Source organism: Streptomyces sp. NPDC001406 (assembly GCF_042895285.1).
GTDB lineage: Bacteria > Actinomycetota > Actinomycetes > Streptomycetales > Streptomycetaceae > Streptomyces.
The window spans coordinates 1-113891 of record NZ_JBIAWG010000021.1; the positions used below are offsets into that span (position 1 = coordinate 1).

The following is a 113891-nucleotide window of genomic DNA, read 5'->3' on the forward strand; positions in this document are numbered from 1 at the left end:
GGGTATTTACGTGGTGCTGGCACTTGCTCGTGGATCTCCTTACGCCAAGATCATAGACCTGGCTTCAAGGACTCTACGGAACCGGGGGCAGCTCAGGCTTGTGCTGGGTAGGCCATCATGTCCTGTTATGAGACGCGGGGGGCGCGGCCGGGGGCCGGGGCGTGTGGGCAGGCTGTATCTGCTGTTGTCGGTGCTGGGGGCGATTGCAGCGCTCGTTCTGGCTCGGCGTTTTGATCTCGGTGTGGCTGAAACGGCCGTGTCCGTGCTGCTCGGTCTGGCGCCGGCCTATCTTGCCTGGGCGGCTTTTCGTGCCGCCCGGTCCGAGGCGGACCCTGTTGATCTGGACAAGGTCCTGGAGCAGTTGGCGATGGCGGTCAAGAACCAGTGGGACAGCGAGGCGGCCGTGCGCCGGGTCAATGATCCCTACCCGCTGCCGGTCGCTTGGCAGGCCGCCAACGACGACCTCGCCGAGCCCTGGCCACTGCTGGCGGACCTGGCCCGCGCCTGGCCCGGCGGCCCTCCAGGCAACCCCGCCCTGTGGCCGCCGGACACCGCCGGACTGGCGGGTGAGGGAACAGACATCGGTGAGGTGTTCTTCGAGCGGATTCCCACCCGGCGCCTGGTGATCCTAGGCGAGCCCGGCGCCGGCAAGAGCGTGTTGCTGATCCGGCTGCTGCAGGACCTCATCTCACGCCGCACCGACGGTGATCCCGTGCCGGTGCTGTTCTCCATGGCCTCCTGGGATCCTCACCAGCCGCTGAAAGCCTGGATGGCCGATCAGCTGCGCCGTACTCACCCCGGCCTCGCCTCCGCTGCCCCGTCTTCGGTCACCCTCGCTGACACCGCCCACAGCGGACCCAGTGACCTGGCTCTGTACTTGCTGAACGCGGACCGCGTCCTGCCCCTGTTCGAGGGCTTCGACGAACTGCCGCCCGCTCGGCACGCCACCGCACTCGACATGCTCAACCGCGCGCTGGCCGCCAAGCAGCCCCTGGTCCTGACCAGCCGCACCGACCCTTACCGGACGGCCCTGGCCCGCCCGGGCACCACCGTCCGCCTCAACGGTGCTGCCGCCATCCAGCTCCTCCCCCTCGATGCCCAGGCCGCCGCCGACTATCTACGCCGCGACGCCGGCGGCCCCCATGCTGCCGCCGCCGAACGCTGGAGCGCCGTTACCGCCCACCTAGGCACCGCCAGCCCGGTCGGACAGGCGCTGGCCACCCCGCTGGGCCTGTTCCTGGCCCGTACCATCTACAACCCCCGCCCCGGCATGCCCACTGCGTCCTCTCCAGCACCGCACCCAGACGAACTTTGCGACACCACCACCTACCCTGACCAGGCCACCATCAACGCCCACCTCTTCCGGGCCTTCATCCCTGCCGCCTACACTCCCCACCAGCCCCACCCGCCCCGCTGGACTGTCCAGCAGGCCCACGACACTTTTGTCTTCCTCGCCCGGTTCCTAAGCACCCAGAGGGCAGGCAGCCCCGACCTCGCCTGGTGGGAACTGTCCAAAGCCGTCCCGCGGCACGTCCGCCTTCTCGTGGCCGGGCCCGTGGTCGGGCTCATGGTCGGGCTCGGGGCTGGGCTCGGGGCCGGGCTGACGTTCGGGCTCGCGTTCGGGCTCGCGTTCGGGCTCGCGTTCGGGCTCGGAGCCGGGCTCGGAGCCGGGCTCCTGGGTTCTGGTTCTCCGGGCATCCGGCTTCGCCTGTCACTCTCTGGGTCTCTGCCCTGGCTCGGGGTCGTGTTCGCAGCGGGGTTCGTAGTCTGGCCCGTGTTCGGGCTCGCGGCCGGGATCGTGGTCGGGCTCGTGGCCGGGCTTCGGCCGGATGATGCCCACCTGACCTCCAACTCTGGGCCGCGCACGCTGCTGATGTCGGACCGCCGTGCATACCTCGTGTTCGGCCTCGTGGCCGGGCTCGCGACCGGGCTCACGTTCGGGCTCGCGACCTGGCTCACGTTCGGGCTCGTGCCGGGGCTCGTGGTCGGACCCGCTTTCGGGCTCGCGGTCGGGCTCACGTTCGGGCTGACCAAGACGGCATGGGGGCATTTCATACTCGCCCGTGCCTACCTGGCTGTGCGTCACAACACCCCGTGGGACCTGATGGCGTTTCTGCAGGATGCTCATGAACGGCACGGGGTACTGCGGCAGGTCGGGGCGGTGTATCAGTTCCGGCACATCGATCTGCAACGTCACCTCGCCCAGTAGCCGCACCGGCCACAAGACGCCTCCCACTCAACGGAACCAGGAGAAGCGAAGTGATCACTGCAGCGGCGCCCAAGTCTGGGAGGCCAATCGGCTGACTCTACACCACCAAGCTACCCGAGCAGCCACTGGCTGAGGCCGGCCCTGTGCCTGCGTCGTCGATCGACGCCCGCTCCTACGAACTCGAGGAACGCCGCAACGTCCTGCCCTTGCCGAATATCTCATCCGGGCTGGTGGGAGCTGGTGTACCAGGTGTCGTGGGCTGCCGTTCCGGTGGCTTGTGGCGTGCTGCCCTGACCGATGGCGCCCCGGCAGGATGGTTGGCCGTGCTGCTGCGACTGGCCTACCTGACCGTGACGAACGCGTCCGCCATGCTGCGCCTGTTGCCGATAAGTGACCACGGCAAGGACATCGAGATACGCGCCCTCCGCCATCAGATCACCATGCTGGAACGCCAACTCGGCAAGGACAGGGTGCGCTTCGCCCCGAGTGATCGGGCGTTGCCGGCCACGCTGCTGCACCGTTTCCCGCGTGACGCGCTGCGACGGATGCGGCTGCTGGTGCGCCCGGACACGGTCCTCCGCTGGCACCGCGAACCTCATCGCACACCGCCACGCGGCCCGTTCCCGGCTCAAGCGCCCGGGGCGGCCGCGGACCGTGCGCTCCGTTCGTGTTCTTGTCCTGCGCGTGGCGAGAGAGAACCCCGGCTGGGGATACCGGCGCATCCACGGCGAACTACTCGTCCTGGGCGTGCGGGTGGCCGCGTCCACCGCGTGGGAGATCCTCAAAGGGGCGGAGATCGGCCCGACACCCGAAAGGCACGACCACCTGGACGGACTTTCTGCGCTCCCAGGCCGACGCCCTGCTGGCCTGCGACTTCTTCGAGACGGTCACCCTGACGCGGCTGTACGTGCTCGCGGTGATCGAGCACGCCAGTCGGCGGATCCGCGTCCTGGGCGCCACCGCGTACCCGACCGCAGCCTGGGTGGCGCAGGCCGCGAGGAACCTCGTCATGGACCTCGAGGACGCCGACTGTCGGGCCAGGTACCTCATCGCGACCGCGACGGGAAGTCTCCCGACCCGTTCGACGCCGTCCTCGCGGACGCCGGAATCCAGGTCGTGCTCAGCGGCATCCGGATGCCGCGCATGAACGCTTTCATGGAGCGCTGGGTGCAGACCTGCCGCCGAGAACTGCTGGTCCGCATGCTGGTCTGGAACCAGCAACATCTGCTCCACGCCCTGCGAGAGTTCGAGGACTTCTACAACGGACACCGGCCCCACCAGGGCATCGCCAACGCCCGACCGCTCCACCCCTTACCTGCACCGGCCACCGATCCGGAGCAGCTCACCCGCCTCGGCGTACGACGACGGGACCGCCTCGGCGGCATCCTCCACGAGTACCGGCATGCAGCTTGACCTGCACGGACGAGATTTTCGGCAAGAGCAGGATCATGAGCACCGTCGGAGGAAATCCGGGTGATCATGAGCATCGGTGACACTCAGTAGCTGTCAGGTGTGGGCGGTCTTGTGTCCGGACCGTACAGGTGCTCCGTACCGTTGACGGTTTGCGATCTTGCCCGGGGTGTCCTGGGGACCCCGGGCGGAGCCATGGCCGGCTCGCGGCGACGGGCCCTGCGAGCTGTGATCGATGTGTCTCGCTGGGTTGCCGCCTTGGGCCGGTGGGCCGACCTGCGCACACTGGAACTGTGCACGAAATGATCGTCGGCGAGATGGCGGAGCGTGAGGATCTCCTCGCTGCTGCCGTCGTCGAAGCCGTCGAAGCAACCGCCGCGTACGCCGGGAGCGTCTTTCTCCGCTCCCGCGACCGTCGGTCGATCGTGCTCGCCGCGACGTGCGGGGTGCCACCTTCTCTGCTCGGTGGCTGGCACCTCATTCCGGTGAGCAGTCCCATCCCGGTCGCCGCGGCCTTCAGCTCCGGGCGCACGGTCCACCTGACCGACGCCGACGAGACGATGCGCCGGTTTCCTCAGCTCGCGGTAGCTCTGCCGTACGCCTTCGGCTCCTGTTCCGTGCCGGTAGGCGCAGGTGAGGAGACCTTCGGGGCGCTGGCGATCGTCTGGGCGGCGTCACCCGGCAGCGAAGGGCTGTCCAAGGCCCAGCGCCGCCACGTGCGGACCATCGCCAAACGGCTCGGTGCCTCCCTCGCCGATCTCCGCGCCCGTACCGGCGATCCCGTCGAGTGCGACCCGCAGACGATCCCCGTCGAGACCCCGGCTCCCTCGGCACCGGCCGTAAGGGCCGGCCTGTTCGACTGGGACCTCGTCACCGGCACCCTCACCGTGGACGACGAGCTCTGTACGATCTTCGGTCTCGCGCCCCATGCCTTCGACGGACGAGCCGAAACGCTGGCTTCCTGCTTGCACCCCGGGGACCGCGCCGCCCTTCGAGCGGCCGCCCGCGCGGCAGCCGCCGAGGGCCGGATCAAAGCGCGGCCCCTGCGCATACGGGATCGCAGGGACGGCGGCGAGAGGTACCGCACGGTCGCGTTGTGGGGCCGCGCACCGGAGGCCGACGACGCGCGGGCACGCACCCACCTGGTCGGCGCGGTCGTCGACGCGCACGCCGGCAGCGCGGCCGTCGCCGCGGTCGAACGGCTGCGGGACGGGGTGTTCTCCCTCGCCCCCGACGGGCGGGTCACCTACGCCAACCACAGCGCCCTGCAGTTGCTGGGGGTGCGCGGCGACGAGTTGCTGGGTCAGTTTCTTTCGGACGTGCTGCCGTGGCTGTCCGATCCCGACGTGGAGTACCGGCACCGGTCCGCGATGATCTCGCAGGCGCCGGTCTCCTTCCTGGCCTGCCGACCGCCCGACCGGTGGCTCGCCTTCTCCCTCCATCCGGAAGCGGACGGAGTAACGGGCCGGGTGGTGCCCTCCGGTCATCCACCCTCGGCCTCAACGCCATCAGCCTCCTCGGCCGAGACAGCAACCGCTGCCACACCGGCGCGCCTGGGCGTCATGTACCACGTCCTGCAGCTGGGCAGCGCGCTGACTGAGGCGGTCACCGCCCGCGAAGTCTGCGAAGTCATCTCGGACCAGCTCCTACCAGCCTTCGGAGGCCAGCAGCTGGCGATCTACGTGGTCCGCGACAAAACGATGCATCTGCTCTATCACACCGGCCACCACGAAGACTTCCTCGACTGGCTGGAGGGCGTACCGCTGCATGCCTGCCTGCCCGGTACGGAGACCCTGACCTCCGGCGCTCCGCTCTTCATCGAATCGCAGCAGGACCTTTCCCGGGGCTACCCCGGCATCCCCACGGGCGAAGTGAGCTCTTGGGCGTATCTGCCACTGATAGCCTCCAGCCACCCTGTCGGCACCTGCGTCCTCGGCTTCGACGAGATCCACCGATTCACGCAGAAGGACCGTGGCGTCCTCACCGCACTGGCCGGACTGATCGCCCAGGCCCTGGAACGAGCGCGGCTCTACGACTCGGAGTTCGCCCTCGCGCGCGGCCTGCAGCAGGCGCTCCTGCCGCACCGGCTGCCAGTAGTCCCGGGTATCCGCACCGTCGCGCGCTATCTGCCCGGCACCAGCGGAATGGACATCGGTGGCGACTGGTACGACGTCATCCCCACCGGTAGGGGGGTCTGTCTTGTCATCGGAGACGTGGAGGGGCACAGCATCGCCGCCGCGGCCACCATGGCCCAGCTGCGCAGCGCCGTACGGGCCTTCGCTGCAGTAGGCCATACGCCTGGCGATGTGATGGCTGGCGCCAACCGGACCCTCATCGACCTCGACCCCGGTCTGCTGGCCAGCTGCTGCTACATCCACCTCGAACCCCACGGCCACCACGCCCACGCCGTCACCGCCGGCCACCCCCCACCCCTGCTTCGCCGTCCCGACGCGACGACCAACGCCCTTGAACTGGACGTCGGCCCACTCCTCGGTGTGGATCGCGCAAGCGCCTATCCGGCAACCCGGATCGACCTCCCGCCCGGGTCCGTCCTCGCCCTCTACACCGACGGACTGGTCGAGAGACGGGGCGCCGACATCAACGTGGGGATTGACGGCCTGCGAGCATCCCTGGCCCACGCCCCTGCGGACTCACTGGACGAACTCGCCGACCGGCTTCTGCACAACGCCCGGGGCTCCTCGCACCGAGCCGACGACATCGCCCTGCTGCTCGCCGAGTACGGTTCCGGGCACAGCGCTGAGGTGACACCTGATCATGGTGTCGTTCTCACGGACTCGGCACAACGCTAGGCCAACGCCGAACTCGCCTTCGGCCCTGCTCAGCGTCCACAGCAATGGCCGCAGCTCCTCACGGCGTCCACCCGCCACCGACTTTGCAGCACCTTCACCGTCTGGGGTGTGAAAGGAGCCGTACCACAGGCAGGTGGTCTCGGACCCGCCGCCTGGCCCGGACACGCCCGCAGCGGCGGAGCTTGGCGGTCATGTCGGAGAACGCCGGGTGCGTCTTGGTGAGGTACCACGGGGCCCGTGCCCGGTGCCCGGCCGCGTCCTGGGGGTGGTGGCCGTGCAGCGCGTACCAGATGACGGTGATCGTGTAGCAGTACAGGCCGAACGGAACCCCTCGCTGGACCGCGCGCCGGGTCCGGTGGTGAGCCTGGCCGATGACCCTGCTCGCGGCCCGATTTATGCCCATCGATGCCGGTCAGTCCACAGATACCGAAATCCGCGCCGTGCAAGAGGCATGGGCCGCAGCCAGCGCACACCTGGCATGACGATCAATCAGAACGACGAAAGTCGAGAGAACCGGCTGCCCATTCAATTCCCGGGCGGGTGGACTCGATGGCGTGCGCCCCGCAGCGCCACCGGTGACGGAGCGGAGGGTGCCCCACGGGGGTGGGCAACGCCGCAGCCGCACCGGCGGGGCCATGTCCGCGACACGCCGATTCGTGATCAACACCGGCGTCTACGGTGGCAACGCCAACGCCTACGTCACCGCAGACCCAATCAAGAAGCTGCTGGCCCCGTTCGACCTGGCCGGTGTCGTGGTGACCGCCAATGCCCTGCACACCCACCGTGACCACGCCAGGTGGCTGGTGGAGGCGAAGAACGCGCACTACCTGCTCGTGGTCAAGCAGAACCAGCCGACGCTGCACGACGCGCTGCGCTCGCTGCCGTGGAAGGAGGTGACCGCCCGCCGCTACGACCGCGAAGCGGGGCACCGGCGGCGTGAGACCCGCTCGGGGCGCACGCTCACCATCACCGGTCTCGGGCTGGACTTCCCGCACGTGGCACAGGCCGCGAAGATCCACCGGTACCGCACCGACCTCAAGACCGGGAAGACCACCCGTGAGACCGTCTACGCCATCACCGACCTGACGGCGCGTGAGGCATCTCCCCAGGCCATCGGCCAACTCGCCCGCGCACAATGGGGTATCGAGGCCGTGCACCACGTCAGAGACACCACGTTCGGCGAGGACACCTCCAAAATCCGCACCGGGCACGGGCCGGAGAACATGGCGACCCAGGCGCCGTCGCGGATCTCGCCTCCGGGCTCGACGGCCGCCGTCCAGGCCGAGGCGGGGACGGTGAGAACGGCCTGGTGGATGGCGTCGGTGATGGTCATGCCGACCGAGTAGGACAGCCACCGGCCGCGCTGGGCCAGCCAGGCCACGAACTCGTGGGTGCCGCCGCCGGAGTCGGTACGGATGAGTGTCTGCCGGCCACGTCGAAGGTGTTTGGGCAGTTGGGCCAGCGCGAGTTGGGCCGTGGTGATGTGGTCGGCGGCGGTGTTGCTGCCCGCGTAGCCGGGCCGCAGCAGCCCGCGACCGGCTCGCCGCTCCCGCCTCGGCCGTGGTCGACGAAGCCCATCAGCGGATGGTGCCCGAAGGTCTTCTTCCAGGTCGCGGCGGCGTCCTGCTTCTCGGAGTGCGCCAGCACAAGCACCCCATCCAGGTCCACGATCACTTGCCCGTCGGCATCCGGCGCCGAGGAACCAGCCAACTTCCACACATATTCACGGACTTGGGCTCGTGCGGCCCGGATCGCCCTCAGGGCTCAGGATCTTCCCCGGATCATGCACCGCCCGTTGCTTTCGCCACGGCGTCAGGGCCGCCGATATCGCCTGGTCCAGCCCGGTCTTGCGGACCGGGCTGGACCAGCAGCACCCCACCGGCCTGGCTCACCACTCCACGACCGCCGCCCTCAACACGGACATACGGATACGATCCGATACGCTCCCTGAGGAGTGCAGCTTTCTTGACGACGACCAGGACCCTAGACAAGTCCCGTCGTCCCAAGGCTGAGGCGCTCCTCACCTTTTTGATCACGCTTCGGACAGGCTCGTTGGTGAAAGCGCGAAACTCGGACCTCAGGAAACATCCTTCCGCAACGACGCGATGAGGCGGTCAAGGTCCCCGCGTGCCGTGTACGTACGGATCGGGTCGATGTAGTCGCGTGACTCGATGATCTGTCCGTCCCGGACACGCATGACGAAGACGCAGGGCACCTTGGTCATGGAGCCGTCCGGCAACGTGAACTCATAGGCGAACTCGGCGGCGATCACTTCAGGATCGGCGGTCTCGTGAACGACGACATCGACGACCCGCCTCTTCGGCAAGGACTCCCGAACTTCCGGCGGCACCGTGAAGTGCTCCTGGAGCGCACGCCGACTCGTCAACGGCTCGGACTCCGGCGTCGCCATCGGATGCCGGACATCGGTGACCTCGCCATACAGGTCAGGCAACTCGTCGAAGTTCCCGTCGGCAACCCCATGAACAAGCCGGAGAAACACCTCGCGCGGACTCAGACTCACAAGACCTCCCCAAGTAATACGCACAGGCGGCTAGTGGTCATTATCGCCTGACCCAGGCCGGTATTGCGGACTGTCTCGACCAGCAGCACCCCACCCCCCCCTGACTGACGGCCCCACGGCCGTCGCCCTGGACGCGGACATACGGACGCAGGCCAGTAGGCTTCACCTGAGAAGTGTTCCTTCCACAGCAACGGTCAGGACCCTCGACAAGTCCTATCGTTGGAGGTCAGGAGCACTTCTCGCGTTTCTGATCAAGTGGTGGACGGCACCGCTCGTGAAAGCCCGAGGCTAGTGAGCCCTGTCAACGTCGTCCGCTTCTTGGGCGGTGTCATCACTTGGCAGGAGCATGCGAGCAGTTGTTCGAATAGCGTCATGGAAACGCTGAGGCACGCACGATGCCGACACGGATGGCCGCGACGTAGTACGTCCCGTTGCCATCGATTCCCCGAAGCGCCTGCTCCTTCTCGTCCCGTGTGTGCCCGCTCCCGAAATCCGTTGGACGCTACCAAAACCAACAGCTCGAGTGAGGGGCCCGACCCCGGCCTTGACCGGCAGCCGTGACCGGCTGTGCCCAGCAGCCCACAGTCACGTTCAGTTCGGCGACGGCCTCGTCGGCCAGCTCGATGGGGCGGAGGGTGTGCGGCATGGTGCGGACGGCATCCGCGATGATCACCGCGTCGCGGGCGCCGGTCTTGCCACTAGGTCACGGTCGATAGGGGGCAAAAGTCATGTCGGGCCCGGAGGCCGGGAGCCCCGAGCCCGGGCCCACGAGCGTCCCGTACCGGCTGGGCTTCACCCCTCGGGACGGCGACGCGGTCCCGACGCCGTTGTCGCCGTGGTGGAGGGGCCTGGTGGGCTCTTGCCGGGGCACGCGGTCGACCTTGGCTGCGGCACCGGCCGCCAGGCGCGCTACCTCGCCACGGCTGGACCGTCACCGCGGCCGACGCGGCCCCGGAGGCCTGGCTCCGCCCGTACCCGGGAGGGCCGCGCGGAGCCGAAGACGCACTGCGTCCAGTGGCGGCTCGCCGACGTCACCGAGCCACGGCAGGTCGACCCCGGCGGACGCCTCGGCGGGGTCGACCTGCTGCTCGACAACGGCTGCCTGCACGGCATCCCCGATGCCCACAGACGCGGATGGGCCAACATCGTCCGCGCCCTCGCCGCACCCGGCTGCGTACTCCTGGTCCGCGCTGCCCCGCGCGGCCGACGCGGCCCCGCACCTTCCGGTCTCGGGCCGGACGAACTGCCCGCGCTCCTGGGGGAGGGCTGGGCATGCGGGGCGCTGCCGGAACCCCACTGGTACCGCTGCGTGCGGCAGCACTGAGGGCGAGTCAGCTGAGCCGGAGGCCCGGGCCGGGTTCCGGTTCCACCTCGTCGGCGGTGACGGCGTGACCTTTGTCGCAGACGAGTTGGCTGCGGAGTGGGGCTCCGCAGCCGGCGTGAGTGAGGGTGACCGGCGGCATGCCGTTGTTGCGGTGCTTGTCACCCCAGGCGAGCAGGGCGGCGAAGGCCGGCATGAGCTCGGTGCCGGCTTCGGTGAGTCGGTATTCGTTGCGGGCGCGCTGCCCAGGGGACTGGTAGGGGACGCGTTCCAGGAGCCCGGCGGCGATCAGCCCGTCAAGGCGGTCGGTCAGGACGGCGCGGGAGATGCGCAGGTTCTCCCGCAGCTGCTCAAACCGGGAGACGCCGTAGAAGGCCTCGCGCAGGACGAGCATCGACCAGCGGTCGCCGATCAGTTCGACGGTGCGGGCGATGCTGCACAGGTCGCCGTCGAACAGGGCGCGCAGTTCTGTTCGGTCCATGTCGACAGCGTACCCCAGAGTTCGGTTTACAGACTTAGATGGGCGACCTATGCTGCCCCTGGGTTCGAAATCAAGACTCAGAGGAGGCCGTGCTCGTGACCGCACAACCCCGGATGCTCGTTACCGCCGCCGCCGGCAGTACCGGGCGCCAGACCGTCCTCGCCCTGCTTGAGCAGGGCTTCCCCGTCCACGCGCTGGTGCGCCGCGACGACGCCCGCGCACAGGACCTGCGAGGGCGAGGCGCCGACGTCATCGTCGGCTCGCTCACCGACATGCACACCCTGCGAGCCGCCCTGACCGGGGTGCAGCGGGCCTACTTCGTCACTCCGTTCATGCCGGGCGCCCTGGACGCCGCTGTGCTGTTCGCCGCGGCGGCGGAGGAGCAGCGGCTGGAGGCCGTGGTGTCGATGAGCCAGTGGCTCGCGGATCCGCAGCATCCGTCCCTGCACACCCGCCGCAGCTGGATGGCGGACCAGGTGTTCTCCTGGATGCCGACGGTGGGCGCCGTCACCGTCAACCCCGGCTTCTTCGCGGACAACTACATGGCCGCGCTGGAGCCGATCGCACAGTTCGGGCTGATGACGATGCCGCTCGGCGAGGGCCGCAACGCCCCGCCGTCGAACGAGGACATCGCGCGCATGGTCGCCGCCCTCCTCGCCGACCCCGGCCCACACCTGGGCCGGACCTACCGGCCCACCGGGCCGCGCCTGCTCTCCCCGCAGGACATCGCCGACACCTTCGGCCGCGTCCTCGGCCGCCGGGTCGTCTACCGCGACGCACCCGCGTGGATGCTGGCGAAGGTCGCCAAGTCCCTCGGCTACAGCGACTTCGACATGGCCCAACTGCGCTGGTACATCGACGAGTACCGGCGCGACGCCTTCGCTGTCGGCGCTCCCGACGACGCGGTGCTCCGGCTCACCGGCAGCCCTGCCGAGGACTTCGAGACCACCGTGCGCCGCTACATCGACGCCTCACCCGACACCCGGCTCACCCTCGCCTCCCGACCGCGCGCTCTGGCCCGACTACTGCGCGCGATGATGGCCCCCGCGCCCGACTACCGCCGCTACGAACGCACCCACGACGACCAGCCGTCGGCCCACGCCACCCTCGCCGCCGATTCCACCGCCTGGCGCGACGCCCACGACCCAGCCGCCCGGACGCGGACCTCCGGCGAACCCGAGAGGGCAGCACGATGACCGACCACCTGCCCTACGCCACCGGCACCGTCCGCGAGAACGTCGAACGCGCCCTGACCGCCGCCGCACACGACCCCGAACAGCTCACCCCGCAGACGCTGGCACCACTGGAGGACTTCCATGTCCTCGGCCGCCTCGCCACGACCGCCCTCCTCGACCTCGCCGCAGTGACCGCGGACGACCGCGTGCTCGACGCCGGCTGCGGCATCGGCGGGACCGCGCGCTACCTCGCCGGGCAGCTCGGCTGCCGTGTCACCGCCGTCGACCTGACCGCAGAGTACTGCGACACCGCCCGCTGGTTGAACGACGCCGTCGGCCTCGGCGACCGCATCGAGGTGCGCCAGGCGGACGTGCTCGACCTTCCTTTCGACGCGGGCGGCTTCGACGTCGTCGTGAGCCAGCACGTGCAGATGAACATCGCAGACAAGGCCCGCCTGTACGCGGAGGCGGCGCGTGTGCTCGCCCCCGGTGGGCGCCTGGTCCTGTGGGACGTGACGGAAGGGCCGCAGACGCCCCTGCGCTTCCCCGTGCCGTGGGCCGACAGCGCCGACGGCAGCCATCTGGTGACCCCACAGGCGCTGCATGAGCTGGTCGAGCACGCGGGCTTCGAGGTCCGCGCCTGGAACGACCTCACCAGGGACTCTGCGGAGCTGCTTCGCGCGCTGCTGAATCAGCCGCCGGGCCCACTCGGACTCCAGGCGTACGTCCCCGACTTCGCCAAGAAGGCGCGAGTCCTGCTGGAGAACCTGAAGGAGGACCGGACCCGGCTCGTCCAGGCCGTTCTGGTCAAGCCATGACGTCCGGGGGCGGCGGGGCGGTCAGCGGCGGGCGCGGTCAAGAGGCGCAGCAGGACAGCTTGGCCACGTCGCGGGTGTAAGTCTGGGCGGCCAGCTTCAGCCCTTCGGCCATGGTCAGGTAGGGGCACCACAGGTCGGCCATCTGCTGCACCGTCATCTGGTTGGCGAGGGCGTAAACGGCGGTGGCGATCACATCGCCGGCGCCCTCGGCGATGACGTGGGCGCCGAGCAGCTTGCCGGTGCCGGCCTCTGCGACGAGTTTGATCAGGCCGCGGGTGTCGCGGTTGAGCAGTGCCCGGGGCACGTACTGAAGCGGCAGCACGCTGCAGTCGCAGGTGTACCCATGCGTGACGGCCTGCGCGTGGGTCAGTCCGGCGCCCTGCCGGCAAAGCCTCAGGCCACCCGCGTGGATGACGTCGCCTCAGGAACCCAAGGGACTGTACTTCGGAAGAGCGTGTAGGTCGTTGTGGGGCAGGACTCCGGTGGCTCGGACGCGTGGCGTCGTATCCGTTGTTGAGTCCCTTGGGTCCCTTTCACTTTCCCCAGCACGGCCTGGGCCGGAGGCGTTGCCACCACCAGGGATTCCCGCAGCGGGGCGAGGGGCAGCCGCACCCCGGTCTATTGCGTCAGCGGGGAGGGACTGAACTCGGGTCGGCGCACGGTGGTCTTGCTGGTGGCTCGTTAGAAGCAGCCAGCCTGTGTTGCCCGGCTGCGGTGCGACTGCCGCGGGTTCGAGTCCATCATTCACCGTAAGTGATCACCTGGTGACTCTGCGGGAAACGGTCACCGGCTGATTGCGTTCCCGGGCTCATTTGCCCGGCTCCTTCTCAAGGCTTCTTCGTGGCTCCCAGAGTGAACTGTTCGGGGTACGAGTACTTCACGCGCAGGGTCAGGCTCCGCTTCCTGCTCTTCTCGGCCGAGTAGGCGAGCAGGAGTGTGAAGAAGTCGTCACCGTCGGCCGAGCTCCCGACCTCGATGCATCCGTGGCTGAACCCCTTGTGCGAGTTGTGGAGGTAGAAGCTGTCGCGGCCGTGCATGTTGCCGCGGACCGGGGTCAGCGCGACACGGAACGTGCCCCAGGCGGGTTGGGTGGGGCCGGCGCCCCCGATGGGCAGGAACTCGATCCCGCTCTCCCCCGGGTGGTTGATCACGGCCGCGTCTCCCCGCAGGTTCGCCGCCCGCACGGAGTTCTGCCGTGGATTGACATGGGTGACGAAGGAGTAGAGCCCCTCGGGCAGAGGCCCGCGGTTCTTGATCGTTTGAAACGCGGCCATCTGGGAGGTTTCGTCTCCGGACGTCGCCGCGAACAGAAGCCGTCCCGCCGGCCTGACCAAGGTGGGCTGGGATCTGTGCCAGTACAGGAACTTGCCCGAGTACGTCAGGTCGGCGTCCTTGTCCTCGACGTCCTGTACATCGATCTGTATCTCGCCGAGCGCTCTCAAATCGCCCGTGCGTGGCACTTCGACCGCCCGGAACCGTCCCGTGCCCGGGGACCGTCCCGTGAGTTCCAGTTTGCGGAAGGCCCGCTGCGGGGCGTTCACCGGCTCCTTCTCGTCGAAGAAGACCACCGTCGGGTCCTGGAAGAAGACGGCCGTGTGCACGGGATCGTCCGGCCCCACTCCCTTCCACAGGATCGGCCGCGCCTCCTCCCCCACCCGCAGGGTGAGCTGGGACAGTTGTTGCGTCTGGGTGGCCTGGAAGCAGAAGTGGCTCACAGTTGCTGCCCGGTCTTGGGGTCGTAGGCGACCTGTACCGCCACCACTTGGTCGGTGGGCAGGACTTCGACCCATTGGTCGAAGATCTCGTACGGGGCGGGCGGACGGAATCCGCCCTGGAGCGGGTCGAAGCCCGTTTCGAAGACCCGCTCGGTCGCCAGGCCGTTGGTGAAGTCGAGGTTCGACCGCTGGAGTTCGGCGGCGAGCAGGCCGAGGACTTCGCCGACCTTCTTGCCCTGGTACTCGGTCGGGTCACCGGGCTGGAAGGGATAGGGCAGGTCGAGCGCCGCTTCACCCTCCACATCGGCCGCGGCCAGCCAGGCCAGCGCCTCCGTCTCATGACCGGGCCGCACCGGCAGCACGGCTTTGGCCCAGGCCGCGTTGAGGAACTCGCTGCGCCGTTCGTCGCCGTCGATCTGGATGAGCCAGCCCAGTGAGCTGCCCATCGGTGCGGGCTGACTGTCCTCGGTGATGGGGTAGTTCAGGCGCCATTCAGGGGTGGCGTGCAGCAGAGGGTCCACCACGTTGTCCTGGCCCGTGTGCGAGTACCAACCGCCCACGGTCTGGCCCTCCAGAACGGCGGGGTCGGACGTGGCCCAGGGCGGCGGCGGGACCGGATAGCGGCCGACGGTGGCCGGGGTGGGGTGCGGGAGCGGGTCGGGGGCCGGGACCGGGAGGGGGCGCCAGTAGTCGGGGGCGACGAAGTAGAGCATCTCGTCCACGTCGAAGATCTGCCGGATCAGCTCGGATCCGAGGTGGGCGTCCTCGAAGAGGGACAGTTCCCGGATCAGGGCGCCGTAGACGGTCTGGCGTTCCTCGCTGCGCAGGTCCTCGGAGGGGCGCGGACGCATGGCGGAGACCAGCTTCACGCGATCGCGGACCGCTTCGCCGTAGGCCTGGTGCTGGATCGCCGCGACCTTCCGGTCGTAGTCGGCCTTGTCGGCGAGGTACTGCGCCTGCGCCGGATTCTGCGCCGGCGGGCTCCAGGTCAGGGAGAAGGTCAGCTGCAGGACGCGAGCGTCGCCGGAGTTCAGGAAGTCGGCGATCACCTCGAACCGGCCGTGCACGGCGTCCTTGATGGTGATGGGCTCCTCAGCGATGAACTTGCCGTCGCCGCCCCCGGACTTGGCCGATTTCACCGCGACGTGGACCAGGGTGTAGCCGGGCGCCGGCGGATCCGCCGTGAAGGGGGCCGTGGCCACCATGTGGTCGTTTCTGTTGTGGCTGATGATGCGGTCCGAGCCGTCGTCGTGGAAGGGGAAATCCTCGTTGGGCGGGATGTCGTTCTCGGTGCCGGGATATTTGCGCACCGGGAACGACCCAGTGAACTCGGTGATCTTGGTTTCGAGCGGCGCCGGTGGCTCGGGCTTCTTCAGCGAGGACAGGTCCGGGGCCGCCACGGTGTGTACCAGCTCGGCGACCCCCAGATCGCGGCCAGGTGCGTCGAGGTAGACCTGCCAGCACAAGCGCGTGCCGATGTGCTGCAACTGGACGCCGACCTTACGCATCTTGCGTCGCAGCTCGTAGTTGGCCAACTGGCTGGTGGACGGGTTCTGCAGGACGTAGCGGCGGCTTGAGGTGTCGGTGGTATCGGTGACCGTCTTGAATGTGGTCTTGAAGTTTCGCTTGATCTCACTGCTCGCCTTGGAGCTTTGGGTACGGCTGTGCTTATGGGTCTCCTCGGAGGACTTGTGGACGGTTGTGTGCAAGCTGAAGCTGGCACTGGCGTCAGCGTGGTAAATGCCGGCGTTGGCGCCGCCGGTCGCGCTGATGCCGAGCGAGGTGTCGTTGGCGTTGTCCTCCTTCACTGCGTCGGCGATGTCGTCCTGCTCGGTAAGGCTCTCCTCGACCTTGCGGGAGACCTCCTCCGACTGCTCACTGGTCCGCTCCACGAGAACCCTGCGGGTGCTGGTCTCGACGAGTTCAACCGTGCCGCCCGGGCTGAGCCAGACGTGGCCGACAGGTCCGCCGAGGAAACTGTCGAACTCGAAGAAGTACTGCCGGAAGAGGTTGACCACTCCGACCGGCGAAAGGACGCCCTGGGCGGCGGCCGTGACCTGTTCCGCCAGGGCGGCGAGCTGTTCGTGCCGCAGGGTGCGGGCGTCGGACCCGTAGAACGCCGCACCGGTGGGCCGTGGCGCCAGGCCGAGGCCCTGTAGAGCGCGCAGCGAACCCTGTCGGCCGAACCAGCCGGCCAGGGGCTGATAGACGCCGAAGACCTCGGTCGCGTAGGGGTAGGCCCCGCGGAAGTCGGCCGCCGGACGGCCGTTGGGCACAAAGGCTCCCTCGGTCGGCACGGTCAGGACCTGCACGGACTGGGGTGTGCTGACGCCCGGGACGAGGAACTGCACAGGCGCGAGATTCTGCCCCTCGGGGGCCCGGGCGAGCTGGACGTCCCCAGCGCTCTCGCCCGTCGGCGCGGCGAACGACAGGGTCTGGGGCCCGGGTGTGTCGATCATCCGCACGACGTGGACCCGGCCCGAGACAGCGTCCTGCTGGACGGTGATGCCCGCCAGTTGGGGGATGCCGGGGTAGCGGTCGCCGCCGCGCGCGTCCACGCCCCGGCGCAGGCTCAGCGCGACCCGGAATCCCGCGGCCAGCTCGCCGGCCCCCGACGAACCCCCTTGATTGGACTCGACCTTGTAGCTCCAGACGCTGAACCCGCTGTCGAGCGCAGCAGAAGCGGACTTGCCGAGAAAACTGAGAACCAGCACGTTCGGACACCCCCCGAGCAGCCGATGAGACCCCCGTGCCCGGGGACCGCCGTCAGGCTAGCGGCGGAGACGGTGAACGGACACGCAACCCGCATGAATTGCGACGGCAGCAGACGTATGGGGTGATAGTGAGTGACGCCGCTTCAACTCCTTTGCCTCCGCGCCGCATTCATCGAGACGCCGCCGCCACGCTTCCACCAGCTCCCCCACTTCCGACGGCCGCACCGACCCCGCTCGGCGGCTGCCCCGGAGGAGTCAGGGATGACCCGCAATCCGACACGCGTGCTCCCGGACGGCAGACGCCGCCATGGCGACAAACCGTGGTCCCCTGCCTGCCCGCAGCCGCCGCCACCAGGTCATGCCCGAGCCGAAGCCCGTACCGAATGCGGCGCTTGCGCTGAGGCAACAGCGGCTCTAGGCGTTCCCACAGCTCGTCCGACACAATCCACGGCGACGTACCCATGCCGGACGAACGCTCAACTCCCGCCTGGGACACGGCAGCCAGAACCGATCTTTTGGGATTTGAGCGCCGAGAGATACCTTTGCATTCATCGACGAGTATCGAAGTCTGGCCCCTGTACGGGGGTGTGGCCTGCGCGGGACGGTCTTGGGCCGACCGTCCACCCAACGTGTGCCCGCGCCGCATGTGATGACGATGCTCCGAGCAGTCCGTTGTCGTGATCCACGACGTACCGACGAACGCCTGGGACCTGGAACTCGAAGAACTCTTCCTGCAGACCGGAGCCCGCTTCTGCCGCGTGGAAGCCCGGCGGCGGACGCGGGACTACGTCCGTGGACTGCTCGGCCCGGTAGGCCGAAAGAACAGCTGGCAGCTCGCCGAGTACGCCGGCCTTACCACCCCGCACGGCCTGCAGCACCTGCTCTCCCACAGCCGCTGGGATGCCGACGGCCTGCGCGACGACCTGCAGGCCTACCTGGCCGAGCAACTCGGCTACGCAGAAGGCGTGTTGATCCTCGACGACACCAGCTTCGTGAAGAAGGGCGCCACCTCCGCCGGAGTGCAACGCCAGTACACCGGCACCGCCGGACGGACCGAGAACTGCCAAATCGGCGTCTTCGCCGCCTACGCCACCACCCACGGACACGCCCTGGTCGACCGCGAGCTCTACCTGCCCAAGTCCTGGACAGACGACCGGGAACGCTGCCAAGCGGATCGCATCCCCGACGAGCGCACCTTCGCCACCAAGGGCGAACGGCATTACGACTGAGCCGCCGCCCGTCTGCCCGCAGTGTGGGAGTTCGACGGCAACGAACCGACCCGGCAGCGGTGGATGCCGGCCCGCCGCAGCATCAGCAAGCCCGACGAGATCGCCTCCTACCTCGCCTGCGCCCCGCTGGAGGGCCACCGTCGCCGACCTGTCCGTGTTGCCGGATGCCGCTGGAAGATCGAAGTCCTTCCAGAGCGCGAAGAACGAGTGCGGCCTGGACCAGTACGAGGTCCGCCGCTACGTGGGCTGGTACCGGCACATGACGCTCGCCATGCTCGCCCTCGCGTTCCTCTCGGTCATGGCCGTGCAGGAGCGCGGAAAAGGGGTACCGAGGCCGACACCCCCGACCTCGTGGACCTCACACCGGTCGAAATCTCTACACTCCCCACCGCCAGGCCGTTGACCAGGACAAATACAGAAGTCCGGCTGGAGTACTAGTCGGAGCCGTCCGGACCATCCGGACCGCCCGAGCCGTCGGAGCCGTCGGGAGGCAGCGGCTGCTCGGTCCAGATGACCTTGCCGTCGGGTGTGTAGCGCGTACCCCATCGTTCCGCGAGCTGGGCCACGAGGAAGAGGCCGCGTCCGCCCTCGTCCGTCGTGCGGGCCCGCCGCAAGCGCGGGGATGTGCTGCTGCCGTCCGTCACCTCGCAGATCAGCGTGTGATCGCGGATCAGCCGCAGCCGGATGGGGGAACCGCCGTACCGGATGGCGTTGGTGACCAGCTCGCTGACGATCAGCTCGGTGGTGGGTGCCTGCTCGATGAGGTCCCACTTCTCCAGTTGCCCGGTGACCGCCGCGCGGACCCGCGGGACCTCGGCCGGGTCGGCCGACACGTCCCAGTGCGCCGTCCGTCCGGCGTCGAGAGCACGCGTACGGGCGACGAGCAGCGCGATGTCATCGCAGGGATGGGCGGGGAGCAGGGCGTCCAGGACGGCCCGGCAGGTCTCCTCCGGAGAATCGGTGAACGGCCGGGGGGCGGCGAGCGTCCGGCGCAGCCGGCTGAGCCCGGTGTCGAGGTCCTGGCCGCGTTGCTCGATGAGTCCATCGGTGTAGAGGACGATCCGGCTGTCCTCGGGCACCTCGATCTCGTAGGGCTCGAAGGGCAGTCCGCCGAGACCCAGCGGCGGGCCGGTGGGTACGTCGACGAAGTCGACGGTGCCGTCGGGCAGCACGAGTGCCGGCGGGGGGTGGCCGGCACAGGCGAACGTGCAGCGCCGGGACACCGGGTCGTACACCGCGTACAGGCACGTGGCGCCGATGATCCCGTCGTTCCCGCCGCTGTCGGCGTCCAGGCGGCCGACCAGGTCGTCGAGGTGGGTGAGGAGTTCCTCGGGCGGGAGGTCGAGGGCGGAGAAGTTGTGTACGGCGGTGCGAAGCCGACCCATGGTGGTGGCGGCATGGACGCCGTGGCCGACGACGTCACCGACAACGAGAGCCACCCGGCTGCCGGATAGCGGGATGATGTCGAACCAGTCGCCGCCCACCGCGGCCTGCGCGGGCAGGTAGCGGTACGCGACCTCAACGGCGTTCTGAACGGGCAGACCCCGCGGGAGGAGGCTGCGCTGCACCGCCAGTGCCATGGTGTGCTCGCGGGTGAAGCGGCGGGCGTTGTCGATGCAGACCGCGGCCCGCGAGACCAGCTCGCCGGCCAGCCACAGGTCATCGTCCTCGAAGGCGGCGAAGTTCTCGGCACGGTAGAAGCTGACCACACCGAGGGTGACTCCGCGGTCCCGCATCGGCACGGTGATCAGGGAATGGACTCCGGACGCGAGGACCTTCCGGCTGCGCCCCGGGTCGTTGTCCATCCAGTCGACGGCCCGGCTCAGATCCGGCTCCAGCACCGGATGCCCGGTCTCCAGGCAGCGCGCCTGCGGTGAGGCCGGGAGCCAGCTGACCTTCTCGCCGACGGCGTAGAGATGCGAGCCCTCGCGTACCGCCCCGAGCGCCACCCGCCGCAGGCCCTCGCCGAGATCGGTGTGCTCCTCGCCACGCAGGACCGATTCGGGCAGGTCGACGGCGACGAAGTCGGCGAACCGCGGCACCACCGTCTCCACGAGCTCCTCTGCCGTACGGGTCACGTCGAGGGTCCGGCCGATGCTCACGCTGGCGTCGTACAGCAGTTCCAGCCGCTTGCGGGCGAGGAGGGCGAGCCGTCCGACTCCCGGCTCGCCCAGGAGCAACAGCCCCGCGTGCGTATGGGGAACCGGCTCGCTCGGTGCCGCCGGAGCCGTGGGTGTGGCCGGGACTGTGGGGGCGGCGCCCGCGGCCGCTCGCGCTCCGGTGGGATGAAGGGAAGCCGCAACCGCCGCCGACGGCGTCGGTGCCTCGGCCACCAGCGAGCCCGCGCCGGAACCCTCGGGTCCTGCGGGCATGGGTATACGGCACTGAGGGCCAGAGAGTACGGCGACTTCCACGGCGATCCCGGCCTCGCCGGAGGGTGCACACACCTCGCGGCACAGCAGCACCGCGGTCCGGCCGCCGGACAGATTCACCTCGGTGGCCGTCTTGTACGGGGAGGCGATCAGCTCCTGCGCCTTCTCCCGAAGGACGGCCTGATCGATGGGGTCGATCAAGCCCGCGGCCGCCGGTCCCTCCGGAGGCTCACCGAGCGGTCCGGCGGGCGCTCGGGCGACCCGCCGGGTGCGCAGGAACTCGGCCAGCAGTTCACGCTCACGCTGTGAGGCCTGTTCGAGCAGCCGCTGCTCGATCTCGCCGGCGGCCTGTTTCACGAGGGGCAGCAACACCGGATCGGAATGCTTTCGGAAGCACGTGAGATCCAATACCCCTTCGACGCGGCCGCTGAGCGGATCACGGATGGGTGCGCCGGCACAGGCGAGCAGCCGCATACAGTCCGCGAAGTGCTCGCGGCCCAGAACATAGACCGGACGACGTTCGGCCAGCGCGGTACCGACGGCATTGGTGCCCGCGATGGACTCGGGGAAGCCGATGCCCTGGAAGATGTGCGCGGCGTCGAGGTATCTGTTCAGCTCCGCATCGCCGGCCCGGCGCGACAGCACATGCGCCTGGGCGTCCGTGAGAATCACGCTCACCGGTGGTCCGTCCAGCGCGACCGCCAGCCGGTCGAGGACCGGGGCCGCGGCGCTCAACAGCCGCCCGTCCGGGTCCATATCCTGACGACGGCTGAGGAAGAGCCGGTCGGGGACGAGCCCCAGCGACCTGCACCGCTGCCAGGAGGCCAGGATCGGGGTCCTGACGGCGTCTCCCACGTCCTCGACCCGCTCACCCGCCAGAAACCGCTCGTAGGCGTCAAGGAGGCCGCGGCTCTCATCCCAGCCGACCGTCAACCGGATCACTCCTACCCGCATGTGGCATACGACATGTGGTCCAGTATGCAGGATTTTCCGATATCAATAGATATGAGTAAACAATTTGTGCATTCAACCTATTTTGTGCGCAACAGTCATAGGCCTGCGCTGTACAGGCATCGGGTGCGCTGTGTACCGTGCTGCGGCCGGTCGGCGGTCGACTCGGTGCCGCACTCTGCGCAGCCGTCGGGGAATCACTGGTCGTTGGTCGCGCGGCCGGTCACGCCACTAGAAAAGTTCCAGGGCGGCGGAGTGTTCACCTGGATCGGCCGGTCCACGTGGTAGATGCCCGGGGTGCCGCGGCGAGAGCCCGTTCACCCAGGCAATCGAGCCCGGTCCGTACAGCATGGCGACGCACGGTCCTGCTCCCGTCACTCGTCCCACAGGTCGTCACGGACACATTGACGGCCACAGGGCGACACCACGCAGAGATCATCAGTGGCCGCACGATGGTTAGGACGCTGATCTGCAGTGCCGGTGAGCATGGCGCATGAATGCCGACCGGCGAGCTCGGTGACGATGCTGCGGATCGCGAGCCTGTCGCGGACCTCGCCGGGGCTGGCCCGGTAGGCGTCCAGCAGCGCGCGGGCGGTCTGCTCCGGCCGGTTCCACGCCCACCAGGCCCGCGCCATGTCGGTGCCCATGCGCGCCTTCCGCTCTGCCGTCGGGAACTACTCGGCCCGAAGATTCTTCCCGGCCTCCAGGGCCGCGCCTGCGTCGCCGAGTGCCCAGTGCACGCCGACCGCATACAGCTCGACGGCGGCCGGGCTGACGGCGAACAGGCGGCCCGGTGGAACGGTCTGGGGCAGGCGGCGCGCGGCGCGGCGGGCTTCCTCGGTCATGGCCAGGGCCTCGGTGCGCAGTCCGCCCCGGGCGGCGGCGTAGGCCAGGGAGCACGGCATCTGCGCGTGCGCGGCCGCCGTGGCGTCGGTGCGCAGCCCGGTCGCCTCCACGTCTGCGGCCGCCGAGGACATGAGGCGCTGGGCGGCGTCGGTCTGGTCCTGGTGGCGGAGTACGATCGCCGGCTCCCGTGCTGCGGCCGCCGCTGCGAGCGGGGAGCCGGACCTCTGCCCAGGTGCGGGCGCGGTCCGCAGTGAGCCGTGCCCGGTGGTAGGAGCCCAGCTTGATGAGCACAGCGGACGCAAGGCTGTACACGGAGGAAAGCCGGGCCTGGTCGAGGCTGCTGCGCGAGGCGGCGGCGGAGTGGGCGTCGGCGATGAGGTCGGGCAGCGCGGCGAGGAGCGGCGCGTGCGCGCCCTGGTCGTACTGTGCCCGGGCGTCGGTCGGCCGTCCAGGGGCCCGGCGCCGGACGGGGCGGGGGTGGCGGCCAGGCGTCGTCCGGTCCCATCAGCAGGGCGGCCGGTCCGGCGGCCGCCGTGGCGGTGAGCAGTGTACGGCGGCGCAGGGCCAGCAGGGTGACGGTTCCTACGGCCATGACCGCGCCGGCCCGGCCGATGGCGGACAGCCTCCGGGCGTCCAGGATGCGCTCGCCCGGGTCGCGCGGCGGGTGCCGCATGACGTCGTCGCGGGCGGGGTCGACGGCCAGGGCCTCGCGGGCGGACCGTCCATGATGATGTTGATCCACAGCAGCTGAGCCGCCGTCAGCGGGGCGGGGAGCCCGGCGAGTGAGGCTCCCAACAGGGTGAGGATGGCACCGATGTTGGCGGCCGGCTGGAAGCGGACGAACTTGACGATGTTCGCGTAGACGGCACGGCCCTCGCGGACCGCACGCACGATCGTGGAGAAGTCGTCGTCGGTGAGGACCATGTCGGCGGCTTCCTTGGCCACGTCCGTGCCGGTGCGGCCCATGGCCGCCCCGATGTGGGCGGCTCGCAGCGCCGCCGCGTCGTTCACGCCGTCGCCGGTCATGGCGACGATGTGCCCGCGGCTGGACAGCGCCCGCACGATCGCGACCTTGTGTCCGGGCGCGACACGGGCGAAGACGCCGATGTCGTCGATACGCGCTGCCAGTTCGTCCTCGGACATCCGGTCCAGCTCGGTGCCGGTCACCACCTCGCCGGCGATGCCGAGCTCGCGTGCGACGGCCACCGCTCGCAGCGCGAGGCCGGACAGCGACTCGCCGCGCACCAGCGCGACGAGGGTGTACGCCAGGACGGCGACGCCGCTCAGCAGCGCCAACCGTCGGCCCAGGCTGTCGAGTTGGACCTGCAGGCGGCTGGGCGGTTCGGTTCCGGCGCGCAACGCCTCGGCGATCGCGCCGAGGCGTTGCACATGCCGGTGGCCGTGACGATCAGCTCGGCGCGGCCCCGGGACAGGGCGGTGTTCATGAACAGCATGCCGGTGCGCTCGGCGAGCGGCACGGGAGCGGTGCCGGCCGGTGCGACGGCCGCGGCGGACTTGGCGACGGGCTGCGACTCGCCGGTCAGGGCGGCTTCGGCGACCTCCACCGACTCCGCGACGAGCAGTCTGCCGTCGGCCGGCACACGGTCGCCCGCCTCCAGCAGGACCACGTCCCCAGGGACCAGGGTGTCCGCCTCGACGACCCGTTCGGTACCGTCGCGGCGGATCCTGGCGCTCGGCACGAGCATCCGGCGCAGCGCCTCCAGGCTGCGCTCGGCGCGCCGCTCCTGGACGTAGCCGAGGACGGCGTTGATCTGCAGCACGACCGTGATCACCACGGCGTCCTTGACGTCTGAGATGGCCGCGGCGACGACGGCGGCGATCAGCAGGATGCCGATGAGCCAGTTGCGGAACGGGTCGAGGAACTTCAGCCACTTGGGCCGCCGGGACGGTTCGGCCAGCCGGTTCGGGCCGTGGGCGGCCGCGCGTTCGGCGACCCGCCGGGCGCTCGTCCCACGCCCGGGTCGACGCCGAGACGGTCGGCGACCCGCGCCGGGGCCAACAGGTGGACGTCCCGGTCCTGCGCCGCTGCGGCAGCATGCTCGACCTCGGCCGTCTCGGCGTCGACCCGGGCGTGGCCGATGAGGGTGCGGCCGGCCGAGCCCGGCAGCATCTCCGTGGCGTTGTGGTGGGCCGCGATCACGACCAGTTGGGCACCGCCACTCGCCTCGACGAGGGCTCGTCCCGCGCGGCCCCGCACCTTTGAAAGCCAGCGTCCGTCGGACGACATCAGGCCGCAGTGGGCCATGCGGGCCCCAACTGCGCACCGTCAGGCCCTCCCCCGTTGGTCGTGCGACGGCCAGCCTGGAGGTGGGAGGCACTTGCGCGGCATCCGTCGCGCCGAGACCGGAGGTGCGCCATGGCCGGACCTGTCGTCGTCGGATTCGACGGCTCCCCCGCGAGCGTGACAGCAGCGTGGTGGGCGGCGCGCGAAGCCGTGCACCGTCACCTGCCCGTCCTCCTTCTGCATTCGTGGACCACCCAGCCGCTCGACGTGCCCATCGCGCAGGAAACCTTCGGTAAGCAGTGCTATGGAGGACAGGTGCTGCAGCGGATGGAGGCCGAGCTGCTGCACCGTTACGGCGGACTCTCCCTGGTCACGGCAGTGGTCTCGGACCCCGCACCGAAGGCCCTCGTGGACGCGGGTGACAGCGCGACGCCGCTGGTGGTCGGTTCCCGTCGACGCCGTGCGCTACGCCGCAGACCGCCTGTCGGACGGAGCGGGTCCTCGGTCCCTCGCCGCGGTGGGCGAGGTGCACCGGCCGCTCACCGAGCGCCTGCTGCCGCACGAGTACGCCGAGGAACACCAGTTGTATCCCGCGCTCGCCCCGAGTCTCGCGGCCCCGAGGCGACTGCCACCATGAGCCGCACGCCCGCGGAGATCGAACGACTCGCCCGGCGCATCGCCACCCAGGTGACATTGGCCGGCCGCGACGGATCCCTGTCGCCGGAGCAGCTCGACGACCTGCGGGCCTGCCTGTACGGCCTGCGCACCGTGTTGCGCCTGCACTTCACGCAGGAGGAGGAGAGCTACTTCTCCCTCGCACCCTGAGGGCCCCTGCGGACCACGCTCATCGAGGAGACGACATGACCGATCCCCCGCGAAACCCGGACACCGCACGGCCGGTCCTCGACTGCGCCCACCTCGTCCGGCGGTTCGGCGACCGCACCGCCGTCGACGATGTGAGCCTGCGGATCGCGCCGGGCGAGACGTACGGGCTGCTCGGCCCCAACGGCGCCGGCAAGACGACCACGATCCGGATGGTCTGCGGGCTGTTGCGCCCCGACGCCGGTACCGTGTGCGTGGCGGACCGTCCCGTGGGCACAGCGGCCGGGCCCGCCAAGCAGCTGATCGGCTTCGTCCCGCAGGACGTGGCGCTCTACCCGGACCTGAGCGTCCGCGAGAACCTCCGCTTCTTCGGCCGGCTGTACCGGCTGCCGCGCCGTCGGCTCGAGCGCCGCGTCGACGAGGTGCTGGACCTCATCGACCTGGTGGCCCGCGCGGGCGACCGCGTCGACTCGCTGTCGGGCGGCATGCGCCGACGCCTCAACATCGGTGCCGGCCTGGTGCACTCACCGACCCTGCTGGTGTTGGACGAGCCCACCGTGGGCGTCGACCCGCAGAGCCGGCACGCGATCCTCGAGAGCGTCACCCGGTTCGGCGAGGAGGGCATGGCCGTTCTCTACACCACGCACTACATGGAGGAGGCCGAGCGCCTGTGCGACCGGGTCGGCATCATCGACCGCGGCCGCCTGGTCGCCGAGGGCAGCCCGCGCGAACTGGTACAGCTGGTGGCCGAGCGCGACCGGGTCCGGCTCACCGCCGTCGGGGACCTGTCGGCGTACGCGGAGACCTGCCGTCGCCTCCCCCGTGTCGAGGGTGTCGCCCGCGGCGGTGACCACGGCGACGTGGTCGAGCTGGTCGTCAAGGACGCGCGGAGCCTGCTGCCGGACCTGCTCGACCTCGCCCACCAGCAGGCCGTCGACATCCGCAGCGTGGAGATCGACGAGCCCGACCTGGAGGCGGTCTTCCTCCACCTGACCGGCACCGCCCTGAGGGAGTGAGCCGTCGTGCGTGTCGTCCTCGCCATCGCCGCCAAGGACTTGCGGCAGCGGCTGCGCGACCGGTCCGCCTGGGTGATCGTGTTCCTGGCGCCGGTGCTGATCTCCGCTCTGATGGCCCTGGCGTTCAACAACAACGACGAGTTCCGCGCGAACCTCGGCATCGTGGACCTGGACCGGGGTCCGGCCGCCGCCGGGCTCACCCAGGTGCTGGAGAGCCGGGAGCTTCGAGGCACGGTCCAGGTGCGGTCGTACGACGCCGAGGCCGCTGCCCGGCGGGCGGTGGACGCGGGCGACGTGCACGCCGCGATCGTCCTGCCGAAGGGGTTCACCGAGTCGCTGCACGGCGGCAGCGCCGCGCCGGTACGGGTCCTGGACAGCGTCGACTACGGCCTGCAGGCGCAGCTCGCCCGGGCGGTCACCGAGTCGTACGTCGCCCAGGTCAACGCCGACCGGCTGTCGGTCGTCACGGCCGTGTCCGCGGGCGCCCCGCAGAGCGACATCCCTCGACTGGCCGCCAGGGCGGCCCTGTTGAGGCTGCCGGAACAGGTGCGGGCGCAAGGGCTGCCCGACGACCCGCTGAAGGTGATCAGCTACTTCGGGCCGAGCATGGGCATGTTCTTCGTGCTGTTCACGGTCGGTTTCGGAGCGCGCGGCTACTTCATCGAACAGCAACAGGGCACCCTCGACCGGATCGCCGCGGCACCCGTGGGGCGGGGTGCGCTACTGATCGGCAAGTCGGTCTCGACGTTCGTCTACAGCCTGGCCGGCCTCGCCACCGTGACGCTGGTGTCGTGGCTCGCCTTCGACGCCGCCTGGGCCGACCCGCTCGGGGTCGCGGCGCTCAGCGTGGCCATGGCGGTGTGCGTGGTGTGCCTGACCGCGCTGGTCATCGCGCTCGTGCGAACCGAACAGCAGGCCCAGGGGCTCTCCTCGATCCTGGTCTTCGCGCTCGTCCTGCTCGGCGGCAACTTCGTCTTCGCCTCCGGTACGACGCCGCTGATCCGCCGCCTCGCCCTGTTCACGCCCAACGGCTGGGCCCTGCGCGGGTTCACCGATCTGGGCACCGGCGTACGCGGCTGGGACGCCGTCGGCACGCCGCTGCTCGGCATCGCCGCGTTCTCGGCGGTCGTGATCGCGGTGACGGCTCTGCTCCTTCGGCTGAGGAGGACGCCATGACCGCGCTGGCCGTGACCCGGGCCACCCTCGCGCGTGTGCTGCGCGACCGCACCGCGCTGTTCTTCATGGTGCTGCTCCCGGTCGCCATCATCGTCGTCATCGGCGTCACCGTCAGCGGCTTCGACGAGTTCCGGATCGGGCTCGTCCCGGCCTCTCAAGCGGGCCCGGTGGCACGGGAGTTGACTGCGGACATCCAGGACGCGCCAGGGCTGCGGACCCACATCTACGACACCGCGACCGACGCGCGCACCGCGCTGCGCCGGGCCGAGCTGGACGCGGTCGTCCTCGTTCCTTCCGGGCTCGACGCGGACGTACGGGCCGGACACTCCGTCACCGTGCGGGTCCTGGTGGAGCCCTCGGGCAGTGCCGGGCACTCGGCCGTGACCTCGGTGTCGGCCGTGGTGGCCGAGCACGCGGCACGCCTGCAGGCCGCCCGCTTCGCCCAAGACGAGACCGGCGGCTCCTTCGACGGCGCCCTCGCGCTCGCCCACAACGCGGAGCGGGCCTCGTCCCCCATCGCCGTACGCACCGAGACCGTCAACGGCCGGAGCGACTACCTGCCGCTGGGCTACGGCTACAGCACGCCGACCATGCTGGTGCTGTTCGTGTTCATCAACGCCCTGGCGGGCGGTGCGGCCATCGTGCAGACCCGCCGGACCGGTGTGTACACGCGGGCGCTCGCGGCACCGGTCGCCGCCCGCACCCTGGTGTTCGGGGAGACGGTCGCCTATCTGGCGCTGGCCGTCCTGCAGTCCCTGCTGCTCATCGGCATCGGGGCGTTGGCCTTCAACGTCTCCTGGGGCGATCCGCTCGCCGCCGGGGTCCTGGTCGCCGTGTGGGCGCTGGTCGGTACCGGCGCCGGGGTGCTGGCCGGGGCCGTGTTCCGCACGCCGGAGCAGGTGCACGCGATCGGCCCGGCCCTCGGCATCGGGATGGGCATGCTGGGCGGCTGCATGTGGCCACTGGCCCTCGTTCCCGGCTGGCTGCGTGCGGCAGGGCACGCAGTGCCGCACGCCTGGGCCGTCGACGCGTGGACGACACTGCTGTCCCAGGACGGGGACCTGCCCTCGATCATGCGGGACCTGGCCGTCCTCGCAGGCTTCGCCGTGGTGCTCCTCACCTGCGCGTCGCTGGCCCTGCGGCACCGCCTGATCACCAGTCCCGGGGAGTGACCGACCGGCCCCCCGCCTCGGGCCGGTCGGCCCGCGATGACGGCAACTGCCCTGCGGTGTACTGGAGTTGAGCACAAGTCCGCACTGCTGCAGGAGAGGAGAACCACCATGATGACACCTCGTGCCGTCCGCCGTGTCGTGCTGGGCGTCGTGGTGCTGGCGCTCGCGGCGTCGGCGCCGGCGGCCGCGACCGGCGGCCGTACGGACGCCGGGGCCGGCGTCGCCGCGAAGACCGCACCGGCCCGCAAGGGCAGTCCGCGCTCCGCCGTCGACCGGGTCGCCGATTTCTACGGTGCCTACGTCGACGTCCTGTACGACTCCGGTCGCAACGGGCTGGCCGACGCTCTGCGCGCCCATTACCTGACCGTCGGCCTGCGCGCGAACCTGGCGCAGTGGGAGAGCGCCCACCACAAGGACGGCGTACTGCGCGCCAAGGGCGTGCCGATCGCCTGGGAGGTCGTCTACAACGACAGCGGGATGGGGCACTGCTGGACCAGGGTCACGCTCACCTGGCAGGACTCCGGTGACCGGGTCCACCGCACCCACCTGATGATCCAGTCCGATCTCGAGTCGCAGCTGATCTCCGGTATCCGCGCCGACGGTTGACACCGCGTCGGACGGGCCCGCCGAATCCTGTCGGCCACCGGGAGCACCGGCCGGCCCATCCCGGCCCATGAGCGCGGTTGCCCCTCTACCCGGCGTTCAACGGGGTGACCCACTGGCACCAGCTCTTCGGGATGATGCTCCGCTTCTCACGGTCCGGCCCGCTCCGCGCCCGCCCGCACGGCGTGGGCCGATCGGACCCGGAACCGGGCGCGCCCCGGCCCGTGATCCGGGGTCGATGTCCTCATGGCGGCGCGCCCTGCCTCGGGCCAGGATTCATGGGTATCCGGGGTGCCGGAAATCACCGGTACTCCGCGGACCAACCGGCAGGAGGCGGCGATCATGAGGCGGATACGGGAAACCCGTCGCCCCAGGACTCCGCGACAGCCGGATCTCCCCCAGGATCTGCGCACGCCTTCGGGGCGGCCCCGCCCTTACTGAGCAAGGGGTATCCGCGTAGCGGGCAAGAGGCCTCCCGAGCATGTCCGTCTTGCGGCCTCCACGGAGCGGCGGGCACTTGGGGCGACAGACCTCGACGCGTTCACCAGCGTCTTCGAGGAAGGCGGCGAGACCGGCCACGGGTGTGAGCGGGGGCGTTGGTGGTCTCCAGGACGGCGCCTATGGGGCTGACGGCGGCTGCGGCGAGTGTGTCGCGGTGGGTGTCGACTCCTATGACGCCGTCGATGTGTTCTGCGAGCATGGTCACGCGGTTGTTCTCCTCCGGGCGGACGGGCCGTGGTCGGCGTCAGCCTGGGTGGAGTCACCACGTGGCGAAACTGTGATGAGTCACGCCGGACGGCGGACAAGCTGCTGATCAAGCCAGCGGCTGGGCCAGACCGACGCCCGCGTCCGGCAGACATCTCGGGGCACGGCCGCCCCTGACGGGGCGCCAGTTATGTTGCGAGTCATGCCGGATCACGAGGGCCGAGCCTGGCAGCAACCCATCCCGGGCCGCAGAAGAACGGACGAGCGCCCGTTCTCCGGAGTCCACCGTCCATCCGTGCCAGGGTTCCCGTCCGGGTGCGGCGTCCCTGTCTCCCGGATCCGGTAGACGATGGGACGGGAGCTGGGCGGTCTCACCGCCGTATCGGGGCGGTGTCCGCATGAGGAAGTTGCCCATGCGTTTCGAGGAGGCCGCGTGCCGGGTCGTCCGTGGTCAGGGCGTGGTCCGGACCGTGCTTGCCGTGCCGGTCGGACCGGAACGGACGCTGATCCGTCTGCACCGGCCGGCCGACCAGCTGGTTTGTCTGCAGTCACCACGCTTCTTCGGCTCGGTCGGCTCCTGGTACCACGACTTCGCTCAGGTCGGCGCCGCGGAGGTCACCGACCTGCTGGCTCGGGCCGCTCGCCCCGGACGGCCCTCTGCGTCGCCGGCCGCCGTCGATCCCCCGCCCGCGAACCGGGAGATCGAGGTGCCCCCGGGGCTCGTTCGGCTGGCCGCACGGTTCTACTGCCCGACGGGGCACCGCCCGTCGTGGCGTTCGCGCACGGCAGCGGCAGCAGCAGCCACAGGCCCCGCAACCGGGAGAGCACTGCTCGGGCCACACCGTCGTCGTGCCGGCCCGGATCGCCGACGGCGGTGATCGCGACACGGGTGGAGACAGTCATGGCTCCTCTCCCTCCACCGTGTGTCTCCACCCTCGACGGAACCGAGTGTTCCGGTCACTGGGCCGAAGGGACTCGGAAAGGACCCGCCCGGCCCAGCAACCGGCCGGCCCGGGGATACGTGTGCGCGGCCGGCGTACCGGCCGCGCACACCGGGTACGGCTGAGCGCCCACCCGCACTCAGCCGTGCCGCACCGGGATGGTCTTCGTGCCCGTCTTCGTCTCGGGCACCGGGATCGTGACGGTCAGGACACCGTCCTTGTACTCGGCAGTGGCCTCGTCGCCCTTGGCCCCGGCCGGCAGCCGGACGGAGCGGGCGAAGGTCCCGTAGTGGAACTCCGTGCGGTGCTTCAGCGTCGTCTCCCCACTGCGCTCCGCCCGTAGGGTCAGAACGCTTTCCGTGACGGTGATTTCGACATCCTTGGGGTCGATGCCCGGGAGCTCCGCCCGCAGCACGTAGTTCTCGTCCGCCAGGTGCTCTTCGATGCGGATGCCGTGCAGTCCGGGGACCGTATGCGACCCGGGGAAGCCGGACTCGACCCAGCCGAACAGGTCGGGCAGGGTCGGCCAGCCCGGCAGTCGCTCGATCATGCCAGTCATGTCTCCCTCCTCCTCTTCTTCTTGGCCACTTCCAGCATCCCGCGCCGGCGCGGGACGCGCGTGGGCCGACCGGACCCGTACCGGGCCCGGTCGGCCCCTGGCCCCCCAACGTCCCCCCGGCGCCTGCCGGTTGGGGCTCCATCTCGCGATGAGCGCGGCTGCCCCGCCGCCGACCACGTTGAAGAGACAGACCAGTTGGGGCATGGCGGTCATCTTGACCTCACGCGCGGCGTACAGGCCGAGCGCGGCGTCGACGAGACCGCCGGAGGCGAGCACGAGCCAGCCGGTCCGGCTGATCGTGCCCTCGTGGGCCACCAGCCACACCGTGGCGGCGATCGCGCCGACCATGGCGCCGGCGGAGAGCGTGCTGCCGCGGCGGGCCGTGCGCGGGTGGTTCATCAGGTGCGCGCCGAACGCCATGGCCGCGAAAGCGAGGATGTAGCCGAGCCAGGTGTGCAACTCGGCCGCGATCAGCTTCGCGCCGATGACGACGATGCCGTGCACGGAGTTCGAGCCGGACATCAGGGGTGTGTGCAGGGTCGCGGGGACCTTGCTGATGACCTCGACGCTCAGCACGAAGACGGTGATCGCGGTGAGAGATCGAGGTTGTTCATGAGGAGGCTGCTCCCGTGGCGCCGCCGTGATCTCGTCGGCCGGGTCGAGGACGAGTTCGCCGTCGCGCACGAGGTGACGCAGGAGCGCAACGAGGTGACGCAGGAGCGCAATGAAATTGCGGGCGTAGGCCGTCGACGAGACGGTCGCCATCGCGGACGGCAGGCGTCCGGCGCCGATGACGGTGACGCCCTTGTCCAGGACGGTCGTCTTGTCAGGTTCAATGTCTCGCTTCGGCGTCGGAGAGGGTGCGCGGCCCGCGGTCCAGGGCCGAACGCCCCTGCTGTGAAGGCCTGTTCAGCTGCCGTGGTGATCCGGGTCAGCCAGTCGGCACGACGACCACCGGGCAGTGCGAACGGTGCAGCAGGGTGCGTACGACGGGACCCAGGCGCGGGCCGAGGTGGTCCGCCCGGCGGTGGGCACCGATGACGACGACTCCGGCTTCACGGGTGGCCTCCAGCAGCGCACGCGCCGGCCCCGTGCGGACCGTGCGCGTGTCGACGCCGACCGCCGGGTGTTTCTCCCGCAGCTCGGTCAGGGCGAAGCGGGGCACGGCCGCCTCGGTGGCGTCGCGTTGGGCAAGTTCCCGCTGTCCGGGGCTGGTTGGCACCGGCGACGGCATTTCGGGGGTGACGTGCCGGTGGGACCAGGAGTGCAGGACGCGCAGCCGGGCACCTCGCCGCTCCGCCTCCTGGAAGGCATAGGCCGCCGCGTCCCCGTCGGCGTCGCTCCCCAGTCCCAGCAGCACCTCGCGATCGTCGTCGCACCGGTGGTCACCGCGTACGACGAGCAGCGGGCTCCGGGCGTGCGCGGCCAGGCGCAGGCTCACCGAGCCGAAGAGCAGTCCGGTGAACCCGCCGAGCCCGCGGTTGCCCACGACGGTGAGAACCGCTCCGTCACTCTCCCGCACCAAGGCCTCCACCGCGCCGCCCTCCGGTGACGCGGTCACGACCGGCAGGCCGGGATGGTGGGCGCGGATCCGTGCGGCGGCCGACGCCAGAACCGGCCCGGCCTCGTCCCGGTCCGCGACGGCGTGGACGACGCGCAGAGTGACGCGGCGGCGTGCCGCCTCCTGGGCCGCCCAGTCCAGCGCCCGTACGGCGGTCAGTGTGCCGTCGACTCCGACGACGACGTGCTGGGGAGTCATGTCGCTGTTCCCTTCTGTGCTTCCCCGACGGTCGGATCCGGTCGGGGTGGGCATGCCAGGGGCCCACCACTCATGTTCTGGCGGGCATTTGAAGGTGGAATGGGGCCATCGGTCCCGCCCCTGCCGGAGAGCGACCCCGGCTCACCGTGTGCGATCACATGGGGCCGCCCGGCCCCGTCACCCGTCACCCGTCCGCACAGGGCCCGACCGGCCCTTCCGTCACGCCTGACGCCCCGCTTTGCTCTGTCTACGGCCGAAACCCACACCAGGCCCACGACCTGCCACACGGAACACGCCGTCGGCGGCACGACCTTGGTGCCCCGACCTGGTGCTCGACCTGCGCCCCGTGACCTTCATCGACTGCAGCGGACTACGGCTGCTGTGCCGGGCGAGGAACCGGGTGCGGGCCCGGCAGGGCAGGCTGCGGCTGGTCGCCGACACCGGCCGCAGCCTGCACATACTGCAGAGCACGTGCCTGGGCGGCGTCTTCGAGATCCACCCCGGCCTGCCCCCGGCTCCCTCCGTTGCTCCCCACGAGGACGGCGTCTCCGCGGGGACGGGCTGACCGGAGCCGCCCGCCCCGACGGGAACGGGCTATCGGTTCGGCCTCTCCGCGTCCAGCACCGCCTGCGGGGCGCGCCGCGGGGTGGCGGGGCCCTCCCGGCCGTAGCCGAGGCGGATCAGCATCTGCGCGTGACCGGTGTGGTCGGGGTCCGGGCTCAGGAAGCGGCGCAGGTCGGGCCATTCCATCGGCTGGTGCAGCAGGGACGCACGCAGGCCGAGGGCCGTGGCCACCAGCAGGACGTGCTCGAGTGCCTCTCCTGCGCGCAGCCAGTCCGTGCGACGGTCGTGCTCGGTCCTGAGCAGGGCGACGGCCGGGGCGGTCTCGAAGTCCTGGGCCGACAGCCGCCCGGGGTGCCGTGCGGCGGTGAAGTCCCGCATGGGAATGCGTTCGCGCGCGTCCTGCGGGCCGAGCGCCGTCTGCGGGAGGCCGGAGTCGAACGGATCGTCCGACTCCCGGTGCACCCAGCGGCGGCTCTCCGTGCCACGGTCGGCGTCGGCGTGATTGCGGTGCTCGGCCTCCTCGGTCACGCGCAGCAGACGTACCGTCTCGGCGACCTCGGGGAAGGTCAGTGAGGCGCCTTCCGTGTGGGCGGCCTCGGCGAGTTCGGCACGTGCCTGCGCGGGCAGCGGTCTGCCGGAGAACGGGAAGCGACTGCTGTGCCTGCGCCAGATCGCCAAGTAGAGATCGCCACGGTGTTCGGCGGTGTGCGCGCTCTTTGATCCCGCGGGCCGGACGGTGGCGAGCAGGGCGGGCTCTTCGGGGCGGGGCAGCAGCCGCACGACGGGCGACCAGCCGAAGTGGGACACCGCGACGCGGAGATTGAAGACGGACGCGCCCACCGACAGATGGAGCGCCCGTCCGACCGGATCCGCATGACGCAGGCTCCGCTGCGGTGCCGCGCGCACCTCGAAGGCGACGGCATCGGGGTCCAGCCTGAAGCGCCAGGGCTGGGTGTTGAAGAACGAGGGCGCAGCCACGGCGGCCGCGATGCAGGCTTCCAGGGTCTCGGCGTCGAGAGGCTCGGATCGCATGGTGCCCTCCTCCCACACGGGTTTCGGAACGGGTACCGATGTCCTACGAGAATGGGCGCGCGACAGCGTCCGGGTGAGGGGCCGATGGTCCCTGGCGGGTGGCCGGTCAGGGACTATCGGTGACGGAGGTGGCGAGAACGGAGAGCACGCCGGTCCGCGGGCGGACACCTGCGGTGTCCCCACGGGCTGCGACGGCGGGGGCTGAACGGCCCATCCCACTTCCGCACTTGGTTCCGGTCGGCCCCCACGGCTCCCCCTGTCCGGCCCATGTCGCGACGCGCGGGCGGCTGTCACCTTGCTCGAAATGACCACGACGAGGAGGTGCGGCCCGATGCGTACAGGCAGGCGAACGAAGAGGTTGCTGTGGCGGTGGCGAGCCAACCGGCTGCGCAGGCGCGCCGACGTTCTCGAGGCGTGGCTCGTGCTGGCCGTCTGGGCGCTCATCGCGGTGGGCGGAACCCTCGCCGGTGTGCTGACAGCGCGGGCCGCGGACGACGTCTTCGCGCAGCAACGCGCCGAGCGCACCCCCGTACGGGCCGTACTCCTCACGGATGCGCCACGAGCCGACGTGAAGAGCTATCGGGCGCTGGTGCAGGTCCGCTGGACCAGCGCGGGCGGGTCCACCCACACCGGCAGGACCCTGGTGGACGGCGGGCGCAAGGCCGGATCCACGATGGTGCTCTGGACGAACACGCAGGGGAACCTCACCACCCGACCGCCGAGCCGCACGGATGCGGCGGTCGAGTCGGGATTCCTGGGAGCCGCGTCCGCGCTCGCTGTTACCGGCATGGCGTTCGGTGCCGGGGGCGCCGCACGCTTGTGGCTGGACCGGCGGCGTATCGACGAGTGGGGCAAAGAGTGGGATCTGGTCGGTCCGCAGTGGGGTCACAAGACGGGCTGACGGCTCGGCGGAGCCCTGCTCACCGCCGCCGCACACATTCCTCCTGCGGGATGCGGGTGCCTCCCGCCGCGCCGGTGGCATGGAATCACCGCCCAGGCGCGAACGGCTTCGTCGCTCTTGAGCTGCGGGACCGGGCCTGCTTGCCGCCGGCGTGGACGAAGCAGCCAGAAAACCGGTGTGCCGCTCCATCTCCACCGGCAGCGAGGCGATCGGCACGTTCGGCAGCATCCGCTCCAGCTCGGCGTGCAGTTCCTCGGCCCCGGACGGGATGTCCTCCGCTGTCAGCGGGGAGATGACCAGCTCCCCGTCATCGTTCAGCCGGACCGGCCAGCGGCAGCGCCTCCGAGGCGTCGGGGCTCTTGCCGACCAGACGGCAGAACTCCACGCGGTGCGTCTCCCACCGGGCGGGGGTGAACAGGCAGGCGGCCGGGTTGTCGTAGCGCCGTGAGCCCGGTACAAACACGTCCCCGCTGCGCAGGGCCGTCGCGCAGGGCGAGCAGGGTGCACAGCTCCCAGTAGTGCCGGTACGCGGTCGCATCCCCCCTCGCCGCGGCCTCATCGAGGTAGCCCTGCCACCGGGACGGCACGAACACGGTGGGAGCACCGTCGGGGACGTTGCGGGCGCCGGTGGCGTTCAGCTCCCGCAGAATCCCCAACGCCTCGGTCGGCGGCTTCGCGTCCGTGCCGCCCGCGAACCGCACCGCCTCCAGTACTTTCGGCGCGAACTCGAGTATGTAGCTGTAGGAGCCGGCCAGCAGCGCCAGGTGCCCGTGGTCACGCGACAGCCGTATGGTGGCGCCGGCGTGGCCGGCGCGGATGCGGTCCATGCCGATCTTCTCGCGCAGCAGCGCCCCGTCTGTCACCTCAGCGCGCAATTACGCGATCGCGGCATCGCGCTTCCCCTCCTACTGGGCCTTCTGCGCTTGCCGGCGCACACGGTCAAGGTGCGCAGCGGACGGGGCGACCGTCGGGCGCGTGGTGGTACGACGGGTGGTGGTCCGCCGTCGAGAAGTGCGCGCCGGGTGGCCCTGTCGATCCGCGCCGGGCCAAGTCCTGTGCCGGCTGGTCAGAACGGGCCGTGGAGACTGCCCAGTCTGTCGGTCAGGCGCAGGTTCTCGGAGTAGTCGACGGGGCAGGCGATCACGGCAACCGCGTCGTCGTCGAGGGCGCGGCGCAGCACGGGCAGCAATTGGTCGGCGCTCTCGATCCGGTAGCCGCGAGCGCCGAAGCTCTCGGCGTAGGCGACCAGGTCCGGGTTGGTGAACCGGGTGTGGCTGTGGCGGCCGATTTCGAGCTCCATCTTCCAGGTGATCAGGCCGTATTCCTGATCCACCAGGACGAGGACGACCAGTGGGACGCGTTCGCGGACGGCGGTCTCCAATTCCTGGGAGTTCATCAGGAACGAGCCGTCACCCATCATCGCCAGGACCCGTCGGTCCGGCCGTGCCAGCTTCGCGGCGATCGCGCCCGGCAACGCAAACCCCATGGTCGACAGTCCGTTGGAGACCAGACACGTGTCCGGTTCGTAGGTCGGGTAGAGACGGGCCATCCACATCTTTCCGGCGCCGGTGTCGGCGAGCACGATGTCGTGGCGGTCCAGCGCGGTGCGCACATCGGCGACGACGCGCTGCGGCACCAGCGGGAACGCCTCGTTGTCGCGCCCGTACTGGAGCTCTTCGTCGAGCAGCGTCCGGATCTTCTCGCTGCTTCCGAAGTCATAGGAGAGCCCGTCGGGCAGTGCCGCCATGAGTGCGTCCAGCGCCTGGGAGGGGTCGCCTTCGACGCCCACGCCGACCGGGTAGTGGGCGTCCACTTCGGCGGGGAAGCGGTGCACGTGCACGATCCGCTTGTCACCGCTCGGGTTGATCTTGACCGGGTCGAACTCCTGGATCTCGTAGCCCACGCAGATCAGCACGTCGGCCGCGTCGAAGCCGAAGTTGCTGTAGTCGTGGCGCATGAAGCCGACCGCGCCGAGGGCGTTGGGATGGTCGTCGGGGAAGACGCCCTTGCCGTGGAAGGTTGTCGCCACCGGGATGTTCAGCCGCTCGGCGAACCGCACGAGAGCAGCCGAGGCGCCGGCTCTGGCAGCGCCGTGGCCTGCCAGCACGACCGGGTGCCGGGCAGCGGTGAGCACCTCCACTGCACGTGCGATCTGGGAGGGCGACGGTGCATCAGTGTGTACCACGTCGATCTGCAAGGGTGCCAACGGCTCGGCTGGACGCTCCGCTTCGATGTCCTCCGGCACTGCCAGGAACACAGCTCCGGGGCGCTCGCTCTGGGCGATCTTGAACGCCTTGCGCGTCATCTCCGGCACCGCGTCCGGACACTCGACGCGGGCCGCCCACTGGGTGACGGGAGCGAACATCGACACCAGGTCGATGACCTGGTGCGACTCCTTGTGGATCCGGCGCAGTGAACCCTGGGCGGCCAGAGCCACCATCGGGGCACTGTTGGTCATGGCGTCCGCGGTGCCAAGAAGCAGATTGATCGCGCCAGGTCCCAGCGTCGCCGAGCACACCCCGGCACGGCCGGTGAGCCGCCCGTAGATCTCCGCCATGAACGAGGCGGCCTGCTCGTGGCGCACCAGAACGTACCGGATCCCGGAGCCGTTCAGCGCGTCCACGAAGCGGATGTTCTCCTCGCCCGGAATCCCGAAGACGTACTCCACGCCCTCGGCCCGCAGACAGCGCACCAACAGGTGTGCGACGTCCTCCACTGCTGCTGTGTCCCGCGAGTCGCTCGCGCCTTCGGTACCCATGAGACGAACGTAGGCACGCCCACCGGCCCCGGCCAATCATTCGCCGCCGACCGAGGCAGCCGTGCGGTTACCGATGCCTCAAGCATGCCGGGGCCGTTCGGCGGCGCTGTGGTGGCGGGTGCCATGGGTGTCCAGCACGCTGGAGCCGGACGTGGACGCGCGCCGCCGAGCATCGTGCTGCGCAGAGGCTCTGGGAGGACCGTGTGACCGCTTCGTCGCCCACCACCGACGCACCGCCGGCCCGGTACGACGACCTACGGGCTCTGGTGATCAACTGCACCCTCAAGCGCTCGCCAGAAACGAGCAACACTCAGGGGCTGATCGACCGGAGCACCGCCATCCTGGACGCGCAGGGAGTGCACGTCGATGTCGTCCGGGCCGTGGATCACGACATCGCCACCGGTGTGTGGCCCGACATGACAGAACATGGCTGGGAGACGGACGCCTGGCCGGACCTGTACCAGCAGGTCCAGGCGGCCGACATCCTCGTCCTGGCCGGCCCCATCTGGCTGGGCGACAACAGCTCCGTGATGAAGCAAGTGATCGAACGCCTCTACGCCTGCTCCAGCCTGCTCAACGACGCGGGACAGTACGCCTATTACGGTCGCGTAGGCGGCTGCCTGATCACCGGCAACGAGGACGGCGTCAAGCACTGTGCCATGAACGTCCTCTACAGCCTGCAGCACCTGGGTTACACCATCCCTCCCCAGGCGGACGCCGGATGGATCGGCGAGGCAGGCCCCGGCCCCTCCTACCTCGATCCCGGCTCGGGCGGCCCGGACAACGACTTCACCAACCGCAACACCACCTTCATGACCTGGAACCTGCTCCATCTGGCCCGGGCGCTGAAGGATCTCGGTGGCATCCCCGCCTACGGCAACCAGCGCACCGCCTGGGACGCCGGCTGCCGCCGCGACTACGAAAACCCCGAGCACCGGTAGGGACACCAGCGGCCGGGGCAGCCGCGTCGGTTGGAAGCAGGGACCGGCCCCCGCGCCAGTCGCGGCAATCGCAGCCTGGGGGTTGCGTACGGTGCCTCGGAGCGCCTCGCAAGCCTCCGGCCGACTACCCGCAAAAAGGGGCGGGGGCCGTGATGAGGCAGATGGGCGCGAGGCGCTGGGACGCTCGCGGGGCGGAGTGACCAGCGAGGTCCATCTGCTGTCCGACGACCGGGCCCGCCCGCTGACCTGGCAGACCTCGCCCGGTCAGCGGGGTGACAGCCCGATGTTCGCCCCGGTGCTGGACGGCTTACGCCTCCGGCGCCGCGGGCCAGGCCGCCCGCGCAGCCGACCGGACCGGGTGCGCGGCGACAAGGCGTACTCCAGCCGGGACAACCGCGCCTACCTGCGCAGGCGCGGCATCAAAGCCACCATCGCGCAGCCCGACGACCAGCGCGCCCACCGCAGGCGCCGCGGACGCTCCGGCGGCCGGCCCCCGGCCTTCGACAAGACCCGGTACCGCTGCCGCAACGCGGTCGAGAGGTGCGTGAACAAGTGGAAGCAGTTCCGCGCCGTGGCCACTCGGAACGAAGAACGCGACTACGTGGACCTCCAGGGCCATAGCGGGCTCCCCTTTCCCCGGGCGCGGCTCGGACGAGGAGCCATCCGCAAGGTCGCCGAGGACCTTGGCCTCAGCGTCGCCGACCAGTGGACGAGCGGGCGCCGATGCTTTGTCACCCTGGCTCACGGAAGATCATTCACGGGCCGCCCTGACGTGGGACCACCATGACGAGGACGGCAAGCTCAGCGGGATTTCCTGTACCTCAACTACTCACGCCCGGCCCTTGTCCCGAATGGAGGGGCACATGGACCAGGGCGCTGGGCGGTCAAAGTACTTAGGGTGTAAGTGGCGATTCAGTCGTTCATCCACCTTGACGAGTGTTCTGTGACGAAAGAGCAGCAGGCGCCCGAGTTGCCCAACGCGCTCGGAGCAGAGCAGGCCGCGGACCTGCCGTACCAGCAGTCCGCCTTGGACGCTGCTCGCGTCGTGGCTCAGGTCGCCGCCGTTGTGGCCGCTGTGCTGGGCGCGGCGGGTCTGTCCGGCTGGATCCTCGGCATCGACGTCCTGAGGCGCGCGCCCGGTGCCGATGCGACCATGAACGCAAACACCACCGTGGCGCTGCTGGCGCTCGGCTTCTCCCTGTTTCTGGTGGCTCGCAGACGCCTCACGCTGTGGATGATCACCACAGCCCGTGCGGCCGCAACCCTGGCCGCCGTGACCGGCGGGCTCACCATCGTGGAGTACGCGACCGGTGCGGGCCTGGGCATCGACGAACTGCTCTTCAAGGACGACACGGCGCTGGTGGCGACCGTGCCCGGACGCATGGCACCGAACACGGCCACGGCACTGCTGATCGGCGGCGTGGCAGCCCTGTGCGCGAGCTCGTCCCGGCTTCCCGCCTGGACGAGTCAGGTTCCGGGCCTGGCCGTTCTCACGCTGGGAATGCTGCGGCTGTACGGGTTCGCGTACGCCGTACCCGAACTGGAACGCTTCGGCGCCTACAAGGGCATGGCCCTGTACACCGGCCTGGCTCTGGTGCTGCTGGGCATGGCCGCCTTCCTCGCCCGGCCGGACCGGGGTCCTGCCGGACTGCTGATGAACGCGGGTACGACGGGGGCGCTGGGGCGCCGGCTGTTCGCCACCGTCCTGGTCGTACCGCCGCTGCTGGGCTGGCTCGTCCTGGCCGGTGAGGACGCGGCGCTGTTCGGGACACGACTGGGTACCGCGCTGCTGGTATGCGGGCACGTGGCCGTGTTCACCGCGGTCATCTTCTCGGCCCTGGTCGTGGGCCGCCGTATCGAGATGGAGCACGCCCATGCGGAATGGCAGGTGCGACAGAACGAACTGCTGCAGGCATTCATCGACCACACACCCGCGGTGGTGTTCATCAAGGACCTGGACGGGCGCTTCCTGGCGGTCAACACGACGTTCGAGGAAAGCCTGGGCCTGTCCCGCGAGCGGGTACTGGGCCTCCGGGACCGGGATGTCATGCCGTCCGACCTCGCGCGTCAGGCGCGGGCCGCCGACCTCGCCATGCTGGCAGGGGGTACCCCCGTGCAGCGGGAGGAGCTGCTCGTCCTGCCGGGAGGCCCACGGGACGTCCTCACCAGTCTGTTCTCGCTCACCGCGTCGTCCGGCAAGCCCTACGCCATATGTGGTGTGGTCACCGATGTCACCGAGCGAGTCGCGGCTCAGCGCGAGGTCCGGCGGGCCAACCGGCGCTTCCTGGCGCTGCTGGAATCCGCACCTGACGCCACCCTGATCACGGACGGGCACGGCACCATCGCCATGGCCAATGCTCAGGTGCAACGATTGTTCGGACATGCGCCGGCCGACCTCGTCGGCACCCAGGTCATCGATCTGGTTCCCGTCTCGCGGCGTCGACGGCACAGCGCCTTCCTCGGCGCCTATCTGCGGCAGGGGGACCCGAAGCCGATCGTCCTGGACCGAGGCCTGTACGGGCTGCACAGCGACGGCAGTGAGTTCCCCGTAGAGGTGAGTCTCAGCAGCCTCCAGGCCGATGAGGGGACGCTGGTATTCCTGTCCGTGAGGGACATCACTGAACGCAGACAGGCCGAGGCCGAACGCGCCGAGCGCTACGAGGAACACCGACGAATCGCCTACACCCTGCAGCACAGCCTCATGGGTGAGCCGTCCCGGCTGCCGCACCTGTACAGCGCCCACCGGTACTTGGCATCCGTCCAGGACCCCGGGGTCGGCGGTGACTGGTTCGACGTCATTCCCCTGGACCGGGACCGCACCGGCATCGTCGTGGGCGACGTGATGGGCCGGGGTCTGGAGGCAGCGGCCGTCATGGGTCAGCTGCGCGCCGCCTCCCATGCGCTGGCCCGCATGGGCCTACCTCCCAGTGAGCTCATGACCGGGCTGGACGCGTTCGTCAGTGACCTGGCGGACCAGCTCGTCACCTGCGTCTACCTGGTGGTGCACCAGCGCGACCACGAGGTCACCCTGTGCTCGGCGGGACACCTCCCGGTCATCGTCCTGCCCCCGGACGGGCCCGCCCGCCAACTGCAGGTTCCGGTCGGTGTGCCGCTGGGCGTCAACGATTCGTGCGTCAGCAGGGTGCCGTTCCGGCAGACGACCCAGCCGCTGCCACCGGGCAGCACTCTCGCGGTCTACACCGACGGACTGGTCGAACGCCCCGGCACCGACATCGAGGCCCAGATCGACATCCTCGCCCACACCCTCGAGGTCGCGCTGAAGGGCGCTCCTCCGGATCCGAAGAGCCTCGATCAAGCCGCCGACCGGCTGGTCAGAGCCCTCATTCCGGAGACGGCCAAGCATGACGACGACGTGACGCTAGTCCTGATCGGGCTGCCCGAGCCCGATGAGACAGGCTCCCGCAGTGAGGGTGTGAGCCCCCGCGCGCGCGGTGTTTCCGGTCCACAGTGAGCGAAATCTGTACATTTATTCCGATAGGAGCTACGAGCTGTCAGGCGTGCGACGGCGGCGCCCGTGCCCAGAAACCACGCAGGTGAGCGCAGTATGTTCGACTTGAGTGTGCCGATCGTGGCCACGTTCCTCGTGTATGTGGCCGTCATGGTCGGGACAGGTGTCTGGGCCCGCAGCCGCACTGATACCTTCGCCGATTTCGCTCTGGGGGGCCGCAGGCTCAGCGCGTTTGTTGCCGCCCTTTCCGCAGGGGCCAGTGACATGTCCGGCTGGCTGTTCCTCGCGTTTCCCGGAGCGGTGTACGCGGCCGGCGTGGGCGCCAGCTGGATCGCGGCCGGTCTGGTGCTCGGTACCTACCTCAACTGGCTGCTCGTCGCGCCGAGGCTGCGCACCTACACCGAGCGCGCCGGGAACGCCGTGAGCTTGTCGGCCTATCTGGAGGAACGGTTCGAGGACCGCACCCGGATGCTCCGGATGGTCTCGGCGGCGGTCACGCTCGTTTTCTTCACCGTCTACGTCGCCAGTGGGCTGGTCGCCGGCGGACTGCTGTTCGAGCACATCTTCGGCGTCAGGTTCGGGCTCGGAGTGGCCCTGACTGCTCTGGTGATTGTCATCTACTCGTGCCTGGGCGGCTTCCTCGCCGTGAGCCTGACACACGTGATGCAGGGCACGCTGATGTTCCTCGCCCTGCTCGTGCTCCCCGTCGTCGGCATCGGGGCACTGGGCGGCTTCGGTGCGCTGCGCGACGCCCTCAACAGCAAGACGCCCGATCTGCTGGACATGGGTGCCAGGGTCGACTTCACGGACGGACGGTGGTCAGCGGGCGGGTCGCTCGGCGTGGTTGCGATCATCTCGCTGCTCGCCTGGGGTCTCGGCTACTTCGGCCAGCCGCACATTCTGGCCCGTTTCATGGGCGTCCGCAGCACGGGCGCCATCCCCACGGCCCGCCGCATCGGAACAGGGTGGGTCATCATCGTGCTCGGTGGTGCCACGGTCGTCGGTTTGGTGGGCATCGCGCAGACCGGCGCGCCGCTCAGCGACCCGCAGACGGTGTACATCACGCTGAGCCGGACACTGTTCGATCCGTGGGGCGCCGGGGTGATGCTGATCGCCGTACTGGCCGCGATCATCTCGACTGCGGACAGCCAGCTCCTCGTGTCGTCCGTCGCTCTCACCGAGGACTTCTACCGCGCGTTCCTCAACCGGCACGCCTCGGACAGGGCGCTGGTGTGGGTCGGTCGCGCCGCCGTCGTCGTCGTGACCCTGGTGGCCTTCGTGATCGCGCTCAGGGGCGGCGGGCTGCTGGGCATCGTCGCATACGCCTGGGCAGGCTTCGGAGCCGCCTTCGGGCCGGTCGTCCTTCTCTCGCTGTACTGGCCGCGCATGACCTGGGCCGGGGCCATGGCCGGCATCGTGTCGGGTGCGGCAACCGTGCTGCTGTGGAAGAAGATCAATCCGCTGCTCGGCCCCTTCGAGTCGGGCGTGTACGAAATGGTCCCGGGCGTCGTGGTCGCCACGGTCGCAGCGCTGGTCTTCGGCAGGTTCGTCGGCCGGCCCCCGAAACGGGCCTTCTGGCGGATGCCGGGTGGCGGGGTGAGCCAGCTGATGCTCACTCCCTTCCTCACCCACGCACCGGTCGGCATCGCAGTCCTCGACACGGACCTGCGGTACGTCTGGGTCAACGAGCCACTGGACCGCCAGATCCCCCTCGAACGACGACTGGGCCGACGGACGGCGGAAGTACTGCCGAAGGCGGAGGCAGAGGCCTTTGAGGAGAAGATGCGTGAGGTTCTGGAGACCGGCGCTTCGGTGATGGACTACGAGTACCGCGGCCCCAGTCACGTGGACCCGGATGCCAGCCGCGCGATCTCCGCCTCCTTCTTCGCGATGAAGGACCGCCATGGCCGGAACGTGGGCGTCTGGTACATGGTCATCGACGTCACCGAGCGTTGGCGGGCCCAGGAACGCCTGGCCCTGCTCAACGACGCTGCTGCCCGCATCGGCAGCACCCTGGACGTGACACGGACCGCACAGGAACTGGCCGACGACGCCGTGCCGTCCGTTGCCGACTTCGTCGCCGTCGACCTCCTGGACTCGGTCACGAGGGGTGAGGAGCCGGCCCCCGGGCCGGTCGGTATGGCGCCCGTCATCCGGCGCGCGGGGCAGCAGTCGGTGCGTGAGGGCTGCCCCGAGGCGTCGCTGGCCGTGGGAGAAACGGTTCGGCGCGCACCTTCCTCGCCGGTGACCCGCTGTCTGCTGGAGAGCAGGACCCTCGTGGAACGGATCCTGGACCACACCGCCAGCCCGTGGGTGACCGAGGACGAGTCACTGGGCGCCTCCCTCCTCGATTACGACTTCCGATCGGTGATGGTGATTCCGGTGCGGGCGCGCGGCGTCACCCTGGGCGTGGCGACGTTCGCCCGTTCCCGGCGACTGGGCCCGTTCGAGGAGGACGATGTACGTCTCGCCGAGGAACTCGTCTCCCGCGCCGCCGTGTGCATCGACAACGCGCGCCGTTTCACCCGCGAGCGCACTGCGGCCCGTTCCATGCAGCGTTACCTGTTGCCCCAGGACCTGACCGGAGGGTCCGCTCTGGAGGTGGCGTCGTGGTATCTCCCGGCGGATGCCCCCAGCGGTGTGGGCGGCGACTGGTTCGACGTGATTCCGCTCTCCGGAGCACGGGTCGCACTGGTCGTCGGGGACGTGGCCGGGCACGGCATCAACGCAGCGGCGACCATGGGACGCCTGCGGACCGCCGTGCGCACGCTCGCCAACCTCGACCTGTCCCCGGACGAACTGCTGGCTCATCTGGACGACCTGGTCATCGGCCTCATGGGGGCCCACGACATTGAGGCTTCGACGGCGGCCGAGGGTGCGGCCGCGGGCACGGCGTTCATGGGAGCCACCTGCCTGTACGCCGTCTACGACCCGGTCAGCAGGCGGTGCACGCTGGCCCGGGCGGGTCACCTCCCGCCGGTGATCGTCGGTCCCGACGGCGGCGCCGACATCCTGGACCTGCCCGCCGGACCGCCACTCGGCCTCGGCTACCTCCCCTTCCAGTCTGTCGAACTGGAGCTGGCCGAGGGCAGCCTCATCGCGCTGTATACGGACGGGCTCATCGAGTCCTTCGACCGGGACATCGACGTCGCGCTCTCCCGACTGAGCGATGTCCTTGCGGTGCCCCGTCCAGCATTGGAGGAGACGGGCCGCAAGGTGATCGACGATCTGCTGGTCGGTCCGCCGTCGGACGATGCGGCACTGCTCCTCGCCCGGACCCATGCCCTGGCCCGGGACCGGGTCGTCTCCTGGGATCTGCCCAGCGATCCGGCCACCGTCGCGCACGCCCGCGGCCTCGCCGCCCAGCAGCTGACGCAGTGGGGCATTTCCGATCTGACGTTCACCACAGAGCTCATCGTCAGCGAACTGGTCACGAACGCCATCCGCCACGCGAGAGGACCGGTGTGCCTCCGCCTGATCCGGGACCGCAGCCTGATCTGCGAGGTCTCCGACGCCAGCAGCACCTCGCCACGCCTGCGCCATGCCCGGACCACGGACGAGGGAGGGCGGGGCCTGCTGATCGTGGCCCAGCTCGCCCGCCGTTGGGGCACCCGCTACACGACGACGGGCAAGATCATCTGGACGGAACAGGCCATCCCGGCCGGCACCGTCGCCTAGCCACCTCGACGCCTGTACGAAGCGGCACGCCCTTCCGCCGCAGCGCCTCGGGCCGGGAGTGAGGTAGGTAGGCCCGCATGGCGGTTGGGGCCCCGAGCTCTCGCGAAACGACCGACGTCGAGCAGCGCTCGATCGCACTGGGCTTGAAGGGGGCGAAAGACGGCAAGGGCATTTCAGGTCACCGTCCGAACAATCGCAACCTTGTCCCGGCCGGCTGGTACATGCTCTTCGTGACTGACGATCAAGGCACACCGTCCAGGCGCTATGGGTCAAGGTGCTCTGAGGAGGTGGAGATCACCGTCCGATCGGCTGGCGCGTGCGCGTACGGTTGCGGGTCCGGAGGCGGAAGATGACCAGCCCGACTGTGCTGAACGCGGCAGCCCATGCAAGCCCGAGGGTGAGATGCCCGCATAGTGCGGTGCGGCCGAAGGAGCCCCCAACGGCAAACTGCATGGGGCCGAAGGACGGGAACCACTGGAGGACGGGCTTGTTGGCGAGCGGATTGCGAATCCGGTGAGTACGGCGAACCAGCCAGCGGCCGTGGGCCGCCAGAAGAAGAGGGTGGCCGGCGCCGTGTAGAGGGCGATCGCCGTAGCGACCGTTGCGATGGCGAGGGTCTTGGCGCCGATGAGGGTGGACTGCCGGTATGCGGCGAAGACGAGGCGCCGGTCGAAGGCGAGTGCCTTCCGGACGGCGTCGAAGACGACGAACCCGGCGGTCATCGTGACGGAGTTGAGGCCCGCGGAGATGAGGGTGAGGTGAGCGCCGTCGACATGCAGGACCTCGCCGGTGGCGTACAGCTTGAAGTCCAGCACCTGGCCTGAGGCCATGGCGTCCGTCGCCAGGTACCAGACGGGCACAAAGAGCACGAGCAGCAGACCGGCGAGGCGGTTGCGGGTCTGGTCGCGCACCGAAAAGCGCATACTCGGCGGCTGCATGTGGCCGCTGGCCGTCGTCCCCGACTGGTTGCGCGCCATGGGCGACGCCGTGCCCCACGCCTGGGCCGTCGACGCCTGGACCACCCTGCTGTGCCGGAACGGCGACCTGACCGCGATCCTGCGCGACCTCGTCGTCCTCGCCCTCTTCGCGACGGCGCTCATCGGCTGTGCGGCCCTGTCCCTGCATCGCCGGCTGACCACCGGCTCGGGGACGTAACGCCCCGTCAAGCTGCGCCTCCCCCTGCCGCAGGGCCGAACGGCCTGCGGATTCACGCTGGTCGGCTTCGTGACCAGTGCCGATCAGCCCTGGAAACCCGCCTCCGACAAGGCTTGGATGGAAGTGTCTCAGGAGGCTGCCATGAAAAGTGATGCCCCGAGCGCCCGCGCCTGGCGACGCCACCGCACAGCACTCACCGCGGTGTTGACGCTCCCCTTCCTCACGGTCGCCGCGTGCGGCACGAGCGGCGGCTCGGGCACGCCGGGCGGCATCGACCAACCCTCTCAGCCCCCGGCCGGCACAGCTACCTCGGGCGGTACCTCCGGGACGCCCGCACCGTCGGCGCCGACGACATCCGCCGCCCCGGGCACGACACAGCCTTCGCCCTCGACGAGTGGCGGCACCGGCACGGCGGCGAAGCAGATCCGCTCGGCGGTGTACTTCCTGCACGGCGAGCACGTCTCGCCCGCACCGCGCACCGTGACCGCCCCGGCCACCGCCGCCGGAGCCGTCCGCGCCCTGCTGGCCGGCCCCACCCGCTACGAGCGGTCTCACAGCCGCTCCACGGCCATCCCGTCGGGCACGACGCTGCGCTCCGTCGTGGTCCGCGACCATGTGGCGACCGTGGACCTCTCCGGCCGCTACGACGACGGCGGCGGCACCCTGTCCATGCGGGCACGTCTCGCGCAGGTCGTGTTCACCGCGACCCGCTTCTCCTCCATCCACTCGGTCCGCTTCGAGGTCGACGGCAAGCCGGTGAAGTACTTCGGCGGCGAGGGCATCGTCCTCAACGGACCCGTGGGACGAGCCGACTTCGAGGACCTGGCCCCGGCCGTCCTGATGGAATCCCCGCTGATCGGCAACGCGTTGCACACCCCCGTGCGGGTCTGGGGCAGCGCCAACACGTTCGAGGCGGTGTTCCGGCTGAAGGTCACCGACGTCACCGGGCGCACCGTCGCCGACGTGCGCGTCAAGGCGACCTCCGGCACCGGTACCCGCGGCACCTTCGACGTCACCTTCCCCTACAAGGCCGCCCGCAGCGGACCGGGCCGGCTGACCGCGTACTACCTGTCCCCCAAGGACGGCAAGCCCGTCACCGTCGACACCGTTCCGCTGCTCGTGAACCGCTGACGGCGGCCGTACGGAACAGCACGAGGCGGCCACACCCAGCGCCGTTGCGGGCCGGATGGACAGCCGGCCAGGCCGCTCGGCCCCTGGGCGCCCGGGCGCCCGGGCGGGACGCTGAACTCGAGGACCGGAGGGGAGACGTGCGACGATGGACACCCGACAGGCGCCGGTTCAGGCCCTGTTGACGGACGGCACGACCGTCCGGATACGGCTGGCGGATCGCGAGGATCGTGGCGAATCGCCTGTGCCCTGGCGCAACCGGCCGAAGCGGACCTCAACCCGGTGCCGACCGGGCCGCACGGAGTCACCGCGCTCGACGTCCGCGTTCGGCTCGCATCGCGCCAACCCCGCGACCCGTAGGCACGCCGACCGCGTCGACCGGGTCCCGACCGCCAAGGAGGGTCAGCCATGAAGGCCACGAAGGTCGGCGCGCTCATGGTGGACAGCGTGATCACCGCCCAGCACGGCACGCCCTTCAAGGAAGTGGTGCGAACGCTGGGCGAACACCGCATCAGCGGGCTCCCCGTCATCGACGAGGACGACAAGGTCATCGGCGTGCTCTCCGAGACCGACCTCATGCTCCACCAGGCCCGGCGGCCCGAGCCGGACAGCACCCTCGGTACTTTGACGGCCCGGCTGCGCCGGCTCAGTCGCCGCGTCCGGCAGACCGCGGCCAAGAGCCGGGCACTGACCGCCGGCGGGGTCATGTCGACGCCCGCCGTCACCGTGCACGCCGACGACACGGTCAACGTGGCCGCCCGTCTCATGGCCGAGCACCGTATCGAGCGGCTGCCCGTGGTGGACGACGAGGACCGGCTCGTAGGCATCGTCACCCGCCGGGACCTGCTCCAGGTCTTCCTGCGGACCGACGAGGAGATCCGGCGGGACGTGGAACGGGAGGTCTTCGTCAACACCCTGTGGCTGGCCCCGCAGCTCATCGAGGCCGCCGTCAGCAACGGCGTGGTCAACCTGACGGGCCGGATGGAGCGGCGCAGCGACATTCCCGTGGCGCTCGACATGACACGCCGGGTGGACGGCGTCGTCGACGTCGTCGACCACCTGTCGTACCGGATCGACGACAGACACCTGCAGCCGGCCGGTCAGGCCCCACGCGGCCTGAACGACGACTGGCTGCGCAGACTGTGAGCCTGCTCCTGGCTCGCTCGGATCTCGCGTTCAAGAACGTACAAGTGAGGAGGAGGTCATGGTTCCTCTCATCCTGATCGGCGCGGCGGTGCTGGGCGCCTGCCTGATATTCGGCTACAGCTCGTTCGTCGTCGGATTCATACTCCTGGCAGCCGGAATCCTCGGGCTCATCGCATTCATGTCCACACCGGGAGCGGTCCGGCGTCCGGGTGAACGGGAGGCCGTCATCGAGGAACGGCACTACATGGGCAAGGGCGACGATCACCGGTACTACCGCTACTGACCGGCGTCCGTGCTGCAGAGGATCGACCGTCATGAACATGGAAGGGCTGCGGGCGAGTGGCTGGTCGTCCCTCCCTTGAAGACCCATCGCGACCACCGCAGAAGGGGCTCTTTCGGCACTCGCCAGGAGCCATTCGGCCCACGCCTCGCCCGGCCGGTCCGAGCCACGGTGGGAGACAGGAGGCCATCTGGGGAGGCTGCCATGACCGAACTCGCCGTCGGCAACAGCATCGTGGTGGGCGTCGACGGGTCCGAGGCGTCCATGGAGGCGCTGCGCTGGGCAGCGCGGCAGGCTCACGCCCTGCACGCGGATGTCGGCGCCGTGCACGCCTGGGAGCCGATCGGGCCGCGGTTCGCCCCCTACGCCCCTGCCTCGGCGTGTCCGACGGCCGCCGAGCAGCAGGAGCGGGCCGCACACCTGCTCGCCTCAACACTCCGCGAGGTCTTCGGGCCACGGATCGACAGTGCCGTACACGCGGTCGTGGTGGAGGGGCCGCCCGCGCGGGTGCTGCTGCGGCAGGCGCCAGTACGACCAGCCCACGACAGGTGCGGTGGCACGCGCGTGCCTGCGGCATGCGACGCTCCCCGTGGCCACGGTGCCGCCTCTCAGCGGCCCGCGTCGCCGCTCGTCGCTGTCGGGGCGCCCTCCACGGCCAAAGGCGGAACCGCACGACAGACGACAGACGACAGGGCTCTGCACCAGGGGTTCGGCCACGCGGTGATTGCTGGACGCCCACCGTCAAGGCCCGCCCGAAGAGATCGAGAAACGTCGAGGTGACGTCATGGACGTTCTGCTGGGATACGCGACCGCTCACGGCTCGACACGCGAAATCGCCGAGCGGCTGGCCGCCAGGCTGAGCGAGGCGGGGCTGAAGGCCGAGGCCCGGGCCATGGAGACGGTGGACGACGCCGACGCGTACCACGCGTTCGTCCTGGGCAGCGCCGTGCACGGACAGACCTGGCTGGATGCGGCCAAGAACTTCGTGCGCGACAACCTCGACGTACTGGGCTCCCGCCCTGTGTGGATCTTCAGCGTCGGGATGCCGGGCGCGCTGCGCGGCCCCTGGAAGCGCCTGGCACCCAAGGAAATACCGGTGATCGTCAAGAGTCTGCCCGGTGACCTGCCCTTCCGAGACCACCGGTTGTTCTCCGGTGTCATCGCACGAAATCAGCTGCCCCTCACCGGACGCATCGGGTTCCACCTCGTGGGCGGCCGGTTCGGCGACTACCGCGACTGGGACGCCATCGACAGCTGGGCATCCGGCATCGCCGACGAGTTGGCTCGCGGATGACGGGCCCTCGCCCAGCGGCCTTGGCGGCCCGGAGCTCAGCAGCGCACGGACGTGCGGTGCTCCGCGGTCGCCGGCTGCGGCGGCGCCTGCGTGGGCGGCCTGTGTACGCGTCGGCGCAGCAGACGGAGGGCTGAGGTTCAACCTCGTCTTCGCCCCCGGCCGTCGACGCGCAGGCGTTGACCCCGGACCGGGTGCCGGGGCCGTGGCGCCGACACTGTTCATGCTGACCAGGGGTCGGGGTGTTCGACGAGGTGGCCGCTCTTCGGCGATTACGCGAGACCGCTGCGGTGGGCGAAGACGACGAGTTGGGCGCGGTCCCGGGCGGCAACCTTGGCCATCGCGCGATTCACGTGCGTCTTGACCGTGGCGGGGCTGAGTACGAGCTGGGCGGCGATCTCGTCGTTGGGCAGTCCAGAGGCCACGAGCCCGGTAATCTGCCGCTCCCGGTCGGTGAGCGCCTCCAGTCCGCGGCGGGCAGTTTCGTCCAGGGGCTGGGGTGAGGCGGGGGCGGCTAGGAACCGGCTGATGAGGCTTCGGGTCGCGGCCGGGGACAGCAGCGCGTCGCCGCGGTTGACCGTGCGGACGGCGTGCAGCAGTTCCTCCGCGTCGGCGCTCTTGCCGAGAAAACCGCCGGGCATACGGATGTCCATGAGGACGGGCGCCGGGGGAAGCCGACGTCGTCAACAACCAGGACAGCGTCCTGGTCGCCGACGTACTCGACCACGTACTGGCGCACGTCGTCGAGGACGTCGTCGCCGTCCGACTCGATCCGGTTCAAAACCCGGTGTATACGGTCCGGCCCTGCATGCCCGGCCTCCTCTGCCAGGACCCAGCCGTTCTTGCGCTGCACCGGAACGATCAGCTCCCGCATACAGGCCGGCGCCGACGACCGCGGCCCCGACCCGTTGAACCCGCGCACCAAGCGCTCGTGTGCCGCGTCCAGTTCACCGGCCCACAACCTGACGCCAGCAAGGTCCCCACCCACAACCACACATCGACCGAAGGACTGTTGGGGCAGGATGCCGGCTGAAGGACAGGCGCCTTGCGCCAGTCCGTGGGCCGTTCGGCCCCTGCAGGTCGCACCTCCGTCCGGGCACTGTATGAGGCATGAGAACGCACGAGCGGATCGTCGTCATCGGTGTCGGCAACGACTTCCGGCACGACGACGGCGTGGGCTGGGCCGTGCTGGCACAGCTGCGGGAGCGGGCCGGTAAGCGGCCGCTGCCGCCCGGCACCGTGCTCGCGACCTGCGACGGCGACCCCGCAAGGTTGATCGGCCTGTGGGAGGGAGCCGCCCTCGCCGTGGTCGTGGACGCCGCCCACGCACACCCCGGCACCCCCGGGCGCGTGCACCGCCTCGAGCTCGACGCCAGGACCGTCGCCCGTCCATCGAGCACCAGTTCGCACGGACTGGGCCTGGGCGAGGCCGTCGAACTCGCCCGCGTGCTGGGCCTGTTGCCCGGTCAGCTCGTCGTGTACGCCGTGGAAGGCGCCGAAACCTCGTTCGGTCGCGGCCTCTCCCCCGCAGTCGACGCGGCCGTGGACACGCTCGCCGACACCGTCGAGACCGAGGTCGCACGGCACGTGGACACCACTGTCGGGAGGCCGGCATGACCTCCCGGCACTTCCACGTCGACGGCGTCGTCCAAGGCGTCGGCTTCCGGCCGTTCGTGTACCGCACGGCGGCGGAGCTGGGCCTGGACGGGTGGGTGGCCAACGTCAACGGACATGTCGAGGGCGAGGTGTGCGGACCGTCCCAGGTGATCGAGGAGTTCGCGGCCCGGCTGCGCACCGACGCCCCGACGCTGGCCCGGGTGCGCCGGGTGCTGCTGGCCAAGAGCAACCGATCTGCGTACAGGCGCGGTTTCGAGGTCCGCCACAGCGCACCCGACGACGCCGGCGCGGCGGTGCGCGAGGTGCCGCCGGACGCTGCCATCTGCGACGCCTGCCTGCACGAACTGAACGATCCACGCGACCGGCGGCACCGCTACCCGTTCATCAACTGCACGGACTGCGGCCCGCGCGCCACGATCATCGAGGACCTGCCCTACGACCGGGTCCGCACGACGATGCGCCGCTTCCCGCTGTGCACCGACTGCGCCGCCGAGTACGCCGACCCCGGCGACCGGCGCTTTCACGCCGAGCCCATCGCCTGCCCCGCCTGCGGGCCGCGGCTCGCCTGGGAGGACCTGCACGGGGAGGAGGCACTGCAAGCGGCGGTCGAGGCAGTCGGCGCGGGCCGGATCGTCGCGGTCAAAGGGCTCGGCGGCTACCAGTTGGTGTGCGATGCGACGGATGCGCGGGCTGTTGCCGAGCTGCGGCTCCGCAAGCACCGTCCGGCGAAACCGTTCGCCGTGATGGTCCGCGACGTCGCGACGGCGATGCGGCTGGCCCGTGTCGGGGCCACGGAGCTGGACGCCCTGGCCTCCCCCGAGCGGCCCGTGGTGCTGCTGGCGCGCCGGCCATGGCGGGCTGCCCCGCCACTCGCTCCCGAGGTGCACCCCGGGCTGCGCCATGTCGGGCTGTTCCTGCCCACCACGGGCCTGCATCACCTCCTGCTCGACGCCTTGGCCCGGCCGCTGGTGGTCACCAGCGGCAACCTCAGCGACGAGCCGATCACCGTGCACGACTCCGACGCCCGCGCGGCTCTGGCCGGTGTCGCGGACGGCTTCCTCACCCACGACCGTCCGATCCGCGCCCGCTACGACGACTCGGTGGTCCAGTTCGCCGGCCGGATCCGCATCACTGTCCGCCGGGCCCGCGGGCTGGCCCCCGCTGCGCTGCCGCTCGCCGTCCACCGGCCGCTCGCCGGGGTCGGCGCCCACCTCAAGCACACCCTTACGCTGGCCGCCGACGGCCGCGCCCACCTCGGCCCGCACACGGGCGACCTGGCCGACCTGACGACCCACGAGGCGTTCCTGGCCTCGTACGACCACCTCAGGCACCTGACCGGGATCGAACCGCAGGTCCTGGCCCACGATCTGCATCCCGGTTACCTGTCGACGCAGTGGGCCCGCGCGCAGCCGCTGCCCCGCATCCCGGTGCAGCACCACCACGCGCACGTGGCCGCCTGCGCGGCCGAGCACGGGGTGCGCGGCCCTTTCCTCGGCATCGCCTACGACGGGCTCGGGCTGGGTGACGACGGCACCTTGTGGGGCGGGGAACTCCTTGTCGCCACGCTGACCGGGTACCGCCGCGTGGGCAGGTTCGCGACCGCCCCCCTGCCCGGCGGCGACGCAGCAGTGCGCCATCCTTCCCGGACGGCGCTCGGCCATCTGCTGGGCACCGAGACGCTCGGCTCACCACGCCCGTCCCCATCCCTCGCCCGGTCCTTCACCGACAGGCTCGATCCGGCCGAGACGGCCGCCGTGCGCGCCATGGTCGCCCGAAACGTCAACTGCCCGCGCGCCTCCAGCGCCGGACGGCTCTTCGACGCTGCCGCCTCGCTGCTCGGCCTGACGGACCGGGTGAGCTACGAGGGTGAGGCGGCCGTCCTGCTGGAGGCGGTGGCCGGTGACGAGCACGCGGTGCCACTCGCCCACCGCGTGGTGCGCGTGGACGGAGTGTGGGTGTACGACTCCGCGCCGACCCTGACGGACCTGCTTCGCCGACGGCTCGACGGCGAGCCCGTTGCCCGACTGGCCGCGGCCTTTCATCTGACGCTGGCGGTCGTCACCGCCGATCTCGCCGCCCGGGCCGTGACCGACGGCGCGCCGCGCACGGTGTGCCTGGGCGGCGGCTGCTTCGTCAACCGGCGGCTGCTGACGGAGGTGAAGCGGCGATTGCAGGCCCAGGGTCTCAGGGTGCTGGTCGGCGGTCAGGTACCCGTCGGGGACGGCGGGATCAGCTACGGGCAGGCGGCGGTCGCCGCCGCACGTCTGGCCGGGGAGGAGTGAGTGCACATGTGCCTGGGCATCCCGGGACGCATCCTGGAGATCCACGACGACGCCGGGCTGCGTATGGCCACTGTCGACTTCGGCGGCGTACGGCGCGAGGTCTGCCTGAGCTGCACGCCCGAGGCGGATGTCGGGTCGTACGTCATCGTGCACGTCGGCTTCGCGATCACGCAGATCGACGAGGAGGAGGCCGGGCGGACCCTGCAGGTGCTGCGGGCGATGGCGGACGCGGTCGAGGGCGAGCTGGGCGAAACGCTGCCCTGAAGGTGCCGCGGATCCCGCCGGCCTCGCGGGCAGGGCCCTTCAGCCTCTGCCGTGCACACCCCGCACCAACCGAACCTGGCGGTGGAGGAGTACGCAGCCGCCCCGAACGAGGAGGATGTCATGACCGCCACCGCAGCCCCGGCCGTGCTCGACCGGGACGGCCTGGACGCCCTGGTCGCGGCCCTGGCGGCGCAGGGACGGACCGTCGTCGGACCGACCGTCCGCGACGGCGCGATCGTGCTGGCCGAGCTGGACTCGGCGGATCTGCTGCCCTTCGGCTGGGGTGTCGAGCTGGACCCCGGACGCTACCGGCTGGTGCGCCGACGGGACGGGGCTGCCTTCGCGCACAGCGCGGGCCCGCAGTCATGGAAGACCTGGCTGCACCCGCAGCGGGAACGATTGTGGAGCGCCGATCGCACCGTGGAGGGCGGCCTCGAATTCACCCCCGGCACCCGCGAGACGCCGTCGTACGCCTTCCTCGGGGTGCGCCCCTGCGACTTGCGGGCCATCGCGATCCAGGACCGCGTCCTGACCGCAGGACGGTACGCGGACGACGGCTACGGTGCGCGCCGCGGGCGTGCGCTGCTGATCGCGGCGGAGTGCACCGAGCCGGGCGCGACCTGCTTCTGCGTGTCCACCGGGGGCGGGCCCGCCGCCGACCCGGGCTACGACCTGGCGCTGACCGAGGTGATCGACGCCGACGGCCACCGCTTCCTGGTGCGGGTCGGCAGCGAGGAGGGCGCCCGGCTGCTTCAGCAGGTGCCGCACCGCGGGGCCGACCCCGTCACACAGGATGCCGCGCGCTCCTCGGTGGACGCCGCCCGCGACCGCATGGGCTGTTCGCTGCCGCCGGTCGACTTGCGCACGCTGCTCGGCGCGAGCGTGGACGCGGACCGCTGGGACGATGTCGCGGAGCGCTGTCTGACCTGCGGCAACTGCACCATGGTGTGTCCCACCTGCTTCTGCACCACCACGGAGGAGGTCACCGATCTCACCGGTGACCACACCGAGCGCTGGCAGCGTTGGGACTCCTGCTTCGACCTGGACTTCTCCCACCTGCACGGCGGCCCGGTCCGCGCCTCCGGCCGCAGCCGCTACCGGCAGTGGCTCACCCACAAACTCTCCACATGGCACGACCAGTTCGGCACGTCCGGGTGCGTCGGCTGCGGGCGCTGCATCGCCTGGTGCCCGGCCGGCATCGACATCACCGAGGAAGTGGCCGCGCTGAACGACGAACACCGCGCCCACCACGGAACGGATGAGGAGCGATGACCCCCTCGATCGCCCTGCGCGTCAACCACGCCCTGCCCGCCGAGCACCGCGACCGCCTGATGCGCGTCGGCCGAGAGGCCGCGCTCCCGCAGGACGCCCGCCTCTTCGAGGAGGGCGGCCAGGCCTGCCGCTTCTGGATCGTCCGGGACGGCACGGTCGCCCTCGACCTGCATGTCCCGGGGCGCCGCTCGCCGATCGTGGAGACGCTCGGCGTCGGCGACCTCGTCGGATGGTCCTGGCTGTTCGAGCCCTACGTCTGGCAATTCGGCGCACGGTGCCTGACACCGGTGCGGGCCTACGAGTTCGACGCCGTCGCCGTGCGGCTGATGTGGGAGGACGACGCCGAGTTCGGCCGCGCACTCGGTCACTGGGTCGGCCGGGTGCTGGCCCACCGGCTGCACGCCTCCCGCACCCGGCTGCTCGACCTGTACGGGCCCCACGGCGGCGGGGGTGCGCGATGACGGGCATCCCGGTGCCGCACCGGGTAGTCGCCCGCCGGCGCGAGACCGCGGACACGGTCACGCTGCACATCGAGCCGGTCGGCCCGGCGCTGGACGACTTCGCACCGGGGCAGTTCGCGATGGTGCACTGCTTCGGCCGCGGCGAGATCCCCGTGTCGGTCAGTTCCGTGCAGTCCACCGGGGGCCTCGCGCACACGATCCGGGCGGTGGGCGCCGTCTCCGCCGGCCTGTGCGAGGCGCGGGTCGGCGACGTGCTCGGGGTGCGCGGACCGTACGGCACCGGCTGGGAGCTGCCGCGGTCCGCCGGCCAGGACGTGGTGGTGGTCGGGGGTGGCATCGGGCTCGCGCCCCTGCGGCCGCTGATCCTGCGCGCGCTGGCCGAACCGGCAGTGTACCGCAGGGTCAACGTGCTGGTCGGGGCACGCACTCCGGACGATCTGATCGCCCGCCAGGAGACGCAGGGCTGGGCAACGGCGTTCACCGGCGTCACCGTCGACCGTCCCGACGAGGAGTGGCGGGGGGACGTGGGTCTGGTCACCGAACTGCTGGACCGGGCGTCCTTCGAACCCGCGGACACCTGGGCGTTCGTCTGCGGACCCGAGCCGATGATCCGGGCCACGGCCCGTGACCTCGCCTTCCGCGGGGTGCCCCGGGAGCGGATCCGGGTCTCCCTGGAACGGAACATGCGATGCGCGACCGGGCACTGCGGGCACTGCCAGCTGGGTCCGGTGCTGCTGTGCCGATCCGGGCCGGTCATCGACTGGGCCGCGGCCGAATCCCTGCTCTCGGTAAGGGAGTTGTGACATGACACCGAAGCTCGCGGTGTTCAAGCTGGCCTCTTGCGATGGCTGCCAGCTCACGCTGCTGGACTGCGAGGACGAGCTGCTGGCGCTGGCGGGCCGGGTGGAGATCTCGCACTTCCTGGAGGCATCCAGCGACGTGGCACCCGGCCCGTACGACCTGACGCTCGTCGAGGGCTCGGTCACCACGTCCGAGGATGCCGAACGCGTCCACGCGATCCGCGCCGCCTCCCGCCACCTGGTGACGATCGGCGCCTGCGCGACCGCCGGCGGCATCCAGGCCCTGCGGAACTTCGCGGACATCGACGAGTACCGCCGCACGGTGTACGCCCACCCCGAATACATCTCGACGCTCGCCACCTCCACACCCGTATCGACGCATGTGGACGTCGACTTCGAACTGCGCGGCTGCCCGATCGACCGGCGGCAGCTGCTGGAAGTGATAACGGCGTTCCTGGCGGGCCGCAAGCCGGACGTACCGAACCACAGCGTCTGCTTCGAGTGCAAGCGGCGCGGCACGGTGTGCGTGACCGTCGCCCACGGCACGCCCTGTCTGGGTCCGGTCACGCATGCCGGGTGCGGGGCGCTGTGCCCGGCCTACAACCGCGGCTGCTTCGGCTGCTTCGGCCCGTCCGGGTCGGTGAACCTGCCCGCACAGATCCCCCTGCTGCGCCGCGACGGCCTCGACGAGGACGCCGTCGGCCGCTTCCTGCACACCTTCAACGCCGCCGCTTTCGAAGAGGAGTTGCACCCGTGACCCACCGTGGATCCCGTGTGCTGCACGTCGGCTCGCTCTCCCGGGTCGAGGGCGAGGGCGCCCTGCGCCTGCACGTGCACGACGGCACGGTCACCGAGGCCCAGCTGGAGATCTACGAGCCACCGCGCTTCTTCGAGGCATTCCTGCGCGGCCGCTCGTACACCGAACCACCGGACATCACCGCCCGGGTGTGCGGGATCTGCCCGGTTGCGTACCAGATGAGCGCCTGCGCGGCGATCGAGGACGCCTGCGGGGTGACGGTCGATCCGGTGATCCGGGACCTGCGCAGGCTGCTGTACTGCGGCGAGTGGATCGAGAGCCAGACCCTGCACATCCATCTGCTGCACGCGCCGGACTTCCTGGGCCGGGCGAGCGCGATCGACCTCGCGCGCACGCACCGGCACGAGGTCGAGCGCGGCCTGCGGCTGAAGAAGGCGGGCAATGCGCTGATGGAGCTGGTCGGCGGACGGGCCGTGCACCCGGTCAACGTGCGCCTGGGCGGGTTCCACCGGGCGCCCGCGCGTGAGGAACTGCGGCCGCTGGCGGAGGATTTGAAGCGGGCGCTGGACGATGCGTGGGCGACCGTACGGTGGGTGGCCGGCTTCGAGTTCCCCGACGCCCGCACCGACGCCGACCTGCTGGCGCTGGCCGCCCCGGACTCCTACGCGATCGAGAGCGGCACCCCGACCGTGCTGCGCGCCGACGGCAGCACGGACTCCTTCCCGGTGCGGGACTTCACCGACCACGTCACCGAGACCCATGTGGCGCACTCGACCGCGCTGCACTCCCGGCTCGACGGGCGGCTGCACCTCACCGGCTGCCTCGCCCGGTTCGCGATCGGCGGGCGCCGGCTCACGCCGGTGGCCCGGCAGGCCGCCGTCGAGGCCGGGCTGGGCGATCCCCGCGACGGTGCCGTGTGCCGCAATCCGTACCGGTCCATCCTGGTGCGGGCGGTGGAGACGGTGTACGCCGTCGACGAGGCGCTGCGGATCATCGGCTCCTACGAGCCGCCCGCCCGCCCGTACTCCGAGGTGCCGCCCGTCGCGGGAGTGGGCCACGGTGCCACCGAGGCGCCGCGCGGGATGCTCTACCACCGCTACGCGCTTGACGCCGACGGCCTGGTCACCGACGCACTGCTGGTGCCGCCCACCGCACAGAACCAGGGCGCGATCGAGGACGACCTCCGGCGCCTGGCCCAGCAGGCCATCCATGACCACGACCCGGACGACGGCGAGTTGACGGCGCTGTGCGAACGGGCGATCCGCAACCACGACCCGTGCATCTCCTGCTCCACCCACTTCCTCGACCTGACGGTCGTCCGTACCTCAGGAGGTTGCGATGCCTGAAACTCCCTGCACGGTCGGCGACGTGATGACGCAGACCGTCGTCGCCGTCGGCAGCGAAGCGCCGTTCAAGGAGACCGTCGAGCTGCTCGACCAGTGGAAGGTCAGCGCCCTGCCGGTGCTGGCCGGTGAGGGCCGGGTCGTCGGGGTGGTCTCCGAGGCGGACCTGCTGCCCAAGGAGGAGTTCCGCGACACCGGCGGTCCCGGCGGCCCGGCGCGATCCGCGGTCAAGCCGCTGCCCGTGGTGGACGAGGTCGGCCTGCTGCAGGGGGTGGTCAGCCGCAGCGATCTGCTGAAGGGCTTCCTGCGCGACGAGGAGATCGCCGAGGAGGTCCGGCGCCACGTCCTGACCCGGCTGCCCGTCACCACGCACCTGTCCGTGTCCGTGACCGAGGGCGTGGTCACACTGGGCGGCTCGCTGCCCGACCGGCCCCTGGGGCCCGTGATCGCGCGGGCGGTGCGGTCGGTTGAGGGTGTCGTGGACGTCCGGCTCGACTCACCCACCGATGAAGGACCCTGCCGATGAACCACTTGTACGGCCGATGAGATACCTGGAGGGCCGATGAGATACCTGGACGAGTACCGCGACCCCGTGCTCGCCCGTCGCCTGCTGGACGAGCTGGAGCAGACTGCCACGCGCCCCTGGCGGATCATGGAGGTGTGCGGCGGGCAGACCCACACCCTCGTCCGCCAGGGCATCGACGAGCTGCTGCCCGCCGGCATGCGGATGATCCACGGCCCGGGCTGCCCGGTCTGCGTGACCCCGTTGGAGACCCTGGACCGGGCCATGGCCATCGCCGCCCGACCCGGCGTGACCTTCACCAGCTTCGGCGACATGCTGCGGGTGCCCGGCACGGACACCGACCTGCTGTCGCTGCGGGCGCGCGGCGCGGACGTGCGTGTCGTCTACGCCCCGATGGACGCCGTGCGCCTGGCCGCCGAGCACCCGGAGCGCCAAGTGGTTTTCCTGGCCGTCGGATTCGAGACGACCGCGCCCGCGAACGCCATGGCCATGATGCACGCGGAGCGGCTCGGGCTGGCCAACTTCTCGATGCTGGTGAGCCATGTCCTGGTACCGCCGGCCATGACCGCGCTGCTCGACGACCCGGACTGCGAGGTGCAGGCGTTCCTGGCGGCCGGGCACGTGTGCGCGGTGATGGGGTGGCGGGAGTACGAGCCGATCGCCGCCCGCTACCGGGTGCCCATCGTGGTGACCGGGTTCGAGCCTCTGGACCTGCTGGAGGGCATCCTGATGGCCGTAAGGCAGCTGGAGAGCGGCCGGCACGAGGTGGCGAACCAGTACGTGCGCGCCGTGCGCCGCGTCGGCAACACCGACGCCCAGGAGGCGATGCGCCGCGTCTTCCGGGTCACCGACCGCGCCTGGCGGGGCATCGGCGCGCTGCCCGGGAGCGGTCTGGAACTCGCCCCGCTCTACCGCCGGTTCGACGCGGCCCGCCGCTTCGACGTGAGCGGTCTGGCCCCCGTCGAGGATGCGGAGTGCATCGCCGGAGCGATCCTCACCGGGGCGAGACTGCCCACCGACTGCGCCCCCTACGGCACCCGCTGTACACCCCGCCACCCCCTCGGCGCCCCCATGGTGTCGTCAGAGGGGACCTGTGCCGCCTTCCACGCGGCCGGACGCACCCCGACGAGGAGCACGGCATGACCATCGACTGCCCCACCCCGAACCACGAGGACGAGGTCGTGCTCCTCGGCCACGGCGCCGGCGGCCTCCTCACCGCGGAACTACTGAACCGGCTGGTGCTGCCCGCCCTGGGTGGCGCGCCGGGCCCGCTGGAGGACGCGGCGACGCTGCCGGGCCGTCCGGAGCTGGTGATGAGCACCGACGGCTTCGTCGTCAGCCCGCTGTTCTTCCCCGGCGGGGACATCGGGGCCCTCGCCGTGCACGGCACGGTCAACGACCTGGCAATGCGGGGCGCGTGGCCGCTGGCTCTGTCGGTGTCCCTGATCGTCGAGGAGGGGCTACCGCTCGCCGAACTGCGGGCCGTGATGGAGTCGTTGGGGAAGGCAGCCGAGGACGCGGGGGTGCCCGTGGTCACCGGGGACACCAAGGTCGTGGGGCGCGGCGCGGTCGACCGGCTGTTCATCACCACCACCGGGATCGGGCAGCGGCACGCGTCGCTGTCCCCGTCCGCCGCGTCGGCTCGCCCCGGGGACGCGGTGCTGCTGTCCGGGCCGATCGGGCTGCACGGCACCACCGTGCTCAGCACCCGGGAGGGCCTGGGCTTCGACAGCGACATCGCCTCCGACTCGCAGCCGCTGCATCGGCTGGTGCGGGCGCTGGTACCGCTGGGCGGTGCAGTCCACGTGCTGCGCGACCCGACCCGGGGCGGGCTGGCCGCCTCTCTCAACGAGATCGCCCGCGACTCGTCGGTCGCCGTCGAGATCGATGAGCGGGCGATCCCGGTGCCTGGAGCGGTGTCCTCCGCGTGCGACCTACTGGGACTGGATCCGCTGGTGGTCGCCAACGAGGGCTGCCTGGTCGCGTTCGTCGACGCCGCCGCGGCCGAGGAGACCCTCGCGGCGCTGCGCTCCCTGCCCGAGGGCGCGCAGGCGGCGCGGATCGGCGCGGTGCTCCCGGAGGGGCCGCAGGGACGGGTGACCCTGCGGACGCTGGTCGGGGCCCGGCGCATCGTGGACATGCCTCTGGGAGAGCAACTGCCACGCATTTGCTAGTGTGATGCGCCTGAAATCACGGGTTTAAGTCTGCTGCTGGCTTTGGGTGGTTGGTGGGTTGAGCGGGGCACCGCGATAGGTGAGCGGCACCAGGTGGGCGGCCGGGTGAGTGACGGAGGTGTCGGTGACGGCCATGAACTCGCTCCCGACCTCACCCTGGGGGTCGTCCATATCTGCTGTGCGCTCTCAAGGCCGACTACATCACGGGGCAGGTCGTGGTGGGCGGCTGTGGCTTCATCGGGTGAGGGTGAAGCCACAGCCGTGCGCAAGGACGCTCAGGACGGGCAGCCGGAGTCGGCGATCACGTAGTAGCCGGACGCGGTCTCTTCAAGAGTGTGAGTGACGTACAGGTTGTACAGGCCCATGTTCTGGTTGGAGCCGTTGGCGTAGACGTAGCCGAGGCTCTGGTGGGCACGGCCGGCAGTGACCTGGTTGTAGTTGTTGTCCGTGAAGCACTGCGGCTGATACCCGGTGGTGGTGGCCGAGACCGTCGACGACTGGGTGCCGACCGCACCGCCGGAGTCCACGGCGGCGACGGTGTAGGTGTACTTCGTGCCGGAGCCGAGCCCCGTGTCGGTGTACGACGTGCCGGTGACCGAGCCGACCTTGTTGCCGCCGCGGTACACGTTGTACGACGCCGCGCCGCTCGCTGCGGACCAGGACAGCGACACGGTGGTGTCGGTCGTGCCGGTGACCGTGAGCCCGGTGGGCGCCGGGAGACTGCCGGTGCCGCCCCCGCCCGAGGCGTCCAGTCCCCAGAACTTCGCGGTCCAGTAAGACGAGCAGATGTAGTTGAGGTAGTACGTGCCTGTGCTGCCGCACTGGTCGGCGGCCGATCCGGGGTTGACCGCGAGGCCGTGTGCCATCCCTGAGATGGAGAAGGTCTCCACCGCGGGCTTGCCGTTCGCGTCGTTGTACGTCGCCTGCGTGGTGCCGCCGGTCAGGCTCGTGGTTGAGGACGGGGTCTGGCTGATGCCCCAGACGTGGGTCCACTGGTCCCGTTCCTCGGTGGCGTTGGCTGGGTTGACGGTGCTGTCGCCTGTGCCTTGCCAGATCGCGACGCGTGGCCAGGGCCCGCCCCAGCCGCCGGAGGCGCTGCGGACCGCGTCGCCCCACTGCTGCGGGGTCTTGTTCACCGCGTTGTACTCGCACGTCAGGCCGCTGGTGAGGTCAGTCGCGCAGCCCGCCGGGATGCCGGAGTCGATGGCACCGCCCGCAAACACGTCGGGGTAGTCGGCGAGCATGACCGAGGTCATCGCCCCACCGGCCGACAGCCCGGTGACATAGACGCGGCTGGGGTCGCTGCCGTAGTGGGACTTGGCGTAGTCCACCATCTGCTTGATGGACAGCGCCTCGCCCTGGCCGCGGGTGTAGTCGGAGGACTGGTACCAGTTGAAGCAGGAGTTGGCGTTGTTGGAGCTGGTGGTCTGCGGGAGGACCAGCGCGAAGCCGTACATGTCGGCGTACTTGGACCAGCCGGAGTGGCTGTAGTAGTCACTGGCGCTCTGGGTGCAGCCGTGCAGAGCCACGACGAGCGGCGCGCCGGAGGGCAGGTTGGCGGGGGCGTACTGGAACATCTGTAGGTTGCCGGGGTTGGAGCCGAAGCCCGTGACCTCCTGCAGGCTCGCGGCCTGCGCCGGGGCCGGGGAGAGTCCGAGGACCACGGCGATCAGGGACAGGACCAGCGCCGCTGCGGAGGCGGGACGCGGCCATGTGAGGCGCCACGAGCGGCGCGGTGCTGATGGGGGTGAAGTGGGGTTCATCGTGCCACCTGGGTGATCGCGACGGGTGGGAGGGGGTGCGGACAGCCGTGCCCTTTCTTCGAATGCGGGTGCATGGCTGGGGAGTTACAGGGACGTTACGTCCGGCCCGTCGGGGGCCGTAATGGAGGTGCACCCCACCTCGCAGTGGTCGGGCGTGTGGGTCCTCACCGTTGTGCAACGCACAGGCCCCGGCGGCGGGAAGTACCGCTGCCGGGGCCCGGTCGGACGGAGGATCAGTCGAGGGAGCCGGTGTTGACCAGGTCGCCGGAGGCGGGTCTGGGGACGGTCCGGCCGGCCGGTGGCTCCTTGTGGTGCTCCACCCAGTCCGTCATGGTGGTAAAGGCGGCGCGGTAGCAGGGCAGGATCGGCCGCAGCTTGTCCGGGTAGGTGTCGTAGAGACTGTCGACGTGGGTGCCGCCCTCGATCCGATAGTAGCGGTGCAGTGCGGACCGGCCCTGGTCGGCGACCATCTGCGCGTAGACGTCGGACTGGACGCCGATGGGCAGCAGGGCGTCCAAGGTGCCGTGCAGGGTGATCATGGGTTTGCCGATGCGGCCGGTCAGGGACACCCGGGCCACTGCATCGTGGACGGCGCGGGGGCGTGCGGTGTAGTCGTAGGCGGCGTCGGAGGGGCAGGGCGCGAGGATCTCCTCGGTCGTCGAACCGGCCGAGAGGCCGGGACAGTTCGGGTCATAGCCGGGGTCGAACTCGGCGCGGTAGATCTTCTGGGTCAGGCCCCAATACACCTTCTCGTGGTACGGCCACAGGAACTCGGTGCCCCGCGCGAAGCCGGCCGCGTACATGTCCTCGTCGGTGGCCTGGCCGAGTTGGCGGGCGACCGCGGTGGGCAGGAAGGTGAACAGGTTGGGGCCCCCGGGCCGCCACAGGGCGCCTTCCCAGTCGACGCCGCCGTCGTAGAGCTCCGGATGGTTCTCCAACTGCCAGCGGGTGAGGTAGCCGCCGTTGGAGATGCCGGTCATGTAGGTGCGCCGCGGGGTGTGGCCGTAGCGCTGGGCGACCACTGCCTTGGCGGCGAGGGTCAGTTGGGTGGTGCGCCGGTTCCACTCGGCGACCGCGTCGCCCGGATGCCGACCGTCGGTGTAGAAGTTCGGACTACTGTTGCCCTTGTCGGTGGAGGCGAAGGCGTACCCCTGGGCCAGCACCCAGTCGGAGATGAGGGTGTCCAGGGAGTACTGCTTGCGTACGCCGGGCGCGCCGGTGACGACCAGCTTGCCGTTCCAGTGCTCGGGCAGCCGGATGACGAACTGGGCGTCGTGGTTCCAGCCGCGGTTGGTGTTGAGGTGCGAGGAGTCCGGGAAGTAGCCGTCGATCTGCAGGCCGGGCACACCGGAGGGGTTGCGGGTGCCCCGGGCGGTGAGACCGGCCCAGTCCGCAGCGTCGGTGTAGGGGGTGCCGGTCAGGGCGCTGGTCGTCAGGTCGTCGTGGCAGGAGACCTGCTGTAGTTCTGCGCCGGGGACGTTGACCGGGTGTCGGTGACCGCACGGGCCGGCGGAACCGTCGGCGGCACGGGCCTCGGCTCTGGGGGTCATCGCGGCGGTGGCCAGCAGGGCAGCGGACAGGATGGTGGTTCGTCGGCTCGGGTGCATGGATGCGGCTCCGGATGCTGGGGGAACGAGGGATGCGTGCGGTGGATGGTGCACAACCTGCAGATGACGCAGGACCGTTGGGCGCGATCAGGTGTCGAATCGCTTGCGCAGCGTCTTCTTGTCGAACTTTCCGACGCCGGTGCGCGGGATGGTCTCCATGACCTCGATCCGGTCAGGCAGTTGCCAGCGTGAGAAGCCGCTGCGTTCCAGGTGGCCCCGGATGCGTTCGAGGGTGATGGTGCTGCCGGGCCGAGTGGCGAGGCAGATCAGGGGCCGCTCCTGCCACTTCTCGTCGGGGACCGCGATGGCCGCGGCCTCGGCGACCTCCGGCAGCGCCATGACGGCCGATTCCATGTCCACCGACGAGATCCACTCACCGCCCGACTTGATGAGGTCCTTGGCGCGGTCGGCGATGACCATGTAACCGTGCGGGGAACCGATGGCAATGTCGCCGGTACGGAACCAGCCGTCCTCGGTGAACGCCTCGGCGCCTTCCCCTCCGAGGTAGGAGTCGGCGATCCATGGGCCGCGTACCAGCAGGTCGCCCATCGAGGCGCCGTCCCACGGGAGTGGGCGACCGTCCTCGTCGCGGATCTCCATCTGGACGCCGGGCAGCGGCAGTCCGGCCCGGGTGCGGACGACGTCGGTGATCCGCTCCTCGTCCCAGTCCCGCATCCGCTCCTTGGGCCAGGCCAGCGAGGCCAGCGGTGAGGTTTCCGTCATGCCCCACACCTGGACCAGCGGGATGCCGAAGTCGCGCCGGTAGCGTTCGATCAATGAGCGGGACGGGCGGGATCCGCCGCACAGCAGGTGCCGCAGCTCCGGCAGGCCGCCGCGGGCGGCTATCTCGTCGGCGACCGCCATCCAGATGGTGGGCACGCCTGCGGCGACCGTGACCCGCTCGGCCGCCATCAGCTCGACCAGGGCGGCGGGATCCAGCGAGCCGCTGGAGAAGACCTGCTTGGCGCCGTACGGTGTGGCCGTGTACGGGATGCCCCAGGCGTTGGCGTGGAACATCGGCACGACCGGCAGCACGGTGTCTCCGGGGCCGATCGCCATCGCGGCTTGGGAGGAGGCGGCGAGGGCGTGCAGCACGGTGGAGCGGTGCGTGTAGACCACGCCCTTGGGGCGGCCGGTGGTGCCTGAGGTGTAGCACAGACCCAGCGGCGCTCGTTCGTCGATGTTCCGGGGCTCGTACCTGCCGGGGTGGTCGGCGATGAGCTCCTCGTAGGCCACGACTCCCGGCAGCGTGGTGGGCGGCACGGTGTCGGAGAGGACCACCAGGTGGCGTACGCCGCTGAGGCCGCCACGAGCGTGCACCTTCTCCAGCAGGGGCAGCAGGTCGGGGTCGACGAGGACAGCCCGGTCGTCGGCGTGATCGATGATGTACGCCAGGTCCTCGGGGGACAGCCTCAGGTTGAGAGTGTGCAGCATGCGCCCGGTGCAGGGTATGGCCCAGTACGCCTCCAGGTGCCGGTAGCTGTTCCAGGCCAGGGTGGCCACGCGGTCGCCGGGCTCCAGGCCGAGAGTGTCGAGGGCGTGCATCAACTGCTGGGCGCGGCGTGCGAAGGCGGCGTAGGTGTAGCGGTGCACGTGGCCGTCCGGGAACCGGGTGACGATCTCGGTGTCGGGGAAGTAACGCGGGGCGTGGCCGAAGAGCAGCCACGTGGTCAACGGGGTGTCCATCATCGCCATGGGGCACATCGTGGGCGCCGGGCGACGGCCCGGCCACGGAGGATTCCCACGGTCCATGAGCACCCGGAGTGGAGCGGATCCCCACCCCGCCGCTGCGCGCGGTGACCGGCGACCAGGAGGAACCCACACTCGAGGAGGGCTCGATGTGGAGGTTGGCTCCGTAGCCGCCAGGGGTGGCCGAATTTAACGTCTGCGTCACATCGGCATCCGCCGACGTATCCCCCGTGCAGCCGAGGCGGTCATGAGACAAGCGCGCGCCATTTTGGCCACGCACCAACTGTCCAAGGAGTTCCAGGGCTTCCGGGCCGTGAACGAGGTGGACCTGAGCGTCGTCGAAGGCACCGTTCACGCCCTGGTCGGCCCCAACGGGGCTGGCAAGACCACGCTGTTCAACCTGCTCACCGGGTTTCTGAAACCGTCGGGCGGACGCATCATGTTCAACGGGCACGATGTCACCGGGCAGCCGCCCGAGCGCATCGCGCGCCTCGGTGTGGCCCGCTCCTTCCAGGTCACCAGCCTGTTCCCGCAGATGACGTCCATCGAGCACGTGGAGCTGGCGCTGCAGTCGGCCACCGGTCTGGGCCGCCGCTTCTGGCGCAGCGACAAGCTCATGCGCCGCTTCTCCGGCCGTGCCGTCGAACTCCTCGACGAGGTCGGTCTGGCACGGCTTGCCGAGCGGGCCGCCGAAAGCCTGCCGTACGGGCAGAAACGGGCCCTGGAACTGACCATCGCACTGGCGCTCGACCCGAAGCTGCTGCTCCTGGACGAGCCGACGGCCGGCATGGGCCTGGAGGACGTCGGCCGGATCACGGCGTTGATCTCCCGGATCCGTGCGGGCCGCAACGTGGTGATGGTCGAACACAACATGAGTGTCGTCGGCTCCCTCGCCGACACCGTGACCGTGCTGCAGCGCGGCGAAGTACTCGCCCAGGGCCCGTACGACCAGGTCAAGGCCGATCCGCTGGTCATCGAGGCGTATTTGGGGGCCGAGGTTGCTTGAGATCGAGAAGGTCAGCGCCCGCTACGGCGAGGCGACAGTCGTGGACGACGTGTCCCTGCGCGTCGGCGAGGGCGAGGTGGTCACCCTGGTGGGCCGCAACGGCGCCGGCAAGACCACCCTGCTGCGCTGCGCGATGGGCCTGCACCGGTCGATGTCGGGCCGCGTGAGATTCGCGGACCAGGATGTCACCACGGCGCCTCCGCACCGGCGAGCCCGTCTCGGCCTGGGCCTCGTCCCCGACGACCGCGGCATCTATGCGGGCCTCTCGGTGGGGGAGAACCTCGCCCTGCCGCCGGTCAGAGGGTCCTCTCCATGGCCACTGGAGCGGATCTACGACACGTTCCCGGTGCTGGCGGCCCGCCGCCGCTTCTCCGGTAACAAGCTTTCCGGCGGGGAGCAGCAGATGCTCGCGCTGGCCCGGGTACTGCGGGCCGGGGCACGGCTGTTGCTGTGTGACGAGCCGACCGAGGGGCTGGCCCCGGTCATCGTCCAGCGCATCGGCGAGATCCTGCGTGAGGCCAAGGAACACGGTGTGGCAGTGCTCCTCGTCGAGCAGAACCTCCGGTTCGCCACCACGGTCGCCGACCGCCACTACCTCCTCGCGCAGGGCCGCATCGTCGAGTCGCTGGACAACGCCGACGCGCGGGAGCGCGAGGGCGAACTGCTGGCGCACCTCGGACTGTGACATCCCGTCACCTATCACCACCCCTCCGCTTTCAGTGACGTATCGACCAGGAGGCACCACAGATGAAGCGCACATTGTCGACGGTCGCGGCCACGGCCGCGGTGGGGGCGCTGCTCGCGGGCTGCGGGGGAGGCGGTCCCAGTTCGGGCGGCGGGAAGGTCAGCGACGGCAAGATCGTGCTCGGAGTGCTCACCGATCTCTCCGGCGTCTACGCCGACATCGCAGGTCCCGGCTCGGTCGACGCCGTGCGGATGGCCGTCGACGACTTCAAGAAGAAGTACGGCGACAAGGCGGTCGCCAAGAGCATCGAGGTCGTCAAGGCGGACCACCAGAACAAGCCGGAGGTCGCCAACACCCAGGCCCGGGAGATGTACGAGCGCAAGCAGGCCGACGCCCTCTTCGACGTGCCCACCTCGTCGGCCGCTCTGGCGGTGGCGACCGTCGCCCAGCAGTCCAAGCGGCTGTACTTCAACACGGCGGCGGCGACCACCGAGCTCGCGGGCACGAGCTGCAACCCCTACACCTATGAATGGGCGTACGACGCCTACATGCTCGCGCACGGCACCGGCGCCAAAGTGACCGAGCAAGGTGGCAAGAACTGGTACATGATCTACCCGGACTACGCCTTCGGGCAGGACATGCAGGCGAAGTTCACCACCGCCGTCCAAGGGGCGGGAGGCAAGGTGGTCGCCAAGGATCCCACCCCCTTCCCCAGCGACAACTACTCCACGTTCCTGCTCAAAGCGCCCGGCCTGCACCCGAAGCCGGACGTGCTCGGCGCCCTCCAGGCCGGCGGCGACCTGGCCAACGTGGTCAAGCAGTACGAGCAGTTCAAACTCAAGGACAAAGGCATCAAGCTCGCTGTCGGCCTGCTCACGGACAGCGACATCAAGGCGATCGGCGCCAACAAGCTGGCCGGGACGATGTTCACCACCGCCTGGTTCTGGAACCTCGACGCCAAGTCCCGAGTGTGGGCCGACCGGTTCAAGGAGCGCACCGGCAAGTGGCCCACGTTCGACCAGGCAGCCGACTACTCGGCGGCCACCAACTACCTGGACGCCGTGCAGAAGGCGGGCACCGACAAGGCCGAAGACGTCTCCAAGAAGCTGGACGGGATGAAGATCGACGACTTCTTCGCCCGCAACGCCACCGTGCGCGCCGAGGACCACCGCGTCGTCCATGACGCCTACCTGGCCAAGGTCAAGGACCCGGCGCAGGCGAAGGAAGACGGCGACTACACCGAACTGGTCGGCACCATCCCCGCCGCCGAGGCGTTCGACAAGCCCTCGCCGGACTGTCACATGAGCTGACCCTTCCCGACAGGCGGCCCGCCCGCGACGGCGCGGGCGGGCCGCCGCCCGACGACAGGACCACCCATGGCCTCGTTCCTGCAACAGACTTTCAACGGGCTGGTCAGCGGCAGCTTCTACGCCCTGCTCGCGCTCGGCCTCGCCGTCATCTTCGGGATGCTGCGCGTGGTGAACTTCGCCCACGGCGCCGTCTACATGCTCGGTGCGTTCGGCGCGGTCGTCCTCGCCGACCGTGCGGGGCTCGGCTTCTGGTGGGCGCTGCTGCTCGTACCCCTGGTACTCGCGATCGCGGGGACCCTGCTGGAACGGCTGCTCATCCGCCGCCTCGCGGCCCTGGACCCTCTCTACAACTTCCTGCTGACCTTCGGCATCGCCCTGGTCTGCCAGGACCTGCTGCGCATGAAATACGGCTCGCACTCGCAGCCGTACGAACACGCGCCGTTCGCGGGCTCCCTCGACCTCGGTCTGTTCGACTTCCCCCGCTACCAGGTCTTCGTCCTCGGCGTGTCCGTGACTGCCTGCCTTGCGGTGTGGCTGCTGCTGACCCGCACCCGCATCGGCACCATCGTGCGGGCCGCCACCGAACGCCCCGAACTGACCCGCGCGTTCGGCATCGACACCAAGCGCTGGGTGACTCCCGTCTTCGGCTTCGGGATCGGTCTCGCGGCGCTCGCAGGAGTGCTCGCGGCCCCCATGCGGGCGGTCGACTCCTCGATGGGCGGCGACCTCATCATCACCGTGTTCGCGGTGGTCGTGATCGGCGGCCTCGGTTCCGTCTTCGGCTCGGTGCTGTCCGGGTTCGTCATCGGCATGCTCCAGGCCCTCGGCAATCTGTACGTCCCCGCCCTGTCCCAGACCTCCGTCTTCCTGCTCATGGCAGTCGTTCTGCTGATCCGGCCCGCCGGGCTGTTCGGCAAGGAGGAACACGCATGATCCTCGCCCTCCTCGGCAAGCTGCGCCGGTATCCCACCGCTGTCCGGTGGGGCCTGCTCGCGGCCGGGCTCGTCGCGGCCCTCGGCCTGCCCTGGGTGCTGTATCCGCCGGTCGCCGCCGACATCCTGTGCTGGGGGCTGTTCGCCGTCGCCTTCGACCTGCTGCTCGGGCACGCCGGCCTGCTGTCCTTCGGACACGCAGCCTTCTGGGGCACCTCGGCGTACGTGACCGGGCTCATCGCCCTCCACAACAAACTGCCCTTCTACGCCGCCGTGCTGGCCGGCGCCGCGGCCGCCGCGCTGCTCGCCGCACCGATCGGCTGGCTGGCCGTGCGCCGCAGCGGCATCTACTTCGCCATGGTCACCCTGGCGTTCGCGCAGATGGTGTACTTCGTCGCCAACCAGTGGGGCGACGTCACCGGCGGCGAGAACGGCCTGCAGGGCATCCCGCGGGAACTGCCCGGCATCGACCTGTCGGACTCCTTCCTCTTCTACTACGCCATGCTGCCCGCGGTGCTGCTCGGCCTGGCGGCGGCCTGGCGGATCGTACACTCACCGTTCGGCCGGGTGGTCGCCGCCGTGCGCGAGAACACCGACCGGGTGCGCGCGCTGGGCTACCCAGCCGACCGGTACAAACTCGTTGTCTTCGTCGTCTCGGCGTTCCTGTCCGGCCTGGCGGGCGGCCTCTTCGCCGTCAACCACGGCTTCGCCTCGCTGCAGGAGGTCTACTGGACGACCTCCGGCGAGGTTGTCGTGATGACGGTGCTGGGGGGCATCGGCACCCTGTGGGGCAGCCTGCTCGGCGCCGCCGTCGTCGTGCGCCTGGAGGACTGGCTGTCCACCGCCGGCTTCGAGGAGACCGGGCTGATCACCGGTGGTGTCTTCATCGTCGCCGTGCTGGTCTTCCGGCGTGGGGTGTGGGGCACGATCGCGCATGCCGTCCGGGCACGCGCGGGCTCAGAGCCCGAGGTCCACGAGCCCGGGTCCGGCACTGGGAAGGATCATGACAGCACGCCGCAGCGCGTGTCATCGTAGGCAGCCCACCGCGCCCTCACAGGCTGCGGTGCAGCACAGCTCACCAGGTGCCGCCCGAACCGCCCGAGGGGGGACCATGACCACCGACCTGTCACCGAGCAGCCCGGGCATCGACACGGCCCGCAGCTTGCTGCGCCTGCTGCGCGACCGCGCCACCCCCGAGGCCTACGAGGCACTCCTCGACGGCTGCCCCGCCGGCGAGCTACCGCACCTGCGCCCACTGGTCGACGATGCGCTGCACGTCAGAGCCCAGCTGGAGGACCGTCGCCGCCGCGAGGACGAACTCGCCGCGCTGTACGAGACCGCGGGCGACCTCTCCTCCCTGCGCGACCTGGAGGCGGTGCTCCAGGCGATCGTCCGCCGGGGCCGGGTCCTGCTGGGCGCGGACGCCGCCTACATGATGCTGCACGACACCCGGCGCGACGACAACTACGTACGAGTCACCGACGGCATCCGCACCGACGCCTTCAAACGCGCCCGGCTGGCCATGGGAGCTGGGCTCGGCGGCCTGGTGGCCAAGACCGCCGTCCCCTACAACACCCCCGACTACCTGCGTGACGCGCGCTTCGACCACACCGTCGACGACGTCGTGCGCGACGAAGGGCTGATGGCCATCCAGGGCGTGCCGCTCAAGCTCGGTAAGAAGGTCATAGGGGTGCTGTTCGCGGCCAACCGCAGCGCACGCCCGTTCCCCGACCACGAGGTGGCTCTGCTCGTCTCGCTGGCCAACCACGCGGCCATCGCCATCGAGAACGCCACCCTTTTCCAGGAGGTCCGGCGCGCCGTCGACGACCTCACCGAGGCGAACGCCGTCATCCAGGCCCACAGCGCGTCCGTGGAGCAGGCCGCCTCGCTGCACGAGCGACTGACCAGCATCGTCCTGCACGGAGGCGGTATGCACGACGTCGCCGAAAACCTCGCCGAGGTACTCGGCGGCAGCATCCTTGTCCTCGACCCCGCCGGCCGCGTCATGGCCGCCGTGGGCGGGGATCCGGTGGTCGAACACACCGGTGTGGGCGGCGCCCTCCTACAGGAGTCACCGACCGCCCGCGCGGTGCACGAAGCCTGCATACTGAGCGCGGAGTCCCGTCGAACCCGCCGTATCCCCGGTTCGGGAACCGGTGCCTCGGCCTGCGCCACGCCGATCATGGCCGGGACCGAGGCGCTCGGGTCCCTGGCCCTGGTGAGGGAGCGCCTCGACGCCGTCGACATGCGCTCACTGGAGCGCGCGGCCCTGGTCACGGCGCTCATGCTGCTGAGCGAGCGCGGCGTCGCCGAGGCCGAGCACCGCCTGCGCGGTGAGATCCTGGAGGACCTGCTCGGAGCCCCGCACCGCGACCTCGAGGGACTGCGCCGCCGCGCCGCCCTGATGGGCCTCGATCTGAGCCGGCCGCACACCGTTCTCGCCGCCCGATGCCGCGGCGGCGGACACCGCCGGGCCATTGCCGACGCGGCCGCCACGTTCGCCGCCCAGGCAAAGGGCCTGGCCGGCGAATACCGCGGCGACGTCGTCGTCCTGCTACCCGGCGATCACACTCCGGCGGAGACCGCCCGCTCACTGGCCGACCACCTGTCCAGGACCGTGGGCGACGCGGTCACGGTCGGCGGCACGTCGGCGGCTCCGGGCGTCGACGCCGTCATCGCAGCCCACCGCGACGCGGCGCGGTGCCTCGACGTTCTGCTCGCCCTCGACCGGGACGGCCACGGCGCCTCCCCCGACGAACTCGGCATCTACGGGCTGCTGTTCAGACAGGCCGGCCGCGAGGAGCTGCGCCGGTTCGTGCGGCGCGTCATCGGACCCGTGCTGGACTACGACGAACGCCGCGGCGGCGAGCTCGTCCGCACCCTCCTGGCGTACTTCGCCTGCGACGCGAGCCTCACCCGCACCGCGACCGACCTGTTCATCCACGTCAACACCCTGTACCAGCGCATGGACCGCGTCACCGCCCTACTGGGACCGCAGTGGCGGCACGGCGACCACGCGCTGCAGGTCCATCTCGCGCTGAAGGTACACAGCGTGCTGGCTGCGCACTGAGCGAACGGCCGCCCGGCGTCGCTTGTACTCGGCCATGAACGCCTTGACGTCCAACCACACCTGGAATTCGGCTCCGAACATGTCGGCGTCATGGGCGCTGCCGTCGACGAGGTGCAGCTGCGCGTCCGGTGCCTTCCTGGACCGCTTGTACAGGGCCGTTACGTCCTCCGCTCCAAGCGGTTTCCGACCATCCTTCCGGCACGTGAGACGAGGGACGACGGAAAGGCCACCGGAGCAGTGACCAACGACATTCTCGTGCGCCGGCGGACGGCAACCCTCGGCAGGATCTGCCGCCAACTGTCGGGAAGTTGAATCCTACATACCAGCAGCACTGCACAGCGTCACCAGCCGCTGTAAGAGGTCCTGCAGTAGGACTGGCCGCCCCGCGCCTGGTGAGCGGGCGCAGGGGCGGCTGCCTTTGTCAGCTCAGATCGTCACGAACTCGTCGCTCTTCGTTGTGGTGAGGATGCCGTTCTTGGTCCTGAGGGTGATCGTGAACTGGTACACGTCTCCCTCGGGGAAGTCGCCGGCGTTCACGGTGATGACGCGGCGCAGAAGGTAGCCATCGTTCTTCGTGGGGGTGACGGACCACCCGAAGCTGCCATCGGCCACCCTCTCCGCCAGCCGTTGCCGCGCAAACGCCGTGACGCCGCCCGACGTTGACGCCGCGCTGAGGTACAGCGTGTAGGCCATCTCCGCGTCTCCGACGGCGTCCCCTGCTTCCCCTTCGATGATGAGGTCGAAGTTGGCCTGCTGGATCCCGGCGACCTCGTTCGGGCTGGTGTCCTGGCTGCGTCCCCCCGTAACTGCGGTGAAGGCCCGAATTAACTGCACGTCGTTGGTCTGCATGATCGTTTTCCCCTCCCTGCCGACCGCGCGCCCGTCACGTCGCGGCTTCGGCATTCGCATGCGGCAGTATCTCCCCGAGGGGGTGAGACCGGATGCGGTCGGTCGGGCCTGGATGGAGGGGAGTGGGGCACTCCGCGGTCGGCTGTGGTGCGCCCGCGCGAGGCTCCGGGGTCCCACTACCCCGTCCAGCGCATGGGGCCTCGACACACACCGGCACGCGCTGAACGCGGGTGGCGGTGCAGATGTGGCGCGAGGCCGAGCAGTTCGAAGGCACCGCCATCGCAGCGGTGGGACCGGCGAAGTTCGACGGGCACCGCGGCCGTCATGAGCCGCCGGCCCTAGGACTCGCTCAATCCCGAGGAAATCGACATCCGCGGCGGCGGCCAGGTCGCGGCAGCCATGTCCTGGCAGTCGCGTTGCCCCTTGCAGTCCATCGCATCCGTACGAGCCCGCCCGGCGCCGCACCCGATGATTTGAGGTGAGTCTTTACGGGTTCACGGACGCGTGCCGGTCGGCGGCGACCTCCTCCGTGGACAGAGTGACCGCGTCGTGACCTCACCGAGATTCTGACGCACAGAAACTTGATAGGTAAGGCTTACCTCATTTACTGTCCGCGCTGTGTTCGCCAACTACCTCATCGGCCTGCGCGAGGGACTCGAAGCGTCCCTCGTCGTGGGCATCCTGGTCGCCTACCTGGTCAAGAGTGACCACCGTGACCGGCTCGCGCCTCTGTGGGCCGGCGTGCTAGCCGCCGTGACCCTCAGTCTCGCCTTCGGTGCCGTGCTCACCTTCTCCTCCTCCCAGATGTCCTTCGAGGCCCAGGAGGCTTTCGGTGGCAGCCTGTCGATCGTCGCGGTCGGCTTTGTCACCTGGATGGTCTTCTGGATGCGCCGCACTGCCCGGCACCTGAAGGCCGAACTGCAGGGCAGGCTCGACGCCGCCCTCGCAATGGGCACCCTGGCCCTGGTCGTCACGTCGTTCATCGCGGTCGGCCGGGAGGGGCTCGAGACAGCCCTTTTCATCTGGACCGCCGTGCAAGCCACCGGCCAGAGCACTGCCCCGCTTCTCGGCGCTGGTCTCGGCCTGGTCAGCGCCGTCGTCCTGGGCTACCTCTTCTACCGCGGCGCCGTGAAGATCAACCTCGCCAGGTTCTTCACCTGGACCGGTGCCGCCCTGGTCGTCGTCGCTGCCGGGGTCTTCTCCTACGGCGTCCACGATCTGCAGGAGGCAGGCGTCCTGCCAGGGCTGAACGACATCGCCTTCGACGTCTCAAGCGCCGTTCCACCCGACAGTTGGTACGGCACCCTGCTCAAGGGCACGGTCAACTTCAGCCCGGCCTCCACCTGGTACGAGGTTGCCGCCTGGCTCGCCTACATCCTCCCGGTGATGACCGTGTTCTTCCTCCCTGGCCGGAGCAACACCCCGGCCCCTGCCGGTGCTCCGGCCAACCGCTGACTCCCCACGCAGCGCCCTTTCCCGCCCCACCGCTCTTTCGGAGATCACCTATGCGCACGTCTCGCACGCTCCCCATCCTGGTCACCGCCGTCCTCGCCCTCCCCCTCCTGGCCGCCTGCGGCGGCAACAACTCCAGTGGCTCCGCAAGCGACAAGGTGGCCATCACCGCCACTGACACCGCCTGCAAGGTCGCCAAGACGGAGCTGAAGACCGGCAAGATCGCCTTCGCCATCACCAACAAGGGCGACAAGGCGACCGAGGTCTACGTCTATGGCAAGCACGACGGCGCCTACGACCGCATCGTCAGCGAGGTCGAGAACATCGGTCCCGGTACCTCCCGCGACATGCAAGTCGAGCTGGGCGGCGGCACGTACGAGATTGCGTGCAAGCCCGGCCAGACGGGCGACGGCATCCGCCAGAAGATCACCGTCGAGGGCGCCAAGGCGAACACAGAGGCCGAAGAGGAGGCATACGACCGCGAGGTCGAGGTCGAAGCCAAGGAGCACCAGCTCGAAGGACTGGACACGCTCACCGCCAAGGCCGGCGAGAAGATCGAGTTCAAGCTGGAGAATCAGGGCACAACCGAGCACGAGCTGGAGGTCTTCGGCCCCGACGGCAAGGAAGTCGGCGAGGTCAGTCCGGTCAAGCCCGGAACCACCGGAGAGGCCGTCATCACCCTGGCCAAGCCCGGCACGTACACCTACAAGTGCGGCATCGCCGACCACGCCGACAAGGGTATGAAGGGCAGCTTCACCGTCAGCTGACGCACCACCTCTTCCGGCGCGGATGGCGGAGCCTGGGCGGCCACCGCCATCCGCGCGCACCGACCGCCGACTCGAGGAGGACGCGACGCACGGGTCAAGCGATCAATCCGGGCAACCGGTCCCCCGCGCAGCAGGCGTCGACTCACGGGGGACCGGGGCGGGCAGGCGCTTTCGGCGGACCTGCGGGCGCACGGGCCGTCCCCACGCGCGTTCACCTTCGCTTCCTCCTCCACCGCCGCCGAGGCCGCCCATCTTCAGGCCGTGCCACGGTCGCAGCCTCAGCAGGCCGCCCGAAGCGCGCAGCCGGTGCAGGCCGGGGACGCGGCGGCGTTGCAGGTGAGGGGATGCTCGGTCCAGCAGTCCGTTGACGCTGGTGGCAGACTCGGGCGCTGCAACGAGGGCAGCCAGGGCGAGTGGCACGGCGTCCACCGTGATGACGAAAGTGGATGGCCTCTCAGCCCAGTGCAGCCGGGGACTCGGAGTCGGGGACGAGCAGGTGAGGTGCGCCGGACCCGTCAGCCCGCACCGTCCAGACATCAGGGTCGCCGCTGCTGTCTCGTACCGTGTAGGCGAGCGTGGCGTTGTCGAGCCAGGCAGCCTGGTCGTCGATGCTGCGGGTCTCTGCCAGCGGCGTCACCTGCATCGAGGCCAGTTCGAGCACGGACAGGCGCCAGCCGCGGGGGGGATCGGCGCCGATGGCCTCCTTGAACGCGATGCGGGTGCCGTCCGGTGACAACGACGGGCATTCCACGTTCTCCTCGCATCACGCGGGGGCTGTCCGCGGCGAAGCCCCGGACAGCCCCCGTCGACTGCGCCGCCACGACATCGTGCTCGCGGACACCGGCGCCGGGAGGATGTGGATGGCGCGCCTCTACCCCACCTACGAGCCGGACACGTGCCTGGTCTCCAACGGTCTGTCCACCATGGGTTTCGCACTGCCGGGCGCCATCGCCGCCAAGCTCGCGCGACCGGACCGGCGAGTGCTCGCAATGATGGGCGACGGCTCGTTCCTGATGAACTCCCAGGAACTGCAGACCGCTGTCCGCGAACGCGTGCCACTGGTCCTCCTCGTCCTGGTGGACGAGGAATACGGCCTGATCACCTGGAAGATGGAACTCGAACTCGGCCGTCACAGCCACACCCGGTTCACCAACCCGGACTTGGTCGCCTACGCCGAAAGCTTCGGCGCGCGAGGTTACCGGATCGAGACCGCCGACCAACTGCTGCCCGTGCCGCCCCGCGCCCTCGACGACACGGTCTCCGTGATCACCTGCCCGGTCGACTACTCCGAGAACCTACGCCTGACCGACAGGCTGGGCAGTCTTCATGGCCCGTTCTGACCTCAGAACAGGGCCGACCGACCACCGGCATCGACGAAAATCGTGTGGCCGCAGCCGTGCGTGGGCTACACCAGCGTGCGTGTGCACGGACGGCAACAAGGACACCGGCACCGGTCCGTCGCCACCGAACGTGAGACAGGGGCGTTCGTTTGAATGACCCCTAATACGCGCGACTAATACGCGCGACCCGGGTTGAGGATGCCCTCGGGGTCGAAGACGGCCTTGATGCCCGTCATCAGCTCCCGCTCGGTAGGACCGAGTTGTGCGTCGAGGTGGCGCGTCTTGAGCGAGCCCACGCCGTGCTCGCCGGTGATCGTGCCGCCGAGCGCGAGCGCGGCGGCCACGATGTCGTCGAACGCGGCACCGGCACGATCAGCGGCGTCACGGTCGGTGGCGTCGTAGACGATGGTCGGATGCAAATTGCCGTCGGCAGCGTGGCCGAAGGTGCCGACCAGCACGCCGTGGTCGGCAGCAGTTCGCTCGATCGCGCCAAGCAAACGGGGAAGGTCCTGGACCGCGACGCCGACGTCGTCGAGCAGCGTGGTGCCCAGTCTCTCCAGCGCCGGGTACACCGTTCGTCTGGCCTGCATGAACATCTCGCCTTCCGTTGGGTCGGCAGTGTGCAGCACCTCGGTGGCACCCCCGGCTTCAGCCAGCCTGGCACAGGTGACGGCTTCCTGATCGGCGGACGGCCCGTCGCACTGGATGAGCAGGAGCGCCCCGGCCGACTCGTCCAACCCCATGCGTGTCAGGCGATTGACGGCGCGAATGCAGGTGCGGTCCATGAGCTCCACCGCCGCTGGGTCGGCGACCGTCGCGATCTGCAGCACGGTGTCGACTGCCTGTTGGGGTGTCGGGAACACGGCCACTGCGGTCGCCGTCGCCGTCGGGAGCGGTCGCAGTCGCACGGTGGCGTCCACGATCACCGCGAGGGTGCCTTCGGAGCCGACGAGGAGCCGGGTGAGGTCGAGCCCGGTGACGTTCTTGCGGGTCGGCGGACCGGTACGGATCACGCGGCCATCGGCGAGCACGGCCGTCAGCGCGGCGACATGGTCAGCGGTGACCCCATACTTGGCGCAGCACATGCCGCCTGCGTTGGTCGACAGGTTGCCGCCGATGGTGGAGATCGCCTTGCTGCCGGGGTCCGGCGGATACCACAGGCCGTGCTCGCGGGCGCGGGCGTCGAGATCGCCGGTGACCACGCCCGGCTCGACGGTTGCCGTCCGGCCGGCCACGTCAAGGGCCAGGATCCGGTCCATCGCGGCGAGCGAGAGTACGACGCAGCCGTCGATCGCATTGGCCGCGCCGGCCAACCCGGTGCCGGCCCCCCGGGTCACCACCGGGGCGCGATGGTCGCCGGCTGTGCACAGTGCGGCAATCACGTCATCGGTCGAGCGGGCACATACCACCGCCGCCGGGCGCCCCGCGGGAGCCAACAGGCATTGGTCACGCCGGTAGGCCTCCATCGCGTCCCGGTCGGTGACCACCCGGCCCGGGAGCACGGCGGCCAGGGCGGCGGCGACGTCCGCGACAACCTCGGTCATGGTGTCTCCGGCTCGTAGAAACCGCGGACGTGAGCCACGACCAGCTCGGCGGCTCGGTCGGAATCGCCCGCGTCCAGCGCGTCGACGATCGCCTGGTGTTCGGCCAGCAGACGCGCGAGCACCGTGCCCCGATCGGCCACCGCGGCGAGCGCGTCGAGCAGGTAGCCGGCGATGCAGTCGCGCAGCACGCCGATGACGAACCCCACCGCCTGATTACCGCCGGCATAGGCGAGTTGCACGTGGAAGTCCACGTCAGCTGCGTGGAAGGTATGGATGTCGGTGTTCTCCACCGCTGCAGCCATGGTCGCCAGGCAGGCCCTCGCCGCATCGGGCACGGAGGTGGTCTGCCGTATCGCCTCCGCCTCCAGCAGCATGCGAAGCGCCACCAGGTCACCCAGCGGGATCGCGCCTACCTGCAACGCGGTACTCAGCGCCAGGCCCGCCGCGCCCGCCGTGCGCTCGTGGGTGACGCGCGGACGCGCGGTGGAGACGGTATCCGCGCCGCTGATCAGGCCGTGCGCCTGCAACACCCGGAGCGCTTCGCGGATGGTGGACCGCCCGACACCGAAGGACTGGGCGAGTTCGGTCTCCGTGGGCAGCTCGGTCTCGGCGGGGAAGGTGCCGTCGATGATGGCCGCTCGCAGGCGCTGAGCCACGTCCAGACTCAGGGGCACGCGCGATACCGGCGAGATCGTCATGCGGCACACGATAGCTTCTTGCCTGCTTGTCGGACAAGCAGCTATCGTGCTCCTCGCTGTGCCTCAGGACACAGAGGCCCCTAGCCTCGAAGACGCGGAAATCAGGTGGCGCCATGACCGACAAGCTCGAGCTCGACCCGGCCAAGACCGCAATCGTGCTCATCGAGTACCAGAACGAGTTCACCAGCGACGGCGGCGTGCTGCACGGGGCGGTCGCCGACGTCATGCAGCGCACCGGCATGCTTGCCAACACCGTCGCCGTGGTCGACACCGCCCGGCGGGCCGGAGTGCCGATCATGCACGCGCCCATCACGTTCGCGGAAGGCTACGGCGAGCTGACCCGACACCCCTACGGAATCCTCAAAGGCGTGGTGGACGGGAAGGCGTTCGTGAAGGGCACGTGGGGCGCGGCCATCGTCGACGAGCTGACTCCGGTGAACGGGGACATCGTCATCGAGGGCAAGCGCGGGCTCGACACCTTCGCCAGCACGAACCTCGATTTCATCCTTCGCAGCAAGGGCATCGACACGATCATCCTCGGCGGCTTCCTCACCAACTGCTGCGTGGAGTCGACCATGCGCACGGGTTACGAGCACGGCTTCCGGGTGATCACCCTGACCGACTGCGTCGCCGCCGTCTCGCAGGAGGAGCACGACAACGCCATCTCCTACGACTTCCCGATGTTTTCGCTGCCGATGACCTCTGCCGACGTCATCGCCGCCCTGTAGTCCCGCCGTCCGTTGCCCCTGGTGCACCAACAGTAGACATCGCCTGGAGCCGGCAGTGTGAGACGCACCGGCGGCCCCGCTCCAGGCGGTGTCCGACCATCTTTCCGGGCATGTGAAACGAGGGACGGCGGAAGGGTCACGGCAGGGGTGATCAACGGCATTCTCGTGCGCCGGCTGACGGCAACCCGCGGCTGGATCTGCCGCCAGCTGTCGGGAAGTTGAATACCGCGTGCCGGCAGCGCTGCACAGCAATCAAGGTCCCGGGTCTAGATCCCGGCCGGTGACGAGCGACGGTCCGAGACCGTCAACCAGTCGCTGCGCGGACCGTCCCTTCGGACGGAGTCGTCTGCTGCACCGTGTCGCGCAGGGACCAGCGGGCCAAGGGCGACTGCTGTCTGCGGGGGCTGATACTGGACGGCCGAGGCACGTCGAACCGGGTCATCGCCTCGCGGCTGCCGGACAGCAACGAGAAGAACTTGCAGCAGTTCGTGAACCAGCCCACGTGGGACCCCGTGCCGGTGCAGCGACGGATCACCGAACGCATGCTGCCGTTGGTCGAACCTGCGGCCTGGGTGATCGACGAGGTAATGGTGGCCAAGAACGGAAGGATGTCGGCCGGCGTGGCACCACAGTACTGCGGTGCCACGGGCAATCGGGCCAACTGCCAGGTCGTGCCACCGTTCACGCGACAACCGACACCGCCTCCTGTGGCGCCTGTTCCTGCCCCAGGAAGGGGCATCGGACACCGACCACCGGACCATCACTCGCATCCCGCCCGAGGTCACTCACCGCGAGAAGTGGCACCTGGCCCTGGACATGCTCGACACGCTCGCCGCCCTACGGCACCAACGCGTATCTGCGGACGGCGCTGGCGAACGCGGAATCGACTACGTCCTGGCCGTCCGCTCGGACGTGAGCGCCCCCTTCGAAGCAAAGCCCGTGGGCTCGGCCCGCAACGGGCCATCGGATGCCGGCCGCAGCCCCGCTACCGCGATCTGGCACCATCGGTGACAGACCAGACCTGTGGCCCGGCTCGAACCGGAGGCATTCACCCGTCTCACCTGGCGGCAGTGCTCGCGAGGGAAGTCGCCCTCCCGCTTCGTCGCCGTGCGCGTCCACCCCGCCGGCAAAGCAGTCGAGCGTCCTGTCCAGGCCGCGGCCTCGTCCCAACGGGGCTGGTGGGACGGGACCCTGCCCGACTGCCGCCTGCTGATCGCGTGCCCCCAGGCCCGGCCGCCGGCATCCGCGTCAGTGCACCAGCGGGTTGAGTAATGCACACCCGCTCAGAAGTGGCTCGCTTATGCGAAGTACGGACGTTCATCGGCCTGTCCTGGTGGCGAGGGCCGGGCGGTCCTCCGTGTAAATCCTTGAGCGATGACGTGAGCAATGCTCAGCATCGGCGCCGACGAAGACCATGGGTCCTTCATATTTTCGCATCCTTTCGTGGTCAAACGTAAGCGCAGCGCAATCGACGTGACGCGAAGTCCCCTTGAGTAGGTCTGGAGGCCGCAAAAGACTGCTGCGGTAGCAAGGCCGCGTTTGCCGCCCGGGATCCGCGGCACAGCAGTCACGATCGCAATGTGAGGAGAACGTCGATGCCCGACGCCAGTCGTCGAGACGCCGCACACTCGATCACGCTGACCGACGGCACCGCCACCCGAACCCGGGAGGCGGCCCCCGTCGACCTGGTGCCGGTCCAGGAATTGCACCGACGTTGCTCGCTGGGCAGCCGAGCCCTGCGATACCACGCGGGCAAGTCCGGGCTCTCACCTTCCGAATGGCGTCAGTTGTCTAGCCCAGAGCGCGGGACCACGCTGGTGACCACTCCGGCCGAGTGTATGGACCACATCATCGCCATGACCAATGTCATGCGCACCGATCAGCAAGGAGTGGGGGAACTCGCGATCCTGGTCGAGGACGCGTGGCAGGCAAGGGGGCTCGGCACGGCGCTGGCCGAACATGCGGCGACCGTTGCCCGCCGCGAGGGACACCAAGCGCTCGCCGCCGTGGTGGCGGCGAGCAACAAGCGGATGCTCCATGTCCTTCAAAAACTGGACGCGACGCCGGTCGACGCCACCGAGCCCGTGCTTGACCTCCGCATCCTGCTCTAGCGCTCGATTCCGCATTCGGTGGGTACAGCTGCTGGTAGCTGGGTGGTTGCGGGTGTTCGCGGCAAGTGCTGGGTAATGGTGCTGCGGGCACGGTCGGGCCGTGACGAGGGCGAGCGAGTGCTGATCCACCGTCTGGCGTTGTAGGCGAACACATGGACGTGGCCCTGGCAAGATTTTCGTGTCCGGAGATCACCACGGGGAGGTGGCCCGGTCGGAGTAGCGGCGTCTCAAGTGGGCGATCAGAACGACGCGTTGCCGCAGGAGCGGGATGCCGGCGCAACCTGCCGTGATCCGTTTCTGGAGCTTCACGTCCGTGACGCGGCCTTCATTCATCCCGGAGCTGTAGGCGGTGATGATGCCCTGGACCGCCGCGTCCTGGTCCTCGCGGATCCCCTTCGCCAGGCCCGCCAGGGTGGGATGTCCGCAGGTGGCGAGCTGTTCGAGCCAGCCGGGCAGTTCAATGGCGTCGTGCTGGTCGAGCATGGCGGCGAACTCGCGCACCATTTCGTGGATGTCTGCCAGTTCCGGACAGTGAGCGAACAGCAGGCGGAGCCGTTCCTGGGCGTCCAGGTGCCGACGTTCGGGCGGAGCGATGATCCATCGGGCGACCTGGAGGGGTGAGGGTGCATGTGTCTGCGGGGCCGGCGTGCCCTTCGTCTCACGCCAGGACGCGACGGCGACTTTGACGCGATGGCAGTGCCCGCGGTAGCCCTTGGCGGCCAGCGGTAGGGCGCAAGGGCCGTGGGCGGGTGGAACCGGGGACGACGGACCACCTCCTGCCAGCCGGTGGCGCGGGCGTACTTGTGCACGGTGCGCCGGTTCAAGCCGCGTTCACAGGCGATCGCGCTGATGCTGCGGCCCGTGCCGGTGTGCTCGTGGACGGTCTCGAACAGGCGCTTCGCGTGCCGCCCGGTCCGAGTCGTCTCCAGCGACGGCCCAGCACCTGCGAAAAGCGGGAAATCCTCGTGTTCAGCGGGCGGCAGGACGACGGCTGCCAGGCAGGCGCGGTGCGCGACCGAAACGCCCTGAACCCGCCGCGACAGGCCCTGCCAGAGAGGGAAGCGGTCGCGCGTGTCGGCTGGCGCCAACGAGCAGGTGATTACCGACCACACATGAGGCTGCCGGCCGTTGAGTTGCTGGAGCCGCGCCGCACCGCGACCGAAGATATGGGGCACACCCTTCGGGGGCGAGTCGGCACCGGGCAAGCGGACCAGCGCGTGGGAGCCTCATGACCTTGAGGTGCGTCTGGCCGGATCCGCGGGCCAGCGGGCGGGTTGGACGGTGCCTTGGGCGGTGAGGGCGATGGCTGTGTGCTCGTTCAGAGCTCCTGGTGGTATTCCCGGTACGTGTCCGGTGGATGGTGTGGGCTCGTGGGTGGCGGCCGGTCCCAGGGACAGGCGGGAGACGATGCGGTAGCGGTCGCCGCGGTAGACGGAGTGGACGTATTCGACGGGCCGTTTGTCCGTGTCGCTGGTGAGGCGTTCGAAGAGCAGGGCGGGCGACAGGTGCGGGATGGTGAGGAGTCTGGCTTCGGCCTGGCTGACGACGGTGGGTTCGATCGTCTGGGTGGCTTCGCTGACCTGGACTCCGTGGCGGTCGCGGAGGTGTTCGTAGAGATCTCCGGCCTCGAGTTCCTCGGCGGTGAGTGCGGGCACGAGGGCTGCGGGGATGTGCAGGTGCTCGATGGCCATGGGGGCGCTGTCGACGAGTCGTAGCCGGGCCACGTAGACGATGTCGGCGGCGGGTGACACGTGCAGTTTGCGTCCCACGCGGGCGCCGGCCGCAATGGTGGTGAATTCCAGCAATCGGCTCGACCAGGTGCCGGATGCCCGTGGGAGGACGGCTGCGTGCTGGTCTGAGATGAGTTCCTGTGTGATCTTCTCGGGTGCCACGAACATCCCACGGCCGTGTTCGCGCACCAGCAGACCCGCTGCGACGAGTTCTCCGGCGGCTGCCCGCAGTGTTGGCCGGGAGACGTGCAGGGCGGCGCACAGGGAGCGCTCGGACGGGATGGCGTCACCCGGGTTGAGGGATTCGATCAGTTCGAGGATGTGGTCTCTGACGCGTTCGCGCTTCAGGACGGCTCCCGATTCCTCTGCGTTCATGTCGCCGTCCCCGCCCCACCGCGCCCGTTCGCTCCCGGCACCGTTCCTGGCCCTTACCACCGACCTCGTACTGGTCAGGTCCAGTGTAACCACTTCGCGTCTCATGCGGCGAGGCCCTGGGAATGCGGACCACCTCAAAAGGCAATAGGGCACTGGGGGTTGACGCCTCGGTTGGTCTATGCCACCTTCAACGACCAGCAAGAGGTAACCTGACCAGTTACCCAACTGGTCAGGTCTCCAGGTGCCTTCCCACCGGGGGTGACCGTGAAGCTCCGCATGCCCGCAGGCACACCCGCAGGGGTGGTGACCGCCACGTCCGCGGTTGGAGCGCGCTGCGATGCCTCCACAGGGGCCTCTGCCCTCCGCGCACACGCCGGGCCCCTCCCCCGGCACCGCGTCACCCCTGGTTTCACCGTCGGCCCAGCCCGGGACTGACAGCTCCCTCGCTCCCCCACGCGACCTCTGGAGACAGGTGTGAGCCCGCCGCGCGCCTCGCCCGTGCCCCACCCTGCGAAGGCCCCCTCAAGGCTTGGCCGCTTCGCCTTCAACGTCGGCACCTGCCTGAGCGTCGGCGAGGGCACCGGACCCGCGGAGCAGTTGCTGCGCGTCCTGTTCGCACCGACCACGAGGCACCTGCAGGGCACGCTGCGCGCCTCGACGCGCTCGGTCGCCGCCCGCGAGCCGCACCACAGCACGTTCCTGCTCCGCACGGAACACGCCGCAGATCAGCCCGCTCCGGAAGGATCCCCCATGAAGCCCAGAACTGCCCCCAGCGGATGGCGCGTCGCCGTCGCCGCGGCCGCGGCGACGGCCGCCGGGACTGCCGGTCTCGTCGCTCTGTCCGGCACGGCCGGCGCCGTCGGCGAGGCTGTGACCGTCCAGTACCGCACCAGCGCCACCGGCGCGACGGCGGACCAGGCCGAACCCTGGTTCATGGTCAAGAACACCGGCATCACCACCATCCAGCTCTCCAGCGTCAAGGTGCGCTACTACTTCAAAGCCGACTCCAACAGCGCCGGTTACCGCTTCGCCTGCTCCTGGGCGGTGAAGGGGTGTGCCAACGTCACCGGCACATTCGGCACGCTGGCCAACCCCACCGCCACCGCCGACCGCTATCTCGACGTCGGCTTCACCTCGAACGCGGGCAGCCTTGCTCCCGGCTCCGACACCGGGGACATGCAACTACGCTTCTACCGCTCGGACTGGCAGCCGCTCAACCAGAGCGACGACTACTCCTTCGGAGCCTCCCAGACGGCGTACGCGAACTGGCCGAAGGTCACTGCCCAGTTGTCCGGCAGCACGGTATGGGGCACGACACCCGGGGACAATGACCCGACCGATCCCCCCACCGATCCGCCGACCGACCCCCCTGCCGACGGACGGAGCCTGTTCGACGACTTCAACTACACCAGTTCCAGCGACCCGAAGATCTCGGCGAACGGATGGAGCGTCCGTTCCCATGCGGGCGGGCCCGGCGTGCCCGGCGCGACCTGGTCTCCGGAGAACGTCACCTTCGCCACCACCGGCGGCAACTCCGTGATGAACCTGCGGACTTCGACGGCGGGGACGGCGGAGAGCACCGAGCAGACCGAAGTCCTCACCAAGGCGACGAAGTTCAAGAACGGCACCTACGCCGCCCGGGTGAAGTTCGCCGACGCGCCGGTGTCCGGGCCTGACGGGGACCACCTCGTGCAGACCTTCTTCACCATCAACGACCTCACGGCGCCCATGGCGGACGACTACTCCGAATACGACTTCGAGTACCTGCCCAACGGCGGCTGGGGCGAGTCCTCCGACATCCTCTACACGACGTCCTGGGAGACCTACAACCCCGACCCCTGGCAGGCCGTCAACCAGCACACCGAGTCCCGGCAGAGCTACGACGGCTGGCACGATCTGCAGCTGACCATCGACAACAGCAGCATCAAGTACTACATCGACGGACAGCTCTTCGGCACCCACGACGCCGCCTACCTGCCCGAGCGCCCCATGTCGATCAACTTCAACCAGTGGCTGATCGACCTCACGGGCCAGACCGGCACCACCGCCCGCGCCTACGACGAACAGGTCGACTACGTCCTCCACGTCAAGGACCAGGCCCTGACCCCGGCTCAGGTATCAGCCAAAGTGAACGCCTACCGCACAGCAGGCACCACGTTCACGGACACCGTCCCCACCAGCTAGCGGCTCGGCTCGCATCATTGGCCGCGTAATCGACGTGCTGCGGGACGGCGAGCAGACTGACTCCTGGACCTGATCCTGGAGGTGGTCGCGGGGCGTCGACCGGGTGCGCGTCCGGCCGGTCGGCATGAAGGAGCGCCGCACGCTGCAGCGGATCATCCGGACCGCCAAAGATCCGGTGCGGCGGCGGGCGATCGTGGTGCTGATCTCCGCCCAGGGCCGGACGGTCAAGGACATCACCTCGCTGACGCAGGTCAGCGAGGACTACGTCCGCGATGTCATCCACGCCTTCAACGAGCGGGGGTTCGACACGCTGGACCCAAAATGGGGGGACGCCCAAAGGCAATCAGTGAGCGGGTGCGTGAGCACATCTGCCTGATCGCCCGGACGTCCCCCGCCGACTGGGGCCTGACCGCCTTCGCCACCTGGAGCCTGTCCAAGCTCGCCGCCCGCCTGGTACACCGGCCGTGCTCCCCCGCATCAGCTGGGAGAGGTTGAGGTCGTCGATGCGGAAGTCCGGCAGGTTCAGGAAGGCGACGTCGCCGAACGCGGCCCGTCCGATGGTGGCCCACGGGTCAGTGCCCGACCCCACGCACCCCGGCGGTACGGACCTGGCGGCGGAAGTGGTCGTTCGCGGCCACGGCGGCATGCGCAACGGCTCTCTGCTGTCGGTGGGCCTGGCCCGGTGGGACGGGGTCATGGATCTGGACCATGTGGAACGCCTCCGGAGGCTCCTCGACCTCGTCTCCGACCGCGGCGAGGATGTCACCCACACCCGGCCGGCTTGCTTCAGCGGCGCCGGCTTCAGCCCGGCCCTACGCGCCGCCGCAGCGCAGGGGCAGGTAATACTCGTTGACCTCGACCGGCTGTATGGACGGGCCTGACCCCGCCCTGCATCTGCCCTCGGACCGACTGACAACTGCCGGGCCGGGCAAGCAAAGAGAACGCGGTCGCGGAGATCTTGGCATCTTGCCATGACGGGACGGCAGGGAAAGCTCCGATATGAGTCGAAGCCGGTGGCGGGGGTAGCCACGGTTATGCGGGTGTGTCGTCTTCTCCGCCCGTCTCCGTCGTCGGCCGGCCTCCACATCCGGCGTCGAGAGAGGATCCTCATGCTTGAGAGAACCCGAGACGTGCCCTCAGGGGCCGACGCGGTCAAGGCGATCGGCACGGTGTCGAAGGACGACTACAAAGCGGTGATCGAGCCGCTCGTCGACGAAGCCCGCAGAGAGGGCCGCCGCATCCGGATCCTTTCGGAGATCGGCCCGGAATTCCAGTCGTTCACCCCGGCAGCCGGGTGGGAGGACATCAAGATCGGGATCGGCCGGATACGACGAACTCGACGACGCCGTCGCCTGGGCCGCGAATCCGCGCGACCGTAACCCTGCCGACGCGGGTTGATGCGGCAGCCGCTCTCCGCAAGAATGCAACCAGGACTGCAACCACCAGAACATCCGTTTGCCCTGGTCAGGCTGTCAGCCGTAGTGCTCGGGCCATCTCGTTCGGTGTTGCCGCCTGTTTCCCGAGCTGGGCCGAACGGCCCGCCGGATGCCCCGTCCGCATCGGTGAGGTGACGCCGGTTTTTCTGAGGCACACCGAGACGCCCGGGACCGACATCGGCGGGGCGCCGGGCGTCCGGCCACGCCCCCGTCAGGCGACGGTCACACTCTCGTCGAGATAGACGTCCTGGACGGCGTGCAGGAGCTCGATGCCCTCGGCGGTGGGGCGCTGGAAGGCTTTGCGCCCGGTGATGAGGCCGGTGCCGCCGGCCCGCTTGTTGATCACCGCGGTCCGTACCGCCTGGGCCAGGTCTCCCTGGCCGGCCGAGGCGCCGCCGCTGTTGATCAGGCCGACGCGGCCCATGTAGCAGTTGGCGACCTGCCAGCGCGTGAGGTCGATCGGGTGGTCGGTGGTGAGCCTGTCGTACAGCAGCGGGTGGGTCTTGCCGAAGCCCAGCGCGAGGTAGCCACCGTTGTTCTCCGCCTGTTTCTGTTTGACGATGTCGGCCTCGATCGTCACGCCGAGATGATTGGCCTGGCCGGTGAGGTCGGCGGACACCGCGTAGTCCACGCCGTCCTTCTTGAACGCCGAGTTGCGCAGATAGCACCACAGCACTGTGAACATGCCCAGTTCATGGGCCTGGGCGAAGACCTCGCTGGCCTCACGCAGCTGGCGGTCCGACTGTTCCGAGCCGAAGTAGACCGTGGCGCCGACGCCAACCGCGCCGAGGTTGAAGCACTGCTGGACATCGCCGAACAGGATCTGGTCGTAGTGGTTCGGGTAGGTCAGCAGCTCGTTGTGGTTGAGCTTGACGATGAAAGGGATTCGGTGCGCGTAGCGCCGCGACACGGCGCCGAGCACACCGAGTGTGCTGGCCACCGCGTTGCAGCCGCCGTCGATGGCGAGTTCGACGATGTTCGCGGGGTCGAGGTAGCGGGGGTTCGGGGCGAACGCCGACGCCGCGGAGTGCTCGATTCCCTGGTCGACCGGCAGGATCGACACGTATCCGGTGCCGGCCAGCCGACCGTGGTCGAAGAGTGACTGCAGGTTGCGCAGCACCCGGGGCGAGCGGTCGGTGCCAGCCACGACCCGGTCGACGAAGTCGGGGCCGGGCAGTACCAGGTCCTCCCCCGGGATCCCCTGGGCGGAGTGCGTCAGCAGGTCCTTGGCCTCGTCGCCCAGCAGCTCTTGGATGTCGGTCATGGTCTCCGCCTCTCCTGTCCTGTGGAATGCCGATGGAGGCGGCCGCACACATGCAGGCAGCAGGACGTGCCACAGTCCGTGCGGCCGCGTCGCGGGTTCCCAGTCCATCATCCGCGTGGGGCGGCCACCCCGCAGAGCCGGTCGGGTCCTTCGTCGAGGCCGAACGGCCCACGAGCGGGCGAACGTCTCGTCTGCCGGGACTTTCGCGGGCCCCGCCCTGGAACGGCGGGAACGGGCCCGGCGGGCGAAGGAGGACACGATGAGTCACCCCGTGTTGGCGGGCGTCGACGGATCCGACCACAGCCTCGCCGCGGCCGAGTGGGCGGCACGGGAGGCGAGGCTGCGATGTGTTCCTCTGCGTCTCGTGCACGCCGCTCCACCGCTTCCGGGCGATGCGGTTCCCCACCAGGCCGGGGAAATGCTGCGCCGCGTGGGCGAACGCATCGTCCAGGGGGTGATCGACGGCCTCGGTGCCCGCTACCCGGATCTGCGGGTGCACGACGAGCAGAGCGCCCAAGGACCGGGGCCGAGGCGCTCCAGTCCGCGGCGCGCGATGCCGGGCTGCTCTTGGTCGGGGCACGGGGCTCGGGCGGCTTCGACGGCCTCGCGGTCGGCTCGGTGGCCCTTCGGGTGGCGGCTGCGGCCGACTGCCCCGTCGTAGTGGTGCCCGGACGGCGGCCCGGGGGTTTCGGGAATGGCACGCGCCCGGCGGGCACCGTCCCTCAGGTCGTGTTGGGTTTCGACGCGCATCGCCCGGTCGACGAGGTGGCGGGCTTCGCGTTCGGGGCGGCCCGTACGCGCGGAGCGGTGCTCCGGGTGGCGCAGGCATGGGCCGTTCCCGCCGAGGCCGTGTCGCCCCGCGCTCTGTTCGTGACCGAGGAGAACCGCACCACCTGGGAGGACCAGGCGGTCCTGCGGTTGTCCGACGCCCTGCGCACCCGGCAGGAGAAGTACCCGGAGGTCACGGTCCGCGCGGATGGCGTCCTGCTCCATCCCGCGGAGGCGCTTCTGCATACGTCCCGGGGAGCCGACCTGCTGGTCGTGGGCCGCCGCGCCGACCGGGGCGGCGGCGAGGGCCGGCTGGGGCCGGTCACGCACGCCGTCCTGCACCACGCCAGCTGCGCGGTACGGTCGTACGACCGCACGTCGGCTGACACCACGCAAGCCAGCGGAGCCTCCTGGTGCGCGGAGAACGCGCCCGCACCCGGGCCCCGCCGCCGCGGACTTAACGATCTTTGCGGCGGATGCTGGTCCGCTCGGCAGGTCCTGGCCGTGCATCATGGCGGTCGCCAGCCGGCTCAGCATCCGCGCCTCCCACGTCGCGCGTACGGCTTGCCGGGTGCGCCGGGCGGCTGCGTCGGCGACCGCGCCCACCAAGACGGCGGCGATGACGCAGCCCGCCAGAGCGAGGGCGTCCGCGCCATGCTCGACGCGCAGCGAGTGAAGGGGCGCGGTGAAGTAGTAGTCGGCGAGCAGTGCCGCCGAGAGGGCCGCGGCCAGCGCCGGAACCAGCCCGCCCACCAGGGCGGCACCCACAGCAGCGAGCAAGTGGACCACCAGCACCCCGGACAGGCCGAGCCGGGGACCGGTGCGATCAGGAGCAAAGTCACAACCGGCAGCAGCAGCGCGGCCCCACCGTCGCCACCCAGAACCGAGAGGCCCGGGGGAAATATCCGGCAGAGCCGTTTGGCGCCGTGTACGGGACCAAAGGCGGCGTCCGGGACGCCGTCGTTGGACCGAAGTGCGTGCCCCTCAACCCTGCGTCTTCGCTGTCAGTCGACATCGTTCGGGGACTCGGTCGCTGCGGCACGGCCCGTATCAAGCCAGGCTTCTCGGTGTCCTGGACCCCTTGAGTCGCCTTCCCTCCCTAGGCGGCACGGCCGTCTCGGGGGGTATTACCGCAGTTTCACATTCACAATGGTCACGAGGCAGCGCCGGGAAGGAGTACAGCATGACCCGCTCTGTCGTAGTCGGGATCGACGGATCCCGAGAAAGTCTCGTCGCGGCCGAGTGGGCCGCCAGGGAGGCAGCTCTTCGAGGCCTCCAGCTGCGTCTCGTGCACGCCGCGCCCGCCCCCGCCCGTGACTCCACCGATGAGCCCGTTGCCTTGACATGGCAGCAGACCGGCGAGGAACTGCTCCAGCGCGCGAAGACCGACCTTGCCAGTCGGTATCCCCGCGTGGCGATGAGCGGCGTTCAGATTGCCGATGCGGCCGCGGCCGCGTTGCTCTCGGTTTCCGAGACGGCCGAACTCCTTGTCGTCGGGGCTCGGGGGGAAGGCGGGTTCGACGGCCTCGCCGTGGGCTCGACGGCGCTGGCGACGGCGAGCACCGCATCCTGCGCCGTCGCGATCGTGCCCGGGAATCCGGCCGCGGCAGCACACGATGCCGAGGTGTGCGTGGGCGCCGACGTGTGGCACGCGGCCGGGCCACCTCTGGACTTCGCGTTCAGCGCCGCTCAGCTCCGTGGCGCTCGGTTGCGTGCCCTGTACGCGTGGTCCCTCTCCGGCCCCGCTCCTTGGAGTGCGCACGGAGTGCCAGAAGAAGACCGGGCGGCGTGGGAGGACGAGGAAGTCCAACGCCTGTCCGACGTGCTCCAAGGCTGGCAGGACAAGTATGCGGGAGTCCCGGTGCTGCCTGATGTCGTTCTCCTCCATCCGGCCTACGCCCTGGTGCACGCCTCCCAACGGGCCGACCTGCTCGTCCTGGGCCGGCGCTCGAGCCCGCGGGCGGCTGAGCGGCGGCTGGGCCCCGTGGCCCACGCCGTCCTGCATCATTCTCGCTGCCCGGTGGTCGTCGTTCCGCATGTGTGATGCCACCACGTGGCAGCGTCAGGTGCCGAAGAAGACGTCGAACTCCGTGTACAGCTCTTGGGGAACCCGCTTGGTCGCCTTCGTCGCGTCAGCGAGCGGGATACGTGTGATGCACGTGCCGCGCAGAGCCGTCATCGTGCCGAAGTCGCCGTCCTTGACCGCGTCCACGGCGTGCAGACCGAAGCGTGTGGCGAGCCACCGATCGTACGCGCTCGGCGTGCCACCACGCTGCACGTGACCAAGAACCGTCGTGCGGGCCTCCTTCTCGGTGCGGTGCTCGACCTGCCGGGCCAGCCAGTCACCGATCCCGGACAGGCGCACGTGCCCGAACTCATCGCGCGACTCGTCCTTGACCACCATCTGCCCGGCCTTGGGAACAGCTCCCTCCGCCACGACGACAATGGGCGCGTAGTTGATCTCAAAGCGTTTCTCCACCCAGGCGCACACCTGATCGAGATCGAACTCCACTTCCGGGATGAGGATGGCGTTCGCGCCCCCGGCGACGCCTGCATGCAGAGCGATCCACCCGGAATGACGTCCCATCACTTCGACAACCAGTGTGCGCTTGTGGGACTCCGCGGTGGTGTGCAGGCGGTCGATGGCCTCAGTCGCGATGCTGACGGCAGTGTCGAAGCCGAAGGTGTAATCAGTGCCGCTCACGTCGTTGTCGATGGTCTTGGGCACGCCGACCAGGTTGACCCCGGCATCGGACAGTGCGGTTGCGACGGTGAGCGTGTCCTCGCCGCCGATGACCACGAGAGCATCGATCCTGTGCGCGCCGAGAGTGTTCTTGATGCGGTCGATGCCGTCCTCGAGCCGGAGGGGGTTGGTGCGAGAGGAGCCGAGAATCGTGCCACCAAGTGGAAGGATGCCGCGCACGGCCTGGACGTCCAAGGGCATGGTCACGTCCTTGACCGCACCACCCCACCCGTCGACGATCCCGACGAACTTCCAGGCGTACTCCTGTACGCCTTTGCGTACGACACTGCGGATCACCGCATTGAGACCGGGGCAGTCGCCGCCCCCGGTCAGCACTCCCACCCGCATGATTGCTCTCCCTTGCCTTCGCACATCGTGATCACACATGTCAGAGCACGGTGACGCGTCACGGTTTCCGACCACGAACACCGCCCGTCCGGCCTTGAGCGGAGCCAGTGCCCGTATGGAGATCTGTCTCCAGCTTGAACCCACCCGGGACGGAGCGCACGGTGCGACTTCTCTCGTCGGCTCCCGAGGATGCGGAGCCTTGTCGGCGGCCCTGCCTGAAGGTCGGCCAGGGTGCCTGGACAGAGCGGTTGCACACCTCCCCACCTGGTGGCACCTGAATCAGGACCGCTCGCCAGCGGTTCCGCCGCCCTCGACGACGAGAAGACGTCCGTCCAGGGCGGCCTGTGCCACGCCGAAAAGGCTTGTCAGCCAGACTCCGGTGCGAACATGGTCGGTCAGGCCAGTTGTACACGGCTGCGGCCCGGAGCCGGCACGGTGAACATGATGAACTGGTCGGAGGCGAAACGGTCGAGCGCTGCACCAGTACCTAGGTCGCCCAGCAGGCGCTCCGCGGTGGCCTGCCCGATCGTCTCGGCCGGACGTCCGCGGGCTCCGGCGCCGTCCGCCCCCAGCCGCCACCCGCCGGTCAGGTCCGCAAATAGCGCGAGACCGGCACCCGGCTGGAGGGCGCTGGCGTTCCTGCAGATGGGAGGCGAGTGCGATTACCCCACACCGCCCGCGCCTGCCCGGGCCGCTCCGCCTCCAGAGGCGCGAGCGGCCCTCGCGCCGAACCTCGAGTTGCAGCACACCGCCGCCGGTGGGCACGTAACCGGGCCTGACCAGCGTGACAATGACCGCAAGCCGCATGCGGTCGAGCAGCGGAGCAAGCACGTGCTGCAGATGAATGACGGAGGGGGCCCGGTCCTGAAACAGTCCAGTCCACCGATGAGCTGGACACGGACTGGCTGCCCGTGAGGGGTGGCGAGGACGGGCAGCAGCGCAAGGGACAGCGCCGTGGCCGACCCCGATGTCCCCACGTCGAACGTGTACTGGCCTCGCGGCCGGTCTCGACCAGGGCGGAAGGCCAAATCCTGTGAGCCCAGCGACGCCCCCTCGACGGTGCCGTCGACCAGCGTGCGTACGGCCTCGACCGCGCGAAGGTGCTGAGGTCTCAGCCCCGGACGTGGTCGGCGCGCCCGAACATGGCGCAGACGAACCGGAGTCCCAGTCACCGCTGCGTATGCCACGGCCGCCCGAACGATCACGCCGGATCCGCAGTAGGCAGCTCCGTCGATCTCCACAGGAGAGTTCATCAGGGCGTATTCCACTCCTCTCACATGCCATACAGCGGCAGACGCCAGACGAGCCCCGTGACCTGCCTCATCGGCGACGACGACCCGAAGGTCTCCGTGGAGGAGGCAGCCGCTTGGTCCGGGCACACCGACGGCCCGTTCACGCTGAACGTCTTCCCCGGCGGCCACTTCTTCCTGGCCCAGCACCAGACGGACATCGTTCGCCTCATGGCCACCCAGTTGGAGGCGCCCGACCGGCCATGAGGACCGGCCTGCCCCGTCGCACCGTGAAGCCTCGCACAGCGCGGCGATCCGGCTGCCGCACGCTGCCTGGCCTGCTGGCGGCAGGTCGTCCTGCAGCCCCGACGAGCGCTCCCCCGCCGACCCCGTCGCTTGGGCGGCGTTCTTGTTCTCGGGAGCGTGAGCCCGATGCGTACTATGGCCGGCCAGGTTACGCCTCTCCGATCGTGATCAGACCCAGGACTTGTCCGGGGCGATCTCTGTGGGGCCGTCATCAACCGCGCAGCCGCAGGGACGGTGAAACGGCCGCCCGCTTGGACGAATACGGGCGGTTGCAGGGCACTAGAGGTGGACCATGCGCTGGAAAGGACCACTCAACGCCTTCCATATCGCCTTCGAGAGCCGCCTGCCCCTGAGCAACAACTGACCACTCAACAACCAGGATCAGCCGTTCAATTGACACACCCGACCGAGATCCGGCCTCTGGCCAGTGAGGTGCGGGTGCGGCTCCGGCGGCCCTGGTGGCCCGGGCGATGCCCGGCCCGGCGCCGGTGTGCCCGCGCCCGTTCGTGGCCGGCGCTTGTTGGCGGTCGGGGTCGAAGTCCGAGCGGATAGGGCCGAAAGGGCCCCCGGGGAGTGCCCTGGGCGGCCCATACGGCGGGGTTGTCGCGCGGGCTACGGTCGCGCGGGTGGTGCGCCGACGTGCTGCCCCCCCCGGGCCGGTGTTCGGCCCGGCTGTGCGCGAGCTCGCCCCCGCCCGGGCGACACCCTCGCCCGAAGACGCACCCCGCCCCGAGACGCACCTGCCCTGAGGAACACTGTGCACCGTAGACGTCCTGAAGCAGGATCCGGCCAAGCGGCCGGTCCTTCCCCGGCCGCTGTGCCGGTCGAGCTGTCCACCACCGGCCCGCCACGTCCTCCGAAGTACCGCAACACCGTCCACGCCCCGTTCTTCACCGCGGCAGTGCTGTCCGTCTTCACCGTCGGCGCGTCGTGGGGCGTCCTCATCCTGTGGCGGATCGGCTTCGACGAGCGCTTCACCGGGGTGTCCGTCCATGAGATCAACGCGCACGGTTACGCACAGATCACCGGATGGGTCGGGCTGTTCGTCATGGGCTTCGGCTACCAGGCGTTCCCGCGGCTGTGGCGTACCTCCCTGGCCGCCGCGCGCCTGGTGCCGGTCGTCCTGGCGGTGGCCCTTGCGGGGCTGGTGACGGCTGTTATCGGCATGGGAGCGCACGGCTACCGGGCCGGGGGCGGCTGGACGGTCCCCGTGGCCCTGGCCGGCCACGCTCTCGTGCTGGTCGCGTCCCTGCTGTTCGCCGGGCAGCTCCTGGTGACGTACCGGCGCAGCGGGGGCCCACTGCGTCCGATCACGGGCTTCATCGGCTCGGGAGTGTTCTGGATCGTCGGCCAGGCGGCCTTCGGGCTCTGGCACACGGCGATGACCATGACTGCCGCCGCGCGTTCCGACCTGCTGTGGTACATCGCGACCTACCAGGCTCCGCTGCGCGACATGCAAATCCACGGCATGGTGCTGCTGATGATCCTCGGTCTGTCGAGTCATCTGCTGCCGCAGATGTTCGGTGTGGCGCGGACACCCGAGCGCCGGGCCTGGACGGCCCTGCTGCTGATCAACGTGGGCGTGGTCACCGAGGTCGTCGTCTTCATCGCATACCGGTGGACCGGCGCCCACTGGGCCGCCGCCCTCCTGATGCTGCCGTGGCTGATGATTGCCGGCGGGGTGGCGGCCATGGCACTGCCCTGGCGCCTGTGGCGGCGGCTGCCCCGCAACGACCACCGGTCAGGCAAGTTCGTCCGCGCCGCCTACGGGTGGCTGGCGCTCTCCCTGGTGATGCTGCTGCTGATGCCCGTCTACCAGTCCGTCACCGGCCTCGCATTCAGCCACGCGTACTACGGGGCGATCCGGCACGCGATCACCGTCGGCTTCGCCTCCATGATGATCACGGGGATCGCCGCGCGGGTGGCGCCCACCCTGCGCGGCATCCACCCCGGCACCCTCGGATCGCTCACGGGCCCCTTCGTCCTTCTCAACACCGGCTGCGCACTGCGGGTCATCCTGCAGACCCTCACCGACTGGCACCCGTTCTTCTTCTCCGTCGTCGGGATCAGCGGGCTGCTGGAACTGACCGCGCTCGCCTGGTGGGGCACCGGCCTGCTGCGGATCATCCACGGGCCCACGGTGCCCGGAGCCGGCGTGTACGCACCGGCCGTTCCCCGCCCGGCCGCGGGCGCCGCCTGATCCCGCCCCGCCCACCACCGCCCGTACAGATGGCCGGGGCGGTGGTCTGCCGTCGGGTGCGCCAGGTGTGCTTGCGCGTGTGCGGCGGGCGGTGACGGCGGTCAGTGCTGGTGTCCGCCCTCGCCGCCGGTCTCCTCGGCGACCTTCTCCATCTGCTCGAACATCTGCCGGGCCTCGGCGGCACTGAGTTTGCGGTCGAGCAGCGGGAGGAAGACCTCTTCCTCCTTGGCGAAGTGCAGGCCCACGATGCCGTTGAGTGAGTAGAGGATCTGGCGCAGTTCCCGCTCCTGGGCGGGCGAGGATGCGCCTTCGTGCAGTTTCCCGCCGAGCTCGCCGAGCTTGTCGGTCAGGGCGGCGACCTCGGTGTGGTCACGGCGCATCGTGTCGGTCGCGCGGGTGTTTCCGTTCCTGCCGATCAGGCTGTCCACCTTCGCGTAGAGCACCTTGTCCTCGGCGACGGCGTGGGGGATGAGCTGCTGGGAGAGGAACGTGTACGACGCGTGCACCTTCTCGCGCTGTTCCTGCAACGGCGTGGTGCCGATCGCGTCGCCCGCGGCGGCGAGGGCCTCGATGTGCGGGAGCAGTTCGCGGTGCTCGGCCCGCAGGGGCTCGGTCACCCGGGTCCCGCCCGCTTCGTTCTTCTGCGGCCCGGACTTGTCCGCGGGGCCGACCCACGTCCAGGCGCTCGCGCCGACGGTGGCTGCGGCCGCCACGGCGAGGGCCGCGTACACCTTGGGATACCTCATGGTGGAACTCCCTGTTGCTTGACACGTGTCCAATTAGACACGTGTCAAGAGTAAGTTGGACTGGACACGTGTCAAGTAAGCTGAGCCTTATGAAACCGGACAAGAGGAACGGGACCCGCGACGCGATCGTCGACAATGCGCTGCGACTCTTCGCCGAGCGGGGATACGACGCGGTGCGCGTCCAGGACCTCGCCCGCGCGGCCGGGGTTTCACGCGCCACCTTCTACAACCACTTCTCCGAACGGGAGGAGGTCCTCGGAGCGCTCTTCGAGCGCCTGCTGGTCAGCGAGGAGGCCGGGTCCGAGACGGCGCAGGACACCCCGCCGCTCCAGCGCGTCGGGGCGGTTCTCAACGACGCCGTCCGCAGGATGCTGCAGCAGCAGGAACTGGCCCGGTTCGTCTACAGCCTCCCCGTACGCCACGAGTCACTGCTCAGGCCGGACGTGCCCTCGACGCCGGCCGTGTTCGTCACGATCCACCGCCTGCTCGAGGCCGCCGCCGCACGCGGCGAACTCCGCGACGACGTACCGATCGACCTGGTGTGCGCACACGTGCACAACGCGCTGGAGACGGGGATGCGCGCCTGGGCGGACGGCCGTACCGACGACCCGGAAGGCCGCGTGGGAATGCTGGTGGACCTGGCGCTGTACGGCATCCTCGCCCCGGCCGGCACCCGCCCGCCCGACCCGCGCCCGGGGCACAGCTGACCGGGCAGTCCGAGCCGCAGATCGCTGATACCACGGTGGCTGATGAAGCTGGTGTGCGGGTAGCGAAGGAGGTGGCACGGAAGAGGGCGGCGTCCAGAAGGCCACGCGGCAGTAGCCGCGCGTCGTCCGCACGGTGCGCCGGAACGGGCGCGCCCCAATGGCACCTGTGGCGGCGATCGGCGCGGTGGTCACCGAGCGGGCCTGGGATCTCCCGGCCGCCGACGCCACGGTGTGGTACGACGCGACGCAGTCAGTAGGCCCTAAACACCCGCTGTGCATTTGGGTGAGGGTGAGGCCGGGATCGCGATGGCGTTCACGCTGTCCGTGGTGTGGACCGGCTGAGCCGATCGGCCTGGTCCTTCTTCTCCGGGATGACTGCCTTGATGCCGCGCCTGCGCAAGTGGGCCCGGTTGCTGCGGGCCGAGTAGGCCTTGTCCCCGGCGACCGCGTCCGGCCGGGTGCGGCGACGGCCGGCGGGGCAGCCGCGAGGTCCAGGATCAGGCCCCTGTTACCGTTTCGCGAACGCCACAACTGCGCCTCATGGTGCCGAAGCGCAGGATGGTGCTTATGTCAACCCGCAGCAAGAGTTAGCCCTTCCGGTCCCAGTTCGAGAGATCTCCGCTCCGCGCCGACGGCGGTGCTGCGACGGTGAAGCTCCATCAGACCGAAGGAGACCGAGTTGTGCATTCAGCCATACCGGCTCGGAGGTGCCGGAGCTGACCGTGAAAGGTCGCCCGCGCCAGCAATCCTCGGGGCACCACCGCCATGGCCATCCGTGACCATCTCGACGGACTGTGGCGGGACGAGAACTTCGCCGAGTGGTACCCGCGGGACGGCAAGCCGGGACTCTCCCCGGCCCAACTGGCGACCGTGTCAGCCTGCAGTTCCTCATGCAACTGTCCGACCCGCAGGCCGCCGAAGCCGTCCGCTGCCGGATCGACGGCATGACCCTCACCAACACCGCACCCGCACCGCCCGCCACCCAATCCGAGCCGGGCGGACCGGGAGCACTGCGCCGCGGGCTGCCCGTCCTGGCATCCGCAGCAGTGCTGCTCGTCCTGCTCCTGCTGCCGTTCTCGGCGCTGAACATCCCCGTGCTGCTGGACGGACCCGTCAACTCCCCCGGATCCCTCCAGCTGTTCGCGCTCTGCCTGCTCTTCGCGGGGCTCGCACTCAGCTACGACCTGATGTTCGGCCGTACCGGACGCTCTCCTTCGGGCACGCCCTCTACGTGGCAGGCGGCGCATACGGTACACAGCTGGCCATGACCCACCTCGGTCTGGCCCTGCTGCCCGCCGCGCTGCTCACTCTGGCCGCCAAAACCGCGCTCGCCGTCCTCATCGGCGCCGTCTCGCTGCGCTCCGTCGCCCTCGGACCGATCGGGTTCGCCATGGTCACCCTGGTCTTCGCACAGGCCGGAGCGATCTGGGTGGAACGCAACCCCGGCGGCCTGACCGGCGGCAAGGAGGGCCTGACACTGAGCACCGAGGGCGTGCCCGCGGCGCTGATCGGGGTGCAGAACCCGGTCAACGTCTACTGGCTCGCCCTCGGCTACCTCGCCCTGGTAGCCGCCGTCGTGTGAACGGCCACGGCGCGGCCGATCGGCCGGACCTGGCAGGGCATCAGGGACAACGAGCTGCGGGTCGCGGTCCTCGGCCACAGCCCCTTCGCGTACAAGGTCGCCGCCTTCACCCTGGCCAGCGCACTGGCCGTGCTCGGCGGCACCCTGCACCTGCTCGTCACCGCAGGCGCCACACCCCGCACCAGAACCCCGACTTCACCCTCACACTCCTGGTGATGGTGGTGCTCGGCGGCAGCGGCACCCGCTGGGGACCGGTCGTCGGCGGTGTCCTGTTCACCTACCTCGACCAGCGGCTGCCGAGCTGGAACCTGGGCCTGGAACCCATGCTCGTCCTCGGCACACTGTTCGTGATAGCCGTCTACGTGGCCTCGGGCGGCCTGGCCGCACTGGGCAGAAGGAGGAAGTCCGCATGACCACGCGTACTGCGCAGGAACTCACCGTCCCGGTGCGAGGAGGCGACCTCGCCGTTACCCGGTGGCCCGGCGAGGGGCCCGCGGTCATCGCGCTGCACGGCATCACCGCCAACAGCCTGGCCTTCGTAGCCGCCGCCGAACAGCTCGGCGACGTCGACCTGTGCGCCCCAGACCTGCGCGGCCGGGCCCACAGCGCCGGACTGCCGGGGCCGTACGGCATTCCCGCCCACGTCGAGGACATCCTCGCCCTGCTCGACCACCTGGGCCTGCGACAGGCGCTGCTCATCGGCCACTCGCTCGGGGCCTTCATCGCCGCGGTGGCCGCCGCGCGGCACCCGGACCGCTTCCCCCGCGTGGTCCTCGTCGACGGCGGCCTCGGCTTCCCCATGCCGGGAGGCGCGGACATCGACGAGGTCATCGAGTCCGTCATCGGACCCGCGATGCGCCGGCTCAAGGAGACCTTCCCGAACCGCGAGGCATACCACACACACTTCCGCGAGCACCCGTCCCTCACCGACCACTGGGGCCCGCACGTCCAGGCATACGTGGACCGCGATCTGACCGGCGAGCCCCCCGAGATGCACAGCAGCTGCGTCCTGGACGCGATCCGGGCCGACGGCGCGGGCCCCCTCGGCGACACTGAGACGCTGGCCGCCATCCACCAGCCCCAGGTGCGCGGCACCCTGCTGTGGGCACAGCGCGGAGTGATGAACGAACCCCAGGGCTTGTACGACGAGGGACGCCTCGCCGCCGGCGACCTCGACCCGGACCGGATCACCACCCGTCGGATCGACGACACCAACCACTACACGATCCTGCTCGCAAAGAACGCGACGGCAGCCATCGCGGAGGCGGTGCACGCCGAGCTGAAGCAGATGTAGCACCACCTCAGCCCCGGGTTACCGAGCGGGGCCTTCCACGCCGAGGCGGAGGCGGGGCAGCGCCCCCACGCTCTCCGAAGCGGCATCAGGATGCGCCCAGGGACGGCCCCTGGCCGACGGCCGGCGGCGAGCTGACCGCACACATCTCGCCCTCTCACGCCTGCGGGGGACACTCCAGCAGGACTTCACCATTCCCGTCTCGGCGACGGCTCGACACGGGCTCACTGACGGTGTATCAAATCTGACCCACTTGGTGATCTCCGTCTGACCTGGCCTTGGTGATCAAGGTCAGAGGGGGAGGCGATCCACGTGGAAGACTGGGCAGAGATCCGCAGGCTGCACCGGCCGAACAGATGCCGATCAGGGCGATCGCGAGGCATCTGGGCATCTCGAACAACAGGGCTCGGCCGTGGACGCGGTCGACGTGCAGATCCGCGAGCTTCTTCGGGAGACGCCGACGATACCCGCGACGGTGATCGCGGAGTGGATCGGCTGGCAGCGCGGGATGACGAACCATCCATCAGGTCAGCAACGTGCCTCCGCCCAACTCGGCAGGCCGCGGGGCTGGCTGGTCCATTCCGGAACATCTGACCAGCAGTACTCAGCAGCTCTGCGCTCAACATCGCCGGCTCTCGGCAGCCCATCGGTACTCGCTGCCCGGAGAGGGCCTGACGTGCCCGGTCCGGCACGTGTGGGGCGGCCTGCGGAGCGGGTGCGATCAGGGCGGGACCTGGCCCTTGTCATGACAAGGCCGTCACCGCTGCACGACTTCACGAGCCTGATGGCCGTCGACGTCGTCGGATCAGGTGTAGGGCAGTCGGAGGTTTGACAGGTCGCCTCCGGTTTTGTCGGCGTAGTGCTCCCAGCCGGGGAGCGGGTCGGTGACGAAGTACCGGTAGGCCCCGATGACCCGCTCGGCGTCGACGGACAGATCGAACCGGGTGCTTCCTCCGGCGTACTTCAAGTTCGGCCCGGAAGCGGTGAACGTCACCGGCTTGTACGGGCTGCCGTCATGATTGGCACCGTCGGCCGACGGCACCGTCACACTGGCCGCGGCCCCAGCGGTAGCGGTACCTGTCAGCGTCCCGTCACCGCTCGGGTACAGCGTGGGCGACGAACCCGGGCGGCGTGGGCGTCGGAGTTGGGGTGGGTCCTGTGCTGCCGGGCGCGCTGCCGCCGCTCCGGGGGTGGGCGCCGGCGGTGACCGTTTTCCCAGCGGGTACCTGCGCGGTGGTTCCGTCGGAGAAGTGCACGGTTGTGTCGGTGGCGGTGGTGTTGGCGGCAACGCAGGCGCGTTGGCCGTACTGTCAGCGGCCCGGATAGCCACCGCGGGGAATGCGTAGTGCCAGCCCGAATCCGATCAGGGCCAGCGCGCCCATGCCGGTGGCCGCCACGGTCAGCGCCTCCCCTCTGGCCCGGGCGTTGATCCGCACGAGCTCGTCGGCCGCCGCGCCCGTGACGCCCCGCGACGCCAGCTTCGTACGGATGGCGCCGTCGGTCGCGGCGGTGATCTGGATCTGATGGTCGAGTGTCTGCTTGACGAGCTGCTTCTGGTCAAAGGACAAGACGTCGCTGGCATCCGCCGCTGCCTCGAACGCGAAGAGCAGGGCCGTGGTCATGAATGCGCCGGCGAGCGCGACTCCGAACGAACTTCCGAGATAACCGGCGGTGCGGGACAATCCCGTCACGTCGCTCACTTCCTCCGGAGGAGGCGCTGACTGGATGAGGTCGGTCACCGTCGTGGCCAGACCCCGGCCGAGCCCGATGAGGAGGAGACCCGGTGCGAGTGCCAGGCCCATGGCCGACACTTCCCGCTGACGCGGGTCGAACATCGCGGCGATCGCGACGCAGCCGGCGGCCATGCAGAGGAACGCCCCCATCTGGGCTGTGCGGTGGGTCATCCGCCCACTCGCGATGAGCCTGGCGGCCCTCGAGGCCGCCACCGTCAGCCCCAACGGCACCGCGATCAGCGTGACTCCGCTCCGCAGCGCGTCGAACCCCACGGTCGTCTGCAGGAAGACCGGCACCAGGAAGAGCATGCCGGTGGGGACCAGGATCTGCATCACCAGGGTCAGGGTCCCGACCCGGATCGTGCGGTTGCGCAGCACCGACAGCCGCACCAGCGGGTCCCTGCCGCGCCTGATCAGGTGACGCTCCCAACCGGCGAACAGGCCCAGGACCACCAGTCCGATGCCAGCGAGCAGTGGCACGGGTGACACCTGGCCGCGGTGGAGCAGGGTATTGCCGAAGACCTCGAAGTCCTTCCGGTCCCTGAGCAGGCCGTACCGCCCCGCCATCAGGGTCGCGACGACGAGCAGCCCGAATCCGGTGGCCGACAGCAGTGCGCCCAGGACGTCGAAGCGCTGTCCGGGGCGCACACGGGGTCGCCCGGGATCGACCGTCCGCCACATGAGCAGCACCACGGCCAACGTGAGGACGCTTTCCAGGAGGAACGACATTCGCCAACTGAGGTAGTGGGTGATCAGGCCACCCACCACCGGGCCCGCCGCCGACCCGATTCCCGCGGTCACACCGAGCGCGGACAGGACCTTTGTCCGGGTGGCCCCGGTGAAGGCCGCGGTGAGCATGGCCACCACCGCCGGAAGCATCAGCGCCACGCCGACCCCCTGGAGCACGGACCAGCCGACCAGCATGAACGGCAGACTCGGGCCGAGGGCGGTGATCAGTGCGCCCATGCCGAAGATCTCGCCGCCAAGAACGAAGGTCCGCGGGTACCCGCGGCGTGCGCCGAGCTTGCTTCCGGTGATCAGACATGCGGCGACCACCAGCGCGTACAGCGAGATCGCCAACTGCACTCCGGTCAGCGAGGTGTGCAGGTCCCTGACGATCGCCGACAGCGCCACGTTCATGGCGGTCGAGGTGTAGTTGATCAGGACGTTCTCGACGGAGAGAAGGACGAACAATGCTCTGAGGGCCTGGGGTGCGTCCCTGACCGGACCTCTGATCCGCCTGGTTCTGTGTTGCCGTTCCACGGTCCCGTCCTGCCGTCCGATCGCCTTTCCGTCGGCCCCCTCCCGGTCCACGGTCCAGAGTGCACGTCCGGCACACCGCAGCCCCGCGGGACGCGCGCCCGCCGTCCGCTCCCCCTCCACCTCGCGGACAACTCCCCCGTACGGCCCAACTGCACCGGGCGCGGTCACCGGCTGGGGGACATCATCGGAAGGAACGCCGAGGCGCAAAGCGGGGACTCACCGGCGACCGGGCACCAGAGAGGACAGGACACGGCGTGCGAACCACCACGCTGGGCAGCTCGGGCCCCGAGGCCGGCGTCATCGGCCTGGGATGCATGGGCCTGAGCTCGGGCATGAGCTTCGGCTACGACAGGAGGAGCCCGCGGGACGAGGCAACGTCGATCATGGTGATCCGCCAGGCACTCGACCTGGGCGCGACGCTGATCGACACCGCGGACGTGTACGGCCCGTACACCAATGAGGAGACGGTAGGCAGGGCGCTGGCGGACGGCCGGCGCGGGCATGCGGTGCTGGCCACCAAGGTCGGCCTGGCCCTCACCGGCCCCGAGCTCGGTTCCGGCAACTCCCCCGGTGCCGTCCCGGACGGCCGTCCCGAGCACGTACGGGCATCGATCGACGGCAGCCTGCGGCGGCTCGGCACCGATCACGTGGACCTGTACCAGTTGCACCGGGTGGACCCGCAAGTCCCGCTGGAGGAGACCTGGGGGGCGATGGCCGAGGTCGTGGCGGCCGGGAAGGCGCGGTGGATCGGCCTCTCCGAGGTGACGGTGGAGCAGGTCGAGCGGGCGAGGAGAGTGCACCCGGTGGCGTCGGTGCAGTCCGAGCTGTCGCTTTGGACGCGGGACCCGCTCGTCGAGATGGTGCCGTACTGCGAGGAGCAGGGCATCGCCTTCCTGCCGTTCGCGCCCCTCGGGCGAGGTTTCCTCGCCGGGAGGTTCTCATCCTTCGACGACCTGCCCGAGGACGACCTGCGGCGTCGGCTGCCGCGCTTCCAACGCGACGCGCTCCGTGCCAACCTGGCCATCGTCGGCCGGATGCGGGAGGTCGCCGAACGGGTGGGGGCCACGCTGGCGCAGGTGGCACTGGCCTGGCTGCTGGCCCAGGGCCGGTACGTGGTGCCCGTCCCGGGGACCAGGACCCCGGCGCACCTGTGGGACAACGCCGACGCGGCGGACGTCAAGCTCGGCGCGGCGGACCTCGCCGATCTCGACGCCTTGCCGGCCCCGCACGGCGGGCGTTACTGACCCGAGTGCGCGTCAGGCCGGTCTGGAGCCGATCGCCGGCCGTGTCACCAATGTGCGCCCGTCGACGACATGTGCTGGGCTGGAGAGAGCGCCGTTTTCCGTGAAGGCGACACCTTGCCGTGAAGGCGACAGCACGCATGAGCGAGAGTCTTCGGTCGAGCCCGTCGCGGGCACCCATCAGCCCCTTGCCGGGAGGGCACCGCCCCACGCTGAGAGTGGGGACCTTCCTGCCGCCCGCCGCCTGCGAATCGACGACGGCGCCGCGTGTGCGCGCACAGGCGGAGGTCGGCAAGATTCCGTCCGAGGACCACGCGCTGTTGATGAGACTGCTGGCGGATCTCACCGACGTCGAGTTCCTGCACGACCTGGACATCCGTCGCACCTGGGTCCGCGACGGCAAGGTGCACTGCGGTGAGGTCTGCCTCAACGACCTCGACCTCTTCGTCTGGCATGCCAACTTGCCCCGGGACCCCGGCAGCTACGCCCTGGAGGCCCTGCGCACGCTCAGCCTGGACATACCCGTTGTCCCCGACCCCGCACGTTTCTCGACCGGCCTCGACAAGTACCGGGCTCACCTGCGGCTGTCCCGGGCCGGCCTCCCGGTGCCCGACACGGTCCTGCTCGACCGCCGCGACACGGCCGCCGCAGCACCCGTACTCGCGGAATGGGGCCGCGCCCTGCTGAAACCCAGGCTCGGCTCCTTCGGACAGGGGGTCCTGCTGATCGAGGACTTCGCGACGCTGCGGGACCTGGCGGACTACCTGGACAGCACGCTCGCCCGGACGACGGAGCACACCTTCCTCCTTGAGCGCTTCTATCCCAACAGCCCTGCCGACTGGATCGGTACGACCCTCATCAACGGCATCCTGATGTACGGCTATCGCAAGCGCGGCCACCGCTTCACCCGTTTGTCCGCCGATGCATGGAAGGTGTACGACCCCGAGGGGATCGGCGGCGATGTCGACGGCTGCCACGTCCCCCCGGCGCACGCACGGCTCGTCCAGCGGGCCCAGCTGGCCCTGGGCCTTCCGCTGGTCGGCTTCGACCTCATTCTGTGCGAGGGCCGACCCATCATCGTGGACGAGAACACCTACCCTGGGCTCTACCCCGATCTGTTCACTGCCGCGAAGCGCTCGCTCGGCCGCGAACTCTTCGCATTCGTCCGCGACTTGACGAGGCACCGTCCCGGTGTCCTCACACCTGCCCGCCGGGGCCGGACCGCTGTCCGTGACGCGGACGGATTCACCGGCGGCGTCTGGGGTCCCGAAGCGGCGCCGCAGCGAGCGGTTCACGGCCCCTTCCGCGGGGCGGTCAACAGCAGTGGCGGTGTTTGGGGTGGTGTAAACGCTTCGCGTCCGGATGGGTCTTGAGGTCATTGTCGTAGACGCCGTCAACACGGCTCCTGGCGACCACAAGCGCATCGGTCGACAGCTCGAGGGGGCGCTGCACCGCGGCGTAGTCGGTCGCAGACGGATGCTGCGTGCCCCCGGTCAGCAAGACGATCCGGCGTCGCCGACGGTGCCGGTCCGCACGCAGGCGAGTCAACAGCTCAACGACGCTCTCCAGCGCGATGGCCCTCATGACCCGCACGTCCCGCTCCCTGCGTGCGGTGAGCGCACTGCACAGCATCAGGCGCTCATCACCGTCCCGAGCATGCCGATGTCATCTGCCTCGAGCCGCCCGATGCCCCCGTTCCCCGCCTCCGTCCACGGACAGAATTGCCGCCCCCGACGACCACTGCGAGGTGGACGCCGAGATCGTGAACTGAGGCGACCTCGTCCACCCATCGGGTCGGACAGACCGGTTTTGTCCTTGGCTCGGCGGCCTCGGCGAGCCCTTGCTGTTGATCTTGACGACGGCATGCAGCCGTGAGGCCGAGCCCGGTTGCCGGGCCCCGGCTGCGGTGATCTACTCGAGTTGGTAGGTCCTGCCGTATGAAGCAACTTGCCCGATACTCGACGTGGCACGGCGATCGATGCAGCCTGTCGGCCCACAACGAGGAGCCGGGATCGTCTCCGACGGTGGTCGGTTGTCCGGCCTTTGATGTGGCAGACCGTGCTGGAGAGGAGCGCAGTGATGGCCTCTGCATCCACGAGCACCCGTCCCGTGCAGCGACTAGGCCACCAACTCACGGAAGTGGCGTCGGGCATCGGCCAGGCGGCGATGGCCACAGGCAGGGCCACGGCGGACGCCGTGCGCCACCCAGGGGCAACGGTTGGCCGCGCCCGCGAGGCATCGCAGGTGCTGCCGCTGATGTGGCAGTCGATGAAGCCGGTGCTGACCGGCCGTGTGAGCGACTGGCGACGAGAATACGCCTACACGCTCGGCGAACAGGCCTTTGTCTATGGCTTCCCGTACATCTACAACGCCGGGCTCCGCCACCGGTGGGTGACCCAGAAGCCCGACACCGACGCGACACCGTATGCCGCCGTCAACCACTTCTGGCACGCCGGCAGGCTTTTCGACGCCTCCGACCGGGAGGGCCTGACCCCCAACAACGACACGTTGTACTCGTTCGCCTGGGTCGACCTGAGCGAGGAACCCATTGTCCTCTCGCACCCGGACATGGGCGACCGCTACTTCACCTTCGAACTGGTCGGCATCACCTCCGACAACTACGACTACGTGGGACAGCGCGCCACCGGACCGCATGCCGGAGACTTCGCCCTCGTCGGGCCAGGGTGGACGGGAGACCTCCCCAAAGGGGTCCACCGCACGAAGACCGCACCCAGTCCCTGGATCGTCATCGTCGGCCGGACCCTCGTCACAGGCGAGCGCGACCTCCCGAACGTTCATGCGCTTCAGCGCCGGTACCGGCTGACCCCGCTCCACCTTTTCGGCAAGGAGGGAGCGCACGTCCCGGAACGCCGCGACGTGCTGGAACCGATCGACGTGGCAGAGGATCGGCTCGGGCCGTGGAAGACCCTGAACGCGATGCTGGCCGAGAATCCGCCACCGCGGCACCACGACGTCCTGCTCAAGCAGTTCGCGGAGATCGGCATCGGGCCCGGTCTCGATGTCGAAGCCCAGCCCGAATCCGTCAAGCAGAGCCTGATCCGGGCCGCGGCCACCGGCGCACCGATGCTCGAACAACAACTGCTCAGTGGCGAATGGGCCCATGTCATCAACGGCTGGCGCTACCCGCCACCACAGTTGGGAAGGTTCGGGGACGATTTCCTGAGGCGAGCCGCGGAACAGTCCCTGGTCGGTGTCGCCGCCAACGATCCCGAGGAAGCGGTGTACCTGGCCGCCTTCCATGACGCGGACGGCGGCAAGCTGTCCACGGGCCGCTACGAACTGCGCTTCGAACCGGGGGATCTGCCTCCTGTCGACGCGTTCTGGTCCCTGACCGTCTACGCAGAGGACAGGAACCTGGTCCCCAACCCGATCGGCCGCTACTCGATCGGCGACCGTACCCCGGGACTGGTCACTGACGCGGACGGAAGCCTGACCCTCCATCTACAGCCCGAGTCCCCGGGGCCCGCCCGGGAGCCCAACTGGCTGCCCACACCGGAACAGGGCATCTGGTTCATCGCCTTGCGTATGTACCTGCCACGCCCCGAGGTCATCGACGCACGATGGGAGTGCCCGCCGATCCGCCACCTCGCCTGACGACACTGCGGAATCCGATATCGCCGTCTTGGGTGCTGCCCAGTGCCTGAGTCGGCGTACTCGATGAGCAAGGGTGCAGTCGACCGTGCTCCACCCCCGAAGTCCCCATGTTTCCAAGGGCCTTGCCTGTCTGCGGAGCCGGCTCTGCCCGCGCGACGCGCGAATCCGGAATTGCGCGGCCTCGGGACACGGGACCCGGGCCAAATGGGCTTTCGGGCCTCAACCGGTGCCGAGAGTGTTCAGTGTCGTGGTCCAGTCGTTGACGACGGCTTGCTGACACTGGGCCGGCGCAGGGGACTGCGGTGTACATCGGTTCTTCGGCACTCCGAGGCCCTGCCGGACGAGCCACCTGCGCTCGTCGTCTCCGGGCCCGCCGGGTGCCTCTACAGCGGCACTACCTGGTCGGCCTGTGGCCCCTTCGGCCCCTTCGGCCCCTTCGGCCCCTGGACGATCGCGAACTCGACCCGCTGGCCCTCCTCCGGGCTCTTGTAACCGGTCCATTGGATCGCACTGAAGTGAACGAAGAGATTGTCGCCACCCCGTCCGGGGTGATGAACCCGTAGCTGTTGTCCGCGTTGAACCACTGCACCGTGCCTTGCGCCATCACCTTGTCCCTTTCAGGAGACGTACCGAAGATCAGGACACACTGTCCGTCGGCACCGTACAGGGCCGTGGCCACCGACCAGGTGCCGCAACGACGGTGACAACAGCAGGATGCATGGCGGGTGGCGACCTTTCGCCGGCAGTTCGCGTGACCCGACCGACACCGGGTCCGCTGCCCGAAGCGTCCGCCCGCTCAGAGCCGGCCCTTCTTTCCGGTACGCGCCGGCCCCGGAGGGACCGTGCTGCGAGTGTGGGGTTTGCTCCACGGCAGTGCTGATCGCCGTCCAGACGTGGCCTGCCGTGGCTCCGGATCGAGGCCCGTCGGCCGACCGTCCCAGGCGGCACACGGCAGGGCCTCGCTCCGCGTCAGCACGGGCCGCAGATTCCTCTCCCGCGGATTCGATCCGCGATCCGCATGCTCTGCACCCGCGTGAGCCGGCGGTGCACCGCCCGGCGCGCAAAGTTGGTGGCCGGGAGGTCTACTGGAGGTAGCGGAGGCGGGTTTGGGGTGTCACTGCAAGCGGTGACCGGAGGAGGAGCGATTCGGGGTGGCTCAGCCAGGCATCGTCATGAGGAGCGGCCGTGGAGCTGACCTTTCTCGACCCCGTGTACGCACGACCGGGACCCTATGCCTGCGCCTACCTGGACACCTCACGTGACGTCCGCGACCCGGAGGCGGCGATCAGGCTGCGGCGCAGGCACCTGCGTGAGGATCTGACCCAGCAGGGGGCCGACAAGGCCACCGTGGCCGTTGTCTCCGATGCAGCGGGCTCGGACCGGGAGGTTTCCGGGCGTCACGGGCAGGCCATCTTCGCGAGCCACGGACATCTGGCCCTGGTGGAAGAACTGCCCTGCCCGCCCGCACACGATGCGGCCCGGTTCAGCGCGTTGCCCGACGTGATGCCGCTCGCGGTCCAGCACACGCCGGACATCCCGTATGCGGCCGCCACCGTGCACCGCGTCGCACACCCGGAGACCGGCGCGCCGGAAGAACTGGAGGTGGACATCCAGACGGGGAGGTGGCCGAGCAGTGCAGTCGCACCGGAAGCGCGTCACCACCGGAGTGGTCCTGCAGCCCGGTGGCCGCACGGCGCCGCCGAGGTCGCCGGTGAGCTGGCGGAGCTGGTCCAGCGCACCCGGGCCGAGGTGATCGTGCTGGGCGGGGAAGCCTGGGCGCTCAACGTCCTGGTGAACCGCATGCCCGCCCCCTTGCGTGAGCGCGTGGTCACAGTCGCGGGTGACGGGCACCTGGCCGGTAAGGGCCGGGCGCTGCTGGAGTACGAGCTGAACGAGGTTCTGCGGGGCCGGATGAGCGAGCGGGACCAGGCTCGGGTGGAGACGTTCCGGGCGCGGCGGCCCCAGCACGTCGACGCGGTCGAGGGCATGCCTGCGGTCGTGGCCGCGTTGCAGCGCGCCCAGGCAGGCGCTCTGCTGCTCAACACGCCCATCGATCTGCCCTCGCGGCTGTGGGCAGGCTCGGAGCCGACCCAGATCGCCCTGTCGTCCGCCGAACTGGAGTCCTTCGGTGTCCTCGGCTTCCAGGAGGAACCGCCCGGCGCGGCCTTGGTCC

97 protein-coding genes and 20 pseudogenes (1 of these 117 running past the window's edge) are annotated in these 113891 nt (G+C 69.9%); 71 read left to right on the forward strand and 46 right to left on the reverse strand.

Annotated features, from left to right (window positions below):
* Window positions 1-163: 163 nt before the first annotated feature.
* On the forward strand, window positions 164-2209 hold the full coding sequence (locus ACFY1J_RS38520) for an NACHT domain-containing protein (RefSeq protein ID WP_390707615.1): 2046 nt from the start codon (window positions 164-166) through the stop codon (window positions 2207-2209).
* Between the two features lie 218 nt (window positions 2210-2427).
* Here the strand turns inward: ACFY1J_RS38520 and ACFY1J_RS38525 are convergent, their stop codons facing one another.
* Window positions 2428-2796: a hypothetical protein gene (locus ACFY1J_RS38525; RefSeq protein WP_390708107.1), complete on the reverse strand. Its 369-nt coding sequence runs from the start codon at window positions 2794-2796 to the stop codon at window positions 2428-2430.
* On the opposite strand from ACFY1J_RS38525, the pseudogene ACFY1J_RS38530 reads away from it, so the two are divergent.
* The 3 genes and pseudogenes from ACFY1J_RS38530 to ACFY1J_RS38540 form a co-directional block, all read left to right on the forward strand.
* Window positions 2755-3622 (forward strand): annotated as a pseudogene (locus tag ACFY1J_RS38530) (integrase core domain-containing protein). The gene ACFY1J_RS38525 and the pseudogene ACFY1J_RS38530 sit on opposite strands and share 42 nt — an antisense overlap.
* Window positions 3623-3921: 299 nt before the next feature.
* Window positions 3922-6429, forward strand: a complete 2508-nt coding sequence (locus ACFY1J_RS38535; RefSeq protein WP_390732902.1) for a SpoIIE family protein phosphatase — start codon at window positions 3922-3924, stop codon at window positions 6427-6429.
* A 635-nt stretch (window positions 6430-7064) separates the two neighbouring features.
* Window positions 7065-7601 (forward strand): annotated as a pseudogene (locus tag ACFY1J_RS38540) (ISAs1 family transposase); the annotation flags it as partial.
* 41 nt (window positions 7602-7642) lie between these two features.
* On the opposite strand, the pseudogene ACFY1J_RS38545 reads toward ACFY1J_RS38540, so the two are convergent.
* From ACFY1J_RS38545 to ACFY1J_RS38555, 3 genes and pseudogenes are all read right to left on the reverse strand, one after another.
* Window positions 7643-8408, reverse strand: a pseudogene (locus ACFY1J_RS38545) (transposase); the annotation flags it as partial.
* Window positions 8409-8506: 98 nt separating this feature from the next.
* Window positions 8507-8950 carry a nuclear transport factor 2 family protein gene (locus tag ACFY1J_RS38550; RefSeq protein WP_390707616.1) on the reverse strand — a complete coding sequence of 148 codons (444 nt, stop codon included), beginning with the start codon at window positions 8948-8950 and terminating at the stop codon, window positions 8507-8509.
* Between the two features lie 577 nt (window positions 8951-9527).
* Window positions 9528-9644, reverse strand: a pseudogene (locus ACFY1J_RS38555) (transposase); the annotation flags it as partial.
* A gap of 165 nt (window positions 9645-9809) precedes the next feature.
* Here ACFY1J_RS38555 and ACFY1J_RS38560 point away from each other — a divergent pair.
* The gene (locus tag ACFY1J_RS38560) at window positions 9810-10274 is read left to right on the forward strand and encodes a hypothetical protein (protein WP_390732865.1); all 465 of its coding nucleotides are present in this window, start codon (window positions 9810-9812) and stop codon (window positions 10272-10274) included.
* A gap of 7 nt (window positions 10275-10281) precedes the next feature.
* On the opposite strand, the gene ACFY1J_RS38565 is transcribed toward ACFY1J_RS38560, so the two are convergent.
* The gene (locus ACFY1J_RS38565) at window positions 10282-10752 is read right to left on the reverse strand and encodes a winged helix-turn-helix transcriptional regulator (protein ID WP_390707618.1); all 471 of its coding nucleotides are present in this window, start codon (window positions 10750-10752) and stop codon (window positions 10282-10284) included.
* Between the two features lie 95 nt (window positions 10753-10847).
* Between ACFY1J_RS38565 and ACFY1J_RS38570 the strand changes: the two genes are divergently transcribed.
* Both ACFY1J_RS38570 and ACFY1J_RS38575 read left to right on the forward strand, forming a co-directional pair.
* Window positions 10848-11948, forward strand: coding sequence for an NmrA family NAD(P)-binding protein (locus ACFY1J_RS38570; RefSeq protein WP_390707619.1), 1101 nt, complete (start codon window positions 10848-10850; stop codon window positions 11946-11948).
* The gene (locus ACFY1J_RS38575; RefSeq protein ID WP_390707620.1) at window positions 11945-12745 is read left to right on the forward strand and encodes an SAM-dependent methyltransferase; all 801 of its coding nucleotides are present in this window, start codon (window positions 11945-11947) and stop codon (window positions 12743-12745) included. The genes ACFY1J_RS38570 and ACFY1J_RS38575 overlap by 4 nt, the downstream gene beginning before the upstream one ends.
* 37 nt (window positions 12746-12782) lie before the next feature.
* Here the strand turns inward: ACFY1J_RS38575 and ACFY1J_RS38580 are convergent.
* The 4 genes and pseudogenes from ACFY1J_RS38580 to ACFY1J_RS38595 form a co-directional block, all read right to left on the reverse strand.
* Window positions 12783-13118, reverse strand: a pseudogene (locus tag ACFY1J_RS38580) (mercuric reductase); the annotation flags it as partial.
* A gap of 454 nt (window positions 13119-13572) precedes the next feature.
* Window positions 13573-14460, reverse strand: coding sequence for a hypothetical protein (locus ACFY1J_RS38585; RefSeq protein WP_390707621.1), 888 nt, complete (start codon window positions 14458-14460; stop codon window positions 13573-13575).
* Window positions 14457-17174, reverse strand: coding sequence for a hypothetical protein (locus ACFY1J_RS38590; protein WP_390707622.1), 2718 nt, complete (start codon window positions 17172-17174; stop codon window positions 14457-14459). Before ACFY1J_RS38590 ends, ACFY1J_RS38585 begins: the two co-directional genes overlap by 4 nt.
* Window positions 17175-17550: 376 nt before the next feature.
* Window positions 17551-17675: pseudogene (locus ACFY1J_RS38595) on the reverse strand (IS5/IS1182 family transposase); the annotation flags it as partial.
* A 179-nt stretch (window positions 17676-17854) separates the two neighbouring features.
* Between ACFY1J_RS38595 and ACFY1J_RS38600 the strand changes: the two are divergent.
* Window positions 17855-18806 (forward strand): annotated as a pseudogene (locus ACFY1J_RS38600) (IS701 family transposase).
* 31 nt (window positions 18807-18837) lie between these two features.
* Here ACFY1J_RS38600 and ACFY1J_RS38605 read toward each other — a convergent pair.
* The 7 genes from ACFY1J_RS38605 to ACFY1J_RS38635 all read right to left on the reverse strand — a co-directional run bounded on the left by ACFY1J_RS38605 (window position 18838) and on the right by ACFY1J_RS38635 (window position 24820).
* Window positions 18838-21729, reverse strand: coding sequence for a SpoIIE family protein phosphatase (locus ACFY1J_RS38605; RefSeq protein WP_390732866.1), 2892 nt, complete (start codon window positions 21727-21729; stop codon window positions 18838-18840).
* 371 nt (window positions 21730-22100) lie between these two features.
* A complete protein-coding gene (locus ACFY1J_RS38610) occupies window positions 22101-22373 on the reverse strand; it encodes a hypothetical protein (protein WP_390732867.1) in 273 nt (90 codons plus the stop codon).
* A 27-nt stretch (window positions 22374-22400) separates the two neighbouring features.
* A complete protein-coding gene (locus tag ACFY1J_RS38615) occupies window positions 22401-22571 on the reverse strand; it encodes a hypothetical protein (RefSeq protein WP_390732868.1) in 171 nt (56 codons plus the stop codon).
* A complete protein-coding gene (locus ACFY1J_RS38620; protein WP_390732869.1) occupies window positions 22568-23245 on the reverse strand; it encodes a hypothetical protein in 678 nt (225 codons plus the stop codon). The genes ACFY1J_RS38615 and ACFY1J_RS38620 overlap by 4 nt, the downstream gene beginning before the upstream one ends.
* Window positions 23155-23868, reverse strand: coding sequence for an HAD-IC family P-type ATPase (locus ACFY1J_RS38625; protein ID WP_390732870.1), 714 nt, complete (start codon window positions 23866-23868; stop codon window positions 23155-23157). Before ACFY1J_RS38625 ends, ACFY1J_RS38620 begins: the two co-directional genes overlap by 91 nt.
* Complete coding sequence (locus ACFY1J_RS38630; RefSeq protein WP_390732903.1) at window positions 23856-24491, reverse strand: HAD-IC family P-type ATPase; 636 nt, start codon at window positions 24489-24491, stop codon at window positions 23856-23858. The genes ACFY1J_RS38625 and ACFY1J_RS38630 overlap by 13 nt, the downstream gene beginning before the upstream one ends.
* Window positions 24458-24820, reverse strand: coding sequence for a hypothetical protein (locus ACFY1J_RS38635; RefSeq protein WP_390732905.1), 363 nt, complete (start codon window positions 24818-24820; stop codon window positions 24458-24460). Before ACFY1J_RS38635 ends, ACFY1J_RS38630 begins: the two co-directional genes overlap by 34 nt.
* A gap of 129 nt (window positions 24821-24949) precedes the next feature.
* On the opposite strand from ACFY1J_RS38635, the pseudogene ACFY1J_RS38640 reads away from it, so the two are divergent.
* The 6 genes and pseudogenes from ACFY1J_RS38640 to ACFY1J_RS38665 all read left to right on the forward strand — a co-directional run.
* Window positions 24950-25234: pseudogene (locus ACFY1J_RS38640) on the forward strand (universal stress protein); the annotation flags it as partial.
* A 34-nt stretch (window positions 25235-25268) separates the two neighbouring features.
* Window positions 25269-25642, forward strand: a pseudogene (locus ACFY1J_RS38645) (hemerythrin domain-containing protein); the annotation flags it as partial.
* A 35-nt stretch (window positions 25643-25677) separates the two neighbouring features.
* Complete coding sequence (locus ACFY1J_RS38650) at window positions 25678-26655, forward strand: ATP-binding cassette domain-containing protein (protein ID WP_390708089.1); 978 nt, start codon at window positions 25678-25680, stop codon at window positions 26653-26655.
* 6 nt (window positions 26656-26661) lie between these two features.
* Window positions 26662-27831 carry an ABC transporter permease gene (locus ACFY1J_RS38655; protein WP_390732871.1) on the forward strand — a complete coding sequence of 390 codons (1170 nt, stop codon included), beginning with the start codon at window positions 26662-26664 and terminating at the stop codon, window positions 27829-27831.
* Window positions 27828-29003: an ABC transporter permease gene (locus tag ACFY1J_RS38660; protein ID WP_390732872.1), complete on the forward strand. Its 1176-nt coding sequence runs from the start codon at window positions 27828-27830 to the stop codon at window positions 29001-29003. The genes ACFY1J_RS38655 and ACFY1J_RS38660 overlap by 4 nt, the downstream gene beginning before the upstream one ends.
* 108 nt (window positions 29004-29111) lie before the next feature.
* Window positions 29112-29609 (forward strand): hypothetical protein, encoded by a 498-nt coding sequence (locus tag ACFY1J_RS38665; RefSeq protein ID WP_390707630.1) that lies wholly within the window; start codon window positions 29112-29114, stop codon window positions 29607-29609.
* Between the two features lie 538 nt (window positions 29610-30147).
* Here the strand turns inward: ACFY1J_RS38665 and ACFY1J_RS38670 are convergent.
* The 3 genes from ACFY1J_RS38670 to ACFY1J_RS38680 all read right to left on the reverse strand — a co-directional run bounded on the left by ACFY1J_RS38670 (window position 30148) and on the right by ACFY1J_RS38680 (window position 33570).
* Window positions 30148-30312 carry a hypothetical protein gene (locus ACFY1J_RS38670; protein ID WP_390732873.1) on the reverse strand — a complete coding sequence of 55 codons (165 nt, stop codon included), beginning with the start codon at window positions 30310-30312 and terminating at the stop codon, window positions 30148-30150.
* Window positions 30313-31391: 1079 nt separating this feature from the next.
* Window positions 31392-32576 (reverse strand): NAD(P)(+) transhydrogenase (Re/Si-specific) subunit beta, encoded by a 1185-nt coding sequence (locus tag ACFY1J_RS38675; RefSeq protein ID WP_390732874.1) that lies wholly within the window; start codon window positions 32574-32576, stop codon window positions 31392-31394.
* A gap of 166 nt (window positions 32577-32742) precedes the next feature.
* A complete protein-coding gene (locus ACFY1J_RS38680; protein ID WP_390732875.1) occupies window positions 32743-33570 on the reverse strand; it encodes a universal stress protein in 828 nt (275 codons plus the stop codon).
* 346 nt (window positions 33571-33916) lie between these two features.
* Between ACFY1J_RS38680 and ACFY1J_RS38685 the strand changes: the two genes are divergently transcribed.
* Window positions 33917-34135: an STAS domain-containing protein gene (locus tag ACFY1J_RS38685; RefSeq protein ID WP_390707635.1), complete on the forward strand. Its 219-nt coding sequence runs from the start codon at window positions 33917-33919 to the stop codon at window positions 34133-34135.
* A gap of 29 nt (window positions 34136-34164) precedes the next feature.
* On the opposite strand, the gene ACFY1J_RS38690 is transcribed toward ACFY1J_RS38685, so the two are convergent.
* On the reverse strand, window positions 34165-35166 hold the full coding sequence (locus ACFY1J_RS38690; protein WP_390707636.1) for an Acg family FMN-binding oxidoreductase: 1002 nt from the start codon (window positions 35164-35166) through the stop codon (window positions 34165-34167).
* Between the two features lie 331 nt (window positions 35167-35497).
* On the opposite strand from ACFY1J_RS38690, the gene ACFY1J_RS38695 reads away from it, so the two are divergent.
* Window positions 35498-36067, forward strand: coding sequence for a hypothetical protein (locus ACFY1J_RS38695; RefSeq protein ID WP_390707637.1), 570 nt, complete (start codon window positions 35498-35500; stop codon window positions 36065-36067).
* A 314-nt stretch (window positions 36068-36381) separates the two neighbouring features.
* Here the strand turns inward: ACFY1J_RS38695 and ACFY1J_RS38700 are convergent, their stop codons facing one another.
* Together ACFY1J_RS38700 and ACFY1J_RS38705 are read right to left on the reverse strand one after the other, a co-directional pair.
* Window positions 36382-36930 (reverse strand): hypothetical protein, encoded by a 549-nt coding sequence (locus tag ACFY1J_RS38700; protein WP_390707638.1) that lies wholly within the window; start codon window positions 36928-36930, stop codon window positions 36382-36384.
* A 203-nt stretch (window positions 36931-37133) separates the two neighbouring features.
* Complete coding sequence (locus ACFY1J_RS38705) at window positions 37134-38825, reverse strand: acetolactate synthase large subunit (protein ID WP_390707639.1); 1692 nt, start codon at window positions 38823-38825, stop codon at window positions 37134-37136.
* Between the two features lie 203 nt (window positions 38826-39028).
* Between ACFY1J_RS38705 and ACFY1J_RS38710 the strand changes: the two genes are divergently transcribed.
* The 5 genes from ACFY1J_RS38710 (at window position 39029) to ACFY1J_RS38730 (ending at window position 47266) form a co-directional block, all read left to right on the forward strand.
* Window positions 39029-39766, forward strand: a complete 738-nt coding sequence (locus ACFY1J_RS38710) for a flavodoxin family protein (RefSeq protein ID WP_390707640.1) — start codon at window positions 39029-39031, stop codon at window positions 39764-39766.
* Between the two features lie 196 nt (window positions 39767-39962).
* Window positions 39963-40553 (forward strand): transposase, encoded by a 591-nt coding sequence (locus ACFY1J_RS38715; protein ID WP_390707641.1) that lies wholly within the window; start codon window positions 39963-39965, stop codon window positions 40551-40553.
* Window positions 40554-40709: 156 nt separating this feature from the next.
* Window positions 40710-43238 (forward strand): SpoIIE family protein phosphatase, encoded by a 2529-nt coding sequence (locus ACFY1J_RS38720; protein ID WP_390732876.1) that lies wholly within the window; start codon window positions 40710-40712, stop codon window positions 43236-43238.
* 93 nt (window positions 43239-43331) lie between these two features.
* Window positions 43332-46913: a sodium/proline symporter PutP gene (gene putP / locus ACFY1J_RS38725; protein ID WP_390732877.1), complete on the forward strand. Its 3582-nt coding sequence runs from the start codon at window positions 43332-43334 to the stop codon at window positions 46911-46913.
* Window positions 46914-46990: 77 nt separating this feature from the next.
* Window positions 46991-47266: a galactose oxidase-like domain-containing protein gene (locus tag ACFY1J_RS38730; protein WP_390707644.1), complete on the forward strand. Its 276-nt coding sequence runs from the start codon at window positions 46991-46993 to the stop codon at window positions 47264-47266.
* Here the strand turns inward: ACFY1J_RS38730 and ACFY1J_RS38735 are convergent.
* Complete coding sequence (locus tag ACFY1J_RS38735; RefSeq protein WP_390707645.1) at window positions 47183-47824, reverse strand: hypothetical protein; 642 nt, start codon at window positions 47822-47824, stop codon at window positions 47183-47185. The genes ACFY1J_RS38730 and ACFY1J_RS38735 overlap by 84 nt on opposite strands.
* A 25-nt stretch (window positions 47825-47849) precedes the next feature.
* Here ACFY1J_RS38735 and ACFY1J_RS38740 point away from each other — a divergent pair, with 25 nt between their 5' ends.
* From ACFY1J_RS38740 to ACFY1J_RS38765, 6 genes are all read left to right on the forward strand, one after another.
* Complete coding sequence (locus tag ACFY1J_RS38740) at window positions 47850-48068, forward strand: hypothetical protein (RefSeq protein WP_390707646.1); 219 nt, start codon at window positions 47850-47852, stop codon at window positions 48066-48068.
* A 141-nt stretch (window positions 48069-48209) separates the two neighbouring features.
* Window positions 48210-49199: a GerMN domain-containing protein gene (locus ACFY1J_RS38745; protein ID WP_390707647.1), complete on the forward strand. Its 990-nt coding sequence runs from the start codon at window positions 48210-48212 to the stop codon at window positions 49197-49199.
* Window positions 49200-49604: 405 nt separating this feature from the next.
* A complete protein-coding gene (locus tag ACFY1J_RS38750) occupies window positions 49605-50342 on the forward strand; it encodes a CBS domain-containing protein (RefSeq protein ID WP_390732878.1) in 738 nt (245 codons plus the stop codon).
* A gap of 58 nt (window positions 50343-50400) precedes the next feature.
* On the forward strand, window positions 50401-50625 hold the full coding sequence (locus ACFY1J_RS38755; protein WP_390707649.1) for a hypothetical protein: 225 nt from the start codon (window positions 50401-50403) through the stop codon (window positions 50623-50625).
* A gap of 201 nt (window positions 50626-50826) precedes the next feature.
* A complete protein-coding gene (locus ACFY1J_RS38760; RefSeq protein WP_390707650.1) occupies window positions 50827-51402 on the forward strand; it encodes a universal stress protein in 576 nt (191 codons plus the stop codon).
* 4 nt (window positions 51403-51406) lie between these two features.
* On the forward strand, window positions 51407-51916 hold the full coding sequence (locus tag ACFY1J_RS38765) for a flavodoxin domain-containing protein (RefSeq protein ID WP_390707651.1): 510 nt from the start codon (window positions 51407-51409) through the stop codon (window positions 51914-51916).
* A gap of 269 nt (window positions 51917-52185) precedes the next feature.
* On the opposite strand, the pseudogene ACFY1J_RS38770 reads toward ACFY1J_RS38765, so the two are convergent.
* Both ACFY1J_RS38770 and ACFY1J_RS38775 read right to left on the reverse strand, forming a co-directional pair.
* Window positions 52186-52545 (reverse strand): annotated as a pseudogene (locus tag ACFY1J_RS38770) (response regulator transcription factor); the annotation flags it as partial.
* Entirely contained in the window at window positions 52428-52901 is a 474-nt protein-coding gene (locus ACFY1J_RS38775) for a transposase (protein WP_390708090.1), read from the reverse strand. The pseudogene ACFY1J_RS38770 and the gene ACFY1J_RS38775, both read right to left, overlap by 118 nt.
* Window positions 52902-53023: 122 nt before the next feature.
* On the opposite strand from ACFY1J_RS38775, the gene ACFY1J_RS38780 reads away from it, so the two are divergent.
* The 11 genes from ACFY1J_RS38780 (at window position 53024) to hypE (ending at window position 63406) form a co-directional block, all read left to right on the forward strand.
* A complete protein-coding gene (locus ACFY1J_RS38780; protein ID WP_390707652.1) occupies window positions 53024-53530 on the forward strand; it encodes a hydrogenase maturation protease in 507 nt (168 codons plus the stop codon).
* Window positions 53527-55812, forward strand: coding sequence for a carbamoyltransferase HypF (gene hypF, locus ACFY1J_RS38785; protein WP_390707653.1), 2286 nt, complete (start codon window positions 53527-53529; stop codon window positions 55810-55812). Before ACFY1J_RS38780 ends, hypF begins: the two co-directional genes overlap by 4 nt.
* Window positions 55813-55818: 6 nt before the next feature.
* Window positions 55819-56076, forward strand: a complete 258-nt coding sequence (locus ACFY1J_RS38790) for a HypC/HybG/HupF family hydrogenase formation chaperone (RefSeq protein WP_390707654.1) — start codon at window positions 55819-55821, stop codon at window positions 56074-56076.
* Window positions 56077-56196: 120 nt separating this feature from the next.
* Window positions 56197-57348 carry a 4Fe-4S dicluster domain-containing protein gene (locus tag ACFY1J_RS38795; RefSeq protein ID WP_390707655.1) on the forward strand — a complete coding sequence of 384 codons (1152 nt, stop codon included), beginning with the start codon at window positions 56197-56199 and terminating at the stop codon, window positions 57346-57348.
* Window positions 57345-57809, forward strand: a complete 465-nt coding sequence (locus tag ACFY1J_RS38800) for a Crp/Fnr family transcriptional regulator (protein WP_390707656.1) — start codon at window positions 57345-57347, stop codon at window positions 57807-57809. The genes ACFY1J_RS38795 and ACFY1J_RS38800 overlap by 4 nt, the downstream gene beginning before the upstream one ends.
* Window positions 57806-58612, forward strand: a complete 807-nt coding sequence (locus tag ACFY1J_RS38805; protein ID WP_390732879.1) for an FAD/NAD(P)-binding protein — start codon at window positions 57806-57808, stop codon at window positions 58610-58612. The genes ACFY1J_RS38800 and ACFY1J_RS38805 overlap by 4 nt, the downstream gene beginning before the upstream one ends.
* A gap of 1 nt (window position 58613) precedes the next feature.
* The gene (locus ACFY1J_RS38810; RefSeq protein ID WP_390732880.1) at window positions 58614-59366 is read left to right on the forward strand and encodes an oxidoreductase; all 753 of its coding nucleotides are present in this window, start codon (window positions 58614-58616) and stop codon (window positions 59364-59366) included.
* Window positions 59363-60712, forward strand: coding sequence for a Ni/Fe hydrogenase subunit alpha (locus tag ACFY1J_RS38815; RefSeq protein ID WP_390707659.1), 1350 nt, complete (start codon window positions 59363-59365; stop codon window positions 60710-60712). Before ACFY1J_RS38810 ends, ACFY1J_RS38815 begins: the two co-directional genes overlap by 4 nt.
* Window positions 60705-61235 carry a CBS domain-containing protein gene (locus tag ACFY1J_RS38820; RefSeq protein ID WP_390732881.1) on the forward strand — a complete coding sequence of 177 codons (531 nt, stop codon included), beginning with the start codon at window positions 60705-60707 and terminating at the stop codon, window positions 61233-61235. Before ACFY1J_RS38815 ends, ACFY1J_RS38820 begins: the two co-directional genes overlap by 8 nt.
* 36 nt (window positions 61236-61271) lie before the next feature.
* Window positions 61272-62375 (forward strand): hydrogenase formation protein HypD, encoded by a 1104-nt coding sequence (hypD, locus tag ACFY1J_RS38825; RefSeq protein WP_390732882.1) that lies wholly within the window; start codon window positions 61272-61274, stop codon window positions 62373-62375.
* Window positions 62372-63406, forward strand: a complete 1035-nt coding sequence (gene hypE / locus ACFY1J_RS38830) for a hydrogenase expression/formation protein HypE (protein ID WP_390732883.1) — start codon at window positions 62372-62374, stop codon at window positions 63404-63406. Before hypD ends, hypE begins: the two co-directional genes overlap by 4 nt.
* A gap of 57 nt (window positions 63407-63463) precedes the next feature.
* Here hypE and ACFY1J_RS38835 read toward each other — a convergent pair.
* From ACFY1J_RS38835 to ACFY1J_RS38850, 4 genes and pseudogenes are all read right to left on the reverse strand, one after another.
* Window positions 63464-63577, reverse strand: a pseudogene (locus ACFY1J_RS38835) (1,4-alpha-glucan branching protein); the annotation flags it as partial.
* 104 nt (window positions 63578-63681) lie between these two features.
* Window positions 63682-65169 carry a PHB depolymerase family esterase gene (locus ACFY1J_RS38840; protein ID WP_390732884.1) on the reverse strand — a complete coding sequence of 496 codons (1488 nt, stop codon included), beginning with the start codon at window positions 65167-65169 and terminating at the stop codon, window positions 63682-63684.
* Window positions 65170-65402: 233 nt separating this feature from the next.
* Window positions 65403-66776, reverse strand: coding sequence for a tannase/feruloyl esterase family alpha/beta hydrolase (locus ACFY1J_RS38845; protein ID WP_390707664.1), 1374 nt, complete (start codon window positions 66774-66776; stop codon window positions 65403-65405).
* Window positions 66777-66863: 87 nt separating this feature from the next.
* Window positions 66864-68471: a long-chain fatty acid--CoA ligase gene (locus tag ACFY1J_RS38850; protein WP_390732885.1), complete on the reverse strand. Its 1608-nt coding sequence runs from the start codon at window positions 68469-68471 to the stop codon at window positions 66864-66866.
* 241 nt (window positions 68472-68712) lie between these two features.
* Between ACFY1J_RS38850 and ACFY1J_RS38855 the strand changes: the two genes are divergently transcribed.
* The 6 genes from ACFY1J_RS38855 to ACFY1J_RS38880 all read left to right on the forward strand — a co-directional run bounded on the left by ACFY1J_RS38855 (window position 68713) and on the right by ACFY1J_RS38880 (window position 75468).
* The gene (locus ACFY1J_RS38855) at window positions 68713-69471 is read left to right on the forward strand and encodes an ABC transporter ATP-binding protein (protein ID WP_390732886.1); all 759 of its coding nucleotides are present in this window, start codon (window positions 68713-68715) and stop codon (window positions 69469-69471) included.
* On the forward strand, window positions 69464-70156 hold the full coding sequence (locus ACFY1J_RS38860; RefSeq protein ID WP_390707667.1) for an ABC transporter ATP-binding protein: 693 nt from the start codon (window positions 69464-69466) through the stop codon (window positions 70154-70156). Before ACFY1J_RS38855 ends, ACFY1J_RS38860 begins: the two co-directional genes overlap by 8 nt.
* 62 nt (window positions 70157-70218) lie before the next feature.
* Window positions 70219-71466: an ABC transporter substrate-binding protein gene (locus tag ACFY1J_RS38865; RefSeq protein WP_390707668.1), complete on the forward strand. Its 1248-nt coding sequence runs from the start codon at window positions 70219-70221 to the stop codon at window positions 71464-71466.
* A 66-nt stretch (window positions 71467-71532) separates the two neighbouring features.
* Window positions 71533-72399: a branched-chain amino acid ABC transporter permease gene (locus tag ACFY1J_RS38870; RefSeq protein WP_390732887.1), complete on the forward strand. Its 867-nt coding sequence runs from the start codon at window positions 71533-71535 to the stop codon at window positions 72397-72399.
* Entirely contained in the window at window positions 72396-73433 is a 1038-nt protein-coding gene (locus ACFY1J_RS38875) for a branched-chain amino acid ABC transporter permease (RefSeq protein WP_390707670.1), read from the forward strand. The genes ACFY1J_RS38870 and ACFY1J_RS38875 overlap by 4 nt, the downstream gene beginning before the upstream one ends.
* Window positions 73434-73509: 76 nt before the next feature.
* Complete coding sequence (locus ACFY1J_RS38880) at window positions 73510-75468, forward strand: GAF domain-containing protein (protein WP_390732888.1); 1959 nt, start codon at window positions 73510-73512, stop codon at window positions 75466-75468.
* Window positions 75469-75894: 426 nt separating this feature from the next.
* On the opposite strand, the gene ACFY1J_RS38885 is transcribed toward ACFY1J_RS38880, so the two are convergent.
* A complete protein-coding gene (locus tag ACFY1J_RS38885; RefSeq protein WP_390707672.1) occupies window positions 75895-76377 on the reverse strand; it encodes a hypothetical protein in 483 nt (160 codons plus the stop codon).
* A gap of 558 nt (window positions 76378-76935) precedes the next feature.
* Between ACFY1J_RS38885 and efeU the strand changes: the two genes are divergently transcribed.
* Both efeU and ACFY1J_RS38895 read left to right on the forward strand, forming a co-directional pair.
* A complete protein-coding gene (gene efeU, locus ACFY1J_RS38890; RefSeq protein ID WP_390707673.1) occupies window positions 76936-77772 on the forward strand; it encodes an iron uptake transporter permease EfeU in 837 nt (278 codons plus the stop codon).
* A 50-nt stretch (window positions 77773-77822) separates the two neighbouring features.
* A complete protein-coding gene (locus ACFY1J_RS38895; RefSeq protein ID WP_390732889.1) occupies window positions 77823-78536 on the forward strand; it encodes a cupredoxin domain-containing protein in 714 nt (237 codons plus the stop codon).
* 454 nt (window positions 78537-78990) lie between these two features.
* Here the strand turns inward: ACFY1J_RS38895 and ACFY1J_RS38900 are convergent, their stop codons facing one another.
* The gene (locus ACFY1J_RS38900) at window positions 78991-79287 is read right to left on the reverse strand and encodes a TolB family protein (RefSeq protein ID WP_390732906.1); all 297 of its coding nucleotides are present in this window, start codon (window positions 79285-79287) and stop codon (window positions 78991-78993) included.
* A 58-nt stretch (window positions 79288-79345) separates the two neighbouring features.
* On the opposite strand from ACFY1J_RS38900, the pseudogene ACFY1J_RS38905 reads away from it, so the two are divergent.
* Window positions 79346-79876: pseudogene (locus ACFY1J_RS38905) on the forward strand (thiamine pyrophosphate-dependent enzyme); the annotation flags it as partial.
* Between the two features lie 173 nt (window positions 79877-80049).
* Here ACFY1J_RS38905 and ACFY1J_RS38910 read toward each other — a convergent pair.
* Together ACFY1J_RS38910 and ACFY1J_RS38915 are read right to left on the reverse strand one after the other, a co-directional pair.
* Complete coding sequence (locus ACFY1J_RS38910) at window positions 80050-81420, reverse strand: FAD-binding oxidoreductase (RefSeq protein ID WP_390732890.1); 1371 nt, start codon at window positions 81418-81420, stop codon at window positions 80050-80052.
* Complete coding sequence (locus ACFY1J_RS38915) at window positions 81417-82118, reverse strand: FadR/GntR family transcriptional regulator (RefSeq protein WP_390707676.1); 702 nt, start codon at window positions 82116-82118, stop codon at window positions 81417-81419. The genes ACFY1J_RS38910 and ACFY1J_RS38915 overlap by 4 nt, the downstream gene beginning before the upstream one ends.
* 113 nt (window positions 82119-82231) lie before the next feature.
* On the opposite strand from ACFY1J_RS38915, the gene ACFY1J_RS38920 reads away from it, so the two are divergent.
* The 4 genes and pseudogenes from ACFY1J_RS38920 to ACFY1J_RS38935 all read left to right on the forward strand — a co-directional run bounded on the left by ACFY1J_RS38920 (window position 82232) and on the right by ACFY1J_RS38935 (window position 84957).
* On the forward strand, window positions 82232-82846 hold the full coding sequence (locus ACFY1J_RS38920; RefSeq protein WP_390707677.1) for a cysteine hydrolase: 615 nt from the start codon (window positions 82232-82234) through the stop codon (window positions 82844-82846).
* 356 nt (window positions 82847-83202) lie between these two features.
* A pseudogene (locus ACFY1J_RS38925) lies at window positions 83203-83457 on the forward strand (transposase); the annotation flags it as partial.
* Window positions 83458-83485: 28 nt separating this feature from the next.
* Window positions 83486-83857, forward strand: a complete 372-nt coding sequence (locus ACFY1J_RS38930) for a transposase (protein WP_390707678.1) — start codon at window positions 83486-83488, stop codon at window positions 83855-83857.
* Window positions 83858-84441: 584 nt separating this feature from the next.
* Entirely contained in the window at window positions 84442-84957 is a 516-nt protein-coding gene (locus tag ACFY1J_RS38935) for a GNAT family N-acetyltransferase (RefSeq protein ID WP_390707679.1), read from the forward strand.
* A 189-nt stretch (window positions 84958-85146) separates the two neighbouring features.
* On the opposite strand, the gene ACFY1J_RS38940 is transcribed toward ACFY1J_RS38935, so the two are convergent.
* The gene (locus ACFY1J_RS38940) at window positions 85147-85740 is read right to left on the reverse strand and encodes a transposase (RefSeq protein ID WP_390732904.1); all 594 of its coding nucleotides are present in this window, start codon (window positions 85738-85740) and stop codon (window positions 85147-85149) included.
* 443 nt (window positions 85741-86183) lie between these two features.
* On the reverse strand, window positions 86184-87062 hold the full coding sequence (locus ACFY1J_RS38945; RefSeq protein ID WP_390707682.1) for a GntR family transcriptional regulator: 879 nt from the start codon (window positions 87060-87062) through the stop codon (window positions 86184-86186).
* Between the two features lie 750 nt (window positions 87063-87812).
* Between ACFY1J_RS38945 and ACFY1J_RS38950 the strand changes: the two genes are divergently transcribed.
* From ACFY1J_RS38950 to ACFY1J_RS38965, 4 genes are all read left to right on the forward strand, one after another.
* On the forward strand, window positions 87813-89246 hold the full coding sequence (locus tag ACFY1J_RS38950) for a cellulose binding domain-containing protein (RefSeq protein ID WP_390708091.1): 1434 nt from the start codon (window positions 87813-87815) through the stop codon (window positions 89244-89246).
* Between the two features lie 124 nt (window positions 89247-89370).
* Window positions 89371-89622 (forward strand): helix-turn-helix domain-containing protein, encoded by a 252-nt coding sequence (locus ACFY1J_RS38955; RefSeq protein ID WP_390707683.1) that lies wholly within the window; start codon window positions 89371-89373, stop codon window positions 89620-89622.
* Window positions 89623-89821: 199 nt separating this feature from the next.
* On the forward strand, window positions 89822-90127 hold the full coding sequence (locus ACFY1J_RS38960; protein WP_390707684.1) for a hypothetical protein: 306 nt from the start codon (window positions 89822-89824) through the stop codon (window positions 90125-90127).
* A gap of 228 nt (window positions 90128-90355) precedes the next feature.
* Window positions 90356-90625, forward strand: a complete 270-nt coding sequence (locus ACFY1J_RS38965; RefSeq protein ID WP_390707685.1) for an STAS/SEC14 domain-containing protein — start codon at window positions 90356-90358, stop codon at window positions 90623-90625.
* A gap of 268 nt (window positions 90626-90893) precedes the next feature.
* Here the strand turns inward: ACFY1J_RS38965 and ACFY1J_RS38970 are convergent, their stop codons facing one another.
* Window positions 90894-91946, reverse strand: a complete 1053-nt coding sequence (locus ACFY1J_RS38970) for a class I fructose-bisphosphate aldolase (protein ID WP_390707686.1) — start codon at window positions 91944-91946, stop codon at window positions 90894-90896.
* 259 nt (window positions 91947-92205) lie between these two features.
* Here ACFY1J_RS38970 and ACFY1J_RS38975 point away from each other — a divergent pair, with 259 nt between their 5' ends.
* A complete protein-coding gene (locus ACFY1J_RS38975; RefSeq protein WP_390707687.1) occupies window positions 92206-92607 on the forward strand; it encodes a universal stress protein in 402 nt (133 codons plus the stop codon).
* Window positions 92514-93014, forward strand: a pseudogene (locus ACFY1J_RS38980) (universal stress protein); the annotation flags it as partial. The gene ACFY1J_RS38975 and the pseudogene ACFY1J_RS38980, both read left to right, overlap by 94 nt.
* Window positions 93015-93329: 315 nt before the next feature.
* Here ACFY1J_RS38980 and ACFY1J_RS38985 read toward each other — a convergent pair.
* Window positions 93330-93509 (reverse strand): annotated as a pseudogene (locus tag ACFY1J_RS38985) (DUF4118 domain-containing protein); the annotation flags it as partial.
* A gap of 388 nt (window positions 93510-93897) precedes the next feature.
* On the opposite strand from ACFY1J_RS38985, the gene ACFY1J_RS38990 reads away from it, so the two are divergent.
* Entirely contained in the window at window positions 93898-94758 is an 861-nt protein-coding gene (locus tag ACFY1J_RS38990; RefSeq protein WP_390707688.1) for a universal stress protein, read from the forward strand.
* Window positions 94759-94776: 18 nt separating this feature from the next.
* On the opposite strand, the gene ACFY1J_RS38995 is transcribed toward ACFY1J_RS38990, so the two are convergent.
* The 4 genes and pseudogenes from ACFY1J_RS38995 to ACFY1J_RS39010 all read right to left on the reverse strand — a co-directional run.
* Complete coding sequence (locus ACFY1J_RS38995; RefSeq protein WP_390707689.1) at window positions 94777-95805, reverse strand: 6-phosphofructokinase; 1029 nt, start codon at window positions 95803-95805, stop codon at window positions 94777-94779.
* Window positions 95806-96200: 395 nt separating this feature from the next.
* A complete protein-coding gene (locus tag ACFY1J_RS39000; RefSeq protein WP_390708092.1) occupies window positions 96201-96452 on the reverse strand; it encodes a hypothetical protein in 252 nt (83 codons plus the stop codon).
* Window positions 96453-96537: 85 nt separating this feature from the next.
* Window positions 96538-96774, reverse strand: a pseudogene (locus tag ACFY1J_RS39005) (hypothetical protein); the annotation flags it as partial.
* A pseudogene (locus ACFY1J_RS39010) lies at window positions 96690-97058 on the reverse strand (RNA 3'-terminal phosphate cyclase); the annotation flags it as partial. The pseudogenes ACFY1J_RS39010 and ACFY1J_RS39005, both read right to left, overlap by 85 nt.
* A 24-nt stretch (window positions 97059-97082) precedes the next feature.
* Between ACFY1J_RS39010 and ACFY1J_RS39015 the strand changes: the two are divergent.
* Window positions 97083-97301, forward strand: a complete 219-nt coding sequence (locus ACFY1J_RS39015) for a thioesterase II family protein (RefSeq protein WP_390707690.1) — start codon at window positions 97083-97085, stop codon at window positions 97299-97301.
* Window positions 97302-98157: 856 nt separating this feature from the next.
* A complete protein-coding gene (locus tag ACFY1J_RS39020; RefSeq protein ID WP_390707691.1) occupies window positions 98158-99540 on the forward strand; it encodes an NnrS family protein in 1383 nt (460 codons plus the stop codon).
* Window positions 99541-99641: 101 nt separating this feature from the next.
* Here the strand turns inward: ACFY1J_RS39020 and ACFY1J_RS39025 are convergent, their stop codons facing one another.
* A complete protein-coding gene (locus ACFY1J_RS39025) occupies window positions 99642-100286 on the reverse strand; it encodes a hemerythrin domain-containing protein (protein WP_390707692.1) in 645 nt (214 codons plus the stop codon).
* 89 nt (window positions 100287-100375) lie between these two features.
* On the opposite strand from ACFY1J_RS39025, the gene ACFY1J_RS39030 reads away from it, so the two are divergent.
* On the forward strand, window positions 100376-100993 hold the full coding sequence (locus ACFY1J_RS39030; protein WP_390707693.1) for a TetR/AcrR family transcriptional regulator: 618 nt from the start codon (window positions 100376-100378) through the stop codon (window positions 100991-100993).
* Between the two features lie 349 nt (window positions 100994-101342).
* Here the strand turns inward: ACFY1J_RS39030 and ACFY1J_RS39035 are convergent.
* Window positions 101343-101471 (reverse strand): annotated as a pseudogene (locus ACFY1J_RS39035) (IS5/IS1182 family transposase); the annotation flags it as partial.
* Between the two features lie 412 nt (window positions 101472-101883).
* Between ACFY1J_RS39035 and ACFY1J_RS39040 the strand changes: the two are divergent.
* The 6 genes and pseudogenes from ACFY1J_RS39040 to ACFY1J_RS39065 all read left to right on the forward strand — a co-directional run.
* Window positions 101884-102261: a hypothetical protein gene (locus ACFY1J_RS39040; RefSeq protein ID WP_390707694.1), complete on the forward strand. Its 378-nt coding sequence runs from the start codon at window positions 101884-101886 to the stop codon at window positions 102259-102261.
* Window positions 102258-102575: a hypothetical protein gene (locus ACFY1J_RS39045; protein WP_390707695.1), complete on the forward strand. Its 318-nt coding sequence runs from the start codon at window positions 102258-102260 to the stop codon at window positions 102573-102575. The genes ACFY1J_RS39040 and ACFY1J_RS39045 overlap by 4 nt, the downstream gene beginning before the upstream one ends.
* 54 nt (window positions 102576-102629) lie before the next feature.
* On the forward strand, window positions 102630-102791 hold the full coding sequence (locus tag ACFY1J_RS39050; protein WP_390708093.1) for a hypothetical protein: 162 nt from the start codon (window positions 102630-102632) through the stop codon (window positions 102789-102791).
* Window positions 102791-102988: a hypothetical protein gene (locus ACFY1J_RS39055; protein ID WP_390707696.1), complete on the forward strand. Its 198-nt coding sequence runs from the start codon at window positions 102791-102793 to the stop codon at window positions 102986-102988. Before ACFY1J_RS39050 ends, ACFY1J_RS39055 begins: the two co-directional genes overlap by 1 nt.
* A complete protein-coding gene (locus ACFY1J_RS39060; protein WP_390707697.1) occupies window positions 102985-103869 on the forward strand; it encodes an alpha/beta fold hydrolase in 885 nt (294 codons plus the stop codon). The genes ACFY1J_RS39055 and ACFY1J_RS39060 overlap by 4 nt, the downstream gene beginning before the upstream one ends.
* 303 nt (window positions 103870-104172) lie before the next feature.
* Window positions 104173-104377: pseudogene (locus ACFY1J_RS39065) on the forward strand (IS21 family transposase); the annotation flags it as partial.
* A 294-nt stretch (window positions 104378-104671) separates the two neighbouring features.
* Here the strand turns inward: ACFY1J_RS39065 and ACFY1J_RS39070 are convergent.
* Both ACFY1J_RS39070 and ACFY1J_RS39075 read right to left on the reverse strand, forming a co-directional pair.
* On the reverse strand, window positions 104672-104914 hold the full coding sequence (locus ACFY1J_RS39070; protein ID WP_390707698.1) for a hypothetical protein: 243 nt from the start codon (window positions 104912-104914) through the stop codon (window positions 104672-104674).
* A 262-nt stretch (window positions 104915-105176) separates the two neighbouring features.
* The gene (locus ACFY1J_RS39075) at window positions 105177-106793 is read right to left on the reverse strand and encodes an MFS transporter (protein ID WP_390732891.1); all 1617 of its coding nucleotides are present in this window, start codon (window positions 106791-106793) and stop codon (window positions 105177-105179) included.
* A gap of 323 nt (window positions 106794-107116) precedes the next feature.
* On the opposite strand from ACFY1J_RS39075, the gene ACFY1J_RS39080 reads away from it, so the two are divergent.
* The 3 genes from ACFY1J_RS39080 to ACFY1J_RS39090 all read left to right on the forward strand — a co-directional run bounded on the left by ACFY1J_RS39080 (window position 107117) and on the right by ACFY1J_RS39090 (window position 111718).
* The gene (locus tag ACFY1J_RS39080) at window positions 107117-108106 is read left to right on the forward strand and encodes an aldo/keto reductase (protein ID WP_390707700.1); all 990 of its coding nucleotides are present in this window, start codon (window positions 107117-107119) and stop codon (window positions 108104-108106) included.
* 266 nt (window positions 108107-108372) lie between these two features.
* Window positions 108373-109476 carry a RimK family alpha-L-glutamate ligase gene (locus tag ACFY1J_RS39085; RefSeq protein ID WP_390707701.1) on the forward strand — a complete coding sequence of 368 codons (1104 nt, stop codon included), beginning with the start codon at window positions 108373-108375 and terminating at the stop codon, window positions 109474-109476.
* Between the two features lie 706 nt (window positions 109477-110182).
* Window positions 110183-111718 carry a DUF1254 domain-containing protein gene (locus tag ACFY1J_RS39090; protein ID WP_390707702.1) on the forward strand — a complete coding sequence of 512 codons (1536 nt, stop codon included), beginning with the start codon at window positions 110183-110185 and terminating at the stop codon, window positions 111716-111718.
* Window positions 111719-112101: 383 nt separating this feature from the next.
* Here ACFY1J_RS39090 and ACFY1J_RS39095 read toward each other — a convergent pair.
* Window positions 112102-112322, reverse strand: a pseudogene (locus ACFY1J_RS39095) (cold-shock protein).
* A 581-nt stretch (window positions 112323-112903) separates the two neighbouring features.
* On the opposite strand from ACFY1J_RS39095, the gene ACFY1J_RS39100 reads away from it, so the two are divergent.
* A protein-coding gene (locus tag ACFY1J_RS39100; RefSeq protein ID WP_390707703.1) for a hypothetical protein crosses the window boundary here: on the forward strand, window positions 112904-113891 show its 5' portion. Its footprint extends 113 nt past the window's final position; only the first 988 of its 1101 coding nucleotides appear in the window; it begins with the start codon at window positions 112904-112906; its stop codon lies beyond the right edge, outside the window.

Coding starts and splice junctions, on each gene's coding strand:
- ACFY1J_RS38730 (WP_390707644.1), top strand. CDS start 46,991: ATGGCGGTTGGGGCCCCGAGCTCTCGCGAAACGACCGACGTCGAGCAG.
- ACFY1J_RS38920 (WP_390707677.1), top strand. CDS start 82,232: ATGACCGACAAGCTCGAGCTCGACCCGGCCAAGACCGCAATCGTGCTC.
- ACFY1J_RS38895 (WP_390732889.1), top strand. CDS start 77,823: ATGCGCACGTCTCGCACGCTCCCCATCCTGGTCACCGCCGTCCTCGCC.
- ACFY1J_RS38745 (WP_390707647.1), top strand. CDS start 48,210: ATGAAAAGTGATGCCCCGAGCGCCCGCGCCTGGCGACGCCACCGCACA.
- ACFY1J_RS38910 (WP_390732890.1), bottom strand. CDS start 81,420: ATGACCGAGGTTGTCGCGGACGTCGCCGCCGCCCTGGCCGCCGTGCTC.
- ACFY1J_RS38665 (WP_390707630.1), top strand. CDS start 29,112: ATGATGACACCTCGTGCCGTCCGCCGTGTCGTGCTGGGCGTCGTGGTG.
- ACFY1J_RS38780 (WP_390707652.1), top strand. CDS start 53,024: ATGAGAACGCACGAGCGGATCGTCGTCATCGGTGTCGGCAACGACTTC.
- ACFY1J_RS38705 (WP_390707639.1), bottom strand. CDS start 38,825: ATGGGTACCGAAGGCGCGAGCGACTCGCGGGACACAGCAGCAGTGGAG.
- ACFY1J_RS38620 (WP_390732869.1), bottom strand. CDS start 23,245: ATGCGGCACCCGCCGCGCGACCCGGGCGAGCGCATCCTGGACGCCCGG.
- ACFY1J_RS38955 (WP_390707683.1), top strand. CDS start 89,371: ATGAAGGAGCGCCGCACGCTGCAGCGGATCATCCGGACCGCCAAAGAT.
- ACFY1J_RS38750 (WP_390732878.1), top strand. CDS start 49,605: ATGAAGGCCACGAAGGTCGGCGCGCTCATGGTGGACAGCGTGATCACC.
- ACFY1J_RS38865 (WP_390707668.1), top strand. CDS start 70,219: ATGAAGCGCACATTGTCGACGGTCGCGGCCACGGCCGCGGTGGGGGCG.
- ACFY1J_RS39030 (WP_390707693.1), top strand. CDS start 100,376: ATGAAACCGGACAAGAGGAACGGGACCCGCGACGCGATCGTCGACAAT.
- ACFY1J_RS39045 (WP_390707695.1), top strand. CDS start 102,258: ATGACCCACCTCGGTCTGGCCCTGCTGCCCGCCGCGCTGCTCACTCTG.
- ACFY1J_RS38885 (WP_390707672.1), bottom strand. CDS start 76,377: ATGCGAATGCCGAAGCCGCGACGTGACGGGCGCGCGGTCGGCAGGGAG.
- hypE (WP_390732883.1), top strand. CDS start 62,372: ATGACCATCGACTGCCCCACCCCGAACCACGAGGACGAGGTCGTGCTC.
- ACFY1J_RS38605 (WP_390732866.1), bottom strand. CDS start 21,729: ATGCGGGTAGGAGTGATCCGGTTGACGGTCGGCTGGGATGAGAGCCGC.
- ACFY1J_RS38820 (WP_390732881.1), top strand. CDS start 60,705: ATGCCTGAAACTCCCTGCACGGTCGGCGACGTGATGACGCAGACCGTC.
- ACFY1J_RS38800 (WP_390707656.1), top strand. CDS start 57,345: ATGACCCCCTCGATCGCCCTGCGCGTCAACCACGCCCTGCCCGCCGAG.
- ACFY1J_RS38840 (WP_390732884.1), bottom strand. CDS start 65,169: ATGAACCCCACTTCACCCCCATCAGCACCGCGCCGCTCGTGGCGCCTC.
- ACFY1J_RS38790 (WP_390707654.1), top strand. CDS start 55,819: ATGTGCCTGGGCATCCCGGGACGCATCCTGGAGATCCACGACGACGCC.
- ACFY1J_RS38795 (WP_390707655.1), top strand. CDS start 56,197: ATGACCGCCACCGCAGCCCCGGCCGTGCTCGACCGGGACGGCCTGGAC.
- ACFY1J_RS38765 (WP_390707651.1), top strand. CDS start 51,407: ATGGACGTTCTGCTGGGATACGCGACCGCTCACGGCTCGACACGCGAA.
- ACFY1J_RS38610 (WP_390732867.1), bottom strand. CDS start 22,373: ATGGGCACCGACATGGCGCGGGCCTGGTGGGCGTGGAACCGGCCGGAG.
- ACFY1J_RS39040 (WP_390707694.1), top strand. CDS start 101,884: ATGCAACTGTCCGACCCGCAGGCCGCCGAAGCCGTCCGCTGCCGGATC.
- ACFY1J_RS38695 (WP_390707637.1), top strand. CDS start 35,498: ATGCGTACAGGCAGGCGAACGAAGAGGTTGCTGTGGCGGTGGCGAGCC.
- ACFY1J_RS38970 (WP_390707686.1), bottom strand. CDS start 91,946: ATGACCGACATCCAAGAGCTGCTGGGCGACGAGGCCAAGGACCTGCTG.
- ACFY1J_RS38805 (WP_390732879.1), top strand. CDS start 57,806: ATGACGGGCATCCCGGTGCCGCACCGGGTAGTCGCCCGCCGGCGCGAG.
- ACFY1J_RS38915 (WP_390707676.1), bottom strand. CDS start 82,118: ATGACGATCTCGCCGGTATCGCGCGTGCCCCTGAGTCTGGACGTGGCT.
- ACFY1J_RS38870 (WP_390732887.1), top strand. CDS start 71,533: ATGGCCTCGTTCCTGCAACAGACTTTCAACGGGCTGGTCAGCGGCAGC.
- ACFY1J_RS39060 (WP_390707697.1), top strand. CDS start 102,985: ATGACCACGCGTACTGCGCAGGAACTCACCGTCCCGGTGCGAGGAGGC.
- hypD (WP_390732882.1), top strand. CDS start 61,272: ATGAGATACCTGGACGAGTACCGCGACCCCGTGCTCGCCCGTCGCCTG.
- ACFY1J_RS38990 (WP_390707688.1), top strand. CDS start 93,898: ATGACCCGCTCTGTCGTAGTCGGGATCGACGGATCCCGAGAAAGTCTC.
- ACFY1J_RS39090 (WP_390707702.1), top strand. CDS start 110,183: ATGGCCTCTGCATCCACGAGCACCCGTCCCGTGCAGCGACTAGGCCAC.
- ACFY1J_RS38690 (WP_390707636.1), bottom strand. CDS start 35,166: ATGCGATCCGAGCCTCTCGACGCCGAGACCCTGGAAGCCTGCATCGCG.
- ACFY1J_RS38635 (WP_390732905.1), bottom strand. CDS start 24,820: ATGTCGTCCGACGGACGCTGGCTTTCAAAGGTGCGGGGCCGCGCGGGA.
- ACFY1J_RS38950 (WP_390708091.1), top strand. CDS start 87,813: ATGAAGCCCAGAACTGCCCCCAGCGGATGGCGCGTCGCCGTCGCCGCG.
- ACFY1J_RS38935 (WP_390707679.1), top strand. CDS start 84,442: ATGCCCGACGCCAGTCGTCGAGACGCCGCACACTCGATCACGCTGACC.
- ACFY1J_RS38880 (WP_390732888.1), top strand. CDS start 73,510: ATGACCACCGACCTGTCACCGAGCAGCCCGGGCATCGACACGGCCCGC.
- ACFY1J_RS38810 (WP_390732880.1), top strand. CDS start 58,614: ATGACACCGAAGCTCGCGGTGTTCAAGCTGGCCTCTTGCGATGGCTGC.
- ACFY1J_RS38875 (WP_390707670.1), top strand. CDS start 72,396: ATGATCCTCGCCCTCCTCGGCAAGCTGCGCCGGTATCCCACCGCTGTC.
- ACFY1J_RS38650 (WP_390708089.1), top strand. CDS start 25,678: ATGACCGATCCCCCGCGAAACCCGGACACCGCACGGCCGGTCCTCGAC.
- ACFY1J_RS38945 (WP_390707682.1), bottom strand. CDS start 87,062: ATGAACGCAGAGGAATCGGGAGCCGTCCTGAAGCGCGAACGCGTCAGA.
- ACFY1J_RS39015 (WP_390707690.1), top strand. CDS start 97,083: ATGCCATACAGCGGCAGACGCCAGACGAGCCCCGTGACCTGCCTCATC.
- ACFY1J_RS38675 (WP_390732874.1), bottom strand. CDS start 32,576: ATGGCGACCGTCTCGTCGACGGCCTACGCCCGCAATTTCATTGCGCTC.
- putP (WP_390732877.1), top strand. CDS start 43,332: ATGTTCGACTTGAGTGTGCCGATCGTGGCCACGTTCCTCGTGTATGTG.
- ACFY1J_RS38615 (WP_390732868.1), bottom strand. CDS start 22,571: ATGACCGAGGAAGCCCGCCGCGCCGCGCGCCGCCTGCCCCAGACCGTT.
- ACFY1J_RS38535 (WP_390732902.1), top strand. CDS start 3,922: ATGATCGTCGGCGAGATGGCGGAGCGTGAGGATCTCCTCGCTGCTGCC.
- ACFY1J_RS38755 (WP_390707649.1), top strand. CDS start 50,401: ATGGTTCCTCTCATCCTGATCGGCGCGGCGGTGCTGGGCGCCTGCCTG.
- ACFY1J_RS38845 (WP_390707664.1), bottom strand. CDS start 66,776: ATGCACCCGAGCCGACGAACCACCATCCTGTCCGCTGCCCTGCTGGCC.
- ACFY1J_RS38965 (WP_390707685.1), top strand. CDS start 90,356: ATGCTTGAGAGAACCCGAGACGTGCCCTCAGGGGCCGACGCGGTCAAG.
- ACFY1J_RS38575 (WP_390707620.1), top strand. CDS start 11,945: ATGACCGACCACCTGCCCTACGCCACCGGCACCGTCCGCGAGAACGTC.
- ACFY1J_RS38680 (WP_390732875.1), bottom strand. CDS start 33,570: ATGACTCCCCAGCACGTCGTCGTCGGAGTCGACGGCACACTGACCGCC.
- hypF (WP_390707653.1), top strand. CDS start 53,527: ATGACCTCCCGGCACTTCCACGTCGACGGCGTCGTCCAAGGCGTCGGC.
- ACFY1J_RS38850 (WP_390732885.1), bottom strand. CDS start 68,471: ATGGCGATGATGGACACCCCGTTGACCACGTGGCTGCTCTTCGGCCAC.
- ACFY1J_RS39025 (WP_390707692.1), bottom strand. CDS start 100,286: ATGAGGTATCCCAAGGTGTACGCGGCCCTCGCCGTGGCGGCCGCAGCC.
- ACFY1J_RS39055 (WP_390707696.1), top strand. CDS start 102,791: ATGGTGGTGCTCGGCGGCAGCGGCACCCGCTGGGGACCGGTCGTCGGC.
- ACFY1J_RS38760 (WP_390707650.1), top strand. CDS start 50,827: ATGACCGAACTCGCCGTCGGCAACAGCATCGTGGTGGGCGTCGACGGG.
- ACFY1J_RS38995 (WP_390707689.1), bottom strand. CDS start 95,805: ATGCGGGTGGGAGTGCTGACCGGGGGCGGCGACTGCCCCGGTCTCAAT.
- ACFY1J_RS38660 (WP_390732872.1), top strand. CDS start 27,828: ATGACCGCGCTGGCCGTGACCCGGGCCACCCTCGCGCGTGTGCTGCGC.
- ACFY1J_RS38855 (WP_390732886.1), top strand. CDS start 68,713: ATGAGACAAGCGCGCGCCATTTTGGCCACGCACCAACTGTCCAAGGAG.
- ACFY1J_RS38565 (WP_390707618.1), bottom strand. CDS start 10,752: ATGGACCGAACAGAACTGCGCGCCCTGTTCGACGGCGACCTGTGCAGC.
- ACFY1J_RS38740 (WP_390707646.1), top strand. CDS start 47,850: ATGTGGCCGCTGGCCGTCGTCCCCGACTGGTTGCGCGCCATGGGCGAC.
- ACFY1J_RS38975 (WP_390707687.1), top strand. CDS start 92,206: ATGAGTCACCCCGTGTTGGCGGGCGTCGACGGATCCGACCACAGCCTC.